This is a genomic window from Lactobacillus sp. ESL0230, from assembly GCF_003692805.1.
In the GTDB taxonomy this organism is placed as follows: domain Bacteria; phylum Bacillota; class Bacilli; order Lactobacillales; family Lactobacillaceae; genus Lactobacillus; species Lactobacillus bombicola.
The window spans coordinates 1-115,343 of sequence record NZ_REHI01000006.1; the positions used below are offsets into that span (position 1 = coordinate 1).

The 115,343-nt window shown below is 34.7% G+C and carries 114 protein-coding genes, 29 tRNA genes, 1 rRNA gene, 4 pseudogenes and 1 riboswitch; of the genes and pseudogenes, 126 read left to right on the top strand and 22 right to left on the bottom strand.

Annotated elements, in window-relative coordinates:
• The first annotated feature begins 8 nt into the window (after positions 1-8).
• The 17 genes from rrf to F5ESL0230_RS01745 all read left to right on the top strand — a co-directional run bounded on the left by rrf (position 9) and on the right by F5ESL0230_RS01745 (position 1,541).
• Positions 9-125: ribosomal RNA gene (gene rrf / locus F5ESL0230_RS01665) — 5S ribosomal RNA — on the top strand.
• A 4-nt stretch (positions 126-129) separates the two neighbouring features.
• Positions 130-202 (top strand) — tRNA-Val (locus F5ESL0230_RS01670).
• Between the two features lie 4 nt (positions 203-206).
• Positions 207-279: transfer RNA gene (locus F5ESL0230_RS01675), tRNA-Lys, on the top strand.
• A 14-nt stretch (positions 280-293) separates the two neighbouring features.
• Positions 294-375, top strand: a tRNA-Leu gene (locus F5ESL0230_RS01680).
• Positions 376-406: 31 nt separating this feature from the next.
• Positions 407-479 (top strand) — tRNA-Thr (locus F5ESL0230_RS01685).
• Positions 480-491: 12 nt separating this feature from the next.
• Positions 492-563 (top strand) — tRNA-Gly (locus F5ESL0230_RS01690).
• 10 nt (positions 564-573) lie between these two features.
• Positions 574-659: transfer RNA gene (locus F5ESL0230_RS01695), tRNA-Leu, on the top strand.
• A 9-nt stretch (positions 660-668) separates the two neighbouring features.
• Positions 669-742, top strand: a tRNA-Arg gene (locus F5ESL0230_RS01700).
• Between the two features lie 7 nt (positions 743-749).
• Positions 750-823, top strand: a tRNA-Pro gene (locus F5ESL0230_RS01705).
• A gap of 37 nt (positions 824-860) precedes the next feature.
• Positions 861-934, top strand: a tRNA-Met gene (locus F5ESL0230_RS01710).
• A 13-nt stretch (positions 935-947) separates the two neighbouring features.
• Positions 948-1,021: transfer RNA gene (locus tag F5ESL0230_RS01715), tRNA-Ile, on the top strand.
• Between the two features lie 24 nt (positions 1,022-1,045).
• Positions 1,046-1,119: transfer RNA gene (locus F5ESL0230_RS01720), tRNA-Met, on the top strand.
• 2 nt (positions 1,120-1,121) lie between these two features.
• Positions 1,122-1,195 (top strand) — tRNA-Asp (locus F5ESL0230_RS01725).
• A gap of 6 nt (positions 1,196-1,201) precedes the next feature.
• Positions 1,202-1,274, top strand: a tRNA-Phe gene (locus F5ESL0230_RS01730).
• Positions 1,275-1,291: 17 nt separating this feature from the next.
• Positions 1,292-1,362 (top strand) — tRNA-Gly (locus F5ESL0230_RS01735).
• Between the two features lie 4 nt (positions 1,363-1,366).
• A tRNA-Ile gene (locus F5ESL0230_RS01740) sits at positions 1,367-1,440 on the top strand.
• 11 nt (positions 1,441-1,451) lie between these two features.
• Positions 1,452-1,541, top strand: a tRNA-Ser gene (locus F5ESL0230_RS01745).
• Between the two features lie 874 nt (positions 1,542-2,415).
• On the opposite strand, the gene F5ESL0230_RS01750 is transcribed toward F5ESL0230_RS01745, so the two are convergent.
• Entirely contained in the window at positions 2,416-3,672 is a 1,257-nt protein-coding gene (locus tag F5ESL0230_RS01750; protein ID WP_122021337.1) for an MFS transporter, read from the bottom strand.
• A gap of 126 nt (positions 3,673-3,798) precedes the next feature.
• Here F5ESL0230_RS01750 and F5ESL0230_RS01755 point away from each other — a divergent pair, with 126 nt between their 5' ends.
• The 21 genes from F5ESL0230_RS01755 to F5ESL0230_RS01855 all read left to right on the top strand — a co-directional run bounded on the left by F5ESL0230_RS01755 (position 3,799) and on the right by F5ESL0230_RS01855 (position 17,588).
• Positions 3,799-4,653: a helix-turn-helix domain-containing protein gene (locus F5ESL0230_RS01755; RefSeq protein ID WP_158592374.1), complete on the top strand. Its 855-nt coding sequence runs from the start codon at positions 3,799-3,801 to the stop codon at positions 4,651-4,653.
• 678 nt (positions 4,654-5,331) lie between these two features.
• Positions 5,332-5,403 (top strand) — tRNA-Glu (locus F5ESL0230_RS01760).
• Positions 5,404-5,434: 31 nt separating this feature from the next.
• Positions 5,435-5,521 (top strand) — tRNA-Ser (locus tag F5ESL0230_RS01765).
• Positions 5,522-5,530: 9 nt separating this feature from the next.
• Positions 5,531-5,604: transfer RNA gene (locus F5ESL0230_RS01770), tRNA-Met, on the top strand.
• A gap of 3 nt (positions 5,605-5,607) precedes the next feature.
• A tRNA-Asp gene (locus tag F5ESL0230_RS01775) sits at positions 5,608-5,681 on the top strand.
• A gap of 6 nt (positions 5,682-5,687) precedes the next feature.
• Positions 5,688-5,760 (top strand) — tRNA-Phe (locus F5ESL0230_RS01780).
• Between the two features lie 7 nt (positions 5,761-5,767).
• A tRNA-Tyr gene (locus tag F5ESL0230_RS01785) sits at positions 5,768-5,849 on the top strand.
• Positions 5,850-5,853: 4 nt separating this feature from the next.
• Positions 5,854-5,924, top strand: a tRNA-Trp gene (locus F5ESL0230_RS01790).
• A gap of 13 nt (positions 5,925-5,937) precedes the next feature.
• Positions 5,938-6,010: transfer RNA gene (locus F5ESL0230_RS01795), tRNA-His, on the top strand.
• Positions 6,011-6,017: 7 nt separating this feature from the next.
• Positions 6,018-6,089 (top strand) — tRNA-Gln (locus F5ESL0230_RS01800).
• A gap of 21 nt (positions 6,090-6,110) precedes the next feature.
• Positions 6,111-6,181, top strand: a tRNA-Cys gene (locus F5ESL0230_RS01805).
• A 42-nt stretch (positions 6,182-6,223) separates the two neighbouring features.
• A tRNA-Leu gene (locus F5ESL0230_RS01810) sits at positions 6,224-6,307 on the top strand.
• A 113-nt stretch (positions 6,308-6,420) separates the two neighbouring features.
• Positions 6,421-7,593 carry a glycosyltransferase family 4 protein gene (locus tag F5ESL0230_RS01815; RefSeq protein WP_122021338.1) on the top strand — a complete coding sequence of 391 codons (1,173 nt, stop codon included), beginning with the start codon at positions 6,421-6,423 and terminating at the stop codon, positions 7,591-7,593.
• The gene (locus tag F5ESL0230_RS01820; protein ID WP_122021339.1) at positions 7,586-8,629 is read left to right on the top strand and encodes a glycosyltransferase family 4 protein; all 1,044 of its coding nucleotides are present in this window, start codon (positions 7,586-7,588) and stop codon (positions 8,627-8,629) included. The genes F5ESL0230_RS01815 and F5ESL0230_RS01820 overlap by 8 nt, the downstream gene beginning before the upstream one ends.
• Entirely contained in the window at positions 8,629-9,654 is a 1,026-nt protein-coding gene (locus tag F5ESL0230_RS01825) for a lysylphosphatidylglycerol synthase transmembrane domain-containing protein (RefSeq protein ID WP_122021340.1), read from the top strand. The genes F5ESL0230_RS01820 and F5ESL0230_RS01825 overlap by 1 nt, the downstream gene beginning before the upstream one ends.
• A gap of 67 nt (positions 9,655-9,721) precedes the next feature.
• Entirely contained in the window at positions 9,722-11,782 is a 2,061-nt protein-coding gene (locus tag F5ESL0230_RS01830; protein ID WP_122021341.1) for an LTA synthase family protein, read from the top strand.
• 69 nt (positions 11,783-11,851) lie between these two features.
• Positions 11,852-12,085 carry a preprotein translocase subunit SecG gene (gene secG / locus F5ESL0230_RS01835; protein ID WP_090093394.1) on the top strand — a complete coding sequence of 78 codons (234 nt, stop codon included), beginning with the start codon at positions 11,852-11,854 and terminating at the stop codon, positions 12,083-12,085.
• A gap of 71 nt (positions 12,086-12,156) precedes the next feature.
• A complete protein-coding gene (gene rnr, locus F5ESL0230_RS01840; protein ID WP_122021342.1) occupies positions 12,157-14,469 on the top strand; it encodes a ribonuclease R in 2,313 nt (770 codons plus the stop codon).
• A 9-nt stretch (positions 14,470-14,478) separates the two neighbouring features.
• Complete coding sequence (smpB, locus tag F5ESL0230_RS01845; protein WP_122021343.1) at positions 14,479-14,937, top strand: SsrA-binding protein SmpB; 459 nt, start codon at positions 14,479-14,481, stop codon at positions 14,935-14,937.
• Between the two features lie 577 nt (positions 14,938-15,514).
• Complete coding sequence (locus tag F5ESL0230_RS01850; RefSeq protein ID WP_122021344.1) at positions 15,515-16,171, top strand: nitroreductase; 657 nt, start codon at positions 15,515-15,517, stop codon at positions 16,169-16,171.
• A gap of 82 nt (positions 16,172-16,253) precedes the next feature.
• A complete protein-coding gene (locus F5ESL0230_RS01855; protein ID WP_122021345.1) occupies positions 16,254-17,588 on the top strand; it encodes a hemolysin family protein in 1,335 nt (444 codons plus the stop codon).
• A gap of 53 nt (positions 17,589-17,641) precedes the next feature.
• On the opposite strand, the gene hpt is transcribed toward F5ESL0230_RS01855, so the two are convergent.
• Positions 17,642-18,211 carry a hypoxanthine phosphoribosyltransferase gene (gene hpt / locus F5ESL0230_RS01860; protein ID WP_122021346.1) on the bottom strand — a complete coding sequence of 190 codons (570 nt, stop codon included), beginning with the start codon at positions 18,209-18,211 and terminating at the stop codon, positions 17,642-17,644.
• A 199-nt stretch (positions 18,212-18,410) separates the two neighbouring features.
• Between hpt and F5ESL0230_RS01865 the strand changes: the two genes are divergently transcribed.
• The 3 genes from F5ESL0230_RS01865 to F5ESL0230_RS01875 all read left to right on the top strand — a co-directional run bounded on the left by F5ESL0230_RS01865 (position 18,411) and on the right by F5ESL0230_RS01875 (position 21,168).
• Positions 18,411-19,493: a M42 family metallopeptidase gene (locus F5ESL0230_RS01865; protein WP_122021347.1), complete on the top strand. Its 1,083-nt coding sequence runs from the start codon at positions 18,411-18,413 to the stop codon at positions 19,491-19,493.
• Positions 19,494-19,551: 58 nt separating this feature from the next.
• Positions 19,552-19,640: riboswitch (TPP riboswitch) on the top strand.
• Positions 19,641-19,685: 45 nt separating this feature from the next.
• Positions 19,686-20,264 carry an ECF transporter S component gene (locus F5ESL0230_RS01870; protein ID WP_122021348.1) on the top strand — a complete coding sequence of 193 codons (579 nt, stop codon included), beginning with the start codon at positions 19,686-19,688 and terminating at the stop codon, positions 20,262-20,264.
• 157 nt (positions 20,265-20,421) lie between these two features.
• Positions 20,422-21,168 carry a tyrosine-protein phosphatase gene (locus F5ESL0230_RS01875; RefSeq protein WP_233551632.1) on the top strand — a complete coding sequence of 249 codons (747 nt, stop codon included), beginning with the start codon at positions 20,422-20,424 and terminating at the stop codon, positions 21,166-21,168.
• 62 nt (positions 21,169-21,230) lie between these two features.
• Here the strand turns inward: F5ESL0230_RS01875 and udk are convergent, their stop codons facing one another.
• Positions 21,231-21,899: a uridine kinase gene (udk, locus tag F5ESL0230_RS01880; RefSeq protein ID WP_369931537.1), complete on the bottom strand. Its 669-nt coding sequence runs from the start codon at positions 21,897-21,899 to the stop codon at positions 21,231-21,233.
• A 370-nt stretch (positions 21,900-22,269) separates the two neighbouring features.
• Between udk and F5ESL0230_RS01885 the strand changes: the two genes are divergently transcribed.
• The 11 genes from F5ESL0230_RS01885 to F5ESL0230_RS01935 all read left to right on the top strand — a co-directional run bounded on the left by F5ESL0230_RS01885 (position 22,270) and on the right by F5ESL0230_RS01935 (position 29,559).
• The gene (locus F5ESL0230_RS01885) at positions 22,270-22,986 is read left to right on the top strand and encodes a GntR family transcriptional regulator (RefSeq protein ID WP_122021350.1); all 717 of its coding nucleotides are present in this window, start codon (positions 22,270-22,272) and stop codon (positions 22,984-22,986) included.
• Between the two features lie 10 nt (positions 22,987-22,996).
• Positions 22,997-23,686, top strand: coding sequence for a GntR family transcriptional regulator (locus F5ESL0230_RS01890; protein WP_122021351.1), 690 nt, complete (start codon positions 22,997-22,999; stop codon positions 23,684-23,686).
• A 13-nt stretch (positions 23,687-23,699) separates the two neighbouring features.
• Positions 23,700-24,167 carry a PTS sugar transporter subunit IIB gene (locus tag F5ESL0230_RS01895; protein WP_122021352.1) on the top strand — a complete coding sequence of 156 codons (468 nt, stop codon included), beginning with the start codon at positions 23,700-23,702 and terminating at the stop codon, positions 24,165-24,167.
• Between the two features lie 18 nt (positions 24,168-24,185).
• Complete coding sequence (locus tag F5ESL0230_RS01900; RefSeq protein WP_118896922.1) at positions 24,186-25,016, top strand: PTS sugar transporter subunit IIC; 831 nt, start codon at positions 24,186-24,188, stop codon at positions 25,014-25,016.
• On the top strand, positions 24,997-25,818 hold the full coding sequence (locus tag F5ESL0230_RS01905; RefSeq protein ID WP_122021353.1) for a PTS system mannose/fructose/sorbose family transporter subunit IID: 822 nt from the start codon (positions 24,997-24,999) through the stop codon (positions 25,816-25,818). The genes F5ESL0230_RS01900 and F5ESL0230_RS01905 overlap by 20 nt, the downstream gene beginning before the upstream one ends.
• Positions 25,819-25,835: 17 nt before the next feature.
• On the top strand, positions 25,836-26,906 hold the full coding sequence (locus F5ESL0230_RS01910; RefSeq protein ID WP_122021355.1) for an SIS domain-containing protein: 1,071 nt from the start codon (positions 25,836-25,838) through the stop codon (positions 26,904-26,906).
• 29 nt (positions 26,907-26,935) lie between these two features.
• Complete coding sequence (locus F5ESL0230_RS01915) at positions 26,936-27,931, top strand: SIS domain-containing protein (RefSeq protein WP_122021356.1); 996 nt, start codon at positions 26,936-26,938, stop codon at positions 27,929-27,931.
• Positions 27,932-27,943: 12 nt separating this feature from the next.
• The gene (locus F5ESL0230_RS01920) at positions 27,944-28,357 is read left to right on the top strand and encodes a PTS sugar transporter subunit IIA (RefSeq protein WP_122021357.1); all 414 of its coding nucleotides are present in this window, start codon (positions 27,944-27,946) and stop codon (positions 28,355-28,357) included.
• Between the two features lie 130 nt (positions 28,358-28,487).
• Entirely contained in the window at positions 28,488-28,715 is a 228-nt protein-coding gene (locus F5ESL0230_RS01925; protein ID WP_122021358.1) for a hypothetical protein, read from the top strand.
• A 146-nt stretch (positions 28,716-28,861) separates the two neighbouring features.
• Complete coding sequence (locus tag F5ESL0230_RS01930; RefSeq protein ID WP_090093423.1) at positions 28,862-29,197, top strand: PTS sugar transporter subunit IIB; 336 nt, start codon at positions 28,862-28,864, stop codon at positions 29,195-29,197.
• A gap of 14 nt (positions 29,198-29,211) precedes the next feature.
• Complete coding sequence (locus tag F5ESL0230_RS01935; protein ID WP_122021359.1) at positions 29,212-29,559, top strand: PTS lactose/cellobiose transporter subunit IIA; 348 nt, start codon at positions 29,212-29,214, stop codon at positions 29,557-29,559.
• 59 nt (positions 29,560-29,618) lie between these two features.
• On the opposite strand, the gene F5ESL0230_RS01940 is transcribed toward F5ESL0230_RS01935, so the two are convergent.
• A complete protein-coding gene (locus tag F5ESL0230_RS01940) occupies positions 29,619-31,064 on the bottom strand; it encodes a 6-phospho-beta-glucosidase (RefSeq protein WP_122021360.1) in 1,446 nt (481 codons plus the stop codon).
• 142 nt (positions 31,065-31,206) lie between these two features.
• Here F5ESL0230_RS01940 and F5ESL0230_RS01945 point away from each other — a divergent pair, with 142 nt between their 5' ends.
• The 8 genes from F5ESL0230_RS01945 to F5ESL0230_RS01980 all read left to right on the top strand — a co-directional run bounded on the left by F5ESL0230_RS01945 (position 31,207) and on the right by F5ESL0230_RS01980 (position 39,433).
• Positions 31,207-31,707 (top strand): PTS cellobiose transporter subunit IIA, encoded by a 501-nt coding sequence (locus F5ESL0230_RS01945; RefSeq protein ID WP_122021361.1) that lies wholly within the window; start codon positions 31,207-31,209, stop codon positions 31,705-31,707.
• An 84-nt stretch (positions 31,708-31,791) separates the two neighbouring features.
• Positions 31,792-33,135 carry a PTS cellobiose transporter subunit IIC gene (celB, locus tag F5ESL0230_RS01950; RefSeq protein WP_122021362.1) on the top strand — a complete coding sequence of 448 codons (1,344 nt, stop codon included), beginning with the start codon at positions 31,792-31,794 and terminating at the stop codon, positions 33,133-33,135.
• 121 nt (positions 33,136-33,256) lie between these two features.
• A complete protein-coding gene (locus F5ESL0230_RS01955; protein ID WP_122021363.1) occupies positions 33,257-33,814 on the top strand; it encodes a hypothetical protein in 558 nt (185 codons plus the stop codon).
• A 94-nt stretch (positions 33,815-33,908) separates the two neighbouring features.
• Entirely contained in the window at positions 33,909-34,379 is a 471-nt protein-coding gene (locus F5ESL0230_RS01960; protein WP_090093433.1) for a DNA starvation/stationary phase protection protein, read from the top strand.
• Positions 34,380-34,505: 126 nt separating this feature from the next.
• On the top strand, positions 34,506-35,198 hold the full coding sequence (gene rpiA / locus F5ESL0230_RS01965) for a ribose-5-phosphate isomerase RpiA (RefSeq protein ID WP_122021364.1): 693 nt from the start codon (positions 34,506-34,508) through the stop codon (positions 35,196-35,198).
• 22 nt (positions 35,199-35,220) lie between these two features.
• Positions 35,221-36,150 (top strand): nucleoside hydrolase, encoded by a 930-nt coding sequence (locus F5ESL0230_RS01970; RefSeq protein ID WP_122021365.1) that lies wholly within the window; start codon positions 35,221-35,223, stop codon positions 36,148-36,150.
• 3 nt (positions 36,151-36,153) lie between these two features.
• Positions 36,154-36,879 (top strand): GntR family transcriptional regulator, encoded by a 726-nt coding sequence (locus F5ESL0230_RS01975; protein WP_118897905.1) that lies wholly within the window; start codon positions 36,154-36,156, stop codon positions 36,877-36,879.
• A 154-nt stretch (positions 36,880-37,033) separates the two neighbouring features.
• The gene (locus tag F5ESL0230_RS01980; protein ID WP_122021366.1) at positions 37,034-39,433 is read left to right on the top strand and encodes a phosphoketolase family protein; all 2,400 of its coding nucleotides are present in this window, start codon (positions 37,034-37,036) and stop codon (positions 39,431-39,433) included.
• 88 nt (positions 39,434-39,521) lie between these two features.
• Here the strand turns inward: F5ESL0230_RS01980 and F5ESL0230_RS01985 are convergent, their stop codons facing one another.
• The gene (locus F5ESL0230_RS01985) at positions 39,522-40,892 is read right to left on the bottom strand and encodes a PTS transporter subunit EIIC (RefSeq protein WP_122021367.1); all 1,371 of its coding nucleotides are present in this window, start codon (positions 40,890-40,892) and stop codon (positions 39,522-39,524) included.
• Positions 40,893-41,096: 204 nt separating this feature from the next.
• Here F5ESL0230_RS01985 and F5ESL0230_RS01990 point away from each other — a divergent pair, with 204 nt between their 5' ends.
• From F5ESL0230_RS01990 to F5ESL0230_RS02100, 23 genes are all read left to right on the top strand, one after another.
• The gene (locus F5ESL0230_RS01990; protein WP_122021368.1) at positions 41,097-42,290 is read left to right on the top strand and encodes a bifunctional UDP-sugar hydrolase/5'-nucleotidase; all 1,194 of its coding nucleotides are present in this window, start codon (positions 41,097-41,099) and stop codon (positions 42,288-42,290) included.
• 10 nt (positions 42,291-42,300) lie between these two features.
• The gene (locus F5ESL0230_RS01995; RefSeq protein WP_122021369.1) at positions 42,301-43,473 is read left to right on the top strand and encodes a nucleoside transporter C-terminal domain-containing protein; all 1,173 of its coding nucleotides are present in this window, start codon (positions 42,301-42,303) and stop codon (positions 43,471-43,473) included.
• 175 nt (positions 43,474-43,648) lie between these two features.
• Positions 43,649-46,318, top strand: a complete 2,670-nt coding sequence (locus tag F5ESL0230_RS02000; protein WP_122021370.1) for a calcium-translocating P-type ATPase, PMCA-type — start codon at positions 43,649-43,651, stop codon at positions 46,316-46,318.
• Between the two features lie 235 nt (positions 46,319-46,553).
• Positions 46,554-47,291 carry an amino acid ABC transporter ATP-binding protein gene (locus tag F5ESL0230_RS02005; RefSeq protein WP_305020016.1) on the top strand — a complete coding sequence of 246 codons (738 nt, stop codon included), beginning with the start codon at positions 46,554-46,556 and terminating at the stop codon, positions 47,289-47,291.
• 11 nt (positions 47,292-47,302) lie between these two features.
• The gene (locus F5ESL0230_RS02010) at positions 47,303-48,118 is read left to right on the top strand and encodes a glutamate ABC transporter substrate-binding protein (RefSeq protein WP_122021372.1); all 816 of its coding nucleotides are present in this window, start codon (positions 47,303-47,305) and stop codon (positions 48,116-48,118) included.
• Entirely contained in the window at positions 48,115-48,753 is a 639-nt protein-coding gene (locus F5ESL0230_RS02015; protein ID WP_090093447.1) for an amino acid ABC transporter permease, read from the top strand. Before F5ESL0230_RS02010 ends, F5ESL0230_RS02015 begins: the two co-directional genes overlap by 4 nt.
• A 15-nt stretch (positions 48,754-48,768) precedes the next feature.
• Positions 48,769-49,422 (top strand): amino acid ABC transporter permease, encoded by a 654-nt coding sequence (locus tag F5ESL0230_RS02020; protein ID WP_118896904.1) that lies wholly within the window; start codon positions 48,769-48,771, stop codon positions 49,420-49,422.
• A 39-nt stretch (positions 49,423-49,461) separates the two neighbouring features.
• Positions 49,462-49,698 carry a hypothetical protein gene (locus F5ESL0230_RS02025; protein ID WP_122021373.1) on the top strand — a complete coding sequence of 79 codons (237 nt, stop codon included), beginning with the start codon at positions 49,462-49,464 and terminating at the stop codon, positions 49,696-49,698.
• 180 nt (positions 49,699-49,878) lie between these two features.
• Positions 49,879-50,880, top strand: coding sequence for a helveticin J family class III bacteriocin (locus tag F5ESL0230_RS02030; protein ID WP_122021374.1), 1,002 nt, complete (start codon positions 49,879-49,881; stop codon positions 50,878-50,880).
• Between the two features lie 365 nt (positions 50,881-51,245).
• Complete coding sequence (locus F5ESL0230_RS02035) at positions 51,246-52,388, top strand: CDP-glycerol glycerophosphotransferase family protein (protein ID WP_122021375.1); 1,143 nt, start codon at positions 51,246-51,248, stop codon at positions 52,386-52,388.
• 10 nt (positions 52,389-52,398) lie between these two features.
• The gene (locus F5ESL0230_RS02040; RefSeq protein ID WP_122021376.1) at positions 52,399-53,823 is read left to right on the top strand and encodes an oligosaccharide flippase family protein; all 1,425 of its coding nucleotides are present in this window, start codon (positions 52,399-52,401) and stop codon (positions 53,821-53,823) included.
• A gap of 7 nt (positions 53,824-53,830) precedes the next feature.
• Positions 53,831-54,529, top strand: a complete 699-nt coding sequence (locus F5ESL0230_RS02045) for a glycosyltransferase family 32 protein (RefSeq protein WP_122021377.1) — start codon at positions 53,831-53,833, stop codon at positions 54,527-54,529.
• A gap of 2 nt (positions 54,530-54,531) precedes the next feature.
• A complete protein-coding gene (locus F5ESL0230_RS02050; protein ID WP_122021378.1) occupies positions 54,532-54,996 on the top strand; it encodes a SprT family protein in 465 nt (154 codons plus the stop codon).
• A gap of 124 nt (positions 54,997-55,120) precedes the next feature.
• Positions 55,121-55,804 (top strand): MarR family winged helix-turn-helix transcriptional regulator, encoded by a 684-nt coding sequence (locus F5ESL0230_RS02055; RefSeq protein WP_122021379.1) that lies wholly within the window; start codon positions 55,121-55,123, stop codon positions 55,802-55,804.
• 201 nt (positions 55,805-56,005) lie between these two features.
• A tRNA-Leu gene (locus tag F5ESL0230_RS02060) sits at positions 56,006-56,092 on the top strand.
• A gap of 219 nt (positions 56,093-56,311) precedes the next feature.
• The gene (locus F5ESL0230_RS02065) at positions 56,312-56,959 is read left to right on the top strand and encodes a glycoside hydrolase family 73 protein (RefSeq protein ID WP_122021380.1); all 648 of its coding nucleotides are present in this window, start codon (positions 56,312-56,314) and stop codon (positions 56,957-56,959) included.
• Between the two features lie 78 nt (positions 56,960-57,037).
• Positions 57,038-59,278: a DNA helicase PcrA gene (pcrA, locus tag F5ESL0230_RS02070; RefSeq protein WP_122021381.1), complete on the top strand. Its 2,241-nt coding sequence runs from the start codon at positions 57,038-57,040 to the stop codon at positions 59,276-59,278.
• A gap of 42 nt (positions 59,279-59,320) precedes the next feature.
• Complete coding sequence (gene ligA, locus F5ESL0230_RS02075; RefSeq protein WP_122021382.1) at positions 59,321-61,327, top strand: NAD-dependent DNA ligase LigA; 2,007 nt, start codon at positions 59,321-59,323, stop codon at positions 61,325-61,327.
• A 13-nt stretch (positions 61,328-61,340) separates the two neighbouring features.
• Positions 61,341-62,480: a CamS family sex pheromone protein gene (locus F5ESL0230_RS02080; RefSeq protein WP_122022026.1), complete on the top strand. Its 1,140-nt coding sequence runs from the start codon at positions 61,341-61,343 to the stop codon at positions 62,478-62,480.
• Between the two features lie 11 nt (positions 62,481-62,491).
• Positions 62,492-62,794 (top strand): Asp-tRNA(Asn)/Glu-tRNA(Gln) amidotransferase subunit GatC, encoded by a 303-nt coding sequence (gene gatC / locus F5ESL0230_RS02085; protein ID WP_122021383.1) that lies wholly within the window; start codon positions 62,492-62,494, stop codon positions 62,792-62,794.
• Entirely contained in the window at positions 62,794-64,233 is a 1,440-nt protein-coding gene (gene gatA, locus F5ESL0230_RS02090; protein ID WP_122021384.1) for an Asp-tRNA(Asn)/Glu-tRNA(Gln) amidotransferase subunit GatA, read from the top strand. The genes gatC and gatA overlap by 1 nt, the downstream gene beginning before the upstream one ends.
• A gap of 3 nt (positions 64,234-64,236) precedes the next feature.
• A complete protein-coding gene (gene gatB / locus F5ESL0230_RS02095; RefSeq protein WP_090093468.1) occupies positions 64,237-65,667 on the top strand; it encodes an Asp-tRNA(Asn)/Glu-tRNA(Gln) amidotransferase subunit GatB in 1,431 nt (476 codons plus the stop codon).
• A gap of 41 nt (positions 65,668-65,708) precedes the next feature.
• Positions 65,709-66,629: a diacylglycerol kinase family lipid kinase gene (locus F5ESL0230_RS02100; protein WP_090093470.1), complete on the top strand. Its 921-nt coding sequence runs from the start codon at positions 65,709-65,711 to the stop codon at positions 66,627-66,629.
• Between the two features lie 588 nt (positions 66,630-67,217).
• On the opposite strand, the gene F5ESL0230_RS02105 is transcribed toward F5ESL0230_RS02100, so the two are convergent.
• Together F5ESL0230_RS02105 and F5ESL0230_RS02110 are read right to left on the bottom strand one after the other, a co-directional pair.
• Positions 67,218-68,228, bottom strand: coding sequence for a choloylglycine hydrolase family protein (locus F5ESL0230_RS02105; RefSeq protein ID WP_122021385.1), 1,011 nt, complete (start codon positions 68,226-68,228; stop codon positions 67,218-67,220).
• A 175-nt stretch (positions 68,229-68,403) separates the two neighbouring features.
• Positions 68,404-69,114: a Bax inhibitor-1/YccA family protein gene (locus tag F5ESL0230_RS02110; RefSeq protein ID WP_122021386.1), complete on the bottom strand. Its 711-nt coding sequence runs from the start codon at positions 69,112-69,114 to the stop codon at positions 68,404-68,406.
• A gap of 176 nt (positions 69,115-69,290) precedes the next feature.
• On the opposite strand from F5ESL0230_RS02110, the gene rlmD reads away from it, so the two are divergent.
• Complete coding sequence (gene rlmD / locus F5ESL0230_RS02115) at positions 69,291-70,643, top strand: 23S rRNA (uracil(1939)-C(5))-methyltransferase RlmD (protein WP_122021387.1); 1,353 nt, start codon at positions 69,291-69,293, stop codon at positions 70,641-70,643.
• A gap of 402 nt (positions 70,644-71,045) precedes the next feature.
• On the opposite strand, the gene F5ESL0230_RS08610 is transcribed toward rlmD, so the two are convergent.
• Together F5ESL0230_RS08610 and F5ESL0230_RS02120 are read right to left on the bottom strand one after the other, a co-directional pair.
• Positions 71,046-71,174 (bottom strand): hypothetical protein, encoded by a 129-nt coding sequence (locus F5ESL0230_RS08610; protein WP_255409255.1) that lies wholly within the window; start codon positions 71,172-71,174, stop codon positions 71,046-71,048.
• Between the two features lie 102 nt (positions 71,175-71,276).
• Complete coding sequence (locus F5ESL0230_RS02120; RefSeq protein WP_122021388.1) at positions 71,277-71,936, bottom strand: hypothetical protein; 660 nt, start codon at positions 71,934-71,936, stop codon at positions 71,277-71,279.
• Between the two features lie 208 nt (positions 71,937-72,144).
• Here F5ESL0230_RS02120 and F5ESL0230_RS02125 point away from each other — a divergent pair, with 208 nt between their 5' ends.
• Both F5ESL0230_RS02125 and F5ESL0230_RS02130 read left to right on the top strand, forming a co-directional pair.
• Positions 72,145-72,684 carry a TetR/AcrR family transcriptional regulator gene (locus F5ESL0230_RS02125; protein WP_122021389.1) on the top strand — a complete coding sequence of 180 codons (540 nt, stop codon included), beginning with the start codon at positions 72,145-72,147 and terminating at the stop codon, positions 72,682-72,684.
• Positions 72,681-73,262 (top strand): NAD(P)H-dependent oxidoreductase, encoded by a 582-nt coding sequence (locus F5ESL0230_RS02130; RefSeq protein WP_122021390.1) that lies wholly within the window; start codon positions 72,681-72,683, stop codon positions 73,260-73,262. The genes F5ESL0230_RS02125 and F5ESL0230_RS02130 overlap by 4 nt, the downstream gene beginning before the upstream one ends.
• Before the next feature lie 46 nt (positions 73,263-73,308).
• Here the strand turns inward: F5ESL0230_RS02130 and F5ESL0230_RS02135 are convergent.
• The 8 genes and pseudogenes from F5ESL0230_RS02135 to F5ESL0230_RS08555 form a co-directional block, all read right to left on the bottom strand.
• A pseudogene (locus tag F5ESL0230_RS02135) lies at positions 73,309-74,865 on the bottom strand (recombinase family protein).
• Positions 74,858-75,625, bottom strand: a complete 768-nt coding sequence (locus F5ESL0230_RS08535; RefSeq protein ID WP_255409279.1) for a zinc ribbon domain-containing protein — start codon at positions 75,623-75,625, stop codon at positions 74,858-74,860. The pseudogene F5ESL0230_RS02135 and the gene F5ESL0230_RS08535 overlap by 8 nt, the downstream one beginning before the upstream one ends.
• Before the next feature lie 30 nt (positions 75,626-75,655).
• A pseudogene (locus tag F5ESL0230_RS08540) lies at positions 75,656-76,519 on the bottom strand (recombinase family protein); the annotation flags it as partial.
• A 35-nt stretch (positions 76,520-76,554) separates the two neighbouring features.
• Positions 76,555-76,788 (bottom strand): SHOCT domain-containing protein, encoded by a 234-nt coding sequence (locus F5ESL0230_RS02150; protein ID WP_122021391.1) that lies wholly within the window; start codon positions 76,786-76,788, stop codon positions 76,555-76,557.
• Positions 76,789-77,257: 469 nt separating this feature from the next.
• Complete coding sequence (locus tag F5ESL0230_RS02155; protein WP_122022027.1) at positions 77,258-77,677, bottom strand: holin family protein; 420 nt, start codon at positions 77,675-77,677, stop codon at positions 77,258-77,260.
• A gap of 75 nt (positions 77,678-77,752) precedes the next feature.
• Positions 77,753-77,815 (bottom strand): annotated as a pseudogene (locus F5ESL0230_RS08670) (head-tail adaptor protein); the annotation flags it as partial.
• A gap of 3 nt (positions 77,816-77,818) precedes the next feature.
• Complete coding sequence (locus F5ESL0230_RS08550; RefSeq protein WP_233551633.1) at positions 77,819-77,968, bottom strand: hypothetical protein; 150 nt, start codon at positions 77,966-77,968, stop codon at positions 77,819-77,821.
• Between the two features lie 287 nt (positions 77,969-78,255).
• Positions 78,256-78,615 (bottom strand): annotated as a pseudogene (locus tag F5ESL0230_RS08555) (phage major capsid protein); the annotation flags it as partial.
• A 79-nt stretch (positions 78,616-78,694) separates the two neighbouring features.
• Between F5ESL0230_RS08555 and F5ESL0230_RS02175 the strand changes: the two are divergent.
• The 16 genes from F5ESL0230_RS02175 to F5ESL0230_RS02250 all read left to right on the top strand — a co-directional run bounded on the left by F5ESL0230_RS02175 (position 78,695) and on the right by F5ESL0230_RS02250 (position 94,971).
• Complete coding sequence (locus F5ESL0230_RS02175) at positions 78,695-78,832, top strand: AbrB family transcriptional regulator (RefSeq protein ID WP_122021392.1); 138 nt, start codon at positions 78,695-78,697, stop codon at positions 78,830-78,832.
• A gap of 9 nt (positions 78,833-78,841) precedes the next feature.
• On the top strand, positions 78,842-79,051 hold the full coding sequence (locus tag F5ESL0230_RS02180) for a hypothetical protein (protein ID WP_147440862.1): 210 nt from the start codon (positions 78,842-78,844) through the stop codon (positions 79,049-79,051).
• 72 nt (positions 79,052-79,123) lie between these two features.
• Positions 79,124-79,366, top strand: coding sequence for a DUF6557 family protein (locus F5ESL0230_RS02185; RefSeq protein WP_369931541.1), 243 nt, complete (start codon positions 79,124-79,126; stop codon positions 79,364-79,366).
• Between the two features lie 1,405 nt (positions 79,367-80,771).
• Positions 80,772-81,572 carry an SDR family oxidoreductase gene (locus F5ESL0230_RS02190; protein ID WP_122021395.1) on the top strand — a complete coding sequence of 267 codons (801 nt, stop codon included), beginning with the start codon at positions 80,772-80,774 and terminating at the stop codon, positions 81,570-81,572.
• Positions 81,573-81,585: 13 nt separating this feature from the next.
• Positions 81,586-83,430, top strand: a complete 1,845-nt coding sequence (locus tag F5ESL0230_RS02195; protein WP_122021396.1) for a helix-turn-helix domain-containing protein — start codon at positions 81,586-81,588, stop codon at positions 83,428-83,430.
• A 1-nt stretch (position 83,431) separates the two neighbouring features.
• Positions 83,432-83,929 carry a transcriptional regulator GutM gene (locus F5ESL0230_RS02200; protein ID WP_122021397.1) on the top strand — a complete coding sequence of 166 codons (498 nt, stop codon included), beginning with the start codon at positions 83,432-83,434 and terminating at the stop codon, positions 83,927-83,929.
• A complete protein-coding gene (locus tag F5ESL0230_RS02205; RefSeq protein WP_122021398.1) occupies positions 83,926-84,477 on the top strand; it encodes a PTS glucitol/sorbitol transporter subunit IIC in 552 nt (183 codons plus the stop codon). The genes F5ESL0230_RS02200 and F5ESL0230_RS02205 overlap by 4 nt, the downstream gene beginning before the upstream one ends.
• A 23-nt stretch (positions 84,478-84,500) precedes the next feature.
• Entirely contained in the window at positions 84,501-85,490 is a 990-nt protein-coding gene (locus F5ESL0230_RS02210; protein WP_122021399.1) for a PTS glucitol/sorbitol transporter subunit IIB, read from the top strand.
• Between the two features lie 20 nt (positions 85,491-85,510).
• Complete coding sequence (locus tag F5ESL0230_RS02215; RefSeq protein WP_369931594.1) at positions 85,511-85,876, top strand: PTS glucitol/sorbitol transporter subunit IIA; 366 nt, start codon at positions 85,511-85,513, stop codon at positions 85,874-85,876.
• A gap of 549 nt (positions 85,877-86,425) precedes the next feature.
• Positions 86,426-87,958, top strand: coding sequence for a class I SAM-dependent DNA methyltransferase (locus F5ESL0230_RS02220; protein WP_122021401.1), 1,533 nt, complete (start codon positions 86,426-86,428; stop codon positions 87,956-87,958).
• A complete protein-coding gene (locus F5ESL0230_RS08370; protein WP_158592376.1) occupies positions 87,948-89,084 on the top strand; it encodes a restriction endonuclease subunit S in 1,137 nt (378 codons plus the stop codon). Before F5ESL0230_RS02220 ends, F5ESL0230_RS08370 begins: the two co-directional genes overlap by 11 nt.
• Before the next feature lie 795 nt (positions 89,085-89,879).
• Positions 89,880-91,064, top strand: a complete 1,185-nt coding sequence (locus F5ESL0230_RS02230; protein WP_122021402.1) for an amidohydrolase family protein — start codon at positions 89,880-89,882, stop codon at positions 91,062-91,064.
• A gap of 48 nt (positions 91,065-91,112) precedes the next feature.
• Positions 91,113-92,114, top strand: a complete 1,002-nt coding sequence (locus F5ESL0230_RS02235; protein WP_122021403.1) for an NAD(P)-dependent oxidoreductase — start codon at positions 91,113-91,115, stop codon at positions 92,112-92,114.
• A gap of 174 nt (positions 92,115-92,288) precedes the next feature.
• Positions 92,289-93,521 carry a DEAD/DEAH box helicase gene (locus F5ESL0230_RS02240; RefSeq protein ID WP_369931595.1) on the top strand — a complete coding sequence of 411 codons (1,233 nt, stop codon included), beginning with the start codon at positions 92,289-92,291 and terminating at the stop codon, positions 93,519-93,521.
• Entirely contained in the window at positions 93,518-94,846 is a 1,329-nt protein-coding gene (locus F5ESL0230_RS02245) for a PTS sugar transporter subunit IIC (protein ID WP_122021405.1), read from the top strand. Before F5ESL0230_RS02240 ends, F5ESL0230_RS02245 begins: the two co-directional genes overlap by 4 nt.
• A gap of 52 nt (positions 94,847-94,898) precedes the next feature.
• Positions 94,899-94,971: transfer RNA gene (locus tag F5ESL0230_RS02250), tRNA-Arg, on the top strand.
• A gap of 177 nt (positions 94,972-95,148) precedes the next feature.
• On the opposite strand, the gene F5ESL0230_RS02255 is transcribed toward F5ESL0230_RS02250, so the two are convergent.
• Both F5ESL0230_RS02255 and F5ESL0230_RS02260 read right to left on the bottom strand, forming a co-directional pair.
• Entirely contained in the window at positions 95,149-95,385 is a 237-nt protein-coding gene (locus tag F5ESL0230_RS02255) for a DUF2188 domain-containing protein (protein ID WP_090092965.1), read from the bottom strand.
• Positions 95,386-95,450: 65 nt separating this feature from the next.
• Entirely contained in the window at positions 95,451-95,660 is a 210-nt protein-coding gene (locus F5ESL0230_RS02260; protein ID WP_118906682.1) for a hypothetical protein, read from the bottom strand.
• A gap of 92 nt (positions 95,661-95,752) precedes the next feature.
• On the opposite strand from F5ESL0230_RS02260, the gene wecB reads away from it, so the two are divergent.
• Complete coding sequence (gene wecB, locus F5ESL0230_RS02265) at positions 95,753-96,895, top strand: non-hydrolyzing UDP-N-acetylglucosamine 2-epimerase (RefSeq protein WP_122021406.1); 1,143 nt, start codon at positions 95,753-95,755, stop codon at positions 96,893-96,895.
• A gap of 34 nt (positions 96,896-96,929) precedes the next feature.
• Here the strand turns inward: wecB and F5ESL0230_RS02270 are convergent, their stop codons facing one another.
• Both F5ESL0230_RS02270 and F5ESL0230_RS02275 read right to left on the bottom strand, forming a co-directional pair.
• Complete coding sequence (locus F5ESL0230_RS02270) at positions 96,930-97,457, bottom strand: GtrA family protein (RefSeq protein ID WP_090092970.1); 528 nt, start codon at positions 97,455-97,457, stop codon at positions 96,930-96,932.
• Positions 97,450-97,896, bottom strand: a complete 447-nt coding sequence (locus F5ESL0230_RS02275; protein ID WP_122021407.1) for a flavodoxin — start codon at positions 97,894-97,896, stop codon at positions 97,450-97,452. The genes F5ESL0230_RS02270 and F5ESL0230_RS02275 overlap by 8 nt, the downstream gene beginning before the upstream one ends.
• A 136-nt stretch (positions 97,897-98,032) precedes the next feature.
• Here F5ESL0230_RS02275 and map point away from each other — a divergent pair, with 136 nt between their 5' ends.
• From map to F5ESL0230_RS02305, 6 genes are all read left to right on the top strand, one after another.
• Complete coding sequence (gene map, locus F5ESL0230_RS02280; protein WP_122021408.1) at positions 98,033-98,860, top strand: type I methionyl aminopeptidase; 828 nt, start codon at positions 98,033-98,035, stop codon at positions 98,858-98,860.
• Between the two features lie 5 nt (positions 98,861-98,865).
• Positions 98,866-99,783 carry a YihY/virulence factor BrkB family protein gene (locus tag F5ESL0230_RS02285; RefSeq protein ID WP_122021409.1) on the top strand — a complete coding sequence of 306 codons (918 nt, stop codon included), beginning with the start codon at positions 98,866-98,868 and terminating at the stop codon, positions 99,781-99,783.
• A gap of 69 nt (positions 99,784-99,852) precedes the next feature.
• Complete coding sequence (galU, locus tag F5ESL0230_RS02290) at positions 99,853-100,752, top strand: UTP--glucose-1-phosphate uridylyltransferase GalU (RefSeq protein WP_122021410.1); 900 nt, start codon at positions 99,853-99,855, stop codon at positions 100,750-100,752.
• A 140-nt stretch (positions 100,753-100,892) separates the two neighbouring features.
• The gene (locus tag F5ESL0230_RS02295) at positions 100,893-102,044 is read left to right on the top strand and encodes a thiolase family protein (RefSeq protein WP_122021411.1); all 1,152 of its coding nucleotides are present in this window, start codon (positions 100,893-100,895) and stop codon (positions 102,042-102,044) included.
• Entirely contained in the window at positions 102,045-103,256 is a 1,212-nt protein-coding gene (locus tag F5ESL0230_RS02300) for a hydroxymethylglutaryl-CoA reductase, degradative (protein ID WP_122021412.1), read from the top strand.
• Positions 103,256-104,419 (top strand): hydroxymethylglutaryl-CoA synthase, encoded by a 1,164-nt coding sequence (locus F5ESL0230_RS02305; protein ID WP_122021413.1) that lies wholly within the window; start codon positions 103,256-103,258, stop codon positions 104,417-104,419. Before F5ESL0230_RS02300 ends, F5ESL0230_RS02305 begins: the two co-directional genes overlap by 1 nt.
• A gap of 94 nt (positions 104,420-104,513) precedes the next feature.
• On the opposite strand, the gene F5ESL0230_RS02310 is transcribed toward F5ESL0230_RS02305, so the two are convergent.
• Entirely contained in the window at positions 104,514-104,798 is a 285-nt protein-coding gene (locus F5ESL0230_RS02310) for a hypothetical protein (RefSeq protein WP_122021414.1), read from the bottom strand.
• Between the two features lie 69 nt (positions 104,799-104,867).
• Between F5ESL0230_RS02310 and F5ESL0230_RS02315 the strand changes: the two genes are divergently transcribed.
• From F5ESL0230_RS02315 to F5ESL0230_RS02405, 17 genes are all read left to right on the top strand, one after another.
• Positions 104,868-105,824 carry an alpha/beta hydrolase gene (locus F5ESL0230_RS02315; RefSeq protein WP_233551635.1) on the top strand — a complete coding sequence of 319 codons (957 nt, stop codon included), beginning with the start codon at positions 104,868-104,870 and terminating at the stop codon, positions 105,822-105,824.
• Positions 105,825-106,577: 753 nt separating this feature from the next.
• Positions 106,578-106,817 carry a hypothetical protein gene (locus tag F5ESL0230_RS02325; protein WP_158593044.1) on the top strand — a complete coding sequence of 80 codons (240 nt, stop codon included), beginning with the start codon at positions 106,578-106,580 and terminating at the stop codon, positions 106,815-106,817.
• Positions 106,818-106,910: 93 nt separating this feature from the next.
• Entirely contained in the window at positions 106,911-107,600 is a 690-nt protein-coding gene (locus F5ESL0230_RS02330) for a hypothetical protein (RefSeq protein ID WP_147440864.1), read from the top strand.
• A 35-nt stretch (positions 107,601-107,635) separates the two neighbouring features.
• Complete coding sequence (locus F5ESL0230_RS02335) at positions 107,636-107,974, top strand: ATP-binding cassette domain-containing protein (protein ID WP_122021417.1); 339 nt, start codon at positions 107,636-107,638, stop codon at positions 107,972-107,974.
• A complete protein-coding gene (locus F5ESL0230_RS02340; RefSeq protein ID WP_122021418.1) occupies positions 107,974-108,258 on the top strand; it encodes a hypothetical protein in 285 nt (94 codons plus the stop codon). Before F5ESL0230_RS02335 ends, F5ESL0230_RS02340 begins: the two co-directional genes overlap by 1 nt.
• 207 nt (positions 108,259-108,465) lie before the next feature.
• Positions 108,466-108,840: an ABC transporter transmembrane domain-containing protein gene (locus F5ESL0230_RS02345; protein WP_255409280.1), complete on the top strand. Its 375-nt coding sequence runs from the start codon at positions 108,466-108,468 to the stop codon at positions 108,838-108,840.
• A gap of 470 nt (positions 108,841-109,310) precedes the next feature.
• Positions 109,311-109,514, top strand: a complete 204-nt coding sequence (locus tag F5ESL0230_RS02355; protein ID WP_233551637.1) for a hypothetical protein — start codon at positions 109,311-109,313, stop codon at positions 109,512-109,514.
• On the top strand, positions 109,504-109,656 hold the full coding sequence (locus F5ESL0230_RS08675; RefSeq protein ID WP_122021421.1) for a DUF2087 domain-containing protein: 153 nt from the start codon (positions 109,504-109,506) through the stop codon (positions 109,654-109,656). The genes F5ESL0230_RS02355 and F5ESL0230_RS08675 overlap by 11 nt, the downstream gene beginning before the upstream one ends.
• 149 nt (positions 109,657-109,805) lie before the next feature.
• Positions 109,806-110,108 carry an SLAP domain-containing protein gene (locus tag F5ESL0230_RS02365; protein WP_233551638.1) on the top strand — a complete coding sequence of 101 codons (303 nt, stop codon included), beginning with the start codon at positions 109,806-109,808 and terminating at the stop codon, positions 110,106-110,108.
• A 166-nt stretch (positions 110,109-110,274) separates the two neighbouring features.
• Positions 110,275-110,658: a type II toxin-antitoxin system RelE/ParE family toxin gene (locus F5ESL0230_RS02370; RefSeq protein ID WP_122021423.1), complete on the top strand. Its 384-nt coding sequence runs from the start codon at positions 110,275-110,277 to the stop codon at positions 110,656-110,658.
• On the top strand, positions 110,655-110,957 hold the full coding sequence (locus F5ESL0230_RS02375) for a DNA-binding transcriptional regulator (RefSeq protein ID WP_122021424.1): 303 nt from the start codon (positions 110,655-110,657) through the stop codon (positions 110,955-110,957). Before F5ESL0230_RS02370 ends, F5ESL0230_RS02375 begins: the two co-directional genes overlap by 4 nt.
• A gap of 54 nt (positions 110,958-111,011) precedes the next feature.
• The gene (locus tag F5ESL0230_RS02380) at positions 111,012-112,202 is read left to right on the top strand and encodes an SLAP domain-containing protein (protein ID WP_122021425.1); all 1,191 of its coding nucleotides are present in this window, start codon (positions 111,012-111,014) and stop codon (positions 112,200-112,202) included.
• Positions 112,203-112,609: 407 nt separating this feature from the next.
• Complete coding sequence (locus F5ESL0230_RS02390; RefSeq protein WP_122021427.1) at positions 112,610-113,179, top strand: isopeptide-forming domain-containing fimbrial protein; 570 nt, start codon at positions 112,610-112,612, stop codon at positions 113,177-113,179.
• Positions 113,180-113,275: 96 nt separating this feature from the next.
• Positions 113,276-113,455 (top strand): CPBP family intramembrane glutamic endopeptidase, encoded by a 180-nt coding sequence (locus F5ESL0230_RS08680; protein ID WP_122021428.1) that lies wholly within the window; start codon positions 113,276-113,278, stop codon positions 113,453-113,455.
• Positions 113,456-113,530: 75 nt separating this feature from the next.
• Complete coding sequence (locus tag F5ESL0230_RS08375; RefSeq protein ID WP_158593046.1) at positions 113,531-113,707, top strand: hypothetical protein; 177 nt, start codon at positions 113,531-113,533, stop codon at positions 113,705-113,707.
• A gap of 250 nt (positions 113,708-113,957) precedes the next feature.
• The gene (locus tag F5ESL0230_RS02400) at positions 113,958-114,941 is read left to right on the top strand and encodes an ArdC-like ssDNA-binding domain-containing protein (RefSeq protein ID WP_122021429.1); all 984 of its coding nucleotides are present in this window, start codon (positions 113,958-113,960) and stop codon (positions 114,939-114,941) included.
• 21 nt (positions 114,942-114,962) lie between these two features.
• Positions 114,963-115,241, top strand: coding sequence for a hypothetical protein (locus F5ESL0230_RS02405; protein ID WP_122021430.1), 279 nt, complete (start codon positions 114,963-114,965; stop codon positions 115,239-115,241).
• Positions 115,242-115,343 lie beyond the last annotated feature (102 nt).

Sequence of the window (115,343 nt, forward strand, 5' to 3'; positions counted from 1 at the left end):
AAAAGAAGTACGGTGGCAAGAGCAAGAAGGAAACACCTGTAACCATGCCGAACACAGAAGTTAAGCTTCTTAACGCCGAGAGTAGTTGGTGGGAGACTGCCTGCGAGGGTAGGACGTTGCCGTGCTTATGGAGGATTAGCTCAGCTGGGAGAGCATCTGCCTTACAAGCAGGAGGTCACAGGTTCGAGCCCTGTATCCTCCATTCCGAGTCGTTAGCTCAGTCGGTAGAGCATCTGACTTTTAATCAGAGGGTCGACGGTTCAAGCCCGTCACGACTCATGGCCCCATTTTTTGCGGGTGTGGCGGAATTGGCAGACGCGCTAGATTTAGGTTCTAGTGTTTTCGGACGTGTGGGTTCAAGTCCCACCACCCGTATTCGCCAATATTATTACCATATTTACATTATGCCGATTTAGCTCAGTTGGTAGAGCATCTGTCTTGTAAACAGGGGGTCGTACGTTCAAATCGTATAATCGGCATTACATATTTATGCGGAAGTAGTTCAGTGGTAGAACATCACCTTGCCATGGTGGGGGTCGCGGGTTCGAATCCCGTCTTCCGCTTTCATTACTTGCCGGGGTGGCGGAATTGGCAGACGCACGGGACTTAAAATCCCGCGGTTGGTTTCAACCGTACCGGTTCGACTCCGGTCCTCGGCATATAATGACGCGCCCTTAGCGCAACTGGATAGAGTGTCTGACTACGAATCAGAAGGTTGAAGGTTCAAATCCTTCAGGGCGCATTAATTTCGGGAAGTGGCTCAGTTTGGTAGAGCACCTGGTTTGGGACCAGGGGGTCGCAGGTTCGAATCCTGTCTTCCCGATTGTAATCTTTATTATTAATGGTTACATTTGTTTGTTGGCGGTGTAGCTCAGCTGGCTAGAGCGTCCGGTTCATACCCGGGAGGTCGAGGGTTCGATCCCCCCCGCCGCTATTTGTTCGACCTTGGACCTTTAGCTCAGTTGGTTAGAGCAGACGGCTCATAACCGTCCTGTCGTAGGTTCGAGTCCTACAAGGTCCATATGGCATGGTAATTTGTTAATATCGCGGGATGGAGCAGTATGGTAGCTCGTCGGGCTCATAACCCGAAGGTCGGTGGTTCAAATCCACCTCCCGCAATTGGTCCATTGGAGCAGTGGTTTATCTCGTCTCCCTGTCACGGAGAAGATCATCAGTTCGAATCTGATATGGACCGTAAGATGGCTCGGTAGCTCAGTCGGTAGAGCAAAGGATTGAAGCTCCTTGTGTCGGCGGTTCGATTCCGTCCCGCGCCATTTTTTGATATTTATTTGCGGGTATGGTTTAGTGGTAAAACGAAAGCCTTCCAAGCTTTAGTCGCGAGTCCGATTCTCGTTACCCGCTTTAGGGGCCTATAGCTCAGCTGGTTAGAGCGCACGCCTGATAAGCGTGAGGTCGATGGTTCAAGTCCATTTAGGCCCATCTAAATATATGGAGACTTACTCAAGTGGCTGAAGAGGCGCCCCTGCTAAGGGTGTAGATCGGGTTATTCCGGTGCGAGAGTTCGAATCCCTCAGTCTCCGCTATATAATAATAAAAAGGCTTGATACTTCAAAGTATCAAGCCTTTTTATTTACTTTCGTAAGGAAAATGCACGGCAAAAAAGTAATTTACATGTTTAATTTTTGGATTAAAGCAATTACAGTAGCTTCGTGCTTGGTTAATAAGTCGTTTTTATGACGACGTTGCCTAGCACCTTAGATTATGACTAAGCGATAAGAAATATGGTTTACTACTGCGCCGGAAGTTTCAACTTAAATGTATGCTAATCTTTTTAATTAGATTTGATAACCAACAATCGTAAAAGCGGTTATGTTATTTTTCTTTATGGAGCTAGTCTACTTACTGAAGGAATTAAAAGATGATTAATTTTTTGATATACGAGGTCGAAAAAATCATTTACGTCAATCTATTAATTTGATCTTGCAACAGCTTGGAAGCGTTAAAAATACCAATTCCCAATTTTTTATTCTCTAGTAAAGAGCATAAAGGAAAATTCGACCTCCATGCTTTTAAAAAAGGCGTACTGGGCTTGTTGGTACCAAGCAATTTGCCAATTGCGAAAGTGGGAGCATTTAGGGTGTTTTTGGTAATATTACAGAGCAAAATTGAATTTTTGACTTGTTGTTAACAAATTGTTTTAAAATTATGGTAAATAAAATTGCATGATTTAAAAATAGATTGGTCGAATTGTGGAATCAAAAAATAGCTACAATAAAAAGCCCAGATTATTGGACTTTTTATCTGCTATCCAGATTTAAATTCACAAATTTATTTTGGGGACGATTGTTTGTTCTGATTTAGTGGCGTTTTTTGCCTACTTTGTTTAAGGTACATTATATTAAATTGGTAGTGGTATAAATTAAGGACAGGTAAATGTAATAAATTTGTTTCTAGTTATGCTTCATTAATAGCTGCATTTTTATTAGTAGAATAGACTACCCTAACTATTGTTGCTAAAATAATTAAACAAGTTACACCTAACAGTGTTAATGCGATAGTAATACCGAACGAAGCAGTAATTGTAGTAAAAATAGTTGTCATAACTGGCGCAGTCACTACTAAAATCGTGTTAAGCATTCCCATAGTTGATGACAAAATGTTTTGATCGACTGCTTTAACAAGCCACTGTGTTAATTTAGGGTTAGCCGTACCAATAAATATTGCAAGGCTTACCATGATTGGCAGACAAATGAAAATATTTTTAATAAGCATTGTACCAATAACTACGATACTTAAAGTTGCTGAAATAATTGCGATAGTGAATAATGACATATTCTTGAATAATTTTGTGCCTACAATACTACCAAGTGCCATACCAGCAGTCATTACACCTCCTATTAGGGCAATCGTAAAACTGTATGTTCCAATGACCATAGAAGACTTATTACCGGCGATTACGATTGAAATTAAAGGTTCAATTGTTCCTAAAACTCCATTTAATAAAGCAATTACTAAAACGACTGCTAACAACCCCTTTGCCTTTTTTACTTGTTTGAATGATAAAGCAATTGTTTTAAAGAACCCCTCTTCATTAACTGACGTAGTTCCTTCTTGAGGACGAGTCTTGTAATAATTACGGCCGACGCTGGCAAAAAGGGCACCTGCCACTAAAAATGTTAAGGCGTTGAAGATTGCTAGACTAGAATAAGACATGAAAAGTAATAAACCAGAACCAATGAATTGTGCAATCATATTGATAATACCGTTGATCCCACTAACAAATCCTTCAGCTTCAGCAACTTCATCATCTCCAACAATGTTAACAACTAGAGGCATTTGAAGGCCGTTAGAGTATGAGCCAGCGATATCTGATATTAAGTTAATACCAATAACAGCTAAAACTAGATTCCAACCAGCAAAGCCGCTGGCAAAAAGCAAGCCGACGATTAGATAGAGTCCAAAGCGTATAGCGGCTAACCAAACCATTAATTTGAATTTATTTTTGGTACGGTCAGCTAAATAGCCACTAAAAACTTGTAGAATTTGAGGTACTGATTCTGAAATTGAAATCAGTGAAATAGCTAAGGCATAATTTCTTAATTTACTTGCATAAGTAATAAGTGCTAAGTAAAACAAAATATTGCCTGCACCAGATAGAAAACTGGCGATTGTAAATTTTCGATAATCCTTGTTCTTTGCAAAAACGTCCATAATTTTATAACTCCTAAATTAAATATTTTATACATTAAGTTATAACGTGTTTATAATAAGGAATATCAAAAAAAGTCGTATTTGAATGTTAAACGCCAAATTTGAATGAAATTAAGAGGATCACGAATGACAATAGGACAATTGCTAAAGCAATATCGAATTGAGAGCTTGAAAACTCAAAAAGAATGGGCTGGTAATACGATTAGTACATCATATTATTCAAAAGTTGAAAAAGACCAGCACAGAATTACAGCCGAGGATCTAATTGCATTATTGCATGCTAATAACATTAAGCTGTGGGAATTTTTTGGCAGGCTTAGTCAAGAAGATAAAGTAAAATATGATGAAAACAGCGATATCGGCGAAGCAATTAATGAAGCGTTTTATCATAATGATAAGGAACAGCTTAAGGATATTAAAAATGTCATTGCAAATAGCGAAATAGTTGATAAAGAAGATCAGTTGCTATTTATAGATGCACTTATAGCTTTAGTTGGCAATCACGTAGAAGATCTTGATGAAAAAGAACGAATTAAGTTGAAAGAAAAGATTTTTAATATTTCTAATTTTGACGAAAATAAATTAGATTTGTATTGTAACTTGATGCCATTTTATGATCTTGATAGCAACTTGTTAATAAGTCGGCGAGTGATTACGCAATTTTGCCATTCTGGGAGTTCGAATGTTCAAGAAACAATATTAGGAATAGAGATAAACATGTTAATTATGTGTATTGAGAAAAGTAGATATAAAGAAACAGAATTCTTTATTCGGACAGCTGATCAAATTAGTACTAAACCAAATTTGTTTTTTTATAAAAACTGCATTTTTATACTTAAAAATATAGTGAATTATCACTATGAAAGAAAGGATGAGTATTTAAATAAAGCTCGAATGGCAATTGATCACATTAGTTCGTTAGGCATGCCGGAGTATAGCAAAGATATGAAAGACATTCTAGATAAGTATGGGAAAAATTAAAAAAAGTCGTATTTGATATTTAAAATTCAAATACGACTTTTTTATTATCTTCTGTTAAATCGAAAATATACTTAAGCTACAAAGTTTAAAACAGAAGGAGAGGAAAATATGAATACATCAACTTTTACATGGATGATTATTATCATTCACAAGTAATGCAAGTAATGAATAAAGCGGAGCAACAAACAGTTAAACATCGAGTATCTACAAAAGGAGTGTTGATAAAATTTTAAATCACCAGTTTATAAGTTAATATTTTTGGTGGTCTTTTTCTTTTTTTAAAGACCTTATATGGCGCGGATAGTTTGTTTGAAGACACCTGATTCATTCGCTAACTGCTTGATTGTTTTGGCCACAATACATTCTTCATCTTAGTAATTACTGCTGATTATTTAGGTATAGCTACCAAGAAGTTGAAAACTATAGGATAGCTGCTCGTGTCGCACATGTCTAGATTGTTGACCGGTTAAAAATAAAGAATAGGTTTTTAATGTTATACCTTAAGAAAAAAAAAAAAATTTCAAAAAAGTCTTGCAAGATCACTTTGAATCCTGTATTATAAATAGCGTTGTGAGTCAACGTAGTAGCTCAACTTAATTATTTGAAAAAATTGTTGACTTTCTTGCTTAAGTTAGGTATTATAATTAAGCGTTATGTGACATTTGTCATGACGAATCTGACCCGTTGGTCAAGTGGTTAAGACATCGCCCTTTCACGGCGGTAACATGGGTTCAAATCCCGTACGGGTCATTACCACTAATATTTTGGTAAATTTACAATTGGAGGATTACCCAAGTGGCTTAAGGGGACGGTTTTGAAAACCGTTAGGCGGTCTTGCCGTGCGTGGGTTCAAATCCCACATCCTCCTTTATAATATCGCGGGATGGAGCAGTATGGTAGCTCGTCGGGCTCATAACCCGAAGGTCGGTGGTTCAAATCCACCTCCCGCAATTTGGTCCATTGGAGCAGTGGTTTATCTCGTCTCCCTGTCACGGAGAAGATCATCAGTTCGAATCTGATATGGACCGTAAGATGGCTCGGTAGCTCAGTCGGTAGAGCAAAGGATTGAAGCTCCTTGTGTCGGCGGTTCGATTCCGTCCCGCGCCATCAGCCTGGAGGAGTAGCGAAGTGGCTAAACGCGGCGGTCTGTAAAACCGCTCTCTCTGAGTTCGGCGGTTCGAATCCACCCTCCTCCATAATAGGGATATCGTATAAAGGTAGTACATCGGTCTCCAAAACCGCTAGTGTGGGTTCAATTCCTACTATCCCTGTTAAAACTTTATGGCGGAATTGGTGAAGGGGTTAACACACCGGTTTGTGGATCCGGCATACATGGGTTCGAATCCCATATTCCGCCCTAGCATTGGGATATAGCCAAGTGGTAAGGCACTAGACTTTGACTCTATTATGCGCTGGTTCGAATCCAGCTATCCCAATCTATTAATAAAATATTCGATGGCGGTGTAGCCAAGTGGTAAGGCAGAGGTCTGCAAAACCTTAATCGTCGGTTCAAATCCGATCCCCGCCTTTGGTTCAGTCATTGAGCTTTAAATTAATAAGTAGCTTTTATGGCGGTGTGGCGGAATTGGCAGACGCGTCAGACTCAAAATCTGGTGTCCCTTGGGACGTATCGGTTCGACCCCGATCACCGCTATAATAATTAGCCCTTCTGAAGGGCTATTTTTTTATAATTTTTTGCTTTTTTTCTTATATAAATTGCACAAGTATTAACTAATCTTTATAATACCTTTATACGGAGGTATTCAAATGAATATTGGTATTTTTACCGATACATATTTCCCACAAATAAGTGGAGTGGCAACATCAATTGAAACGCTTAAAGAAGCTCTAGAAGATCAGGGACATAATGTTTTTATTTTTACAACTACTGATCCCCATGTTGAAAAAGGACGAGTAGATGCTAATGTTTTTCGTTTTAGTAGTGTACCGTTTATTTCTTTTACTGATCGCCGAATTGCCTATAGAGGCTTTTTTGAAGCAACTAAGGTTGCTCGTGAAGTTAAGCTTGATATTGTTCATACTCAAACTGAATTTGCACTAGGAATGATAGGTAAGTATGTAGCCCATCAGCTCAAGATTCCAGCCATTCATACTTATCATACAATGTATGAGGACTATTTACATTATGTTCTAAATGGTCATTTGCTTAGACCATATCATGTTAAGCAGTTTACCAAGGTCTTTCTTAAAAACATGGATGGGGTAATTGCTCCTAGCGAACGTGTAGACGAACTTTTAAAACGTTATAGGGTTGGTATACCTATAAAGGTAATTCCAACAGGCGTGGACGTTAAAAACATGAATAAGAAGGTAAATCGTGATATTCGTCAAGAACTAGGCATTGCTGCTGATGCACCAGTAATATTAACTTTAAGTAGAATCGCTGGCGAAAAAAAGATTGATCGCATACTTAATGTGATGCCAGAAATCGTTGAAGAATTTCCTAATGTTTGTTTAGTTATTTCTGGTGATGGACCTGATGTTAAAGTATTGCAAGATCAAGTGGAGCGGTTGACCCTTGAAAATAATGTAATTTTTACTGGTGATGTGAATCATGATGACGTCGGAGCCTTTTACAAAATGGCAAATTTATTTGTTTCAGCCAGTGATACTGAAACACAAGGATTAACTTACATTGAAGCATTAGCAGCTGGAACAAAATGTGTAGTTTATGATACTAATTATACTGAACATGTTTTTGATGATCCTGACTTTGGTCAAGTATTTACTACTCCAAGCGAGATGCGCGACAAAATTATATTCTATTTAAATAATAAGCAAACTATAATTCCTAAAGATAAACTAAAGACGAAACTCGATCAAATTTCTGCTGAAAAATTTGGTAGAGAAGTTTATCAGTTTTATCAAGAAGTAATTGATAATTATCAAGAAAATTTTAAAGAGGATTCAAATGATTAGAATCAACATGTTCTCACAAGCAGATTCTGTAGCTGGTCAAGGCGTTGGCTCGGCTTACAAAGAATTGATGAGCCTGCTTAGGACGCATTTAATTAATGAATTTTACGTGACAAATAATAAATATGGGCTGAGTGATTTAACCCACTATCATACAATTAATCCAACTTATTATGCCAATAGTTTTTCACCAGCTAGAGGACGTAAGATTGGATATGTGCATTTTTTGCCTGAAACACTTGAAGGTTCACTTCAATTACCTTCATATGCTAAAAAAGTCTTTTATAACTATGTCATTGATTTTTACAAAAGAATGGATCAAATTGTTGTAGTTAATCCAATTTTTATTGATAAGTTAGTTAAATATGGCATCAGACGAGAAAATATAAAATATATTCCTAATTTTGTAGCTAAAAATGAATTTTATCCCAAGAAACAAGTAGAAAAAAATGCTTTTCGTCATCAAATAGGGATTCCATTGGATAAATTTGTTGTTTTTGGAGATGGTCAAGTTCAAGCACGTAAAGGTGTCGATGATTTTGTAAAAATGGCCAAAGCTAATCCAGAGATTCAATTTATTTGGGCTGGAGGTTTCTCATTTGGTAAAATTACTGACGGCTATGAGCATTTTAAAAAAATGGTTGACCAACCACCAAAAAATTTGCAATTTACAGGGATCATTGACCGGCAAAAGTTAGTTGACTACTTAAATATTGCCAATCTTTTTGTTTTACCATCATATGATGAATTATTTCCAATGTCAGTGCTTGAAGCATTTAGCTGTGGTACGCCAGTATTATTGCGTAATCTTGACTTATATGAAGCAATTATTAGTGGCTATTATCTAAAAGGTAAGGACTTTGCTGAGATGAATGCACAACTTCGTCAAGCTGTGCAAGATCAAGCGCTCTTAAATAAATACAGTAATTTATCAATTAAAGCTAGTGAAAAATATTCAGAAAATAACTTAGCAAAAATTTGGAACGATTTTTATCATGAACAATATGAAATTGGACAAAAATTAGGGCAGATTCACTAATGAATAAAAAATATTTTTGGGGAATTGTGGTTGTTTTATTAATTAGTGGCGGAGTCTTATACTTAGACCTCAAAGACATACCTTTTGTTCACTTAATCGAAGCTGCTAAAAATATAAATGTTATTGCTTTATTTGCAGTATTTGGTCTAATGATGCTATCTTATGCTTTTGAAGCGAGTATATTAGCAGTGTTAGCGAAGAGAAAGAACGAACCTAGGCGCTCAAGATGGGCTTTTTTTCGTATACCGATAATCCAAGCTTTATTTAATGCAATAACGCCTATGTCAACTGGGGGACAACCTTCACAGTTAGCAGCAATGATTCAGATTGGAATTGAAGGAGGACGGGCGACTTCAATTTTATTAATGAAATTTATTATTTATCAAATTGTAGTATTTTTTGCTTATGTGATAACGATTATTACTGGATTTAACTTGGTTGCAACCAAGTTCGCTGGCTTGGCTTTTCTGATTGCGGTTGGTTTTTTACTACACATTAGTTCAATTGTCTTTTTACTAGCAATTTTTTTTGCTTATGATTGGACAAAAAGAGTGACAAATATCTTAATGGATTTATTGAGTAGATTTATTAATACTAGCCGAGTTGCTGGCTGGCGAAATGGTACTTTAGAAAAGATTGATGCCTTTTATTATGAAAGTCAGAAATTAAGACAGGAAAAAAAGAAATTACTTTTGTCTGGTAGTTTAACGATATTACAGTTACTGTGTTTTTATTCGGTGCCATATTTGATATTACTAACTTTAAATGTATCGGCTGATTGGGTAAGCGTCACTCAAATGAATATTATGATTATGATGTTGATGTCAATAGTCCCAATTCCAGGAGCATCTGGTGGCGCTGAGTATAGTTTTCAGACACTTTTTGCAACATTTGTTTCTTCGCGTGGTTCATTGATTTTGGTTATGTTTTTGTGGCGTTTTGTTACGTATTTTTTTGGCATGATTTTAGGAATATTAGGCTGGATTTTTAAACCCCAAAAAATTTCTAGTACACTAGATGATTGATTTTAACTAAAAGATGTAGTAAGTAATCATACTGATTAGGATATTGGCATGGCAAAAGGAGAATAAAATGACACGAATTAAATCTTTTCTTCAATGGCTAACACAAGATAAATTGGGTTTTTTTGTCATTGTTTTAATGGCCTTTTGGCTAAAAACCTACATTGCATACTTGACCAAATTTAATTTAGGTTCAGTGGGTGCGATGCAAAACTTTTTATTATTTATTAACCCGCTTCCTGCTGCCATTTTATTGATGGGAATAGGTCTATTTTTTAAAGGGCGTAAATCATACTGGATTATTTTATCAATTGATCTATTACTGACTTTATGGTTATTTGCTAATATTTTATATTATCGGGAATTTTCTAACTTTTTATCCGTTTCAATTATTAAGACTTCTGGTTCAACTGCAGATAATTTAGGTAAAAGTATTATAGGAATAATTCATCCAAGTGATTTTTTAGTTTTTCTGGATTTCATAATAATTATTGGATTAATATCCAGTAAGGTAATTAGGTATGATCTCCGTCCTTTAAAATTGAAATTCAATTTATTAGTAGAGGGACTAGCAGCAATATTAATTGGACTGAACTTATTAATGGCACAAAAAGATCGGTCTGGCCTTTTAACTAGAACTTTTGATAATAGTTATATTGTTAAATACCTAGGAATGAATGAATATGCAATCTATGATGGCTTTAAAACCGCCCAAACAAGTGAACAGATGGCTAAAGCTAATGTATCAGATTTGCAATCGGTAAAAAAGTATTTAAAAAGTAATTCAGTTAAACCTAATGCAACATATACTGGCGTTGCCAAAGGGAAAAATGTTTTAATTATTCATTTGGAAAGTTTTCAGCAATTTTTGATTGACTACAAGTGGAAAGGTAAAGCAGTTACCCCCAACTTGAATAAGCTTTATCATTCTAAAAATAGTCTAAGTTTTGCTAATTTTTATAATCAAGTTGGTCAAGGTAAGACATCAGATGCTGAAATGATGCTTGAAAATTCACTTTACGGCTTGCAGTCTGGTTCAGCTATGTCTAGTTATGGCACATCTAATACCTTTGAGAGTGCTCCAGCCATCTTAAAGCAAAAAGCAAATTATACAACTGCAGTTATGCATGGTGGAGCAGGATCATTTTGGAATCGAAATAATGCATACAAGCAGTTCGGCTATCAATACTTTATGCCCCTTTCGTACTATGATAATAAGCCAAAATATTATATTGGTTATGGTTTAAAAGATAAAATCTTTTTCTCTCAATCAATTAAATATATAGAGCGCCTGCCGCAGCCGTTTTATTTAAAATTGCTAACCGTTACTAACCATTATCCTTATGAGATCGATAAGAAAAACCAAAAAATAGAACGTACGGATACTGGTGATGAAACAGTTGATGGTTATGTTCAGACAGCGCATTACTTGGATCAGGCTGTAGGTGAATTGCTTTCTTGGATGAAAAAAACGGGCCTAGATCAAAAGACAATTTTGGTTCTATATGGTGATCACTACGGTATTTCTGGTAATCATCATAAAGCTAGCGCTGAATTATTAAAGCAAGCTGATTTTACTAATTTCGATAATTTAAAATTTCAAAGGGTACCATTAATATTTAACATGAGAGGACTTAATGGCGGCATTAAAAAAACATATGGCGGTGAAATAGATGTGTTGCCAACTTTACTAAATTTACTTGGAATTAATAATCAAGATACTATTCAATTTGGGCATGACTTGTTGAGTTCAGCAGCGCCGCAAATTGTTGCTCAAAGAAATGGCGACTTTATTACGCCAAAATATGCAAAAGTAGGCGGAAATTATTATAGTACTAAGACAGGATTAGAAATAGAACATCCTGATAAAAAATTAAATGCTGAACTTGTTGGCCTCTCAAATAAAGTTACTACGCAATTGTCGCTATCAGACCGAGTAATTGCGGGGAATTTGCTACGTTTTTATAAGCCTAAATGGTTTAAAAAAGTTACGCCACATAAATATGATTATAATGAGGAAAAGTCTTTGAAAGATTTATTTAGTCAAAATAAGACTTCAATGTGGTATCAGAATCATCAGAAGTCAACGCAGTCGAAGTTTAAAACTGATGCGCCAGAATTGGAAAAATAAAATTAGTAATAAAACATATTTTGTGCTAAAATTTAACAGTAATCGTATCTGTATATTGGAGGCAGCATATTGTATAATTTATTTATGACGCTACTAATTATTGTTTCAATTTTAATCGTTATTGTTACAATGATGCAGCCGCAAAAGCAGCAAGATGCATTAAATGCCTTATCTGGCGGTGCAGTTTTTAGTGGACAAACAAAAAAACGTGGTTTTGAAGCATTTATGGAAAAAGTGACCGCAATTTTATTAGTTCTCTTTTTTGCTTTTGCTATTGTGTTAGCTTATTTGTCCTCAAAATAAGTGTTGGTTCCTCCCAATCAAACGATGGGAGGATTTTTTTTATCTTTTTATTAAAGAATGGAGATTAGTGCATGGCACAAAACGATAAAATCTTAGCTAATGTTTTAGAGATATTTCGTCATAATCCCAAAAAACAATATCAAGTAGAACAAATTGATCGAATGTTGCGACGCGACCACCTAGGTAACTTTTCTGATATCGTTAAAGCTTTGTCTTTCCTTGAGCAACAAAAACAAATTATCACTGACGGCAACGGACATTATCAGCTTACTCAAGAAAATATTGTTGTTGAAGGAGTTTTTAAGGCTAATAGTAAAGGATTTGGCTTTGTGAGACTCGAAGATGAAGAAGCCGATGATGTTTTTATTGCTAAAGATTATACAAATTGTGCACTTGATGGTGATCAAGTGCGTGTAAAGATCACTGCTGGTGGTAACCCTTGGAATGGTAAGGGGCCAGAGGGTCAAGTTGAAGAAGTTGTTGAACATGGCATTGAGAATGTAGTCGGGGAATTTAATCCTTTAACCGATCAACAAGTTAAAGTTAGTCATTATATTGGCTATGTAGTAAGTACTAATAAAAAATTAGCAAATTACCGTATTTATGTGGGTGAAGTCGGACTACACCCACAAAAGGGTGACATTGTTAAGGTGGCAATTGAAAAGTATCCTAATGAAGCTAATCCTGATACAATGCTAGGAATTATTACCAACGTCATTGGTAATAAAAATACTCCTGGTGTTGATATTATGGCAATTGTTTCTGCTCATAACGTTCGTTGTGAATGGGATCAAAAAGCATTGGATCAAGCTAACGCAATTCCGGATCATGTGACTGCTGAAGATATGGCTAATCGAGAAGATATTCGTGAACAACCAACAGTTACAATTGATGGTGATGATTCTAAAGACTTTGATGATGCAGTTGTTTTGTGGAAATTACCTAATGGTAATTATCATTTAGGTGTTCACATTGCTGATGTTGCCTATTATATTAAAGAAAATTCTCCTTTAGACCAAGAGGCATACACTAGGGGTAACAGTACTTATTTAGTTGATCGAGTAATTCCAATGTTACCATTTAGATTATCTAATGGAATTTGTTCCTTAAATGAGGGCGAAGACAGATTAGTTTTATCATGCGATATGGAAATTACTCCTGAAGGTGAACGGGTAAATTACTGTATACATCCTTCTGTTATGCGCTCACAGGCTAGAATGACTTATAACAATGTAAATAAGGTCTTAGATTTAAATAATCGTGAACCATTGGAAGAAAAATACCATAAGCTGGCACCAATGCTACATGATATGGCAGAATTGCACAATGCACTTTATCAAAAGCGCCATCAGCGTGGTGCAATTGATTTTGAAGAACCGGAAGCTAAAATTGTCGTCGATGAGCTAGGGAAACCCGTTGATATTGTCCTTCATAATCGTGGAATTGCCGAAAAAATGATAGAATCCTTTATGCTGATAGCTAATGAAACAGTAGCTGAGGATTTTTATAAAAAGCATGTTCCGTTTTTATATCGGGTCCATGAAACTCCAGATGGTGAGCGGATTAAGGGATTCTTTGAATTTTGTAGTGCTTTTGGGTTGCAAATTACGGCTGATCCTAACCATGTTCGCCCAATTGACTTACAAAAAGTAGTTTCAAAAACATTAGAAACGCCAGAAGAAGCTGTGGTTCAGATGATGATGCTTCGTAGTCTAAAACAGGCACATTATTCAGAAGAGCCGCTGGGTCACTTTGGTCTTGCAGCCAAATTTTATACGCATTTTACTTCACCAATTAGGCGTTATTCTGATTTAATGGTTCACCGTATGATTCATGAATACATGGATCAGGGAACCGATAAAGCTATTCAAGCTCATTTTGCTAGTTGTTTACCTGATGTTGCCGATCAAACTTCAACTCAAGAACGTGTGTCAATTGATACTGAACGTGAAGTTAATGATTTAAAGATGACGGAATATATGTCGGATCAAGTTGGACAACACTTTGATGCAGTTGTTTCATCCGTAACTAGTTTTGGTATGTTTATTCAGTTACCCAATACAGTTGAAGGTTTAATTCATATTTCGAATTTAACGGATGATTTTTATAGTTTTAATGAAAAAAGCATGACTTTAACTGGACGAGGAACGCACAAGCAATATCATGTTGGAATGCCAATTAAGGTTACTTTAATAAATGCTAATATTGAACAGCACCAACTTGACTTTGAAATCTATGATCCTGATGCACCTAAGAAGGCACATAATGATCGTGGGCATGGTTTTAAGAAGACGCAGGACCGTAACCGCTCTAATCATCGTGGTAAGCGGACTGGTTTTCATCAAAGCGGCAATCATCCGCATTTAAGTAAATATAAGCGGTAGGTTAAAAAATTGAAGAATGAAAAGAATGAGAATTTAGTTGCTCAGAACAAGAAAGCGCACCATGATTATTTTGTTAAAGAGACTTTTGAAGCGGGAATTGCTTTAACTGGAACAGAGATTAAATCTGTGCGAGCACGGCGGATAAATTTGCGTGATGGTTATGTTCAGATAATTAATGGATCAGCTTTTTTGGAAAATGTGCATATTAGTGAATACAAGCAAGGTAATCGCTATAACCATGAACCACTTCGAAGTAGACGCCTATTGTTACATAAAAAAGAATTATTGCGTTTAGCAAAGGCACAGGCTGAACGAGGAATCGCTATTATTCCGCTTAAAGTATATATCAAACATGGCTTTGCAAAAGTATTACTTGGTGTGGGTCAAGGTAAGAAAAAATATGATAAACGAGAAACAATTAAAAAACGCGATCAAGAACGTGAAATTCGTCGCCAGTATAAAATTTAAAAATAGTTTGGCTAATTTAGTAGTCAAACTATTTTTTATTAAAAATTGAATTTATTTTATCTAGTTAAACAAGCAATTTGATTTTTAGATTTAAACAATTTATTGGTTAAATCTTTTCTCAGAGTTACAGCTAAAGAAGAAAGATTATTTTTATACTTAAAAAATATAAATATAACTGGACTTTATATTGTAGATATAGATAATATAATGCTGAGGTCTAAATTTTGGCCGATTCATTTAAATTAGTTAATTATTATTTTAAGAAGGTACAGAGTAAATTTGGGTTTGTAATATGTTATTTTATAAACCAATAATTTTAATAAAAATTATGCGCCACAAGTATAATTGTCTTCTGACGTAAAAATTATGCTTATTTATTCAGATTTCATTTATTTGCTTACAACTGTGATATTTCGTATTATTAAAGTGTATGTGTATGTATAGTTACACTTGCTTACAATAATATACTCGGTTACTTTTTGAAAAGTAGACTATAATTTTGCAAAAGTTATTTAATTTAATTTTATATTTTAAAATATTTGCTAATTTTGCTAATAATGTGAGGATTTGAAACAAAATGGAATTTAATGATGTTTATAATGGTGAACGTGTGACACGTAAGTTTACAAATCGTAAAGTCAATGAAAACTTACTTGCTAAAATAATTGAACGTGCTAAGCAATCACCTTCACTGCTCAATTCACAGCCATGGAAGGCATATGTTTTAACAGGTGAAGCATTAAAAAAATTTAAAAAAGATGTCAAAGAGCAATTGGATGCCAACGTTGAACCAAATGAAGATTTTACCAAAATGCTATCACTTAATTGGGATTTATATCCTAGTCAAAATATGGCAACAGTTGGGGCTTCACAACCCTATTTTTTTAATAATAAAATGGAATTATTTACAGAAGCAAATAATACTATGTTTAATGCCCAAGATATAGTTTTTTTAACAATTCCGAAAGCTTCGCCCATATGGTCGGTGTTTGACTTAGGGATTTTTGCACAAAGTATTATGCTTTTAGCGATTGATGCCGGCTTAGCAATTATGCCAGCCCATTCAATGGTTTCTTATCCTGAAGTAGTAAGGAAATATACCAAAATTCCTGATGAGGAACTAGTTGGAATGGCGATTGGTCTAGGCTATCGTGACAATGCAGCAGAAGTCAATAACTCCAAGTATATTCCTAATAGATTACCTACTGAAGAAGTTTATAAATTAGTTAAGTAAAGGGATAGATTTTTCCATTAAAAGGGAGCGATTAATGTTAAGATATATGCTAGAGGATAATTAATAAAAGGTGATATAAATTTTGAATGATACCCAAATAATTATAAATTTGTTTGCTACCCTAGTAATTTTTGCTTTTGCTGCTTTTTTTGTGGCAGCAGAGTTTGCACTAGTGCAGACAAGATCGAGCCAACTTGAAGATATGTTAGCTAATAATGAAGGTAATCCGCGCAAGGTTAAACATGCTCTGCGAATGGTTCATAACTTAAATGAATATTTGTCAACAACTCAAGTCGGGACAACATTAGTAGGAGTAGTTTTAGGTTGGTTTTCAGCCGATACGTTTGCCGCGATAATTGAACATCTCTTAAAGCTAGCACCGGTGAATTATTCTTTACTTAGATCAATTAGTGCGATTTTGGGTGTAATTTTATTAACTTATTTAGAAGTTGTAGTTACAGAAATTGTACCTAAAAATATTGCAATCGATATGCCAGTAAAGATATTACTTAAAATTGTTACGCCCTTGCAGCTTTTTCATACTCTGGTTTATCCATTTGTTTGGTTATTGAATGTTAGTTCTAATTCGCTATTAAAGTGGCTGGGATTTGAGCCAGCTGATGAAGAGAATCAGGTTTATTCTCAATCAGAAATTATCAAATTATCAAGAAAAGCTGTTCATGGTGGTTCACTTGATAAAAATGATTTAACTTATATGAAACGTGCTTTTGAATTTAATGATAAAGTTGCCAAAGATATTATGACAGATCGGACTAGGCTAATAGTTATTAATTCAGCTGATACAATTAAGAAGGCTTTAAAAATGTATCTAGATGATGGTTTTAGTCGACTGCCGGTTGTTCGCGATAATAATAAAGATAATATTGTTGGCTATATATATGCTTATGATGTGATTCAACAAAGCCAAATTGACGAACGAGTACCAGTGACAAGAATTATTCGCACAATGATTACAGTTCCAGAATCAATGCCCATTCAAGATATTCTACATTTAATGATAAAAAAACATACCCCAATTGTTTTAGTGGTTGATGAATATGGTGGAACAAGCGGAATTGTAACTGATAAAGATATTTATGAGGAGCTTTTTGGAACTGTTAAAGATGAAATTGACGATGTTTCTGATGATTATATTATTCAAGATAAGAAAGGAAACATCCGAGTTTCCGGTAAAACTACTCTGTATGATTTTGCCCGCTACTTTCGGACAGATTTAAAAAGCTTTCAAGATAGTGATATTATCACAATCGGTGGTTATATGATGGAACATTATCCAGATTTGAAAGAACATCAAACTGTAAAATTAGAGAATTTTGAATTTGAACTGGAAAGTATAGAGCAAGGATTTATGCGTTGGTTTGTTGTGAAACCACCAATAAATGAAACCAACGAATAGCTAATATTAAAAAAAGGAACTATTGGTTTTAGATAGTTCCTCTTTTATTAAATTTAATTATTTTTAAGACTAGCAATAACTTCAGGTTTAAGTACCCCGATAAAACGTAAATTACGGTAAAAATTCATAAAATCTAAACCATAACCAACTACAAATTCATTGCCAACTTTTGAGCCGTAATATTCAATCTCAACGTCAGTTCTACGATTAGTTTCTTTATTCAGTAAAACACAGCATTTGACACTTTTGGCACCACGTTTTTTCAGCAAATCTTTCACATATTTTAAAGTCAATCCTGTGTCAACAATATCTTCAACAATCAGAACGTCACGATTTTTAACATCGGTTTGCAGGTCTGAAATAAGGTCCACTTTGCCAGATGATTCTAATTCATTACCATAGCTGGATACATCAAGAAAATCAATTTCTTCTTTAACGTCCATTTCTCGAACAAGGTCAGTTAAAAAGAAAATTGCACCTTTAAGTGCACCAACAATCAGTGGTTGCTTGCCTGCATAGTCTTGGGTTAACTGTTTGCCTAATTTGACGCACATTTCGTGAATATCATCTTCGGTAAACAACTTATGATCAATAATACTGTTAATATTGTCGTTTTTCGGCATTTATTTACCTTTCACTTTAAACAATTTAAATTTCTAATAAAGTCGATTATATCATTTTCTAGATGAAATAGTAGATAGTTTTAATTTTTTTGTCTATACAAGGTTTTTATTTAAAAATGAAGTTTAATTTAAATTGTAGTTTTCTTAATATAAATTTTGCTACAATTAAGAATAATAGTAAAAAATGAAAGGCTAAAAAATGAAAAAAGAAGAAGAAATTAAAATGCTTAAAGCCTTTGCAGATGCAAACGCAACCTCTGGCTTTGAAGAAGAATTTGTTAAATTGTTTACAGAAACTGTGAAGAGTTACGCTGATATTAAAATTGATGGTATGTTGAATGTTTATGCAGCTAAAAAGCAAAATAAAGCTCACCGTCCAATAATCCAGCTTGATGCACATTCAGATGCTGTTGGCTTTATTACACAGGCTGTAAGGCCTAATGGCTTAATCAAATTTGTTCCACTTGGTGGCTGGGTTAAATACAATATTCCAGCTTTACGTGTCAAAATTAGAAATCGTGATGGTGAGTATATTCCAGGAGTAGTGGCAACTAAACCGCCTCATTTTATGACTGAAGCAGAGCGTAACAATGTTCCAGATGTTGCTGACATGTCGATTGATGTTGGTTCAAGCTCACGCGAAGAAACTATTAATGATTACAAAATTGACACTGGCTGTCCAATTTTCGTTGATGTAAAATGCGAATATAATGATAAGACAGGTTTGTTTTTTGGTAAAGATTTTGATGATCGCTTTGGTGCAGCCGCAATGGCGGATGTTCTTGAAGAATTAAAAGATGAACAAACAAACTTTAATATCGTTGCTGCTCTTTCAAGTCAAGAAGAGGTTGGGTTACGAGGTGCGTATGTAACAGCTAGGGAAGTTAAACCCGATTTGGCGATTGTACTAGAATCATGTCCAGCTGATGATACTTTTACCCCTGACTGGTTATCTCAAACTGGTCTTAAAAGAGGACCGATGCTACGTGACATGGATACCTCATTCTTACCTAATCCTAAATTTCAACAGTATGCCTGCGATGTAGCTGATAAAAATCATATTCCTTATACGCGCTCAGTTCGTACTGGTGGGGGACAAGATGGAGCCGCTATTTACTATGAAAATGGTGCACCTACTATTGTGATTGGTATACCTGTACGATATGAACATTCACCATATTGCTTCAGTGCATACCATGATTTTAAGGCTGCAGTTGATTTAGCAGTGGCAATTATTCGTGACATGACTGAGGAAAAGCTTGCTAGTTTTAGTAATTTTTAAATACTTAATAAAATAAAATCGTGTAAGCAAAGGCTACACGATTATGCTATAATACAGAAGAAGTCACTAGGGGTGCATATAGCTGAGAAATACCCTCTGAACCTGAACGGGATAATTCCTGCGTTAGGGAAGTGTAACAGAGTAAATTACTAAGTACTCCTAATGACTTAATAGTTATTTAGGAGTATTTTTATGTTTACAAGATCATCAAAGTGGAATACTAAATCAATTATTTTAGTTGCTTTAATCGGAATAATTATGGGTGTGATTTACACTTATGGCTTCAATTGGGCCTATAATTTAATTAAAATGACCTTGATTCCAACAGGCTTTGCACCGGTAGTTGATACAGTTTTTACAGGTTTGTGGCTCATGGCTGCGCCTTTAGCAATATATTTTGTGCCAACTGCTGGGTCTGGTACTATTGGTGAATTATTAGCGGCAGTTGTTGAAATGGCGATTGGGGGACAATGGGGAGCAACGACTATTATATCTGGTATTCTACAGGGGGCATTAAATGAAATTGGCTTTTTCCCTAAAAAAGAACGCTATCAGAAATTTTCTTGGGCAAGTGTGATAACAGGAGCAATTTTTGCTGGCTTGGGCTGCTTTATTTTGTCATATGTGCTTTATGGTTGGTCAAAATTTAGTCTTGTACTACAAATAACAATGTTTATTACTAACTTGATTTCAGCTGTTGTTTTTGATGGTATTTTAGTTAAATTAATTATTAATATGTTTGAACGTGCTGTAAAGCCAAAAATAAGTTAATTAGAGTAAAATAGTTGCAACTTATCCTGTCCAAAGGTTGATAGCAGATAAAACAGTTAGCGGCTATTTTTGTTTTGGTTGAAATTTGGCTCTAGCTCGAGTAAATTTTTTGATAAAAAGAATAATTCGGATATATTAGATATAGATAAGGGGAATTATGGTAAAAGATATTACGAACTGGCGCTCATTAGGCGGTTATGTCGGTGCAAATGGGAAAAAAGTAAAAGAAAATATGCTTTTTCGGTGTGGACAGTTATTTGATTTATCTTTAGAGCAAAAGGAGGCCGTCCGAAATAAATATCAAATTAAGCAATTAATAGATTTTCGTGGTGCTGATGAACGAAAAGAATATCCAAATTATATTTGGAATGGATTAACTTATATTACGATAGATGTTCTAGCAGATGCTGCTACTAACCAAGCTAGTCTTGATGAAATTATTTCTGCTAATGGGGATGTTGCAGGTAATATGCTAATTACATACAAGCAACTAGCTTTAACAAATTCTGCGCGTGAGGGATATCAACAATTTTTGCTGACTCTAGTTGACAATCCCGTACCAACAGCTTTCCATTGCTTTGCGGGAAAAGATCGCACTGGTGTTGCAGCAGCGTTAATTTTAAAGTGTTTGGGTGTTGGTAATCATGATATTTTTACTGATTATTTAAAGACAATTGAAGCAAGAAGCAAAGCTAATAACGAAATTTTAAATCTTTTAAAAGGACAGTTAGATGTAGTTCAACTTGAAAGTGTAAAGGCAGCACTAACTGTACAGCCTTCGTATTTAGAATGCTATTTTAAAACAATTGAGCAGAATTATGGGGATTTTGATAATTACTTGGTAAATGGGTTGAAGTTGCCAACTAATTTTAAGGAAAAAATGCAAGGTACTTATTTGGAATAATTAATGAATAATCATCAAATAACTTAGTAGCAAAAAGGACTGATCTCGAACATAAAGGAGAATCAGCCCTTTTTATTTAGAACAGAATGTACTTTGGTTGTCAACATATCAATAGCAACATCATTAGTGCCACCTTCTGGAATAATGATGTCAGCATAACGTTTAGTGGGTTCAATAAATTGATGATACATCGGCTTAACTGTGTCAAGATACTGTTCAATTACTGAATTAATTGAGCGCCCACGTTCTTCAATGTCTCGTTCAAGTCGGCGAATAAAACGAATATCGTCATCAGTATCAACGTAAACTTTAATATCCATTAAGTCACGAATTTTTTTACTGGATAAAACTAAAATTCCTTCAAGTATAATAATATCAACGGGTTCAGTATGAATTGTTTCGCTGCTACGAGTGTGTTCTTTAAAATTATAAACTGGCATCTCAATAGGTTTATGTTGTAATAAACTTTGCAAATGCTTAGTCAAAAGGGGAACATCAAAAGCATCTGGATGATCGTAGTTAATATTTAAGCGTACATCCATTGGCACCCCGGTGTTATCTTTATAGTATGAATCTTGCGTCATAATTAAGACATGCTCATTTTCTTGCATTTGTTCCACAATTTTATTAGCAATAGTAGTTTTACCGCTGCCTGAACCACCGGTTATACCGATTACAACGGGTTTTTCAAGTTGAGACATTAAGACACTCCTTTTTTTATCAAATAACATTTTACTTTACTTTGTCAAGAATTACCAATTGATTAGGTAAAAAATACTGATTTAGCAAATAAAATTTATTTGGATATAGTCAGAATTGGGAAAATAGTTCTCAACTGTTAGGTTAGCTAATTTGCTTGTGGTTCAGCTTAACTTAATAAGCTTTATTTTTTTGAAATAAGTGTATTAGATTTTGCTTGCTAGTGTACTTGTTTCCCCAAGAGCTATTGACTCATTTAATGAAAGCGATTACTATATTTTTGGTACCAAAAAATAATTATTTATCATTTATATTTTAAAAAAATGTTTTTAGTAGTCATGTTTTAACCTTGTTTATTTTTCAAAAGATACATTAATTAGTAAAAGAGGACCAAGAGCTAGAATGGAATATAAAGAAAGAACAGCTGCTACGCAAGCCCAGGAATATATACAAGATTTAATTCAATTTAAGTCCGCTACTAAATTTTTGCCATCGCAAAGAGCAATTGCTGAAGAACTAGGAGTTAGTCGCAATGCTGTGTTACATGCACTAGTAAAGTTGAAGAGTGCAGATCAAGTTTCAACTAAGGAAAGGACAGGAATTGTTGTAAACACTAAAATTAATATTAATATGCTTGGCATGGAATCAATGACAGTAGAGATAAATGATCGACTGATTCAAATTAACTATCTAACTACTGAATTGATTTCTGTACCAAAAAATTTAATTAATTTCTTTGGTCCAACGGTAAAGAAATTAATTAAAATAAGTCGAGTACGATTAAAAAATAAAATCCCTTTAACCTATGAAACTACGTACTTTAATGCTGCAAAATTTAAAGAATTTGCTGAAATTGATTTTACTAATAAATCTTTATATGCGTTATTAAAAGATAAATACGGAATTGTCTTAGCTTATGGGAAGGAAAATATTGCTTGTAGCTTGGCAAATGAAAAAATAAGTGAAATTTTAAAGGTGAAAAAAGATACCCCGCTTTATCGCATCGATAGTTTTAATTATTTAGAGGATGCTACCCCGATAGAAGCAACTACGCAGTACCTGATTGGCAGTAAATTTAAATATCATTTTACGGCTGCTGATATTTATACTTATTTGTAGGAATAAAAAAGTGTTATTTAAAGAAGTTTATGCGGACTTAAAGTTGAAAATCACGCAAAAGAATTATTTGCCTGGCAGTAATTTGCCCACTGAGACGGAATTACAGGAATATTATCAGGTCAGTAGAACAACTATTCGCAGAGCAATTGACCAACTTGTAGCAGAAAATAAGGTTATACGAAAAAAGGGCAGTGGCTTATTCGTTGCTCCAGCAATTTCAAAGCAAAATATCTTAGAAATGACAGGTATCATTAAACAATCAGTTCCTGACCTAGCAGACATGATAAAATTTAAAGATAGTTATTTAAGGTTGGTTGGTCCATATTATGCTGATGTTTTTAATATTAGTGCTAATGAACTGCTATATTTTATTTCGTTTGTAATCAATATAAAAGGACAATTAACATGGGAAAAGTTGATTTTACCCCTAGAATATTTTCCTGACTTTGATCCCACTTGCTTAAAGATAATGTCAATTATTGAAGCAGTTAATTCTGGTAAATTAAAACTCAAGAACTTATTTCAAGATTTTCAATTAATAAGAGCAACGGATGAGATAGGCAAGCAGTTGTGCATCCAAAAACAAGCGCCAGTATTTAAAATAACTAATCTTTTTTCAACTAAAGATAGCAAAATTGTAGCCATTGAGTACAGGCTACAAGATGCTTTAACTACCAAGTACCCAATTGATTTTAATTAGTGGAGGGAAAATAATGATTAAGCTTGTAAGAGTAGACCATCGATTAGTTCACGGCCAAGTGGCCGTTTCTTGGTTCAATAGTTTAGATGTAAATACAATTTTTGTGGTTAATGATGAAGTTGCTAAGGATGATTTTCGGAAATCAGCTATTCGATTGGCTAAACCAGAGAACTCTAAATTAGTAATGAAATCGGTTGATGATAGTATCAAAGCCATTAATTCTGGGGTAACTGATAAGTATAAAATGCTAATTGTAGTTGAATCGGTGGCCGATGCGACTAAATTAATTAAGGGGACAGGAGAAAAAATCAAAAGTTTGAATTTGGGTGGAACTAAACCACGACCTGAAACTAAAAATTATGCAAAAACAATTAACTTAACTCCGACAGAAGCAGATCAGCTTGATGAACTTCAAGCTAGTGGGGTTGATGTTTGGATAAAGCAAGTTCCCAATGATGATAAGCGGGAATTTCATAAATAGAGTTGAGGAGCTTAAGGTATGAATGTTTATGTAACAGCAATTATTTTAGCCTTAATTGCAATGTTGGGAAATGGTGAGTATTTTTTAGGTTCATCAATGCTATCAAGACCACTTGTAACATGCACATTAACAGGACTAGTATTAGGAAATCTGCAACAAGGCATCATTATGGGTGCAACTTTGGAACTAGCCTTTGTAGGTTCATTTTCAATTGGTGGAGCTATTCCCCCGGAAATTATTTCAGGTAGTGTTTTAGGTACAGCTTTTGCTATCGGTGCTGGGAAAAGTACCGCTGTTGCTTTAACGCTTGGTATTCCTATTGCATCACTAGTTTTAGTAATTAAAAATTTGTGCTTTATCTTTATTTTGCCTTACTTTGTTCATCGAGCTGATCATTATGCAGAATTAGCTGATGGCAGTGGTATAAGTCGAATGAATGTTTTAGGAGGCTTTTTTTCAGTTAACTTACCAATTGGTTTAGTGGTAGGGATTTCTTATATTTTAGGTAGCCCAGTAATTAAAGGAATTTTAAGTGTAATTCCGCAATTCATTATTAATGGCTTGGGAATTGCTACTGGGTTGCTACCAGCTTATGGTTTTGCCCTTTTAATGAAAATGATGATTAATAAAAAGAATGCAACTTTTTTTATCATCGGATTTGCGTTAGCAGTTTATTTAAAGATTTCAGTTACCGGAGTTGCCATTTTTGGAGCTTGTCTTGCCTTGATTTTAACGGGATATTCCGCATTTAACGGTAAACCAGTAGTAAATACGGCGCCGAGTACTAATAAAACAGCTAAATTAAATACAGAAAATGGAGGCATTGACTATGAAGATGAAGAATTCTAAGTTACTTACTAAAAAAGACCTAATGAAGACTTTTTGGCGTTCATTTACAATGGAATGGGCATGGAACTATGAGCGGCAGATGAACTTAGGTTACTCCTATGCCATGGTTCCTGCCTTACGGAAAATCTATGGGAATAATAAAGAAAAATTGCAGGCTGCTTATAAACGCCACCTGGAGTTCTATAATGTCACTCCATGGCTAAGTACTTTTCCATTAGGAATTTCCATTGCAATGGAAGAGCAAAATAAACTTGATCCTGAATTTGACGATGTAGCAATTAATAATATTAAGGTAGCGCTGATGGGTCCACTAAGTGGTATTGGTGATTCATTTTTTTGGGGTACTTTACGGGTGATTGCAACCGGGATTGGTACTTCACTTGCTCTGCAAGGTAATATCTTAGGCCCACTACTATTTTTGCTAATTTTTAATATTCCAGCATTATTGGTGCGCTATTATGGCTTATTTGTTGGTTATAATGTTGGTTCATCATTTATTGATAAAATTCAAAAAACAGGGTTAATGGATAAGTTGACCTATGGAGCATCTGTTTTAGGGTTAGCTGTTGTCGGTGCAATGGTGGCGACAATGGTGACTTTAAAAATGCCCTTAAAAATTGGTAGCGGGGCGCAAGCAACATCGATTCAAAAAATATGTGATGGGATAGTACCAGGTATTTTACCCTTACTATTCACATTTTTCATTTTTTGGCTTGATCGAAAAGGTTGGAAATCACAGTACATTCTGTTGTTGATTGCCGCAATTGGTATATTTGGTGCCTGGTCAGGTTTATTAGGATAATATTTAAGGAGATATTTGTGAAAAGCATTGAAGATTATGTTAATTTAGAACCGCAATATTATCAGTCCGTTCTCGATAATTACCAAAGTTTGTTTGGGGACAAGTTCACCAAAGACGAGGTAACGAAATTTGATAACGTAGTAATTTATGCAACAGGGTCAAGTTCAAATGCAGCTTATGGTGCCTTGCCCTTTATGAGTAAAATTTTAAAAATGCCGGTACGAATTGAAGAACCATCAATTTCGGAAAATTATCTGTTGAATGTCAAAGAAAATACTTTGTGTTTGGCAATTTCACAAGGTGGCCATAGTTATTCAGTAGTCAAATTAATCGAACGTTTGCTAGAAGCAGGGCATAAAGTATATACGCTGACTAGCGAACTTGATAGTCCGGTTGCCAAGATTAGTAAAAATCTTTTATTAATGGGGATGCCGGTAGAAGAAATGCCATATGTTAGTGTTGGTTATAGTGTGGAAATTTTAGATTTACTACTAATCACATTAACAATTGCGAGCGTAAAAAATCAAATTACTAGCGCGTGTTATCAAAAATATTTAACCGAACTGACATCAATTGTGCAGGCAATGCCTTCTGTTATTAAAAGGTCTAGTCAGTGGGTTGATTTGCATTTATCTGAATTTAGTAATGCACAAAGAATAATGTTTATTGGTTACGGAGCTGCTTATGGAGTTAGCCGAGAAGGCGAAACGAAAATAACCGAAGCTGTTCGAATCAGTTCTTGGGGTAAAGAACTGGAAGAATATATGCATGGCCCTTATTTAGGACTAAAACATGATGATTTTGTTATTTGCTTGGAGCCTAATGGAAAATTACAAAAGCGGCAAGAACTATTGCAACAATTTTTAAATAAGCATATTGAGCATGTTTACTCAATTTATGCCGGTATGGCTCAAAATTTAGGTAATCATGATTTAAGTCTTAAAGTAGAAACAAATGAACTGTTAAGCTCTTTATTTATGACTGTTCCGATTCACTTACTGGCTTATCGTTTGTCGCAAAAAAAGGGAATTGATTTGCAACATTCAGCTTACCCTGATTTTGATGAAATTACAGCGTCAAAGATCTAATCATAATTTTAAAAAAGAGGAAAATACAAATGCGTAAATTTAATAAGCAAGAATTAATTCAAAGCATGGATGGTGCCCTTAAGCTAAGAGGCAAGATTAATGAAATAATTGATCCATTATTTAACAAAGGTATTTCTAATATTTGTTGGTTAGGAATTGGTGGCACCTATGCTTCAGGTATGCAAGCTAACATTCATATGAAAGAAAAGAGTGCCTTGGAAACTTTCTATCAAAATGCAGCAGAATATATTGTAACTGGTAATAAACGAATTACAGCTAAAACATTAGTAATCATTTCATCTGTTACGGGTAATACTAAAGAGATGGTTGAGGCCGTCAAAAAGTTGAATGAAGTAGGTGCAACTATCTTGGGTTTTATGGATGATCCGAAAGCAAAGCTTGTCTCTAGTTTGACTTACTGCATTTCTTATCCAGAAAACGAACAACTAAAGTTCTTTATGGTTGGTGATCGCTTAATGTATCTAAATGGTGAATTTCCTGATTATGAAGACTTTTATCAAGAAATGGAGCAGTATTTCGCTCAAGACATTGCTGAAGTTAGTGTAAAAGCAGACGATTTTGCTAAAGATTTTGCACAAAAGCACCATGATGATGCAATTCATTACTTTGTTGGCGCTGGTAATCAATGGGGGGCAACTTATTCTTATGCAATGTGTTATTGGGAGGAGCAACATTGGTTAAAAACGCGCGCAGTTGAAGCAGCAGAATTTTTCCATGGCATGTTTGAAATAATTGACTGTGATACTCCCGTAACCGTATATGTGGGAGAAGATAGCCAGCGACCTTTAAGTGAGCGGGTAGCCAACTTCTTACCTAAAATTTGTGGTAATTATACGATTATTGATGCCAAAGATTATGACTTACCAGGTATTTCAGAAAAATATCGTGGAACATTATCACCATTTGTTTTCCACGCAATCAATAACCGAATTGATATTCATATTGAACACTTGAATCGTCATCCGATGGATATAAGACGCTATTATCGAGCTTTAGACTATTAATTGGTGATATTTATGATTGGTGTGATAGTTTGTATGCATGGTAACTCTGCACTAGAACTAGTGAAAAGTGCGGAAATGATTTGTGGCAAGCAGGAAAATTGCTATGCAGTCAATTTTACAATGGGCGAATCATTAGATAAATTAAGCGAACAATTAACTAACAAAATAGAGTTATTGTCTCAGCCGCTGATTTGTTTGACGGATTTAAAGGGCGGTACGCCATTTAATACATTAGTTAACCTTAAAAAGCAATATTCAAATATAGAAATTGTGGCGGGCGTTAATATGCCAATGTTGCTAGAACTATTTGTTAGTCGTAAACAAATGACAATGCCAGAATTACTTGAGACTATTATAGAAGCAGGGACAGCTGGTGTATACCAATATGTTTCTGAAAAAATAGTTGATGAAGATGAAGAATTTTAAGTCATTTTTGCTTTTGTGAAATATTTATTTACGAATACTATATTTTTATATATTACTAGTAACTGTAGATGCTATAATGTATTATCTCTAAAGTAGATAGTTATTAAGGATAATTAAAAGGAGTAATCATATGTCTAGAAGTTTTAATTATATTAATGGTTCAAAATTTGAAAGCTTTTTTGGTGTAATATTAATATGTTTAGCAGTGTATCAACTATTTAATAGTGTGAAATATACTAAGGGGACACTACATAAAGGAACTAATAATGGCTTTTCTTTAGGGGCAATCGCGTTTTCATTTTTCTTTAGTATAATATTATTTGTAATTGGTATTTTAGCGATTATGCAAAAATTTTAAAGACGATAGTTATGGATGTATTTGAAATTTTTAATGATAATTAAAAATTAATTTAAACATTTTATAGGTCATAATAGTAAGCGCTACCTAAAAAGTGGTATAATAAAATAAATTTTATGGATACATTCTAGGAGGAAAATTTTATTATGGCAGAACAAACAATTATGCTAAATTGTAGTGCAGGTATGAGCACATCATTACTAGTAACAAAAATGCAACAGGCAGCTCAAGAGCAAGGAATCGATGCAAAAATTTTTGCTTGTCCTGCTTCAGAAGCCTCACAACACATTGGGCAAGAAGAAATTGATTGTGTCTTACTTGGACCACAAGTTAGTTATATGAAAGATGATTTTGTCAATAAAGTAAAAGGCAAAGGAAAAGATGGTCAAGATATCCCACTTGATGTAATTAATATGCAAGCATATGGCATGATGGATGGTAAAAAAGTATTACAACAAGCAGAAGATTTAATTAACGGTTAAAACGGGAGATTAAGATGGCAGAAAATCAAACAGAAGAGCAAACTTTACAGGCTGCGATGGGTCTAATTGCCAATGGTGGTAATGCAAAGAGTTTGGCTTTTGAGGCGATTCGTCAAGCTAAAAAAGGTGATATTACAGGAGCGCGGGCTAAGTTAAAAGAAGCTGATGCTTCTTTAAATGAAGCCCATAATTCGCAAACTGCAATGTTAACCCAAGAAGCTCAAGGAGGGCACACTAATGTAACTCTACTTGTGGTTCATTCACAAGATCATTTGATGAATGCGATTACTTTTAGAGATTTAGCAGGTGAAATGGTTGATTTGTATGAGAAATTATATGAAGCTAATTCCTTGGCAAAATAAATAATAGTAAATAAAAAACGAAGTTCAGTTTAACTTCGTTTTTTTGTTATTCATCTATTTTAATTCAAATCTAAACCGTTAGTCTTAATTACTTTTTTATACCAGTCAAACGAATCTTTCCGTGAACGCTTTAGAGTACCTTCGCCAGCGTCGTTTTTGTCAACGTAGATAAAGCCATAACGCTTATCCATTTGTCCTGTTCCAGCTGAAACTAAATCAATTGGTCCCCAAGGTAAATATCCCATTAAATTAACGCCATCAATTTCCACGGCTTTTTCCATTTCTGAAATATGTTTTCTTAAGTAATCAACGCGATAGTCATCATGAATTGAGCCATCGGCTTCAACTTTATCGTATGCCCCAAGACCATTTTCAACAATAAATAAAGGTTTGTGATAGCGATCTGTTAAATGGTTTAAAGCAATGCGCAGACCTTCAGGATCAATTTCCCAGCCCCAATCGCTACGTTCTAAAGTTGGATTTTTGGCCACGGCTTTAGCTAAATCATTTAGTTCATCTGGCTTAACTTTTTCCGCTGAAACGGTAGTTGTTTGATAATAACTAAAGCCAACATAATCAACAGTACCTTCTTTTAAGACAATCCGATCTTCATCGGTAATATCTGGGCGATAGCCGTTACGAGTAATATATGCCTCAACTTCGTTGGGATATACACCAAAAACATGGACATCAGAGAACCAAGAGCGGCGTTGTTCAAATTTGTCAGCCAATAGTACATCTGCTGAAGATGAAGTAAGAGGCCGAACGGGTGAATAATTAATCATACAACCAATTTCAAAGTCAGGATTAATTTTGTGCCCAACTTTAACCGCCAAAGCTGATGCAACTAATTCATAATGAGCTGCTTGGTACATGGCAGCTTCTTTTTCTTTTTCACTTAAGTTGTCAAGCATAATTCCAGAGTTAGTAACCATTAGAAAATCATCATTATAGGCTGCTTGATTATCAATTTCGTTAAAAGTCATCCAGTACTTAACACTATCTTTATAGCGCTTAAAGCAGACCGTAGCAAACCGAACAAAAAAGTCAATTAATTTCCGGTTGGTGAAACCATTATATTTTTTGACTAAATTAAACGGAATTTCAAAATGAGATATAGTAACTACCGGTTCGATACCGTATTGATGACAAGTAGCAAATAAGTTATCGTAAAATTTTAAACCTGCTTCGTTAGGCTCTTTGTCATCGCCATTAGGAAAAATTCTTGTCCACGCAATTGAAGTTCGAAATGCTTTAAATCCCATTTCGGCCATTAATTTGATATCTTCTTTGTAATGATGATAAAAATCAATAGCACTATGATTTGGATAGTTTTTTCCTGGAACAATTCCGTCTGTTATTTCACGAGGTTTAGTTGCCGAACCAACGGTCATTACATCGGCAACAGATATTCCTTTACCATCAACGTTCCAAGCACCTTCTAATTGGTGCGCAGCAACGGCACCACCCCATAAAAAACCATCTGGCATTTTTGCTGAATACATATTTTTCTCCTTTTGTCATTTATACTGATAGCGCTAACAGATTTATTTTATAATAAATTGAAGTGTTTTATCAAGTTAAATAATAATTGACTTTTATTAGTATATAAAGACTATAATAAATTTATAAGATGGGAGATTTTTTATGATCAATAAGAAAGAAAATCAAGCAGACTACCAACGTAAAAACCATGAAGACAGCATCAAGTATTTATACTTTAGTCGTTATCTAATGTTGCGTTATATAGTGGTCATTTTTTTGTTTACTAATCTTTTTTGGTTATTAATTCTAATTCAATATCAAACGTGGCTTGGAGTTGTTATAGCAGGAATTATGACTTTAATTGCTACTGCTGCAGCGATTGAACAATTAGCTAAATTGCATAATCGAAAATCAGCTGTACCAGTAACGCAAGCCTTTTTGTGGCTACAATTGGCGGTCAACCTGTTATTGGCGGGGAGTCTTTTTTTACCTATTAGAGTAGACTTATTCCCTTTTATAAATACTAATAATGTTTGTTATTTAATATTAGCTATCCTTTTTATTGGTGTTATTTTAGCGTATTGGTCAATTAAGCGGATTCACCAGATTATTAATAATCGTGATAGGTATGTTAAGGTTATTGAAACTTTCAAAAATAATTAAAAAATTCTTGCATTAGTTATGAAAACGGTTACAATATTAATTAAGTAGTTTTTAAAAATTACTATTTTGAAGGGAGTTTTGATTATGGTTGAAGCCAAAAAGCCGTTTAAGGAGCGAATTGCCGCCGCCGCGGGTAAATTTGCGGCAACAAGATTTGTGCGGGCAATTATGGATGCGGGTTACAGTGTGATCTCGTTTTCAATTGTTGGAGCGTTTTTCTTAATTTTAACGGTGTTGCCACAGATTATTAATACACCGGGATTTATAAGCTTTTATGCGAATACGATTGGCCGATTTTCTAATTTATACCAATCAGTCTATAATGCAACCATGGGGATTATTGCCTTGGTCTTCTCAGGCACCTTTGCTTATTCGTATACTAAAATTTATCATGATGAGGAAAAAATTAACTTAGTCCCGATGAATGGGTTAATGATGTTTTTAATGGGCTTCTTTATCACGGTAGCTGAGTTGGTCTGGAAAAATGGCCGAATGGAATTCGTGCAAGTTTTCAATAAAACCCAAATGGTTGCTGGGGGTTATGAGGCCAATAATTCAGGAATTTATCGGATTGGTGCAGTTGGTATCTTTATTGGGTTAGTCGTTGCCTGGTTAACTGTTCAAATTTATCGTTATACCATCAAGCATAACTGGCAAATTAAGATGCCTGCTTCAGTTCCATCTGGCGTTTCAAATTCCTTTAGTGCTTTAATTCCTGCTTTTTGTGTCGCAATTATTATTGCTGCAATTAATGCTGGATTTGTTTTAGCTGGAACAGATTTATTTAAGATTTTATTTATTCCGTTTTCCTTTATTAGCGATATTGCTGATACTTGGTGGGGCTTTTTAATTATTGTATTTTTAATTCATTTCTTATGGTGGTTTGGTATCCATGGGGCAACCATTATTAGTTCATTTTATACCCCAATTGTTTTAGCCAACATATCTGCTAATGTTAAAGGAGCGCATCACTTCTTTGCTGGTGACCCGACTAACGCCTTTATATCTATTGGTGGCTCAGGTGCGATGTTAGGTGTTGCTATTTGGTTAGTAATAGGAGCACGTTCAGCTCAATTAAAGGAATTGGGAAAGGTTGAAATTGTGCCCGCAATCTTTAATATTAATGAACCTTTACTTTTTGGCTTACCGATTGTCTATAATATTAACTTAATGATTCCGTTTATTTGTGCACCACTTGCGTCAGGAATTATTGCTTACTTAGGAATAAGTTCACATTTGGTGCCTAAAATTATTGTGCAACAGCCATGGCCGACACCAGTTGGCTTAGGTGGTTTTATTGCCACTGCTAGCTGGCAAGGTGGAGTACTCTCAATTGTTTGCGCAATTGTAGCTTTTCTTATTTGGTATCCATTTATCAAGCATTATGACAATGTCTTATTGAAGAAAGAGCAAACTGCTACTGACTAACAATAATTAATAATATAAAAAACTGGCTGCATTTGGAGCCAGCTTTTTTATATTATTAAAGAAAGCGTTACCAAAAAGGTGCTATAATAGAAAATAGAAATAATGAAAAGAGGTATGACTGATGCTGATTTTTGGTAAAAAATTAAATTTTCGGCCATTATTAATTGGATTGTTATTTTGTTTAGGGATAGGAAGCTTAGCGGCAATAATGCTACAACTAATGAATATTCACACAATTATTTGGGCTATTTTAGCGGGGATAATAATTTTTTTGTTGATTACTCTAGTTTATTACCCTACAGTTTTGCAGGATGAATTTAATTATTTTACTATTTCTAAGCAAGAAATAACATATTACAATTATGGTAATCGTTTCAACAAATTTAAATTATTGTTGTTGGGTAAAAATGCTCCTGTAAAGACAATTAAATTGACTGACATTAAATCAGCTCACTTAGTTGGTAAAAATGAAATCAAAAAAATGGCTTTTACAGTGCCTTTTGATATGCTGCAAGTTTATTTTTCAGGCATTATTTCTATGCTGATGAATCCGTTTGGGCTTGAACTTGTATTAAATAATGGGCAAAAAATATACTTGTCACTTGCTCGTGATCATATCTATGATCCTGAAAAAACTTATAATCAAGCTAATACAGCTATCAATATGATTAAGAAGTAGTAAGTTAAATTTTATAAACTAAATTTTGGTATTGCGACCGCTTTCTTGTTATGATAAAGAAGTAAGCAAGGTATCTGAAATGGAGGAATTCTAAATGAAATATCCAAAGACTAAAGAAGTATTAAATCAATTAGTAGCGGATTTAACGCAAATGCATATGGTCGTTCACCAACATCACTGGTATATGAGAGGAAATCGCTTTTTAAAACTACATCCATACTTAGACAAGGTAATGGACGAATTAGCTGATCAGCTTGATCAAGTTTCAGAGCGCTTAATTACGCTTGATGGCTCTCCCGTCTCAACTTTAAGTGAAATTGCTGAGAAAACAAAGATTGCGGATGAAAAGGGCAATTGGACTGAAACAATTGATGAACGTTATGCCAAAATAATTGCTGGTTATAAATACTTAGAAGGGCTTTATGAAGAGGGAATCAGAGTTAGTGATGAAGAAGGCGACTATTCAACTAATGATATGCTAACGGGTTTCCATACTGATATAGAGAAACGGATTTGGATGATGGCTAGTGAGATTAATCAAGCTCCTACTATTGATCCAGAATAATGAAACTAGCAAATAAAAAGACAGTCTTTCGGGCTGTCTTTTTTAGTGCCATGATTATTAAATTTATTTGCTATAATAAAGTTAATTTGCTGGTTATTAAAAATAATTATGAGAAAGGTGTAGGTAATGGACGAACAGAATCAAGCTGAATTAAAAAAAAGAGCAGCAATCAAGGCTGCGAGTTTGGTGCGCTCAGGAATGAAATTAGGGATAGGCACGGGCTCAACGGTCGCTTATTTAATCGATGAACTAGGTCGTCGTAAAAAAGAAGAACATTTAGAATTAGCGGCAATTGTTACGACTTCCAGTAGAAGTAAGAGACAAATGGAGCGGTGGGGCTTTCAAGTTGATGAATTAGCTGAAGTTGATCAACTTGATTTAACGATTGATGGTGCTGATCGTTTTGCTACTGACTTTTCCGGTATTAAAGGTGGTGGCGGTGCCTTGACTATGGAGAAAAATGTAGCAGTTAATTCTAAAAAAATAATCTGGATTGTTGATGAATCTAAAGTAGTTGATTATTTGAGTGGTTTTCCTTTACCAGTTGAAGTATTACCCATTTCCTGCGAGCAAAATTTTCGCCGGTTTCAAGCGGAAGGGCTCAAGCCTACATGGCGCATGGCTGATGAAAAGCGATTTATTACTCACTATGGCAATTATATAATTGATTTAAATATTGAGCGAATCTTAGTGCCACAAGGATTAGCAGCTTATCTTGACCATATGGTAGGAGTAGTTGAACATGGCCTTTTTATAAATATGTGTGATGAAGTGATTATTGCTCACACTAACGGTAAAATAGAGCAACGTAAAAAATAATTTTTGCAAAGAGGGAAAATATATGACAAAAAAACCATTAATTATTAGTACTGATCCAGGAATAGATGATGTAGTGGCACTAACAATTGCCCTTTTTTCTGCTAAGCTTGATGTGAAATTAATTGCAGCAACTTGGGGTAATGTACCATTAGCTAACACTTTGGTTAATACATTAAAATTAGAAACATTTTTAAAAACGAAGGTACCAGTTGTCTCCGGCGCAACGTGTCCTTTATTACGTCAAGCTATTGATGCTTCTGATGTTCATGGTAAAAATGGTCTTGCTGGTTATGAATTTCCTGCAGCTGATCAAAGTTTACTACAGCCAGGATTAGCGGCAAGTGCAATTCACCAAGTTGTAGAGCAAAGTTCAGAAAAAGTAACTTTAATGCAGATTGGACCAGCAACTGATTTCGCTCTTTACTTTCGGCAATTTCCAGAGGATCTAGCTAAAATTGAGCAGTTAGTAATTATGGGTGGAGCAATCGGACGTGGAAACTGGGGGCCATATAGTGAGTATAATGTTGCTGGGGATCCCGAAGCTGCGCAAATTGTTTTTTCTAGTGGTGTAAAAATACTGTTGGCACCACTAGAATTAGGTCATCAAGCTTATATTACCCAGGAAACGTTACAAGAAATTAAGCAGATTGGTGATGTTGGTGATATGCTGTATAACATTATGACGAATTTACATGATGAAACAGAAACAGATGGTCGCGAAATATATGATGCCTTAGCAGCTGGAATGTTAATTGAACCAGATATGTATACTTTTAAGCCAGCCTATGTAGTTATTGATACAAAAAGTAGTAATGCTTATGGGGCATCGATGATTGATTTTGATAATTTCTTTGGTCAGCAGCCAAATGTACAAGTAGGAGTAGAAATTAACCAAACTGTTTTTGCAAGCTGGCTTGTAAATGAAATTACTAAAGCAGAACAATTGAGGTAATTAATGACAGATTTTGTGTATCGCACGGTAATGCGTGATATAAAACAGAATATTTTAGAAAATAAGTACGATGGGATGCGTCTTCCAGATGAACGAAGTTTGGCAGATCATTATCAGGTAAGTCGTTCATCAATGAAAAGAGCAATGGAGCTTCTTTCACAGCAGGGAATTGTGTTTAAAAAACGTGGCAGTGGCACTTTTATTAACCCGCTATATCTAAAAAATCAGTCTCTGTTTCGTTATGATGGTTCCAATCTGGGTTTAACCGATAGTCTTAAAGTACCAGGTAAAACTCAAGGTATTAAGTTAATTGATTTTAATGTTATTCCAGCGCCAAAGGCAATTGCACAAGACCTATTTTTGGAACCTAATGATTTTGTATATGAATTTCATCGCTTGCGTTTATTAAATGAGCAACCTTTTTTGCTGGAAACGGGCTATTTACCTATCAAAATTGTACCGGAACTGAAACCCGAACACTTAAAAAAGTCCTTATTTAATTATTTAGAAGATAAGCAGAATAAAGTTGTTACTAAGGCATTTTTAAATATTACGGTGGCTCCATCTAACGAGAATGATCAAAAATGTTTGCAACTTAAAAAAACAGAGCCAGTAGGCGTAATAGAAGGAATTTTTTTCTTAGATGATGGTACTCCTTTTGAAGTATCAACCATGCGGATACATTATCAGTACATGAGATTTAATACTTTTGTTAATTTAAATCAATAAAAAAACAGGCTTTTAGCCTGTTTTTTTGAATACCATATTTAGTAGCCTTCAAAATTGGAACGAACCAATTATAAAAATGGTTGAACTTAAATGGAAACTTGTTATAATATGTGTATCAAGTGAAACTAAAAACTTTAAAAAAGGGAGAATTAAAATGGCAGTTGATTATGACTCAAATGAATTTCTTAAAAGCGTTGATGCCCATTGGCGTGCCGCTAACTACTTATCGGTTGGTCAGCTTTTCTTAATGAGCAATCCATTATTGAAGGAAGAACTTAAGGCAAGTGATGTTAAGCCTAAGCCGATTGGCCATTGGGGCACCATTTCACCACAGAACTTTATTTATGCCCATTTAAATCGGGTAATCAAAAAATATGATCTTGACATGTTTTACATTGAAGGATCCGGTCATGGTGGTCAGGTAATGGTTTCTAATGCCTACCTTGATGGTTCTTATAGTGAGCTTTATCCAGATATTCAACAGGATGAAAAGGGGATGGCCAAACTATTCAAGCGTTTTAGTTTTCCAGGTGGCTCAGCTTCACATGCTGCCCCAGAAACTCCAGGTTCAATGCATGAAGGTGGTGAGTTAGGTTATTCGATTTCTCACGGTACTGGTGCTATTTTGGATAATCCAGATGTAATTGCGGCCGTTGAAGTTGGTGATGGTGAAGCTGAAACGGGTCCTTTGGCAGCAAGCTGGTTCAGTGATAAATTTATTAACCCGATTAAAGATGGTGCAGTTTTACCAATTTTGCAAATTAATGGCTTTAAAATTTCTAATCCAACGATTGTTTCCAGAATGTCCGATGAAGAATTAACTAAGTATTTTGAAGGAATGGGTTGGCATCCGTATATTATTTCAGCTTATCAAGGTGGAGAATTTGCTGGTTATAAGGACCATATGCAAGTGCACCAAGAAATGGCTAAACTTATGGACACTGTAATTGAAGAAATTAAAGCTATCCAAAAGAATGCACGTGATAATAATGATGAATCTGTTGCTCATTGGCCAATGATTATTTTCCGCGTACCAAAGGGTTGGACGGGTCCGAAAACCGATCTTGACGGCAATCCCATTGAAAATTCATTTAGAGCTCACCAAATTCCAATTCCAGTTGCTCAGGATGATATGGAACATCAAGAAATGTTACTAGATTGGTTGCAGAGTTATAATCCAGCAGAATTATTTGATGAAAATGGTGCTCCTACTGCTATCGTAACTGCTGATAATGTTCAAGGTGACAGACGCATGGCTATGAACCCGATTACTAACGGTGGAAAAAATGCCAAACGTTTGAATTTACCTGATTATCGTAAGTATGCTTTAAAATTTGACCAACCTGGTTCAATTGAAGCAGAAGATATGACGGAATGGGCAAAATATCTAAATGAAATTGCCAATCTTAACCCTAATGATTTTAGGGGCTTTGGTCCTGATGAAACTAAATCAAATCGATTATTTAAATTTATTGATGATCAAAAACGGCAATGGGAAGGGTCAGTTCATACCCCTAATGATGAAAATTTGGCACCAAGTGGTCGCTTAATTGATTCACAATTGTCGGAGCACCAAGATGAAGGGTGGCTTGAAGGATATGTTCTTTCTGGACGACATGGCTTTTTTGCTACTTATGAATCATTTGGCCGCGTAGTTGATTCAATGTTGACTCAACATATGAAGTGGTTAAGAAAGGCTAAGGAACAATACTGGCGCAAGGATTATCCTTCACTTAACTTTGTAGCTACTTCAACTGTTTTTCAACAAGATCATAACGGCTATACCCACCAAGATCCAGGTATTCTTACTCATATGTATGAAAAGAATCGTCCAGACCTTGTTCATGAATATTTACCAGCTGATACCAACTCACTCTTAGCAATTTCACAAAAAGCTTTTACTGATCGTGAATGTATTAATATTCTGGTTACTTCTAAGCAAGAGCGTCCGCAGTGGTTCTCTATTGATGAAGCAACGAGAATTGCTGAGCATGGTTTATCATATATTGACTGGGCGTCTACTGATCAAAATGCTAAACCAGATGTAGTTTTTGCTTCAACTGAGACTGAGCCAACAATGGAATCGCTTGCAGCAATCGACCTTTTGCATAAGAACTTCCCAGCTTTAAAAATTCGGTACATTAACATTATTGATGTAATGAAGTTGATTAATACTGAGGATAATCCAGCAGCAATTTCTGATGCAGAATTTGAGCAACTATTCCCAAGTGATGTACCTGTTATCTTTGCTTGGCATGGATACAAGGCGATGATGGAATCGATTTGGTTTGGTCGCGGGCGTAGCAATGTTCATATTCATTGCTATGAAGAAGAAGGTGATATTACTACCCCATTTGATATGCGAGTAGTCAACCAACTTGATCGTTTCCATTTAGCAAAGGATGCAATTTTGAGTGTACCGCAATATGCAGAGCAAAGTGCTGGTTTTGTTGCTAAAATGGATCAATTGCTGGCGAAGCATTACCAATACATTAGAGATAATGGTAAGGATATCCCTGAAGTTACGGAATGGCAGTGGTCTGGCTTGAAGTAGCAATTAGTTAGCTATTTTTATAAAATGAAAAAGTTGTTAAGTCTTACTGAAAAGTATAGACTTAACAACTTTTTTGCTAGAGATAGAATTATTTCTTTGTACTCTTTTCAAAGCCCCAAAAGTAAGTGAGCAGAGCCCCTGTTAAAAGTGCGGTTCCCGAACCTAGAATCATGAATCCAATTGGCTCATACATCATCATTAAGATTGAAAAAATATTATCAATTAAAAATGATTTAACCACAACGTGTAAAGAGGCACTAACTGCACCACCTAGCCCGCCAGCAATTGCCGTAATAATAATTAAACGCTTGGAAGGCATAATTAAACCATATAAAATTGGTTCGGTTACGCCTGCAAAAATTCCAGTAACTGTTACTGAACCTGCTAAACTTTCTAGTTTAGCATTTTTACTTTTAATTAAACTATATAAAAATGCACCTAAAGCAACACCAATTTGAGCCCAAAATGCGCATACGCCGACGCCACCAATGACATCACCACCATAGACTTTTAAATTTTGTAACGTAATCGGGACGAGTCCCCAATGTAATCCTAAGACAGTCAAAAATGAGTAGGATGCTCCCAGTACTAAACCTGCTACTAATCTACTTTTGCCAAATAGCCACATAATAATTGTGGAAATCCAATTACCCACTGTATTACCAAATGGCCCAAAAATTAAAACGGTTGCTGGTACTAAAATAATCAAACAAATTGTTGAGTTTAAAAAAATTTGTAGTTGTTGCGGAATAATTCGTTTTAAGAAACGTTCTAAAATAACGTATGCCCCAATAATGACAAATATAGGAAAAACAGTAGTTGAATAATCAATCGGGTCTAATGGCATTCCTAAAAAGTTTAAACCATGTTTGCCAATTAAATGGGTAAAACTGGGTTCTAATAATGCAGCTCCTAATGCTCCGCCAACAAAAGGATCAGCCTTAAATTCTTTGGCTAAAGTAATACCAACAAAAATAGGTAAAAAATAGAAAACGGAATTGCCTGCCGCAGCTAATACCAAATATGGCGTACTAGTGGCTGATAACCAATGCAGACTAGTCAATACAGTCAGGATAGCCTTAACCATGCCTGCGCCAGACATAATTGAAAGTAAAGGCATAAAAGCGCCTGAAATAATTTTTGTCAATGAAAATTTTACTTTATTACTTGAATTAGCTTCAGGTGATTTATTTAAATCAGTCTGTTTATTAGTGGCTAATTTTTGTTGAATAATGTCATAATATTCAGCTACGTTGGGACCAATTACAATTTGATCTTGCCCGCCAGTGTGTACGATACTTAAAACACAGGATAAATCATTTAATTTTTTTTCATCAATTTTATGACTATCTTTAAGTTCAAATCTTAGTCTAGTCACACAATGGACAAGACTATTTACGTTTTGAGAGCCACCAACATATTTTAAAATAGCTGCTGCATCTTTATTTATTTTATCCATATATTCTCCCGGTTAAACTATATTTTAATATTATTAATTTTTTATTTTATATTTTTTAAAAAATTAATAATATAATAATTTAATCAGATTATAATGTCAATATATAATTAATTGGTTCAAAAAATATATTGATATTTACGAACTATTTATTATAAAATTAATTGTATTGTTAACAATATTAATATTAATGCAAAGGAAAAAACAATGACTAAGCAAATAAATGTGTTAACCACAACGGATATTCACGGCTTCATTGCTAATACGGGAGAACAGCCAGCATTGGCTTTTGAGGGATTAAAAGAAAAGTACCCTCATTCATTATTAATGGATAGTGGAGACTTTTTTGTGGGCAATCCTTTAACTACCTTTTTCTGTGATCAAATGACGGTTTCACCATTAGTCGATTATGCTAATGCAATTGGTTTTGATGTTATGGTACCTGGTAACCATGACTTTGATCACGGAATTAACTATTTGAAAGAGCAGGTTAAGCATTTAAATGCTGACTATGTATGTTGTAATGCTTTTTCTGAAGAAGATGAGTTACTTTTCCCACCATTTGCTATTAAAGAAATTAATGGTATTAAAGTAGGGGTTATTGGCTTAGTAACTAGTCGAATGTCAATGATTAGTGATTTTCCAGTTACCAGGGGTGTGATTGTTAAAACAGCTTTACCAGAGTTGCAAAAGCAAGTTGCCGTTTTAAGAGATCAAGTAGATCTGATTTTAGTAGGGTATCATGGTGGAATTGAACGTGACTTAGCAACACATAATGAAATCAATTATGCAACGGGAGAAGACGAAACTTTTAAATTGGTTTCACAAACTCCAGGGATTGATGGATTTAGTTGTGGTCATCAACATCGGGTTAATCATGGACAAATTGGACAAACTTTAATTGTTCAATGTGGTTATCGTGGCAATTATTATGGTCATTTAACGTTTGAATTCGATGAGTATAATAAAATCACTCAGCGAAAAGAAGAAGTGGTTGCCAGTGAAACTCTACTAGCAAAAGCTGAGAGCTTTTATGATGAGCAAGAATATCAAGAATGGCTAAGTGAAGAACTTGATCTTAGTCAGTTGGTTAGTTTTTTGCAAGAGAAATTTGCGCGCACAAATTTAGGAATTTTTATCAATTTACAAGGTAAAACTAGAAAACAGGTAATTGCTTCCTTTACTATTCCTTATGGTGTTAGAATTTATCATTTGACTAAGTCTGAATACACAACTTTTAGCCAACAGCCTTGGACCTTAAAAGAGGAGCATTCCCCTAATGATGCTCAAGATTTTGTTGTTTTAACAAATTCATATGATGTACCAGAGTATCGTTTGACTGAACAATTTGTTGATAATATTTTTGATGAATATTCATACTACTTAAAACAACGCGGATAAGGAGAAGAGAATGGGATTAATTGGAATAATTTTAGTTTTGGGCTTACTGTATTGGGTTAGTTTTGATCGGGAAAATATTGATTATAAATCAATTTTATACCTGTTTATTACAGAAATAATTTTGCTGTTTTTAATACTGAAAACTTCAATCGGTAACTGGATTATTAATGGGCTTTCTAGTAGTTTAAACATTATTAGTGCTTCTAGTAGTAAGGGCGTCAATTTTGTTTTCGGTAATTTAAAAAATCCTGGTGTAGTTTCGCAATTTTTCTTAGATGTGCTACTACCATTAATTTTCATTTGTGCCTTAATTGAATTATTACAGTACTTACGCATCTTACCATTTATTATAAAATATGTTGGTAAAGTACTTAAAAAGTTGTTTCACATTGATGAAATTAATGCTTTTGCAATTTTAAGTTATCCAATTGTAAGTAACGGTGTATTTGTTCCCTTTAAAGACCAGATGAAGGAAATGGCCCCTAACCAGTTGTTTACCTTGTCTATATACACTTTATCAAATACTACTTTGACAATGCTTGCTTCATACATGCACATTATTAAGTCAGAATTTATTCTTGTAGCGCTGGTACTTAATTTATTTACATCAATTATTGTCGCAAAAATTGTTGCGCCATATGATATTACGCAAGTTAATTATGAAATTTCAACTAAAAGTACAAACCAGAAATCACTTATTACACGTTTGATTGACAGTATGGGTTTGGGTTTTAAATTAGCGATTAATATTTCAATTTCAATCATTGGGTTTGTTTCTTTAATTACATTTGTTAACATTATTTTCAAATCGGCCTGCGGCAAGACTTTAACTGCTTTAATTGGCTATGTTTGTGCTCCAGTTGCATTTTTAATGGGAATTGATCCACATTCAATTGTTAGTGCCGGGACAGTTTTAGCAACGAAAGCTTTTACAAATATTTTTGTAGCAATTAATCAAATTAATATGAATGCCGTGCCAGTTAAAACCCAAGCAATCGTTAGCGTATTTTTGATTTCATTTGCTAACTTACCTAATTTAGGAACCACATTAGGTATTATGCATACTATGGTCGATGAAGAACATGGTGAAGCAATTGCCAGACACGCCTTGCGTTTATTTATGGCGGCAACTGCAGTAAGTATTATTAACGGTGCACTCGCTGGATTATTTTATTCATTTTAATTATTTATTCTTGTTAAAAATGCCAAAATTATTTATAATTAAATAATCATAAGGGAGTAACAGCAATTATTTGCGGTAAGTCCAACAATCGAAGAAATACTTCTGGACTTATCTTAATTAGTGAGACTTGTGTGCTAAGCGCATGAGTCTCTTTTTTAGTAATTAGGGGGTTAAAATATTGCAAGATTTTTATCATCAAACTGTCGCAACAATTGAACAGGAATTTTCTACTTCGTGTGCTAAGGGATTAACAGACAGTCAAGTGCTTGAAGCACGAGAAAAATATGGTTCTAATAGTTTGGCAGGCAAGAAAAAAATTAGTATCTGGCAAAGGTTTTTAGCGCAATTTAAGGACTTTATGATTATCGTTTTAATTATTGCAGCTGTTTTATCGGGCTTTGTGGCTCAAGAATGGACTGATGCAGCGATTATTATGGTCGTGGTTATGTTAAATGCTATTCTTGGTGTATTTCAAGAAGCGCGTTCAGAAGAAGCAATTAATGCCTTAAAGAAAATGGCTACACCGAATGCGCATGTGCGACGTGGAGGGCAGATTGTAGAAATTCCGAGTCCGCAATTAGTCCCCGGTGATATAGTTTTACTTGAAGCTGGGGATGTTGTACCGGCTGATCTACGTTTAACAGTAGCTAAAAGTTTAAAAGTTGAGGAATCAGCTTTAACCGGTGAATCTGTATCAGTTGACAAAGAGGCAACAATTATTAATGACGTAAAAGTTGCTTTAGCAGACCAGAAAAATATGGCTTTTGCTAACACTAATGTGACTTATGGGCGTGGAGAAGGTATTGTAACAGAAACAGGGATGAATACTGAAGTTGGTAAAATAGCTACAATGCTTAATAATACTGATGAAACAGATACCCCTTTGAAACGTAATCTTAATCAATTAGGCAAAACTCTAACGATCATGATTTTGCTGATTTGTGCAATCGTGTTTGTGGTTGGCTTTTTTACGAAAAGAGGAACCGAGCCAACGGATAAATTGGCAATTGACATGTTTTTAGTAGCCGTTTCTTTAGCTGTGGCTGCGATACCTGAAGGCTTGCCAGCAATTGTAACAATTATTCTAGCACTGGGTACCCAGGTAATGGCTAAGCACAAATCAATAGTACGCAAGCTTCCGGCGGTCGAAACACTGGGAGCTACAGACATTATTTGTTCTGACAAGACTGGAACTTTAACACAAAATAAAATGACTGTTGAGCAAGTTTTTTACAATAATCAACAGCATCCAGCTACACAAGCACTTGCAGCCGATAATCATGCTTTAATGACCATGGTTCTAGCAAATGATTCTAAATTAGATAATAATAATAAACTATTAGGTGATCCGACAGAAACTGCTCTAATTCAATTTGCCCTTAATCAAAAAATTGCTGTTCAGCAACTTCTGCAAGTACATAAACGGCTGCAAGAGGTACCATTTGATTCTAGTCGGAAATTAATGAGTACCATTAATTTGGACCAGCAGCAGTATTTTGTAGCAGTCAAAGGTGCTCCCGATCAATTGCTTAAGCGTGTAACCAAAATTGAACAAAATGGTAAAATTGAGCCTATTACTGAAGAACAGAGGGCAGCAATTGCGGCTGCCAACCAGGAAATGGCGCAAAAAGCTTTGCGAGTATTGGGGTTAGCATATAAAACTGTTGATCAGTTATATGATGAACCAACTACCGATAATGTTGAGCAAAACTTGATTTTTGCAGGATTAGTTGGAATGATTGATCCGGAACGTCCTGAAGCTAAAGCAGCAATTGCTGAGGCACATAGTGCTGGTATTAAAACAGTTATGATTACTGGCGACTATCAAGTAACTGCGCAAGCTATTGCTGAAAGGTTAGGGATTTTAGCTCCTAATCAAGATGAGCGAGTAGTTACAGGTAGCCAGTTAGATAATTTTAGTGATAATTATTTGGCAGAACATGTGCCTGATTTTAGTGTGTATGCTAGAGTTTCACCAGAACATAAGGTACGTATCGTTAAAGCTTGGCAGTCACGTGGTAAGATTGTTGCGATGACTGGAGATGGCGTTAATGATGCGCCAAGTTTGAAACAGGCAGATATTGGTATTGGGATGGGGATCACAGGTACTGAAGTTTCTAAAGGCGCCAGTGATATGATTTTAGCAGATGATAATTTTGCAACAATTGTTGAAGCAGTCAAGCAAGGAAGAAAAGTATTTAGTAATATTCAAAAGGCAATTCTTTATTTAATGAGTTGCAATGTTGGTGAAGTATTAACCGTATTTATGATGACAATGCTAGGCTGGGATATTCTAGCACCGGTTCAATTATTATGGATAAACTTGGTAACAGACACACTGCCGGCAATTGCTTTGGGACTTGAACCCGTTGAAAAGGGGATAATGAAAAGAATGCCGCGTGGAAAGGAATCAAACTTTTTCAGTGGGGGAGTAGCCAGTTCAATTGTTTATCAGGGAATACTAGAAGGAATACTAGTTTTAACTACCTACCAATTGGGATTGAATTTTGGCCCACATGTCGGTAATACCAGCTTACAGCATCAGGATGCTTTGACAATGGCTTTCTTAACGCTGGGATTGATTCAACTTTTCCATGCGGTTAATTCTAAATATATTCACCAATCGATTTTTTCAAAAAGAACGTTTGCGAATAAGTGGTTTAATCTGGCAATTTTAATTTCTGCAGTTGTCATGTCTGCAGTTGAATTGCCGTTTATGAATCAGTTCTTTGACGTAACCGAGTTAAATATTATACAATGGCTAATAGTTTTAGTAGCTGGTTTGGGTATGATTGTTATTGTTGAAGTAGTTAAGTTTTTGCAACGTATATTAGGTAAAAAATAAATTAAATAATAAAAAAGCTCTTTGATAAAGTTAACAATTAGTAAATGGTCTAAATTGTTACAATAAGAGCTTTTTGTTTGTTATTCAACACTTTTTTAGAGTTGCTAAGTATAATTTTTTATTAAATTTATGCATATTTTCTAAAAAAATTAACCATTTATAGTATACTAGAAAACATATATTTTACTTTGCAATAAAATTTTTGTTGCAATTAAATACGAAAGAGGCGATAACAGTGTCGATGATAGAGTTCCATGACGTGCAAAAATATTACGGTCATTTTCATGCATTGCACGACATTAATTTAGAAATTGATCAAGGCGAAACCGTAGTTTTGATTGGACCTTCAGGCTCAGGGAAAAGCACCTTAGTGCGTACTGTAAATGGTCTGGAGTCAATTCAAAAGGGTCAATTGATTGTTAACGGGCACGACCTGTCAGATCCTAAGACTAATTTAAATATTTTACGTAGTGACGTTGGAATGGTATTTCAACATTTTAATTTATATAAAAATAAAGATGTACTCGAAAATATTATGTTAGCCCCTAGAATTGTTAGTCACATTCCTGAAGCAGAGAATAAGAAGCGGGCAATGGACTTACTAGAAATGGTTGGCTTAGAAAAATGGGCACATAACATGCCTTCACAAATTTCTGGTGGACAAAAGCAGCGTGTGGCTATTGCTAGAACATTAGCAATGCGTCCAAAGCTAATTTTATATGATGAGCCAACATCAGCACTTGATCCGGAAATGATTGATGATGTTTTGCAAGTTATAAAGAAAGTTGCTAATGATAGCGGAATGACCTCTTTAATCGTAACTCATGAAATGGGCTTTGCTAAAGAAGTAGCTAATCGAGTAATTTTCATGGATAAGGGTATAATTGTCGAAGATGATGATTGTCAAAGCTTTTTCAAACAACCAAAAACAGTACGTGCCCAACAATTTTTGAGTAAAATTATCTCTCACTAAGGAGGTTATGTATGAAAAAGAAATTTTGGCTAATTTCTCTTATAGCTAGCATTTTTCTGGTGAGTGGATGCGGTAAAAGTACAAATAACCAGTCTGTTTTAAAAGATGTTCAACAGGCGAATACAATCACTTGGGGCGTTAAAGGTGATGTCAAATTATTTGGTTTAATTGATGTACATGATGGTCAACAAAAAGGCTTTGACGTCGATATGGCTAAGCATATTACTAAGCATATTTTAGGACCTAAAGGGCGTGCTGAATTTGTTACAACCACTTCGCAGTCGAGAATACCGCTACTTAAAAACCGAAATGTGGATGCGGTAATTGCAACAATGACGATAACCCCGGAACGAAAAAAAGTAATTTCTTTTTCTAAATCGTATTTTGATGCTGGTCAATCGCTTTTGGTTCCCAAAAATTCAAAAATCAAAAGTACCAAAGATCTTAGTGGTAAAACCGTCATTGGAGTTGTTGGTGCGAATTCGGTGCAAAACATAAAAAAAGTTGCACCTAAGGCAAAAATAATTGAACTTCAGGATTATGCTCAGGCAATGAATGCTTTAAAATCTAAGCAAGGAGATGCGTTGACTACCGATAATGGTATTTTGTTTGGTCTTGCTGTTCAAAACCCAGGCTATGAAGTTCGTGGCGGAACATTTACTGTTGAACCATATGGTGTTGCAGTTGATAAAGGACAAACCGCATTTGCCGAGGCTGTTGACAAGGCAGTACTTGAGATGCAGCATAATGGTGAATATAATCGTTTGATTAAAAAGTGGTTTGGCGATGTTCCAGGTTTTAAGTATAAGGAGCTGTATCGCCAATGATTAATATTTTTACCAAATTTAGTAGCCAATTATTAATTGGACTGGGCTGGACAGTTTTTTCTAGTATAATTGCACTGTTTTTTAGTCTAATTATTGGAACAATTTTTGCTATTATGGAAGTTTTACCAAGTAAGGTAATGCGTACAATTGGTCGAGCTTATGTTGAAATTATGCGTAACATTCCATTATTAGTAATCACAATGTTTTTTTATTTAGTAATTCCCAACTATGTAGTAAAGATTAGTGGATTTACTGCTGGTACAATTGGATTAACCCTCTATACCTCGGCCTTCATTGCTGAAACAATCCGTTCTGGTATCCAATCCGTTTCTGGAGGTCAAATGGAAGGGGCGCGTTCAACGGGAATGACATATTGGCAAGCAATGCGCTATATTATTTTGCCACAAGCTTTTAAGATTGTTATTCCACCATTAGGTAATCAATTTGTTAACCTAGTTAAAAATTCATCAGTCCTTGCTTTTGTGGCGGGATTTGACTTAATGTATCAGGCTAATACAATTGCTTCGACTACATTTGATACTATTAATAGCTATTTAGTGGTAGGAATCTTGTATTTAATCATAACTCTACCACTTAGCTATTATATGCAACACTTAGAAAAGAAATTGGCTTAAGGGAGGTACATTGAAATGCAAAATTGGATTAATGCCCTTTCATGGCTTAATTTACGTTTTTTATTAATGGGCCTTTGGGTAACTATTTATATTTCGGTAATCTCCGTTATCTTAAGTTTTATTATTGGTTCCATTTTGGGTATTATTAGGTACTCTAAAATTAAATGGATTTCAAAAATTGTCGGTTTCATTATCGATATTATTCGTAATGTACCATTACTTTTGATTATCTTCTTTACTTATTTTGGATTGCCAAATTTTGGCTTGCGGCCAGAAACAATTCCAGCTGCAATTATTGCAATGACAGTATTTGAGTCAAGTATGATTGCTGAAATTGTTCGTTCAGGTATTCAATCGGTTTCTGAGGGACAAATGGAAGGGGCTAGGTCAACGGGAATGAGCTTTATTCAAGCTTTGTGGCATGTGGTTCTGCCTCAGGCTTATAAGAATATGATTCCAACAATCATCAGTCAATTTGTTTCACTAATTAAGGATACCTCATTAGCAACAATTATTGTTGTACCAGAAATGATGCAGCATGCGCAAGTTATTTATGGCCAAAATGCTAACTATATCTTGCCAATGTTTGCTGCTTTAGCAGTTTTATATTTTATTGTTTGTTTTACCCTGTCAGTAATTGGAAATGCGATTGGGCGGCATTTATCTTAATGAAACTGATTTTTAGTAAGTCAATGGGAGTATTTTGAAATGCGTCCAACTAATAAAACTGAATTAATGACAGCTAGTCAGAATTTAGACGACCAACTATTAGTTTTAATTTCGATGAATGCAAGCTTAAAAAAGCACCTTAGGGGGTGTCTTGATTCACCTGTGGGAGTGGCAAAAGATATACTTACATGGCTAAGACTAATCAAGCTGCTAAAGAAGAAGCTGATAACACTTTCAGCAGGAAGTAAGGCCCTTGTTTGTTATATTTACGAATGATGAATTAAATCTATCCGTGGGTTGGTAATAACTAGAGTCACTTACTAGATCTAGCACTGCTAGTTATTATGAATAGGCCCTAAAGAATCCCCGTAAGTTTAAACGCTCATTGAAATAAAAAGTTATTCAAACCGCTGGCATTTTGTCAGCGGTTTTGACATTTTAAAAAAAGAGGTCCTTATGATACTGAAGCAATCAGACTTTGCTTTAACTATTGTTAGTGAAATTTTTAATAAATTACAAGGGTTACATAATAATGTCATTCAAAAAGTAAGCATTGTTGGCGAGAATTTGTATGCTTTGCAATACAATAACCAACAAGATCCTCATAATTATGTTTATCGGGCTAGAAAAAGACGCTATCCTCTTTTTAAGCAAGTTTTTAATGCTTCTCAAATGGCGGGTGGTCATACGCAGACACTTGATTTGGCTAATCAGCCAAATATGTGGTTTATTGGTACGAAAAAAAATCACTTTAATTGGTCAACGCAATTAGCTCGCGTCACAATTCCATCTAGAAGTGCCCATACAAGCAATACCGAATTTTCTCGTTTGGCTTATCTTAGCCGAGCTGGACGTGGATTGCGGGTTGTAGAGCATCAGGGGGTGGATACTTATTTACCTTTTCGGGGAAATGATTTACTTAGATTTGATGCGGCTATTTCGCCGGCAGGTAAATTGTTAATGTTAGTTACTGTTGATCAGCAAACTGCTACTCTGTCAAAGGGAAATAACGGTTATTTTATTCTATATGATTTAGCTGTAATTAATGCAGCTCTTGATAAAGTGGGTACTGGCTATGTTAATCTTGGCGAATTACCATATTTGAGCGAATTTTATATTAACCATATTACAGCTGTTGATAAAATTGGTTCTTTACAAGGATTTGCTCTTGATGAAAAAAGAAATGTGTATATTTCTAGCGAATTCGCGCCTAGCCAAGGTAATTTAAGCCAAAAACCACGGCGGATTATTAAAATGCCATGGGGCACATGGGGCTCATCTAATGATCAAGGATGGCAAATTCTTGACTTTGATCAAGCTAATATTGATATTTTAGGCTATGCAACGGAGTTGGAGAATATTCAAGTGATTTCAGAAAATAATCTATATTTAACGATTTCTTATCATAATGGTGCTGGGGTGACAACACGGAGTCGAGTTTATCAAGTTAAGTGGTAAAAAAGATTGGACATTAGTGAAATTTTTAAAATTTAGGTATAGTTTAAGGACAGCTACTGAAAATAAAGGTGTCCCAATTATCCAATTAATATTAATTAAAGAAGTACTAAAACTTAAGCAATTTGTGCTTTAAAAAGGTAGACTTTTAAGGAGATTTTGTTACTTAAACTTTGAATAGAAATCAAAAATTTAAAAGATTTAAGAATAATTTTAAAATAGTGTAGCAGTACTTTATTTAATCTATACTATTACTAATAGAGTTTGTTAGCGCAATATTAATTTACTAAAAAGTTTGCAATGTAAGTAAAAAAACTTGAAAGATTTGCTATCTTTTGGGTACGCTTGGAAAATAGAAAGATTGGCTAATGAAGAATTTTCTGTTTCGTTTATATTTGAGCCTAATGAAATTTGGCGCTCGGTTTACTAAGATACAAGATAATAAAATTGTAATTCTAAATGGTGCTGGCCGTTCAGGTTCGAATGGTTATTTGTTTGGTAAATATATGAAAGAAGCACATTCAGAATATAAAGTAACTTTGGTCGAACCATGGCCTTCTTCACACTTATCTTTTGCAATTTGGCGCGAAATTGGTGCAGCTAAGTATGTAGTAACAACGCACCAGCCGTTTAAAATTCATAAGAAACAAATTAATATTCAATTTTGGCACGGAATTCCCCTCAAGCGAATGGGAATTATGGCCAATAATACTAATCGAAAAACGGACTTGCGTAACCAATATTTATGGCAAAAAAATGCCGATATTGTTACTTCTAGCTCTGATCTTTATGAAAGCCTGATGAGTGCGTGCTGTGCAATTGAAAATGACAAGTATCAGAAAGTTGGTTTTCCCCGCCTTGACGCTTTAAAGTCCCCGACAATTTCTCAATCCCAATTGTTACATGACTTATTTAAAATTGTTGATGATCAAGCTCAAATTGGGATTTATCTGCCAACTTTTCGCTATGAAATGGAAGATAGCCAAGTCTTAGCCCAAATTAAGGCTGGCAACTTTTTGACCTTACCAGATTTTGATGTAGAACAGCTTAATTGTGCTTTGAAAAAACAACATCAGTATTTAGTGGTTAAATTGCATCCCTATGAAATGAGTTTTTTTGAACACTTGACTAGTCAGTTTTCTAATATTGCTTTTCTAAATAATGATTATTTGTTTGAACATGATTATGATTTATATGAATTATTAGGTGCTACTAATTTCCTAATTACTGATTTTTCATCAATTTATTTTGATTATCTAAATTTGGATCAGCCAATTATTTTTCTCACTAATTATTTGACTAAATATGAAAATACACGCGGTTTGCTGCTGAGTCCATATGAACAAGTTGTGCCTGGAATTTGTGTAAAAAACCAACAGGAACTACTTGTTGCTTTAACCAATTCGGATGAATATCAGTCAAAGCGACAGTATTGGCTAGATTTGACTAATCAAGTTCAAGGTCATTCATGTTGTGATGATATTTTTACTTTAATGTCAACAAACTATTAAAGGGGAAATTGTGAAAAGAACTTTTTTAAATATTTTATATAATGCTGTTTATCAAATTTTTTTAGTTTTAGTGCCATTGATAACCGTGCCGTATCTTTCACGGATATTAGGCCCCCATACTTATGGAATTTACAGTAATGTAAATAATATAGTGCAATTTTTAATGATATTTTGTACCCTGTCAGTCTCTTATATTGGAATGCGAACAATTTCCCAAACTCGTTCCCATGGTAACCAGCAAGAACTGACTAAAGTTTTTTGGGGCTTGTGGTATTTTCAAGCAATTGCTGGGGCAGCTACAATTATAATTTTATTGGTTGTAGTTGGCTATTATCGAATTAAATATGGAAATTATTTATTACTGATGATACCATATTTGATTTCTGCCCAAGTTGATATTTCGTGGTTTTTTCAAGGACTAGCTGAATTTGGGCGTGTTGTTTTGAAAAACACGGCTGTCAAGTTAGTTTCAGTTATTTTAATTTTAGTCTGGGTTAAAGAACCAAGCGATTTGTGGAAATACATGTTAATTATGTCGGTTTCGACTTTATTGGGATCACTTGTTTTTTGGTTTGATATTCATCACTATATCGGTGGTCCAGTTAAACATTTTTATCAATTTGACACAACTATTAAAGCTATCATTACGTTATTAATTCCCCAAATTGCCACCCAAATTTATACTTCACTGGATAAGCCGATTTTAGGTCTTTTTCAAAATTCTACGCAAGTTGCTTTTTATGATAATTCGCAGCGCATTTCTAATATGGTTTTAGGAATTGTTACCAGTATTTCCTTGGTAATTATGCCTAAAATGGCTGGTGAAGGGCAAAAGCAGCAGCGAATAATTTTAAAAAAGTCATTGGATGCAACAGTGATGCTAGGAACAATGTTTGCGGTGATCATTATGGCCAATACTAAGGAATTTGTTCCGTTCTTTTTTGGCGCCAAGTTTATCCCAATGACCCCGTTAATGTTTTTCTTTGCCCTGACAATTATCATGATTCCGATGGGCGGCGTGTTTGCCAATCAGTTTGCCTTAGCCAATCATCGCGATCGAGATTATGCTATTCCAGTGATTGTAGGAGCCATTTTAGAAGTGGTTTTAAGTTATTTTTTGGATCAATTATACGGGGCAACTGGCGCAATGCTTGCAATTTTAACAACCGAATTAATCGTTTTAATCTTACGCTTGCTAATTGTGCGTGATGGCTACGACTTTAAATATTCATTTCAAGAAGTTCCAAAATATTTCTTAATTGCCGGGATTGTCTTAGTAGTAGGTATGCTACTACCACAGCTAGTTTCATCAGCTTTCTTCAACATGGCAATGAAATCGATTATTATGTTTATCTTATACATTGCCCTGATGTTTCTTTTACGGCTTGACTTTAATCAAGATTTAATTATGTTATTTAAAAAATTTTTTAAGTGAGGTTAAAATGATTCCCAAAATTATTCACTATGTCTGGGTCGGTGGGAAACCGAAACCTAAAAACATCCAGCGTTGCATGAAAACATGGCGTAAGCACTTAGGAGATTATCAAATTATTGAGTGGAATGAACAAAATTTCAATGTTCATGAAAATGAATATGTTGCCCAAGCCTATAAAGCACAAAAGTGGGCGTTTGTTTCTGACTATATTCGGGCAAAAGCTATTTATGAGCAGGGGGGCATATATTTAGACACTGATGTTTTAGTTTTAGATGACTTAACCGCACTATTAAATAATCGTGCTTTTGTTGGCTTTGAAAATAAGGATAATCCTTTTACTGCTGTTTTTGGGGCTGAACCCCATCATCCATTACTTAAAGATATGCTAGCTTATTATGACGTGCGTGATTTTACTTTTGATGCCAAAGACCAATTAGCCGGTGTCAATACCCTATCTGTTTCAAATATTTTGAAAAAGAAGTATGGGGCGAAAGCTAATAATCAAGAGCAAGTTTTAAAAGAAAAGATTCATGTTTATCCGGATGGAATTTTATGCAATCCGTCTGCTAAATCGAAGACAATTCATGTTTTTACTGGAACGTGGATGGAAGGCGAAAAACCCTTAAAAAGAAAATTAGTAACAGCGCTTAAAGTTAGAATAAAGACTAAGAAAGAAGCTGCTCTGTATGCGAAAATATTAAAATAGCAATGAATGAACAAGAACTACAAAAATTAGTTGAATTGCTATCAATTAAGTATTTTGGGCGCAAGTTTAAACATCAAGTTAAAATTAATCGGCGAATGACAACCACTGGGGGACGTTATCACTTAAGTGATCATCATTTGGAAATTAATCGTCACTTTTTAGCACCACAATACAAACATGAATTAGTGGGAATTATTAAGCACGAACTGGTGCATTACCATTTACATTTAGCTAAATTAGGTTATCGTCACTCTGATTGGGAATTTAAGACCTTACTCAAACAAGTAGGTGGGTTGCGGTATGCCCCCGATATTGGCTTACGACGACACCAGCCAGTTAGCTATTTATATCAGTGTGAATTTTGTAAACAAAAGTATGCTAGAGTACGTCCAATTAATATTGCCAAGTATGGCTGTAGTAAATGTCGTGGGCACCTTAAGTTAATAAAAATGATACCTAAAAAATAAAGCTGCAAAAGTTGTTAAATTTTTGCAGTTTTTGTTTGACAAAACGTTAGGTACGAAACTATAATCTAAGTATAAATTTAGGTACCTAACAAAAATAAAATTAGTAAGGTAAGGAGCTTTTATTATGAGTCAAACAAGTGATAACTTAATGAAAAAATTATACTTTATTATGCGGGCTAGTCGCTACTTTATGTTTGAGAATAAGCAGCCAATTTCAGGTCAAAAAAGAGTGTTGGCGGTTTTAAAATTAGAAGATGGTTTAACCCAAAATTATTTGGCAGAAGTTTTGGCACTGCAACCGGGCTCATTGGCTGAATTATTGAAAAAGATGGAGGTAAAGGGTTATATTAAACGTGAAACGGATAACCAAGACAAACGGGTAAAACGAGTTTTTCTAACTAGTGAGGGAAAAGCGGAAGCAGGTCGACTGAAAGAACTCGAAAGGGCGCAAGATACTGCCCCTTTCTTTGCCGGCTTAAGTGAGAATGAGCAACAAGAATTTGGTCAGTATTTAGAAAAGATTGCTGATGGCTGGGATGAGAATCTAAAACAACAAGCGCAAAAATTTGTTGATCCAGCATTTCGGATGAAAGCAATTTCCCAGTGGCGTAAATATGCTGCCCAACATAACTTATCACGAGCAGAAAGTAATAATATGTGTCGGAGAATGCAAAAGTGGAATCATTTTGCAAACTATCAAGATTTTAAGCATGATAAGAACAGAAGGTATTGCCAATTTAATGAAATGCCAGAGTATAACGCAGATTTTTGGCACCGATTTTGGCATAATGATGAAGAAGAAAGATAATTAAGTAAGGGTTTTTCAAGTTTGAAAAACCCTTTTCGTTTTCAAATAATGAGTTCAGCTATGACTACTTTTACAAGTGATTTAGGTCATGATAGGTACAAGTAATTGATTATAAAAAGAGAAACGGGCAAATAAGTTAATAAAAAGTGCAGGAAAGTATTGAACTGAATTTGATTTTACAGTATACTGATTACTGTACTTGCGGGCATGGCGGAATTGGCAGACGCGCAAGACTAAGGATCTTGTGATCGTTTTTAGATCGTGGAAGTTCGAGTCTTCTTGCCCGCATCATTTGTAATGGAGTAGCAACTCCATTTTTTTGTTTAAAAATAAAATTCAAATAAAAATGTGAAATACTCTGTAATTGTTAAATTGATATCTAACTTTTATGGGGTATTTTTAAATATTAATTATCTTTTTTTATTTTAAAAATTAATTACATTCCATAATTTTAACGTGCGAGAAGGTATACTTATTGTAACAACTATTTTAAGTAAGGACTTTTTTATGGCAAAAAAACGCAGGGGTAAAAAACAATCTAACTGGCTAATTATTATAGAAACGTTTGTCATTTTGTTTGTATTAATAATTGCTTTCGTCAGTTTTAGATACTATCGTCGTCAAGCAATTGAAACAGAAAAAATCAGACAACAACAAATTGCACGGGAAGCAGCTAGACAAAAGATTATTAAGCAGCACAAAGCTTTTATTAATGAGATTGGTCCAGTTGCTCAAGAAGTTGACAAATCATATGAACTTTTACCTAGTATTACGATTGCCCAAGCATGTTTGGAAAGCAACTACGGTAAAAGTAGTTTATCGCAAAAATACAATAACTTATTTGGGGTAAAAGGTTCTAACCCTAGCACGTCGGCAATTTTAACGACTAAGGAATTTGAAAAAGGGAAATGGGTTTTAGTAAAAGCACGTTTTCAAATTTATGATTCCTATGAAGCATCGATTCGGGCTCATGCTCGTCTTTTTCAACGAGGTACTAGTTGGAATAAAAATCAATATCAGCATGTTCTTGCGGCCAAAGACTATCAAACGCAAGCCCATGCTTTAGTCAAAGATGGCTATGCTACTGATCCAAATTATGCAGATAAATTAATTAAAATAATCCAGCAGTATCAACTTGATCGATTTGACAAGTAAGAAACAAACCATGCCAAATTTATATAACATTTTTGGTACAATAAGATAGCTATCAAAAATCAGACGAAGGGAATTAGAATGAGCGAAGAATCTATTTTAGCGGGCTTAAATCCGCAGCAAAAGCAAGCTGTTAAAACGACTGAGGGACCGCTTTTAGTGGTTGCTGGAGCAGGTTCTGGAAAAACCTCAGTTTTAACTAGACGGATTGCATATCTTGTTAATGAAAAAGGAATTTTACCCTGGAATATTTTAGCGATTACTTTTACTAATAAAGCAGCCGCAGAAATGCGTGAACGGGAACGGGATTTGCTTGGTTTACCAGCAGAGAGTATATGGATGTCAACTTTTCATGCATTGTGTGTGAGGATCTTACGGCGTGATGCTGAAAAAATTGGTTATAGCCAAAATTTTTCGATTGCAGATGCAGCTGAACAGCTAACCTTAATTAAGCATATCGAAAAAGAACTAAATATTAATCCTAAAATGTATGAACCACGTCGTGTTTTATCAGCTATCTCTAATGCCAAAAATGCGCTACTAACGCCTGATGCATTAAAAGCCAGCAGTTCAATGCCCTTTGAGAAGATAACTGCACAAATTTATCAAGAATACCAGAAACGCTTAAAACATGATCAAATAATGGATTTTGATGATTTGATTATGCAAACTTTAGTGTTGTTTAAAACGGATGCTACAGTTTTACATTACTATCAAGCTAAGTTTCATTATTTATTAGTTGATGAATATCAAGATACCAACCAAGCGCAATACGAATTGTGCCATCAACTAGCAGCTCAGCATAAGAATATTTGTGTAGTTGGAGACGCAGATCAATCTATTTATGGTTGGCGTGGTGCAAATTTGGAAAATATCATGAACTTTGAACATGATTACCAAAATGATGGCGTACAAACTATTAAATTAGAACAAAATTATCGCTCGACTGGTCATATATTGGCAGCAGCTAACGCAGTTATCAAAAATAATCGTAACCGTAAAGCTAAAAAGTTATGGACGGATCAAGGAGAGGGTGAAAAAATTACATATTATCGAGCTCAAAGTGGCGAAGATGAAGCACATTTTATTATCAGCAAAATTCAAGAAGAAGTTGAAAATAAAAATCGTTCTTATCGTGACTTTGCCATTTTGTATCGAACTAATGCCCAGTCGCGAACCGTTGAAGAGGCTTTTGTTAAATCAAACATTCCCTATCAAATAGTTGGTGGTCATAAATTTTATGATCGAAAAGAAATTATGGATGTCATGGCTTACTTAAAGCTGGTATCTAACCCAAGTGACACTATGAGTTTTAATCGAATTGTTAATACGCCAAAGCGGGGCATTGGTAATGTAAGTATTGAAAAATTTACTAATTTTGCTCAAACTAGTAATTTGTCCTTACTTGAAGCCTTTAATCATGTAGGTATGTCAGGTCTTTCTGTTAGAATAGCTGCTAAATTGAGTGATTTTGGTGCAAAACTTAAAGATGCTATTGAGTATTCTCGCAATCATAGCGTTACCGGTCTTACTGAAAAAATTTTGCAAGATTTCGGGTACATTGAAGCTCTTAAAGCAGAACATACAATTGAAGCTGAAACCAGATTAGAAAACTTAGACGAATTTTTATCAGTAACTAAACGGTTTGATGATCAATATGACCAAGATAATCAATCTGAAATCTTAAGTGACTTTTTAGCAGAAGTTTCATTATTGAGTGATCAAGATGACTTAGCAAATAATGATCAGCAAGTTGCTTTAATGACACTACATGCTGCTAAAGGTTTGGAATTTCCAGTTGTTTTTTTAGTTGGAATGGAAGATGGGCTATTCCCATTATCAAGAGCATTGTTAGAAGATGATCAGTTAGAAGAAGAGCGCCGGTTAGCCTATGTTGGTATTACTAGAGCAAGACAGCAACTGTATTTAACTAATGCATACTCACGAACGATGTTTGGCAGAACCCAAAATAATCAACCATCTAGATTTTTAGATGAAATTGATGAAGCTGATCTTAAAATTGAAGGGGCAAGTTTTCCTACTTTGGGCTCAGATTCTTTTCAAACCCAGGCTGCTCCGTTTGCGAATGTGGCTGAACGTGCCCGGGCTCAAGTTTATACACCTAAGATTAAACCAGCTGGAGCTGTGGGAGCTGAGAAAAAGGGCTGGAATGTTGGTGATCAAGTAAAACATAAGGCTTGGGGCTTAGGAGTAGTTGTTAAAGCCAATGGCTCTGGTGAGGATATGGAACTAGATATTGCTTTTAAAGAGAAGGGGATTAAACGACTTTTGGCAGCCTTTGCACCTATTAAAAAGGTATAATGAATTAAGTTAAAGTTATTATTTTGATCAGGGGGGTAGGAAATGGCTGATCTAACTCTAAATGAAGCCAAAAAAGAAGCAGCTTCTTTAAGAAAACAATTAAAGGAGTGGGCGCAAGCATATTATGCAAAAGATGCTCCACAAGTTGAAGATTATGTATATGACCAAAATTATAATCGGTTATTGGAATTAGAGCAGCAGTTCCCACAAATTGTTACGCCAGATTCGATTACTCAACAAGTTGGTGGAGAAATTGATAGTGAATTTACAAAAGTTGTTCATGAAGTTCCCATGCTTTCAATGGGGGATGTTTTTTCTAAAGAAGAGTTGACCGAATTTGATGCTCGTATTCAGCGCCAAGTTGGCCATGCAGTAGCCTACAATGTTGAATTAAAAATTGATGGTTTATCACTTAATCTTGAATATGTTGATGGGGAGCTTAAGCGTGCTTCTACACGAGGAAATGGATTGGTTGGTGAAGATGTGACCGCTAATGCTCGTTATATTGCTGATATTCCACAAAAGCTACCAGAAAAATTAACCATTGAAGTTCGTGGCGAGTGCTATATGGATAAAGGAGCTTTTGCGCAATTAAATCAAGAGCGAGATGAAAAAGGTGAAACAACGTTTGCTAATCCACGAAATGCGGCCGCCGGATCATTACGTCAGTTAGATGCTAAAGTTACCAAACAGCGAAATTTAAGTACATTTATTTATACTTGGGTGAACCCGCCAGCTAATATTACTAGTCAGCATCAAGCAATTACTAAATTAGATGAGCTGGGCTTTCATACAAATCAAACTGGACGCAAGCTGGATAATTTGGACCAGGTTTTTGCCTTTATTGATGAATATACGTCAAAAAGGGATAATTTGCTATATGGCATTGACGGCATTGTTATTAAAGTCGATGATTTGAACTTACAAAATGAGCTGGGAGCTACAGTTAAAATACCGCGTTGGGAGATTGCCTATAAATTTCCACCGGAAGAGCAGGAAACAGTTGTTCATGAAATTAAGTGGACAGTTGGTCGAACAGGTGTAGTAACCCCGACAGCAATTATGGATCCGGTACAGATAGCCGGGACAACAGTTTCTCATGCTGTATTACATAATGTTGATTTGCTTAAACAAAAAGATGTACGAATTGGTGATACCGTCATGTTGCATAAGGCAGGCGATATTATTCCTGAAATATCACAAGTTGTATTAGCTAAAAGACCCAAAGATGCTGTCCTATACGAAATTCCAACTAAATGTCCATCATGTAAAGAAGATTTAATTCATTTACCAGATGAGGTTGCCCTTAGGTGCGTCAACCCTTCCTGCCCAGCGCAAATTGAAGAAGGAATAACTCACTTTGCTTCACGACCAGCTATGAATATTGATGGGTTAGGCCCCAAAATTGTTGCACAATTAATTACTAATGGTTTAGTTCATAACGTAGCTGATTTGTATCATTTGCAAGCAGCTGATTTGGCTAAGCTAGACCATTTTAAAGACAAGGCGATTAGTAATTTGCTAGCAGCAATTAATAATTCTAAACATAATTCTGTAGAATTACTATTAACTGGACTAGGAATAGACCATGTTGGAGCTAAAGCTGCACGGCTAATAGCGCAAAAGTTTAAAAATATGGCAAAGATTATGCAAGCAGACGTGCAAGAGGTAGCTACAATCGATACAATAGGCATGACAATTGCTGAATCCTTAACAACATATTTTGCTCAAGAAGAAGTTAAAGAATTAGTTACTGAGCTTGAGCAAAGTGGGGTCAATATGAATTACTTAGGTCAGACAGGACCAAGTAATATTCCTGACAACTTTTTTAAGAATAGAACTGTTGTTTTGACTGGTACTTTAGTGCAATATACCCGTAGCAAATTTACTCAAAAGTTACAAGCACTTGGAGCTAAGGTAACTAGTTCAGTATCAGGTAAAACAGACTATGTTATCTATGGTAAAGATGCTGGATCAAAATACGATAAAGCACAGAAACTGGGCGTCAAATTATTGACTGAAGAAGAAGCAATTGCTCAAGTTAAATAAAGGAATAATTAAATTGAAAAAATATTTACACGCTTTAACAATTCTTGGGCTATCCCTGACTCTAACTGCTTGTGGGAATTTAAAAAACTCCAATCTAGCTAATAATGCTAAAACTGCATCCAATTCCAGTACCAAAACCTATCAGACAACAGATACAGGAAATAATGGTTATACAGTTTTATTAAAAAATGGTCGTTATGTGACAAGCCCAATCTCTGGATTAACGGCAACAGATAATGATAATTCAGTTGACACCAGAGAACTCGAACGGGGACTCGTTCAGATTTCTAAAAAAGTTTATTCAACTAATTCTTATGTTTTTCAAGAAGGGCAATATATTACTACTACAGATGCAAATGAATGGCTATCGCGTAAATCCAAAGATAATAAATTAGGACTTAATCCTGCTGAAGGTAGTAAAAAGAATTATAATCCTTATTATTTAGAAGAAATTATTGAGCAGAACTATTTAACTGGCTCGGGCTCAAACTATCATATTGGCGGTATAAGCATTGGTCTGGCCATTAATTCAATTGATTATTATCAGAAGGTTAAAGATGGACCACAATATCAAGCTACAATTTCACGGGCTAAGCAAAAAGAATTTGGTCAACATGCTGCCGAACAAATAGTGCAACGTTTACGTAAGCGAAAAAATTTAAAAACTGTTCCAATAACGGTTGGTCTTTTTGCTAAAGAAAGTATGGATTCACTCGTTCCAGGAAGTTATTTTTTGAGCGGGACAGTCGCTGCTAATAGTAGTAAAATAGTTAAATGGGAAAACATTACTACTCAGTCTGAGGTATTACCAACGATTGGTAATAAAAAGGCAATTAACAGTAGTGATGCATCAAGCTTTAATAGTTTTAAAGAATCAATTCAAAACTATTTTCCTAATATTAGTGGGGTAACCGCAACTTTGCGTTATGAAGATGGCAAGTTGGTACAAGAAAACATATCAATTACGACCCAGTTTTATGGTTACGAGCAGATTCAAAGTTTCACCCGCTTAGTTTTATCAACCGCAAAAAAATATTTGGCAAATGATGTTCCAATTGAAATAAAAATTGGTTCGGTAAATGATATTCAGGCACTGGTTGCTAAAGAAACGGGAGATAATAGTTATCAAGTTCATATTTATGGTGGCGAATAGGAGGTATTAGTATGAAAATTACAGAAGAGACAATTAAGCATGTCGCAGTTTTATCGCGGCTGGAAATTAATAAAAATGATATTAGTCAGGTTACTGAACAAATGAGTTCAATTATCAATATGGCTGATCAATTATCAGAAGTTAACACTGAGGGTGTTGAAGAAACTGTCCAAGTAGTTGATCGTGATACAGTATTTAGAGAAGACAAGCCTGAACACTGGCAAAGTCGCGAAGAATTAATGAGGAATGTTCCTGAACAAGCTAATGGCTTTATCAAGGTTCCAGTGATTATTAATAAGGATGAGGACGAGTAATGAATTACTTAAATGAAGATATTGACTCATTAAATGAAAAATTGGCTCAGGGGACTTTATCAGCTGATCAATTAGCACAAGATACAGTCGCCAATATTAAGCAGACCGATGATAAGTTAAATGCTTGGATTACGGTTCAGGAGGATGCTAAACCTGCTGCTGATTTAGATTTTAGCAAGAATAAGTTAGCTGGAATTCCAATTGCAATTAAAGATAATATTCTTACTAAAGATGTTAAAACGACAGCTGCTAGTCATATTTTGGATAACTACATTCCAGTCTATGATGCAACAGTTATTGAACGTTTAAAAGCTGCCCAGGCTACTTTTGTAGGGAAAACAAATATGGACGAATTTGCGATGGGTTCATCGACTGAACATTCATACTTTGGTATAACACATAACCCTTGGAATTTAGACAAAGTTCCAGGTGGTTCTTCTGGTGGGTCTGCGGTTGCTGTTGCTTCAGGACAAGTTGTTGCTGCCCTTGGATCTGATACGGGTGGTTCAATCCGGCAACCAGCTGCATTTAACGGTGTTTTTGGTATTAAACCAACTTATGGGCGTGTTTCACGTTGGGGCTTAATTGCTTTCGCATCTTCACTTGATGAAATTGGAGTAATGAGCAAGCGGGCCAAAACATCAGCCCAAGTACTTAATGTTATTGCAGAAGCTGATGAACATGACTCTACCCTTTCAACTAGAGCAGTTCCTGACTTCACTAAGTACATCGGTAAAGACATCAAAGGCATGCGAGTAGCGGTTGTTAAAGAGTACATGGATGCTGTTGATGGTGAGATGCGTGAAGTAATTCAAGAGCAGATTACTGTTTTAGAAAATGCCGGAGCAGTCGTTAATGAGGTTTCCTTACCATTAACTAAATATGTAGTTCCTGATTATTATATTATTGCTTCTAGTGAAGCTTCATCAAATCTACAAAGATTTGATGGTATTCGTTATGGCTATCGGGCAGAGGATACAAAAGATCTACTGGATGTTTATGTAAAATCACGTTCAGAAGGTTTTGGTGAAGAAGTTAAGCGCCGAATTATGCTGGGCTCATTTGCTTTATCAGCAGGTTCATATGACCGTTTCTTTAGACAGGCAGCAAAGGTTAGGACCATGATTTGTCAAGATTTTGGCCGTATCTTTGCGGAAAATGATGTAATTGTTGGTCCAACAACTACTACACCGGCCTTCACTATTGGTAGTGAAATTTCTGATCCAATTAAGATGTATAACAATGACATTTTGACCATTTCGGCTAACTTAGCGGGTATTCCATCTGCTAGTGTACCAGCTGGTATGGTAGATGGAATGCCTGTTGGGTTACAAGTAATGGCTAAGCGATTTGATGAGGGAAGTATTTTCCAAGTAGCTGACTTTATTGAACAAACTAACAAGTTTTATGAAAAGACACCAACTGGAATGGGGGATTAACAGATGAATTTTAAATCAACAATTGGGTTCGAAGTACACTTCGAATTAAAAACTAATAGTAAGATTTTCTCACCTTCACCGGTTAGTTATGGTGCTAAGCCTAATACTGAAACAAATGTAATTGATTGGGCAATGCCTGGAGTTTTACCCTACGTAAATAAGGATGTTTATCGCTTAGGGATTATGGTTGCTTTAGCAACGCACTCACATATTTTGCCAAATACTCATTTTGATCGAAAGAATTATTATTACCCTGACAGTCCCAAAGCTTACCAGATTACTCAATTTTACCAACCTTTAGCTCGTGACGGCTATGTTGAAATTGAGGTACACGGTAAAAAGAAACGGATTGGGATTCATGAAATGCATATTGAAGAAGATGCTGGTAAAAATACGCATGGGACTAATGGCTTTTCTTATGTTGATTTAAATCGGCAAGGTGTTCCGCTACTGGAAGTTGTTTCTGAACCAGAAATTGCAGATCCTGATGAAGGCTATGCTTACCTTGAAAAATTACGTAAGATTGTCCAGTTTACAGGTGCTTCTGATGTTAAGATGGAAGAAGGTTCAATGCGAGTTGATACCAATATTTCTATTCGTCCCGCTGGACAAAAAGAACTTGGAACCAAGGTTGAAATGAAGAACCTGAACTCTTTTGAACATGTACGTAAATCTTTGGCATATGAAGAAAAACGGCAAGCACAGGTCTTATTGGCAGGAGGTCGAGTACAATTATCGACACGCCGGTTTGATGAAGCAACAGGTAAGACTGTTCTGGAACGGGTTAAAGAAGGCGATGCCGATTATCGCTATTTCCCAGAACCAGATTTAGCCCCTGATCATATTAGTCAAGAGTGGATTGATGAAATTGCAGCGACATTACCACGCTCGGCCGAAGAACGTTACAGCCAATATGTCAATGAATTTGGCTTAAAGGATTACGACGCCCAAGTTCTTTTGCAAACTAAAGAAAGTTCTGATTTTTATGATAAGACAGTTGCAGCTGGGGCAGATCCACAGTTAGCTGCTAACTGGATGAATACTCAAGTAAATGGTTATTTAAATGATAATCGTGTATCTTTAGCTGATATTAAGTTAACACCTGAGAACTTGGCAGCAATGATTGAACTAATTAAGAACGGTACAATCTCTTCAAAAATTGCTAAAAAAGTTTTTGCCGAGACAATTGCTAATGGAACTGATCCTAAGAAGTACGTTGAAGACCAGGGCATGGTTCAATTATCTGATACTAGTGTGCTTGAACCAATGGTTAAAGCAGTAGTGGACAGTAATCCGCAATCAGTTGAAGACTTTAAAAATGGTAAAGATCGGGCAATTGGATACTTGGTTGGTCAAATCATGAAAAAGACACGTGGTAAGGCTAATCCTAAGGTTATCAATCAGCTTTTGAATCAAGAATTACAAAAGCGTTAAAGAGAATTTTAAAGTAATTTGAGTAATTAAGGTAGTAATTTATGACTAAAAAAGCAAGATTGATTTATAATCCTGTATCAGGTCACGAGCAGATGCCTAAAAATGTTGCTGACATTTTAAATGTATTGGAACAAGCAGGTTATGAAGCAAGCGCATTTCGAACAACACGCCAAAAGCAAAGTGCGCAAAAAGAAGCTACTCGAGCTGCAAATGCAGGCTTTGACTTAATTGTAGCGGCTGGTGGGGATGGAACAATCAATGAAGTTGTCAATGGGATTGCTTTTCTGGAAAAAAGACCACAAATGGCCATTATTCCTGCTGGCACGACTAATGACTATGCTAGAGCCTTACATATTCCGCGTGAAAGTATTAAAGATGCGGTTAAAGTAATCCTTAAACAAAAAACACGTAAAATGGATATTGGTCAGGCAACATTTGCAAATCATACTCAATATTTTGTTAATATTGCAGCCTGTGGATCATTAACTGAATTAACCTATGGTGTACCATCAGAAGTTAAGTCGGCCTTAGGTTATACAGCATATTTGATAAAGGGAGCCGAGATGTTACCTCATTTGACTACAAATGAATTGCGCTTAACATATGACGATGGCGTATATGAAGGTAAACTTTCGATGCTGCTATTAGGGATGACTAATACAATCGGCGGTTTTGAGCAAATAATGCCAGATGCAGAATTAGGTGATGGATTTTTCCAATTAATTGTGGTAAAACCATCTGATCCAGTTAAATTATTAAGACTAATGGCCCTTGCCTTAAACGGTAAGCATGTAGATGATCCTGATATCATTTATACAAAAACACGAAGTTTAAAAATTGAGTTGTTTGGTCAAAGTATAGGTAAAGAACTTCCTGTTAATCTGGATGGAGAAATTGGTGCCTATTGTCCAGTTACTTTTAAAAATTTACAGAGGCGAATTGAATTTTTCGTTGGTGAATAATAATAGTTTAGTTGTTAATTATACTGATAGTTGAAAATTAAAATACACATAGCAAATTAGATATTTTAGTCTAATTGTTATGTGTATTTTTATTTTAATCGTAAAAGTTAAGCTTAGAAATTTAGTAGTTTACTAATATGTGGCGAAGAAAAATTATTTTTGTCTAGTAGAATACAGAGCAAAAAACCTGAAATTAAAAGGTTTTAGTTGATGCAATTCCTAAATTAACTATATATATTATTTTTATTCGTATAATCAGCAGCTATTGTTTTAGAAGATGCCGCAAATGAAGCTAGGATTAAAGAAGCTAGTCTAAAGTGAATAGTCGCTTGTTACACAAGTTATTAAAAAAGTAGTCATTGTCATTGCATAACAGTTAAAGCAAGCTGCCACTACTGATATAGATGATGAAATCAAGCAAATGTAGGAGCAATACAAAAAAGAACTTAAAAATATTGTAGGTGAATAAAATTATATTTTTGTTGATAATTATCAGTAAGTTTTATATTTAAGTAATTAAGAATATAATTTTTGTAATTAAAAAACTATCGCTTCTTATAATTGAAACGATAGTTTTTTTGTCAATTTTTAATTTGCATAATCAATATCTTCTATTGGATTAACTTTGAATTCATGGTATTCAGTTTCTTTTTCCAGCTCTGGTGTCAATTTGACACATCTAATACGTTGGTTGCCGTAAGTTGAGTAATAGTAACTTTTAGATTCAGCACACATGTAAGCTGAATAACAAGTATAGTCAAAAGTATTCTCAGGGGTAACAACGATTCCGCGTGGAATACTGACAGCTTCTAATATATGGTGAGCTAAACTTACAGCAGTTAATTCATCCTTGGGTTGTTCAACATTATTTTTCATAAAGGCTGTTCTAATAAAACGTGATGGTGGTGTATAGTCACCAGGTAAGCCAAAGGTACCTGAGCCTTGACTAAACGGCTTTAATGTTTTACCCAAAAATTCAATATCTTTATGTTGTTTTGGTCTAACAGAAAGGTAATTACGTAAATTAGTTTCGTGCCAGTGATAATCGGGACTATTGGTCATCACGCCAACTGAATCTCGGATAATATGTGTACCATCTTCTTGTGTTTCAACGATAACACTTTCCCCCGTAGTATCAGAAAAGATATAGTGTAAAGGTGGTATAACCTTTAAAGCGGGGCTAGCTTCATTAACAATTGAAATTTTATTGGTAAATAATTCGGCCACGTCAGCTAATGAACTAGCTTGAGATAAAATTACAGAAATCACTTTATCGGGTGATACACCCCAAGTATTAGGTTCAGCCTGTTGTTTGTAGCTAGCATATCCTGGGAAATATAAAACAGCTCCTGTTAATCCAGCATCATTAATACCATCACAAGTAACTGGAGAATTATCAATATCATATTGAATACTACCCATGCCAATAAATGAATGCTTACTAGTAACTTGATCTGTCGTATTATATGAAACGGCGAAAGTTTTGTCTTTAGGAACAAAAATAACTTGTTCAGCCATTTCCATCATAAAGTCCATTGTTCTAGATAAAAAATGTTTTTTATCCTTAGTTTCTAATGTAAAACTGCTACAACCTATCATGCTGTAACCTCCATTTGATTTTAAAAATATTATAAATTAACTATAATGAAAAGTATAAGAGGATGGATGACTATATTCAAGTGTTTTAAATTTAAATCGTAATGATGTAAGCTATTACTTACTATAATCTAATTATAAAAAAAGGTGCCGATCATTGCGACCAGCACCTTTTTTATTAATTGCGCCTATTACCATTACCACCAAAGATTTCTAATAAAAACATAAAAATATTAATAAAGTCAAGGTAAAGTTGCAAAGCTCCTAATATTGCTAGACCATTACTTGATAATTGGTCGCCATAATTATTGTAAATAGCTTTCATTTTATTGGCATCACTAGCAACTAAACCAGTAAAAATTATTACACCGATAAAGGAAAATAGGTAAGTGACAGCTGGATTACGTAAGAAAAGATTGACTAGCCAAGCTACCATAAAACCAAATAAAGCAGCGCTTAAATAGGAATTCCAATTAGATAAATCACGCTTAGTAAAAGTTCCAAATATAGCCATGGCAATAAAAACTGCTGCGGCAGAGATAAAGGCTGAAGTGATTTGGGTGCCGGTATAAAAGCCAGCAATTAAGGCAAATTCAAAGCCATAAATTGCAGCTAAAAAGATAAGCATAACTAAAGCTGCTGCTGGGTTGCGATTAGCTTTAAAACTAATTCCTAGAGATAGACCTAAGGGAACTAATAAAATTAACCAGATGATAGTAGCAGGCAGATTCATTAGTGCAGTACTAAAAACATTCATAGTCAAATAGGCTACTAAGGCGGAAATCATAACTGCGCCGCCCATCAGGGCATACATTTTAGTCAAAAAACGATTAGTTTCTGCAATAGTATGAATTTGTCGGTGATCTGAATTAGTATCAAAAATATTCATAAAAATGTCCTTTCTGTGGCTCAAATTAGTACTAAAACTAACACATTTTAAATTGGGTGTGAAGATAATTAAGCGAAGTTAAAGCAAAGTTAAAGAATAAGTTAGCATGTTACTTTTATTCAAATTTTTAGTAAAATAGAATAGTTAACCAATTGTTTGTAAAAAAGGACAAGAACATGGAAAAAAATCAAATTATTGACTTAGAAATCACTGACTTATCGTATGAAGCGATGGGGGTAGCGCATTATGAAGGAATGACGGTCTTTGTAACCAGTGCAATTCCTGGTGAAATAGTCAGGGCTAAAATATTAAAAGTTAAGAAGACCTTTGCTTTTGCCAAAATTGAAGAGCTTATTAAAGAGAGCCCTGATCGAGTAAAGATTGAACTTAATCAATGGGTGCAAACTGGGCTTGCCTCACTGGCACATATTAAATATGACAAGCAGCTCGAATTCAAGCGTAACCAAGTGGTCAATTTATTGAAAAAAGCCCATCTTGATGATGTGCAAGTTGGTTCTACTTTACCTAGTCCGGAGGAGACGGGTTACCGCAACAAAGCTCAGGTACCCGTCCGAGAAGTTGCTGGTCAACTCGAAATCGGTTTCTTTAGACGGCACTCACATGATTTGGTGCCGTTAACCAACTTTTTGACAACTGATCCTGAAATTGACCGTGTCTTAGTGGCAGTGCGTGATATTCTTCGCCAATATCGCGTTCCGGCTTATGATGAAATTCATAATCAAGGTGAAGTTAGATATCTAGATGTCCGTCGCAGTAAGGCAACAGGTGAAATGATGGTAATTCTAGTATGTTTGCATAAAGACTTTGCTCAATTACCCAAAGTTGCGGCTGATATCAAAAAAATTCCTGGTGTGACTAGTTTAGTTTTAAACTATAACCCAAAGAAAACTAATGTTATTTTAGGTAAGGTGGACTACCTGATTTTTGGCAAACCACAACTTACTGATCAAATTGGTGACGTCAAGTTTAGAATTTCACCGGAAAGTTTCTTCCAAATCAATTCATTGCAAACACCGCGGCTTTATGATTTAGCAATTAAAAAGGCTAACTTACAACCAGAAGATGCGGTTGTTGATGCTTATTCAGGGATTGGTACTATTGGCTTGACCGTGGCGAAACATGTGCGTTCGGTGCGTGGTATTGAGAGCGTCAGAGATGCAGTCAAGGATGCCAATAATAATGCAAAACTAAATGATATCCGAAATGCCAAGTATGTTACTGGTAAGGCTGAAGAAATTATGCCTAAATGGGCAGAAAAAGGGATGCAAGTTGACATTATTTTCGTTGATCCGCCAAGAAAAGGCTTAACCCCAGAGTTTATTGAGGCTGCCGCTAAGACTAACCCCAAGAAAATTGTTTATATTTCGTGCAATCCAGCAACGCTAGTACGTGATCTGCAAGAATTTCAGCAGTTAGGCTATACTTTTGCCCAGATTGATCCGGTGGATATGTTCCCACAAACACCCCATGTGGAGAGTATTACAGTTCTTGAGCGGACAAAAAATTAGTCTGTGAATACTGGTGTGACGGTATTCTTAATAGAGTAAAAGTTTACTAATTTTGATTTTAATGATTGGAATTAGTACACTTTTTGCTTTTTATGCTGGAGAGTTGAGTGGACAGCGTGCTGTATTTTCGGGTTGAGTATGCAAGTGTCTGTTTTTGAGAGTTGAGTTGGTTAAGGTTATGGGAACAGCCGTAATGGTTGGTATAATAGCGGTGATGGCAAACGTAAAAAGGCAGGATTTGAAGGGAAAAGGTTGAGCAAACTAGTATACTGTTAAAGAATATGATTTTGTGTTGCTAGACAGTATTTGACGAGGAGAGTAAGACACTCAACTTATATTAAAATAAACAGAAAAGCATGATTGCAATAGAACAACCATGTTTCAATTTAATGACTACAACGTTTAATTACTCTCTTTTGATAAGATATTTATTTCTAAATAGCCTTCTTCATTTCCTAGAATGTAAAATTCTGGTACATTGGCATTTTCAAACAATGCTGTTGCAGTTTTGACACCAGTGCTGTCTGACATATAAAAGTCTCTTCGCCTTAATATCTCAGTTACATTGAGCACATTAAGCCGAAGAGACATTCTATAGAAATTTACAATATATCAATAATTTCTTATTATTACTTAAAACCAAGATTTAATAGAAGGTAAAGAGTTTCCATTTTTATCTTTCAAATTATGTAATTGTTTCGTTAATAAATTAAAATCACATACAGTTTGTCTAATATTATTTGAATTCTTAAGCCGGTTAATAGAATTAGTCAAAGTAGATCCATGATTACCGTTTTGAATCATTGTATTGACAGCCTTTATCTTACTATCATATGGTTTATAACTTGGATAGCGTTCCAACTCTGACTTAATTTTAAATAATGGAGAATTAGGTCTAGGCGAAGTATTCCAAACAATAATTATCCACATTATAGCATTATGTAATTGTTCAGCAGTAGGATCCCATTTAATACTTTTAGAAGAATTTCTAGTATTAGGCTGATGATTGTTAACCACATGATTAGCTGGCATGACAAGTGGATTGAAAAGTGGCAAACTTTTCCTATTTGTTAAACTCAAAAAGTCTCTCGCAGCTCCCATTCCACACTGAATAATTTGAACATCATCCGATTTATTTTTACTTGTGGCCTTAAAAACATAATATTGATCATCAATTTCAGGACCTGCATCACTCTGCTTAGTTTGACCTTTCAGTAATTTTATATGAGCAACTGGCACAATATCATAATCTCTTACTATTTCTCGTCTTCTTTGACCACCACGACAGTCCATTGATCTTATCCTCCATATACTTATTAAAACGTTAGATAATTATTAATATCACCAATTTCATTATATAACAACAGAAGAAATCTATTTCAATCAAAAAATATAAAGTAATAACTAGCACAATGCGTAATATCATAACTTTTTGACAACTCAAGATAACAGTGTTATATTTGCTCCTTAGATAACGATGTTATTTAAGGAGCTACATAAATTGAATAAGACACAAGATAAAATCATTCAAGCAACGATAGGATGGATTGAGACAGATGATTATAAAAACTTATCTATGCGGAATTTGGCAGCCCAAATAGGGGTGACCACGGGTGCTATTTACAAATACTTTCAAAACAAGGATGAGTTGTTTTACCAAGTATCGGTTAAATTATCACAGGAATTTGCTGAACAACTTATTACTACTCCAGAAGACTCAGCAAAGGATGAGCTTCTTTCACTGGCCAATAAATTCTGTCGGTTAAGTCAGGAGCAACCGAAGATAATCAATTTCCTATTTTTCAATTCAAGTCTGAATAACTTTTACCAAAATACTAACCATGACTTTAAGTTTTATAATCAGGTTATGGACTTAGTGCAACAAGTTAACCAGGGTGGTATTACCGATCAACAATTTTTTACGCAGATTTGGTCTTTTATTCAAGGATACTCATTATTGGTGTTAAATGGAGCCACAAATTATGATCCAGCCTTGGTTGAAAGGACCTTAAATGAGATGATTCGAGGTAGTGAAAAATGATTTTGATAATTTATTGTCACCCCTATGAGCAAAGTTTTAATCATGCTGAATTGAAAGCAATTAAAGAGAATTTGAGTGCAGGTCAGCGAGAGTATGAAATAATTGATTTGTATGCGGAACATTTTAACCCAGTGTATTCAACAGAAGAGTTGCAGCTTTATCATCGTGGTGAAACGACTGATCCTTTAGTTACCAAGTACTTAAAACTGTGCCAGCAAGCAGATACAGTGATTTTTATTACACCTTACTGGTGGAATAGTATTCCTGGGATGTTGAAGGGCTTCGTTGATAAGGTGATGAAGGAAGGGCTGGGATTATCACATACGGTTACTAAAACAGGAGTGAAGGGTGAGCTGACCAATGTTAAGCACTGTTATGTGTTTACCACTTCGACTTCTCCGACATGGTATATTCGGTTCTTTTTGGGTAATGCTATCAAGAAAGTTTTTATTAATAAAACTTTGCGTCAGTTAGGCTTTCGTAACATTAGTTGGAATAATTTTGGCGGTATTAGCAATTCTTCACTTTATCGACGGAGAAAATATTTAGCCAAATTAACTAAACAGCCTTTTAAGTAAAAACAGCACCCAGCCAAAGTAGCTGAGTGCTGAATATCCCAAGTTTTCACATATTAACTTTAATTACTTCACCATCTTTGAACGTGAATTCCATGTAGCGTTGGAAGATGGTAATTTTTTCTACCAAGCGACGAACCAATTGTTCATCAAAGTCAACTAAGCCATACTTGTGCAATTCGACTAATTTGTTGATTTCATCAAGGCTGTGCAGTTTGGCTTGTTGATCAGTTTCACGACTTTGGACTTTTTCTTTTTGCTTCCGCAGGTCCATGATTTGCTGGGTTAGTGCGTTGCAGTCTTGATGCTGGTTAGCAGCCTGGATGAGCTTCATCTGTACCTCTTCCAACTGTTGGTCCTTTGGAGTTCTCGATGACCTTCATGATGTTGGCTTTGATTTGTTTGTTGGCTAACTCATGCCCTTCAATGAGCTGGTTAAAAGCCTCAATAGTAGCTTCTTTTAGAAGGGGTTCTTTAATGTTTCGAATCATGCAGCGGCGACCAATTTTACTTCTCCTTATCCGACTGGCGCAGCGCCAGACTGCTACTTTTTCTGGTCGATACCACATGTTCCGTTGGAGAATATCACCGCATTTACCACAGAATAATTTTTGAGAGAAGCAATATTTGCCGTTCAGGCGTCTATGCTTACCGTTTTTAGTGGTGATTCCGTTACGTCGTTGTTTAATGATCTGCTGTACTTGCATGAAAACAGACTTGGGAATAATCGCCGGGTGATCATTCTCCACGTAGTATTGTGGCATGATGCCTTCATTCTTCACTCGTTTTTTATTAAGAAAATCAACGGTGTAAGTCTTTTGTAAAAGGGCATCACCCATGTATTTTTCATTCTTTAGGATTTTGGTCACGCTGCTAGAGCGCCAATTTTTTGTTTTGCCACCGGTCAAGATACCATCAGCTTTGAGCGAATTGGCGATTTGTTTCATAGTCATTCCGTTTAGGTAGCTATAGAAGATCCGTTTAATGACCGTGGCTTCCTCTGGTTCAATTACTAGATTTCCTTGATCATCTTTGGTGTAACCGAGGAAGTGATTATGATTGACAAACACTTTACCTTGTTAGTAACGGTATTGAATCCCCATTTTGACGTTTTGCGATAAGGACTCACTTTCTTGTTGAGCAAGGGAAGCCATGATGGTAATCAGAACTTCACCTTTGGCATCCATGGTGTTGATATTTTCTTTTTCAAAGAAGATTGCAACATTGATGGCTTTTAAGTCTCTGATATACTTCAGGCAATCAATAGTATTTCGAGCAAATCGGCTAATTGACTTAGTGACAATTAAGTCAATTTTACCGGCTTTACAGGCCGTAATCATTTTATTGAATTGTTCCCGTTTCTTGGTGTTGGTTCCGGAAATTCCATCATCAGCATAGATACCTGCAAATTCCCAGGTTGGTTCTTTTTGAATTAGCTCTTTGTAGTGAGCTACTTGAGTTTCATAAGAACTGGCTTGCTCATCGTAGTCAGTGGAAACCCGACAGTAGGCTGCTACACGAAGTTGCTCGAATGGTCGAGTACTTTGCTGCTGATGACGCTATTTCCTTTTTGTTGGTGGGCTGGGATAATACGCACTTTACCCAATTAAATCACCTTCACTTTCGATAATACTGTACAAATATTCTGCTTGTTTGATTGGATAGTTATAACGTTGTTTGATGATGCTACGAAAGAAGTGTTCATCGATGGTGGCAGCTTTGTTTAGCTTTTCAGGTAGCGCTAATCCGCATTTCAAGATAAAGATTGCTTTGTTTGAACTGTTAACCACAATCTGTTGGACAAACTCTTGAAATATACCTTCATCAAATTCAGTAAGCTGTTTCCCTTGCTGGCACCAATGCAACAAGGTACGAACATCTTCAAAATTATTTGCTGAATCGGTATTCTTACCATTGAGCTGTTTAATCTTTTCCTGACATTGGTAAGTGTCTTGATCGAGTTTAGCAGTTTGGTTGATATAGATGGCTCGGTCGAGTAACCCAGTTTGCATCAATTGGGTTAATGTTTCAGCCTTATGGTCGTTGGTCTTGATTTGCTTAGTTAAAGAAATCAGTTGACCATCGCCGTTGGCATTAGCTTCTTCTTTCAGGGCTTCTAACAATGGTTGTAATAAGAACTTCCGACTGTAAACCAGTTTATTCATCATATTACAGAAGGCAGCTTCCAAACCTACTTCAGACACTGCTTTAGTTGGACATTGCTGAGCAGATCTTAAATGTTTTTGGCAAGCCCAGCAGATTTTATGGGGCCGCGTTTGTCGTTTAAAAGTTGTCCCACATTGGCCACAGATGATTTTGCCAGAAAATAGGTAGTGCTGTTGATACTTATGGCTACCAGTTTCGATATGACGTTTTTGGACCGCTTCTTTAAGTAGAACTTGAGCCCGGTTAAAAGTTTCGTGGTTAACTAAACTAGGGTGATGCTCTTCAATTAAGTATTGGGGGAGTTCACCTTGGTTAAAATGACGGTGATATTGATCATCACGGTAAGTTTTCTGGCAGAGCATATCACCGGTATAATTACTGTTTCGTAAGATGTTAATCACGGTGTTGCTTCGCTATTGGCCGCCACGCTTGGTTGCTACGTGGTTATGATTCAGTTTTTTAGCAATTTTACTGGCTGATGTTCCGTGTAAAAAATGTTGAAAAACTTTTCGCACAATCCTGGCTTCAGTTTGATCGATAACTAAGTTACCATCTTCAATTGAATAGCCGTAGGGAGCTGAAAATACTCGAAATTCACCGCTAGCAAAACGTTGTCTGATTGCCCAGCGTAAATTTCCTGCAGTAGAGTGAGATTTATCCTGTGCGATACTGCTGAGGATCGATAGGAATAACTCGATGGCCATTGCTCCAGTATTAATGTGCTCTTTCTCAAAGATAATTGGGATGTTCAATTGCTGCAGTTCTCGAACGATTCGTAAACAGTCGGTTGTATTCCGTGATAAGCGGCTGATCGACTTGGTAACTACGAGGTCAATTCGGTGATTATGACAATCAGCTAGTAATTCCGTTAAGGCATCACGCTTTGTCAGTTGAGTGCCTGAGATTCCTTCATCGTAATAGATCTTAGCTAAATGCCAGTCTGAATGATTACTAATGTATTTTTGGTAATGTGTACGCTGATTTTCAAGACTTTCCAGTTGTTCAATATTGTCAGTTGAAACTCTGCAATAGGCCGCTACACGGAGATTCTTGACATCACGATGGTAGCTTTGGATTTTAGTAATGGTTGACATGACAACCCTCCTTTCGTCAGTGTAGTATGTTAGCTCTAGAACTTTGATGTATCAACGTTTCCGGACCCTAATAATGGTGGAAATGACTGCTTGGTTAAGGCATCAATGTCCTTAAATTCGGTGGGCGAGATTAAGCCTTTATTAAGCAGATTCTGGATGATCTGTTTTGATTGTTGATAGTGCAAATCATTCAATAATTGCTCTGAACTGATATTCTCACTTGTTGTTATTAGTGGTTGATGGGTCACTGGTTGTACTTTCTTTACCATGTTTAATTACCTCCACTGATAAGCCAGCGCGAGTGGAAAAGTAAACCATGGTAAAAGAAAAAGCTGACAGAAAACTGCCAGCTAAAAGTTGAAAAATCAAAATAGATTAGATATCATTGTAAATGAAAAGAGAGCAACGAGTCGCACCTCGTTACCCTCAAACGCAGTTCAGGTGACTGAAGGATAGCTAACCGTTATGGTTAGCTTTTTTAATTATCGCGTAGGCTTTAGCACAGTCAATGACTAGCTGGCCGATTGCCACGATAACTATGGCGGCAGTAATTGCCACTCCTCCAGTCTTTTCCTAATTAACATGACTTTCATCTCCACAGTTCAGATTATTTGAGGGGTGTGTAGCCACGTTTACTGTTAAGCCTTCTGTGTTGGGAGCGACCCATCACTTCCGACCTGATGATATTTTATCATAGAAACAACAAAAAGCCTGCAGACCGAAGTCCACAGGCAAAAGTTAGTTATTATCGTCCTTATCGTGCAATTGCTGGAGAACACTTTTCAATTTATCAGGTACGGGTAGCCCCAGACGGCTTATATTTTCTAACAGCGAAATACCTTCATTAGAAATGTAGAAGAAAATAGTAGCGGTGCGGACAGCAGAACCGTTTTTTAATAGGTAAATATCAAGGCAGTGTGCAATGCCAACCAACAGTAGAATTAGCACTTTGCGAGTAAGTCCATGAAACCCAATCTCACTGGATAATTTATGCTCATTAACTGCGCAAAGAACTCCGGTGATATAGTCCACGACTATAAAAATCAGGAGAACATATAGGAAACTGTCGAGTCCTCCTAGGAACCAGTCAAGAAAGGCACCAATTGCACCAAAACAAGTATTAATTATTGTTGAACTAGTTGTCTTCTTTGGGGTTATCAACTCTCTCGAGTATTCAGCTTTGATTTTCAGATACTCATGGTTGTATTTGACGTCATCGATAAAGCCGATATTGTAGCCACGCCCTTCAAACCAGATGTTGGTTTCTTCGTCAACGTCATCACGATATCGAATGATGAATTACAGTTGTTTTTCCAATTTCACGGTAACTGCCGTGTAATACTCTTGACCGTGCAGGGCAGAAACTTTTGCCCAGACATCTCCCAGACGTATATCCTTGTACATTGACATGTCAGTATTTGGATTTTCGCCGATGTATTTCTTTTTCATTAGAGTGATGCGCCGGGTCTAACTCGCCAATGTCAACAATCTTACTGACACGTTTGTTTTGCTGTTGCATTAAAACTCCTCCTTCTGGTAAGGGGACAAGATGGCCCGAAGGAATTTGATCAAGGCATCAAAATCAGCCGTTTTTCGATATTCGTAAAGGTAAGTCAAATATCATCAGGAAGGGGATCAAATGCCGATAGCGGTTGGCGAAGCACGTTCTCGACCGTAGCTGTTGCCGATCCAATCAACTTTGTGATGAGGTCATCCTCAACAGTGTTATCCAACTTCAGGTAGGCGTTTTGTTCGGCATTCCCCAACCGACGACTAAATTCATCAGATAGATAGGTCATCAAGTCGAATGCATAGTCATTCAGTAATTCTTCCGATACCTTGATCAGAGTGCCCAGTTTATGAGCACTGAGTGATATTTGACCAAATTGAGTATTAGATTCCATGTGTGCCGCTTCTTCATCTAGCCCTTCAGCAAGAACCTGGTCACAGGCATAAACAGCTGTGTTTTGCATTGCCGTGCGTTCGGTCATCGTTTGTCCAGCCATGGAACTTCCAAAGAGAAAGGACATGGTACTGGATAAGGTGTTTTTAGGTAATGCCTTGTTAGTGTGAAATAATTTATTGAGAAAACTCATGAGATCAACTCATTTCGTGGATATAATTTGATATCTATGGGAAAATACATATGAAGAATTGTTAATTGAGGTGATTGGAATGGATAATATTCCAACAGCTGAAGATTTGGCTAAATTAATTCAAGATATTCAGGTTGAGAGTGTTGGAATTGATAAAAAGGGTCATTATGACTCGGATAAATCACCTAGCTTTCATGACTGGATGGCAAACGGTTAGGAGATGTTGATGATGATGACAGTTCAGGAAGCATTTAGAAAAGCTGATAAAAGTGAGTTAGTAGAAAACTACATGCACGAGCATCCGGCTAGACTCGATGATTTTGATGATGAAACTACGTTTGGCAAGGCAAAAAGTATAGCTAAAAAAGCCTTGGGCGCGTATATTGATCGTTTACGAAATATAGCGATCAAGCAGCCGGATGATGGTCAGGATTGAATTTTTTATGCTTATCATTATTTACAAAACGGCATTACCTCTCCAGGATTTATCCTGGTAAATCTTAAAGAATTGCGGGAAAAAGGAGGCGATGCTCAGTCTTTCGATTACATAATGACTGAGCAGGCAGAGGTCATGGGGTACCACATCGCGGATAACAAGCTGACTAAATACTATCTAACAGAACTATTGACTGACATCATGTATGAGACCAGTTTCTTTGGCTTTAAACAAGAACATTTGCAAGCTGAAATCAAACAATTACAGCAAGCTTACAGCAAGCTGAAAAGGAGGTCGACGAAGGAAAGACGGTAACGAAAGAAGAGTTCCTTCGTGAATTGGGATTGGACGATCTTGATGATTTTTCACCAGAAGAAGAAAAGTATCGCACGAAGATCAACGAGTATGAGCAGCGAATAGCCGAGCATTCCAAAATGACTGAAGTCAGACAGATCCTACAAAGCTCGAATCCAGACTCTCTTTTTTATTACAGCATTAGCAACCCACGGCCATCATAAACGCATCAGTTCTTTTGTTGGTGTAGAGTTAACTAGGATACGGTTACAAATTAGTGACTTGTCTTGAAAAATAGAAATTATAAGAACATCAGGATCTTCCACATATAAAAAATCACTACTTGGTACTGATGATTGTAAGGCAAGATTTATTTTTTGTTCTTAATCTGCTGATTAATGATAAAAAGCTAATGATGTACTATTGATTGCTATGTAATAGGGTAATAAGTTCTAAAGGAGTAAGACCTTCAAAAGAAAATTTTTGGGGAGTTAATTGTTTTTTAAAGTGGTTAGAAAAATGGTTAGACTGTATTCCTTTTGCAAATTTTTAAGCAGGCTCTAAATGATAAGTTTCGTTTTTAAATCCAGTCTATTTGTTGTCTTATTAAGGAAAAGGATTTATGGATTTGTAATCAAAATTTTGACAAGATCAACCTTTCGTTGTTGATCGTCAGACAATGTACATAACGTTGATTTATCGAGAACGCTATCTTGAAAAGCAACATCGTTTTTATTTCTCGATTACGCATAATCGTTACTGAAGTTGGTGGTATTAAACCAATAAGAAGATTGATTGTAGGAATAATATAGGAAGAATAAACAACGTTTGTACTTAATGCAAAAACAAGTGGCTAATATAAAATGTAGTAACCATTAGAAAAAATAGCCAAAATAGCTGAGCACTGTATACTTAAAATATTTACATCTGAAACTAACCTTTGATTACTTGAAGAACGTATTTGGTATGTAGTGAGGTTATCTGCGAGGCAAGCCAATATTGAAAACTAATGCTTATGATGCTGAGTCTAAGTAAATATTGGCAAAGAAATGATCTTCAAGAGCCAGCTTAAGTGGTAAAGCACAAGTGAGTAAACAACAAAAGAAGGCAAAACACAAAAAATGTGTTTTGCCTTTTTTGTTAGCCTGAAAAGTCTGGCCTTTTCCTTGCTATTTTAAATATTAAAAGGTTATTTAAAAAAATTTTTTATAAATATAATAAATTATAGCTTAATTTGTATCTATTTGTAATTTATTTTTCTTGTGTATAGACTATTCTTAAGAATAGTAAACTTATGTTTGTAAATATTAATTTTTTAAAGTTAAGACCCTTTATTTCATTTTATTTTGAAAATTTGGATATTAATTATAGCAAGCGCTTTCAATATACTTGTGATTATAAATGATAAATGGAAAGGATAATAAGAATGAATGATTGGTTAAATATTGAAGGCCGAGTTTATGTTGTAACTGGTGGATCATCAGGTATTGGAGCAGCTATTGTCAAAGAATTAGCAAATGCGGGTTCTAATGTTATTGATGCTGATTTAAATGAACCAAAAGAGATTAATAATGGTGTTACCTATTATCATACTGACGTAACTAACAAAGAAAATATTAAAGAAACGATTAAAAATGTAGTAGATAAATATGGTCGCATTGATGGTGTTGTGAATAATGCAGGTATCAATTTACCTAGACTTTTAGTTGATGCTGAAAAACCAGAAAGTCAATATGAAATGACAGAAGATGATTGGACAAAAATGTTCAGTATTAATGTTAAGAGCATGATGCTTATGTCCCAGGCTGTGGGACGTTATTTAACGAAACAAAAGCATGGTGTAATTGTGAATATGTCTTCAGAAGCTGGACTAGAGGGATCACAAGGACAAAGTATCTATTCTGCAACGAAAGGAGCGATTAATGGCTTTACTCGTTCATGGGCCAAGGAACTCGGAAAGTTTAATGTGAGGGTTGTTGGTGTTGCACCAGGTATTATGGAAGCAACAGGATTAAGGACTCCCACTTATGAAAAAGCTTTAGCTTATACAAGAAACATTACAGTTGATCAACTTCGTGCAGGTTACAAGAGTACTACAACAACCCCAATGGGACGTAGTGGTCAGTTGCATGAAGTTGCAGATTTAGTTGCTTACCTCCTCTCTGATAAGTCAAGCTACATTACAGGCGTAACTATTAATGTAGCCGGAGGTAAATCAAGAGGATAAAGAGAGGAAATAGATGGATAGTTCTTTATTTATACTTTTAAAACTCTTCGTTGAAAATGGCTCAATAACAAAGCAAGAAATTGCAGTTTATAATAATATTTCATTTAGAACAGTTGATAAAAGAATTTCTGAACTAAATAGAATTTTAGGTGAAGCAGCACATATTTCGTCGGGAATCGAGCGATTTAGTTTAACAATAAATAATTATCCAAAATTTTTAGATTTAGAAACCCAATTTTTAAAAGGAGAGTTAAATTTAAATGATCCGATAAAAAGAGAAGCATTTATTATTGATATTCTTATTAAAAGCAATGATTACATACCAATTGATGAGATAGCAGATAGAATAAATATTAGCAGAAAAACTGTTAATAATGATCTTAGAAAAATTAAGATTAATTTGAAAAAATATAAAGGTAGGATTATATCTAAGACGGGAAAAGGTATTAAGATCAGTTTTCAAACTAGCTTTGAAAAAATATGTGTACTAAGAAATTTTGTTATTGAGCATACATCCAACTCTGTTTGGTTAGCTTTTACGTCAGAAATATCTAGTCATTTAAAAAAATTAAATTTATCTAAACAAGCGTATCACCAAGTTTTGAACAATGTATTAACATTAAAAGTTTTCAAAGATTATGGACATGTTTTAGATTGTGTACCTAGGTGTTATCACTCATTATGGGTTCAGAATGATGTGATTACTGACTTAATTGTTTATTTACAAGAAAAGTTAAAATATCTTACTGAATCTGAAATAAGTTTTATTTTATCGCCGCTAGATTTGTATAAAAATGAATATTTAGATTTTAAAAAATTAAAACTAGTTTTTTTCAAAAATTATAAATTGTTTTTTATTCCACTAAAAGATAAATTACGGAAATATGGTTTAGATACTAAAAATGTATATGAAAGATTAAAGTGGCATGTGTTATTTTCAGTCAATCGTACGCTATTATACACAAAAATTGGTGAAGTATTACCACGAACTATTTCTGATAATTATCCGATTTCTTTAGAATTAAGTTTGGCATTAGCTAATAAGATAAATTCTGAATATAAAGTCTCCATTTCTAAAGATGAAATAAATTATTATGTAATTTATTTTGAAATGTTTTTAGAAGAAGTTTCTGCAATTTCTCAAGATACTAAAAATCAAGTAAAGATTGCTTTTATTGGTTCAATTAGGAGTTCTGTCAAAGAGTTTATAGAGAAAAAATTGAGTAATGTTTTTGAAAATTTGAAAATCATTTCTTTTTCTAATGTAGCTACATTCAAGCAACAACACGATAAATTTTTATTGGTATTTGTTGATAAACCATTAGAAATTGAACATATTCAAGTAATAAATGTGGGCACTGTTTTTCGACCTGAAGCCCTAAGTGTAGTCATGCAAATTTCAATTATTGAGCAATTAATTAAGCAGAATAAAATTGCTTTTTCGGTTAAACATTTTGAGGCTGCAAGTTATTATATTGCTGTAGATAGGATGATTGACGATCAAATAAAAAGCAATCAGGTATTAGAAGATTTTAAACAGAATTGGAAAAGTAGAGAAAAAGTAACTAATAATATTTTTTCAAATGGTATAGCTATCCCTCATGCAATTGATCATTCAGGTAAAGAAAGAATATTGGTTAGTGTAGCTATTATGGATAACAAAATTTTATTCAAAAAGAAAGAGTTAAAGTTAATTTTTTTAATAGGTATCCCCGAGAATTTAAATAATGAATTAATTGATGCAACTTCAAGACTATATGATTTTATTGGTTTAGTTTCCAAAAATGAAATTTTATATAATAATTTTGTTAATTATGATAGTTCTAAACAATTAATTCAAATAGTAGAAGGAGTTTGATTTGAATATTTTATATATAACAGTTTTATTGGGGAGTGCCTTCCTTCTTCAAAGTATTTTTGGCTTTTTGCAAGTGAAAAATTTTGTAAAAGTTTTTCGAAAAATGTGTAAAAATGGAAAAGTTTTAATTGGAAAGAATCCAAAAAAATTCAAAGTAGGTACATTACTTTTACTTAATATTGATGCGCATGCAAATATTCTTCAAGCACAAATAATGACAGGTGTTACTATTTTTGCAAGATTTAAAAATTTATCTTCAATAGAAGGGAAGTCACTACCATTATTGGCTAGTAGTTATGATGAATTAAATAAGTATGACAAGTTAACAAAAGAATGCATTTTAAATGCTTATCGTAATTTTATTAACTTTAAAACTGGGAAAATGAGTCGTGAAGATTTAGATACAAGCACTAATTTTCTTTCTTTGCCAGTATTTAGTTTGTGGGAAAGTGTATTAATAAATAAATTTTATGAAATAAAAGGAAAAAGAAAATTATGAAAAATATTATTAATTTTGCCACTTGGTTTATGGGATTATTTCAAGCTGGTGGTAAGCAATTTGCAAATTGGGTAGCAACCATTGTTCCACTAGTTTTAATTATGTTGGTATTTATGAATGCTTTGATAGCAATGATTGGCCAAAAGAAGATGAACAAATTTGCGCAAGCATCTGCTAAAAATCCTTTTATGAGATACATGATCTTACCTTTTGTATCTGCCTTTATGCTAGGTAATCCATTAGCTCATACTATGGGAAAGTTTTTACCAGAGTATTATAAGCCTAGTTACTATGCTTCCTGTGCACAATTTTGTCATACCAGTAATGGCGTATTTCCTCATATTAATCCAGCTGAATATTTTATTTGGATGGGAATTGCAGCAGGTGTTCAAAAACTAGGTTTGAATGCAATGGATTTAGCCATAAGGTACATGTTTGTAGGCTTGATTATGAACTTTATTGGTGGTTGGGTAACTGACTACACTACTTCATATGTATGTAAAACTACAGGGATTGAATTATCTAAAGAAGCCAATGTTTTAGGATAATCAGAGAATGGGGGATAAGTAAGATGAATAAATGGAATAGCATAAAAATTATTCGTGGTTCAGGAGGATGGGGTGGTCCCTTGGTTATTACTCCGACTGATGCAAAACATACTATTTTATATGTTACTGGTGGGAACCGCCCAGCAGTTATTGATAAGATGGTAAAACTGACAGGAATGAAAGCGGTAGATGGTTTTAAAACATCTATACCAGATGACGAAATTGCAGTTGCTGTTGTTGATTGTGGTGGTACATTAAGATGTGGTATTTATCCAAAAAAAGGAATAAAAACAATTAATGTTCTTCCTACTGGCAAATCAGGTCCGCTAGCCGAATTTATTACGCCAGAAATCTATGTATCTGCTGTTGACGTTGACGAAATCATGTCTACGGATGAAGTTACTGCTTCAATACCAAAAATGAAAGAGGATTCTGAAAATAAAATTGATACTAGCAAGACTTTGACTCAGCAAAAAAATGAAGGTTGGGTAGCGAAAATTGGTATTGGAGTGGGGAAAGTAGTTGCCACATTTAATCAAGCAGCTAAAAAATCAGTTGATACAGTGATTAAAACGATTTTACCATTTATGGCGTTTGTTTCTTTATTAATTGGTATTATTAATGCTTCGGGTATTGGTAAATGGTTTGCAAAATTAATGACTCCATTAGCTGGTAATGTGTGGGGATTAATGATTTTGGGCTTTGTTTGTTCGCTACCATTCTTATCGCCACTTCTTGGACCTGGCGGAGTAATTGGACAAATCATTGGCACATTAATTGGGGTGGAAATTGGCAAGGGTAATATACCACCACAATATGCTTTACCAGCACTGTTTGCAATTAATACTCAAAATGGTTGTGACTTTATCCCAGTGGGACTAGGTTTGATGGATGCTGATGCAGAAACGGTAGAAGTTGGCGTAACTTCTGTATTGTATTCAAGATTTATTAACGGTGTACCTCGTGTGTTGATTGCATGGTTGGCTAGTTTTGGCTTGTATAGTGGTAAATAGAAAGGAAATGAAAATTGGTAGTGACAGGAAAGCCAGTATTTAAAACTATTGTAAAAGAAATTGGTAAAGAAGCGCAGCAATTTAAATCAATTAATATGTTAATCTTTTTTGGTGAACAGGCTCCCAATGAATTACGTGATTCTTGCTTTATTATTGCTGATCATAATTTAGCTAGTAAAATAAAAGAAGGAATGACATTGAAAATTGGTGCAATAGATTATCAAATTACTGCAGTAGGTGATGAAGTAAACGCTAATTTGCAAAATCTAGGTCATATTGCAGTTAAATTTACGGGTGAGAAAAAAGCTGAATTGCCAGGATCATTGTATGTTGAAAAAAAAGCTTTCCCAAAAATTGAAATAGGAACGGAAATAGAAATGTTTTAAGAATAATTTTTCTTCTATTTTTTGTTGACCGTAACATGGTATAAGTTAGGATGTCGTTATTAACTTATGTGCGAAAGTTAGTTTATTAATCAATTTACGAATACTTTTGATTGTATTTGACTAGGGTAATTACTTAAGTAATTGCTGTAAATAGATTTTTTGAAAAATTAAAAGATTTAATTTGGTTATGATACTCTTTATTAACTTTTTAAAAAAACTTGTTGTTCCATTACTGGAGACAGCAAGTTTTTTGGTATGGTTAATAAATTTAATAAGTAAAAAGGTCGAGCCACTTCTATGATAAAATATAGAAATTAAAAGATATAAATCCATAGGAGATGAGGTAGCTAGCTAGCGATTTAACTGAAAATATGATAATTAAGAGCATTTTGTTTCAATGGCAAGATTAGGTAGACAAGTGACTAAAATAAAATTAACCAGTTGAATATTTATTTCTTATGGCTAAGTAACGATTAGAAATACTTTTTTATTTAAGCATTATTTTAAAGAGGCTTCAAATTAACTACAAGAACTAAAGGAAACAGATTAATGGTAAAAAAGATAAGCGAATTAGGTATTGAAAACAAATTATGGCAAACTGCAGATGCTTTGCGTGGCAGCATGGATTCATCTGAATATCGCAATGTAGTTTTAGGATTGATTTTTCTAAAATATATTTCAGATTCATTTGAAACTAAACATCAAGAACTTTTGAAGTCTGATTATCCAGAAAAGGCTGAGGATCCAACAGAATATAAAGTTGCAAATGTTTTTTGGGTACCAAAGCAAGCACGTTGGGATGTAATTCAAAAAGCAGCTAATACACCGCAACTTGGTAAAGTAATTGATCGAGCTATGCGCGAAATCGAAAAAAATAATACCTCACTTCGGGGGATTTTGAGTAAGGAGTATGCTTCACCGGATTTAGATAAAAGTCGCTTAGGTGAGGTTGTCGAATTGATTTCTGACATTAGTTTAGGCTGTGCCAGAGCGATGCGCTCTGATGTGTTAGGGCGTGTCTATGAATATTTTTTAATTAAATTTGCCGCTCAAGAAGGAAAAAAGGGCGGAGAATTTTATACTCCTCGTTCAATTGTACGCACCTTAGTGGAACTGATTGAGCCATTCAAAGGCAAGATTTATGATCCTTGTTGTGGATCAGGAGGAATGTTTGTGCAATCTGATAAATTTGTTGTAGAGCATCAAGGAGATGTTTCTGATTTATCAGTTTATGGCGAAGAATCCAATCCTACTACTTGGAAATTAGCTAAGATGAATCTAGCCATTCGAGGAATTGATAATAATCTTGGTCCACACCAAGGGGATACCTTTACCAATGACTTTCATAAAAATGAAAAGTTTGACTTTGTTTTAGCTAATCCGCCGTTTAATGTGAAAAATTGGAATGGTGAAAAGCTGATAGATGATCCACGGTGGAAATATGGAATGCCCCCAATTGGTAATGCCAATTATGCTTGGATTGAGCATATAATTAGTAAACTTGCTCCAGACGGGAAAGCGGGCTTTGTCTTAGCTAATGGAGCATTGTCAACTTCAACTAAAGAAGAGTATGAAATTCGTAAAGCTTTACTTGAGGACGATAAAATTGATGCAATTGTAGCTTTGCCTGATAAGATGTTTTATTCAACTAGCATTGCTGTATCGCTTTGGTTTGTAGATATGGATAAGCAATCGAGCGATGAGCGCAATCGTAAGAATGAAACTTTATTTATTGATGCACGTAATCTAGGCGAAATGGTTGACCGTAAGCATCGTCGCTTCTCTAAGGAAGATATCAATAAGCTAGCGATGACCTATCATGCTTATCGTGGAACTATCAACGAGCAATATAAAGATGTTGCTGGTTTTTGTAAGGCAGTCAAATTATCTGAAATTGCGCAGAATGATTATGTTTTAATTCCAAGTCGTTATGTAGGAATAGCCAAGCAAGCCAAAGTCGGTGAGTCATATGAAGCACGAATGGCTAAACTTACTAGTGACCTTAAAGAACAATTTGCTAAAAGTGATAAGTTGCAAAATGATGTTCGACAAGTGCTGAAAGGTCTGGGTTATGAAATATAGATCTATTGGTGAAATATGCACAAAAATAACTGATTATGTGGCAAATGGTAGTTTTAAATCTTTAAAAGAAAATGTTATTTATACAGATGAATCGCAGGGCTATGCAGTTTTGATCAGGCTCACTGATTATAGAAATAATTTTAAAGGACCATTTCAGTATATAAATAAAGCTGGTTATCAATTTTTAAAGAAAACGAAACTTTATGGCGGAGAAATTATTATTTCTAATGTTGGTACTCATTTAGGTACCACCTTTAAAGCTCCGCAACTTGATAAGCCGATGTCTTTGGGACCGAATGCAATTGTAATCGATACCAAGTATAATAATGATTACTATTATTACTTCCTATCTAGTCCCAGCGGCCAGGAATTAATGAAAACAATTGTTTCTGGTAGTGCACAGCCCAAGTTTAATAAAACTGCTTTTAAGCGTTTATTAGTTCCAGTTCCTCCATTAGAAGAACAGGAACGGATTGCTAATATATTTTTGCAAATTGATAAAAAAATCGCACTTAATGTACAAATAAATGAAAACTTACTTGCTCTAGCAGAAACTATTTTTAAAAAGTATTTCCCCAATGTGAACTCTGGTAACGAAAAGATTGGCTCATATATAGCTAATTTTGATAAATTCAGGCGACCAATTGCTAATCGGAAGCGTCTAGCAATACAAGGTAAATATCGCTATATTGGTGCAGCAGCTGTCAATGATTATATTGATAAATATAATTTTGATGGCATTTATTTACTATTAGGTGAAGATGGGTCAGTAGAAGACAAGGATGGTTATCCAGTCTTACAATATGTTTTTGGGAAATTTTGGCCTAATAATCATGTTCATGTTCTTCAAGGTAAACATGTTTCGACGGAATGGTTATATTTATTCTTTAGGCAAAAAAAGGTATCAACGATTATCACTGGTGCAGTGCAACAAAAAATATCGCAAAAAAATCTCAATTCATTAACCGTTAAGATACCAGCCAAAGATGAATTGGTAAAATTTGATCAAATTATTCAACCTTTATTTACAAAAATTAGAGCAAATGAAACTGAAAATATGGAACTGGCTGAAATAAAGCAAGTCTTATTCAGTCAGTTTTTCGATAATCATAGAGAAGTACGGTAGAAGAGGTATTTAAATAAATTTATTAAGTTTTTTTTATGAAATCCGGTTTAGTATTTTTTTATTAATTTATAGTTTAATATAGTTTTTGTATCCGCTAGCTAGCGCTAAAATTAATAATTATATTCTTACTTGGATAAACATTACTAATATTTGTAAATGTTTGTCTCAAGCTGAACTAAGACGATTGTCAACAATGATGATTTATTAAACTATTGAGCATGAGTCATTTTTATAAGCTATTCTTATATTTGATAAAAATTGACTAGAAAAGGGATAGATTTTAGGCCAATTTCATTACAATTGTTTATTAAATTTGCTACTGCGGATAGTACCACTAATCTAAGTTCATCGATCGTATGAACGGATAATTAAGTTGCATATTAGTAGTTGCATTTGGAGGTGCAATTACTTTGCCAGCGGAATTTTCTGTTAAATACCTGGATGTAGTTGGGATTCTATTATAAGTAAATTTAAAGCTTGCCCCAATTTTTATTGACAAGATATGTATAGGATGCTAAATTAAAAGTTAATTAAATATGATTTAAAAAGGCAATTACCTGATAAATTAGTAATGAAAGTGTTAGTAGAAGTTTTAAATACTATGGGCGCTACTTGTATTAGTGTTAACTAATTATCTTAGTTGGTATTTACTAATTTATAGTGGTGCAGTGCAATCAATTGTTAGATAATTAACCGGGCTTTATTACGGAAGTAATAGATAAATTTAAAAGTGGTAACATGAAGCACTTGTCCTTGTATTGGGATAAGTGCTTTTTTATAAAGGGAGTTTTTAAGATGACGCAAACAGTTTTTTTTAATTTTAATTTGTTTAATGGTGAAGATGAAGAAGTAAAACCCAATAGTTATTTATTAGTTGATGATGATACAGGTAAAATTATTAAAGTAGGGTCTAATACACCACCCAAAGCTGATCAGATGGTTGATTTGACTGGTCAATATGTAATTCCAGGTTTGATTAACTGCCATACTCATATCATTATGGATCCCCGGACACCAGATGGTGATAGTTCAGCAAATGTTGTTGAAGCAACTGTTAGAGCAGTTAAGCATTTGCATGAGCTATTAAAGTCAGGTGTAACCTATATTCGTGAATGTGGCAGTACGTATGATATCGATATTGCCCTTAATAACTTAATAAAGAGGGGAGAATTGATTAATGTACCAGAAATTTTACCTTCGGGTCGTCCATATTCAATGACTGGTGGCCACGGCGACATGCCTAATTTTGGTCACTTGGTTGATTCTCCTGATGAAATGCGTAAGGCTGTTCGTCAAGGCATTAAAAAAGGTGCTAGAACAATTAAAGTAATGGCAACTGGTGGGGTAATGACTGAAAATGACTTTATGGATGACCCCCAGCTTAGTGAAAGTGAAATTCATGCTGCTGTTGAAGAAGCACATCACAAAGGGTTTACCGTTGCTGCTCACGCTGAGGGTAATCCTGGAATTATGAATGCCATAAGAGCAGGTGTTGATAGTATTGAGCATGGTTTTTATGTTAACGATGAAGAAATAGAACTGATGCTTAAAAAGGGTACATATTTAACACCAACAATTGTTGGTGCTTGGGCATTTATTGCATATGCTCCCGGTAAAATTCCAGAATGGGAAATGGCGAAAATTGCCTCGGCTTGGAAAGATTTACGGCAAAATATTACCCACGCTAAAAATGCTGGTGTACCAATAACATTGGGAACGGATGCTGGAACGCCATTTAATGATTTTAAGATGACGCCGCAAGAGCTACCTTTGTTAGTTGAACAAGGCTTTACCAATTTTGAAGCTTTACAAACTAGTCGAAATTCTGCTAAGTTAATGAAAATTGATGATGAATATGGTTCATTAGTAGCCGGTAAATTTGCCGATTTCTTGGTTTTAAAGAAAAATCCTCTTGCTGAAATTACAGCTGTTACCCAAGTTGATAAAGCTGTTTATAAGAAAGGTAAAAAAGCTTATTAATATTAAAAAGGTAAAAAGAAGCTTCTATGACTATAAGGAGAACGAATAATGAAGGCTTTATTATACAATATGACGCCTGAACAGCAGGTATATGTAGATAAATGGAATCAAAACCATATTGAGGATGAATTGCAAACTACAGTTAAAAAACTTGATGCTGAAACTGTTGAACTTGCAAAAGGGTTTGACGTGGTTAGTGTCTTACAAATTTTTGATATTAATGAAGAAGCGGTTTATCGTAAACTTGCTTCTTATGGTATTAAGCAAATTGCCTTGCGGTCAGTTGGCTATAATATTATTAATTGGGAATTAGCACATAAGTATAATCTAATTATTACTAATACGCCAGCTTATTCTCCTCGAGCAGTAGCTGAAAATACCCTTACTTCTGCTATGTATCTGTTGAGAAAATGGGGTCCAATTTTTAAAAATGAATACAAAGATTTAAATTTTGTGCGTAGTGAAGATTTGATTAGTGATGAAATTTATAATCAAACTATTGGCATTATTGGTGTTGGTCGAATTGGTGGGGCAGTTGCTGAATTGTTTCATGCCTTAGGCGCTAAAGTAATCGCCTATGATATTGTGGAAAATCCTGCTAATGAAGCTTTTCTTGATTACACTGACTTTGAAACCGTCATTAAAGAAGCTGATATTTTAACCTTGCACACACCATTTGAACCCGGGATGGATAATATGATTGGGGCTGCTGAATTTAAGCAAATGAAAAGTACAGCCTATATTATAAATGCAGCTAGAGGGCCTCTAATTGATACTCAAGCTTTAATTACAGCATTAAAAAATAGAGAAATTGCAGGTGCTTCGCTTGATGTGATGACTGGTGAAGAAAATATCGTAATGAAAAAATTTACTAATATTGCCGAATTACCTGCGGACTATCAAGAACTAGCAAAAATGCCTAATGTTGTTTTTACTCCTCATTCCGCATATTATACTAAAACTTCGGTTAAAAATATGATTGAACAAAGTATGACTGACGTCAAGCGGGTATTGAACGGACAAAAACCGATTTATTTGGTAGAAGAATAAACTTAATTAATGACTGTTTTAAAACAGTCATTTTTAGTTATTAGCGAATTTATTTCTGGAAATTATACAAAAAATATTGATATGATAGACTAGTAGGATGAGAACAAGACATTTATAACCTGTAAACAATAACTTTTTTGTTAAGTAGACATAGAATATGGACAAGTTAAAATAATAATGAAAACAGAAATTCAATCAACCTTGGCTAGATTAGGCTTTAATCAACCAACGTTAATTCAAACAAAAACAAGAGAGGCAATTTTAAGTGGTGAAAGTTGTATTGCATTAGCTAAGACCGGAACGGGCAAAACTTTAGCTTATGCAATACCTAGTTTAGAAAAAGTTAAAGTAGGTGAAGCAAATAGTCTAGTAATTTTTGCTCCGACAACTGAATTAGCTGTACAAATTCGGCATGCAATTAATCCATTTCTTGATGAGTTGAACTTAAAGGGAATTAGTTTGGTCGGCGCTGGAAATCGTAAACGCCAGGAAGATAATTTAAAGAAAAAGCACCCAGAAGTAATTGTGGCTACTCCTGGGCGATTTTTTGATTTTTTTTCAAGTGGTCGTATTAAAGTCAATCAGATTAGCACCTTGGTAATAGATGAAGCTGATGATATTTTGGAATTTAGTAAAATGGAATTACTTAGTTCTCTAGGACAAAACTTACGTTCTGATGCCCAGATTTTATTATTTGGCGCAACAGAATCAGAAATTACGCGTCAAGCTGACGAGCTGTTTGCACGCAACTTTGTTTTAATTGATGTTCGTCCAGACCAGAAAACAACGGTAAAAAACTATTTTTTGCAAGTTGATAATACGCACAAACTAGATTTTATTCAGCGTTTAGTAAGGCTTAATAATTTTAAGGGAATTTTGTTTTTTGACTCTAATCAAACAATGATGCGATTTGCGGGGATTTTAGCCCATACTAAAACTAAATTTGATCTTTTGGCAAATGAATTCAGTAAACAAAAAAGAGCAGAAGCCCTACACAATTTTAAAGTAGGCCACCTAAAATTATTATTGGCAACTGATTTAGCAGCACGTGGCTTAGACTTAACGGGAGTTACTTATGTTATTAATTTTGATATTCCTAGTGAAGCTAATACATATTTGCACCGGGCTGGACGTACAGGCAGGATGGGGGCTAATGGATATGTTGTCACTTTAGGGGATGATCATGATTTTCGTGACTTAAAAAATTTACTTGTTAATTCTGTTGAATTTGAGCGTGTTTATTTTGTCAAAAATCGTTTATCTCAAAAATTACCTATTAAAAAAGCAAGCACTGAAGAGAAGGAAGTTACTGAGACTGCTAATAAAAGGCGAAAAAGCAATAAAAAGCGACATCGTAAAAATAAGGGTTATCATCCACATTATTTAAAAAAGAAGGACCAAAAATGAGTCGATTAGTAGCTTGGTTAGAAGATTATATTTTGCCCTTGGCTAACAAGTTAGGACAAGCCCATTGGTTAGTTGCCTTAAGGGATGCATTTATCTCAATAATGCCGATCACGATAGCCGGATCGCTTGCTGTGTTAATCAGAAGTTTAATTATGGTAGCAAGAGATGACTTAGGTTGGACAACTTTTGCCTGGGTAATGCAGCCGCTTACCTTAATCAGTAATGTGGTATGGCGTGGTACTTTTGCCTTATTTGCGATGTTTTTGGCAATGTCTTTAGGTTTTCATTTGGCTAAAAGCATCGAGGTTGATCCCATTGCTGGTGCTATTGTTTCTTTATCGTCTTTGGCCATGAGTATTGCTAATTTAACCAAACTTAGTGTTAATGGTAAGGTTGTATCAATCCATCAAGCATTTAACATTTCACAATTTTCAACGACGGGTATCTTTACTGCAATTTTATTTGGCACAATTGGGGTTTCAATTTTTGCGCTTTGTTGTAAGGCACGGCTAACTTTACATTTATCAACTACTTTGCCCTATGCTGAACAAAAAGCATTTGACTCTTTAATTCCTGCTATTATTGCAATTTTTAGTGTTGGGTTGATTAACTTTGTCTTTCAAACAATTACTGGTACCTATTTTGGCAACTGGCTATTAGCCACTTTGCAAGTACCCTTAGTTAAGATGGGACAAGGATTTGGTATGGTAATGCTAGTTACTTTATTAGTGCAAATCTTTGGCTTTTTCGGTATTAATGGACTAAGCGTTTGGGCACCAATTTTAGACTCAATCTGGTTAACGGCTCAGAATGTTAATGTAACAGCGGTTAGAACAGGACATGATGTACCCTTTCTTTGGGTGCGTGGTTCTTTTGATGCTTTTGCTTGGTTTGGCGGAACTGGTGGCACCCTTATGTTAATTGTATCTATTTTGCTCTTTTCTAAACGGAGTGACTATCGCACTATTGCCAAAGTGGCTTTAGCACCAGGCATTTTTAATATTAATGAACCCATTGTTCTCGGCTTACCGGTTGTACTTAATCCCATTTACTTTATTCCATTTATAGTTGCGCCATTGGTGAATGTGGCATTTTCATATTGGGTGAGTGCCTTAGGTCTAGTTAATCCTGTTCAAGTGGCAGTACCAAGTATTATGCCACCAATTATTGGACCATTCTTGGCGTGTAATTATGATTGGCGTGCAATTATCCTATGTCTTATTAATATGGTAATTGCTCTGGCCATCTGGACACCATTTGTAATTGCGGCTGATAAAATTGCTGAAGCTAGTACGTCGCGTTCATATTATATTAGACAATATTAATGTAAAAAAAGTTGGCTTTTATCATTCAAATTTGGTAAAGTTAACTATGCATGACCCTGTAGTTCATCTGGATAGAACAATGGTCTCCTAAACCGTAGAGGTGAGTTCGAATCTCACCGGGGTCATTAATTTAGGACTATAAAGCTTGATATATCAGTGTTTTTAGCTGATGATGTTAGCCAGTATTTTAATTAAGCTGTTTAATGATTTTATTTTTATGACAAAGCTTATATATTAGTTCAAAAAAAGGCCTCAACTAAAAGTTGAAGCCTTTTTTGTAGCTAATTTATAAAAGATAAATTTTAGCCTTTGTCTTTGGGGCTATCATTGCCATATGAATTTTTAAGATTAATTTGACCATTTTTCTTTTGACTAATTAACTCGCCCTTATTTTTTTGCGCTAATTGTTTGCCAAAGGCTAACGCATCTTCTTTGCGATCAAAGACTTTACGAGCTCGTTCAGCGCCTTCAACTTTAACGGCCCATTGCTCGCCATGGGTAGTAACCCAAACATTTTTACCATTTTTTTCTTCACTCATTGTGTTTACCTCTTTTCTATTTATTTAGACACTATTAATTATACAGCATATTTTAGAAAGCGTTATCATTTTTGCGTTGGATAAATTGTAGCCAGAGGTGACTCTAAAATAATTACCATTAAAATAGCGGCTATTATAAATCCTATTGTAGCAATTAAAAATAGCTTTTTTCGTTGGTAGCTATTTTTTTGCCGATCAAAGCTAAAAACAAGACTAAAGCTAGAGACAATGATTAAAATACTGGTGAAAAGTAGTAAAGTAAAGTTATAGTTCATCGGTTTCCTCATAATTAAAACGATTATAGTAATTAAAACATAAAAACTTGTTTTTTGGCAGTTAAGTTATTACTATTAAAACGGAGGTTTTTATGACTAAAATAAAAGTAATGATGGTTTTCGGCACAAGACCGGAAGCAATTAAAATGGCACCGCTAGTGCTGAAATTACAAGCCGATGATCGCTTTGATGAAATCACTGTAGTTAGTGCACAACATCGAGAAATGCTTGATCAGGTACTTACCATTTTTAATATTCAGCCGGACTATGATTTTAATATCATGAAAAAGAATCAATCATTAGAAGAAATCACTGCAAAAGTAATGCTTGATCTTGCTAATGTGATTAAAAAAGAAGAACCAGACCTTGTTTTAGTACATGGCGATACTACAACTAGTTTTGCGGCTAGTCTTGCTAGCTTTTATGAGCAGTGTCCAATTGGTCATGTAGAAGCTGGTCTTAGAACTTGGAATAAGTATTCGCCATTTCCTGAAGAAATGAACCGCCAAATGACAGATGATTTAGCTGACTTATATTTTGCGCCAACTAAAACAAGTAAGGCCAACTTACTACAAGAAAATCACCAACTAGAGCGAATTTTTGTTACCGGTAATACAGCAATCGATGCACTTGAACAGACAGTTCAATCAAACTACCATCATGATGTGCTGGACTTAATTCAACCAGGTAATCGGATTATTTTGGTAACAATGCATCGGCGTGAAAATCAAGGCCAACCAATGAGACGAGTCTTCAAAGCAATGAAACAGATTGTTGCTGAACATGATGATGTAGAAATTATTTATCCAGTTCATCTTTCACCTAAAGTTCAAGAAGTTGCTTATGAAATTCTGGGTAATGATTCTCGGATACACTTAATTGCTCCTTTGGATGTCGTCGATTTTCATAATTTAGCTAAAAGAAGTTATTTTATTATGACGGATTCAGGCGGTGTACAAGAAGAAGCGCCAGCACTGAATAAGCCCGTATTAGTTTTAAGAGACACCACTGAGCGTCCTGAGGGGGTTAAAGCTGGTACATTGAAATTAGTTGGTACGCAACAAGCTGATGTTCGTTCAGCAATGCGTGAACTACTTGATAATAAAGATATTTATTTGCAAATGGCTAATGCCCAAAATCCTTATGGTGATGGTCATGCTTCTGAGCGAATTATGGAAGATATTGCTTATTATTTTGCTGATGGTCAAAAGCAACGACCAGCTGATTTTGAATAAAAAAATAAGTCACAATTGTGACTTATTTTTTTTACTATTTTTTTGCTTGATGTGACTTGATTTTTCTTTTAGCTCGTTCAATCATTGTTGATTCTTGGGCTTGAAATACGGAACGAGTGGTTAAATAATTAAAAATACCAACTAATACCTGATCAATAATTTTAACCCAAAGCGCGTTTAGTCCGAGCCAAGAAAGCCCAACTAGCATAATTAAGCTATCAGGAATAAGACTAATAATGCGGTAGGTAAAAAAGACAATTAACTTTTGCCAAGTGGAGTGTTTTTGATCAACATTATTAATAAAAACTGCTTTTTGATTAAACACAAACGAAGCTAAGTTGGAAATAATAAACGCAATTGTATTAGAAATTAAAACGGCACTGTGCCACCATTTATGCAGGATCATAAAAACCACGGTATTGATTAATGCTGCAATAAATCCAAAAATCATGTAAACCACAAGATTGCGATGCTTTGTAACTACTTTTTGTGCTAAATGATGAATTTTAGGATCAGTAATTGAATTAAATCTGTCAGTATTTATTTTTTTATCCTTAATCATTTAATTGGTCAGCCATTTCTTTTGCCGCATTTTCAATTTTAGAAATTGCTTCATCATCAGGTGCGTTTTCAATGGTAACTGGTTTAGTAATTTCCTTAGCTCCTACTTGTTTAAACATTTTTTCAAAATCAAAAACATTTTCGCAAAAATGGTCAGCATAAACCAGATCACCGCTACCCATTACAGCAAAATATTTTCCAGTTAAGTTTAATTCTTTTAACTGCTCGTAAAAATCTGATATTTCATCGGTCATTGTACCTTCACCATAGGTATAAGTGACAAATATGCATAAATCACTGCTTAAATAATCGCTGGCATCAGTGAATTCAGCTTCGCTGGTTTCCACATCAAAACCATAATCTTGTAACTCTTCTTCTAAGATATCGGCTATATCTGCATCATTGCCAGTCATACTGGCATAAACAATTCTTGCCTTCATATTTTTTCATGCCTTTCACATATTTTCTATCATAGTATTATACATAATTTTGAACACTTAACGAAACTCTTTAGTAAACTTTTAAAAAACGCTATAATGTAAATAAATATCATTTTTTATAGAGGAGAAGTTAACTTTGATTACTATTAAATCCATTCGAGAATTAAAGGGAATGCAGGCGTCAGGACGTTTATTAGCGTCAATGTTTGAGTCTTTACGGGATGTAATTCAACCAGGAATAACAACCTGGGCAATTGAAGAATTTTGCCAAGAATTTGTAAACAGTCGTGGCGGTCGCCTATCTGAACAAGGCTTTGAAGGTTATAAGTATGGCACCTGTATTTCAGTAAATGATCAAATCGCCCATGCAACTCCGCGTCGAGATACGGTTTTACAAAATGGTGACTTAGTTAAAGTTGATGTAACGTGCAATTTAAATGGTTTTGAAACGGATTCATGTACAACCTATGCTGTTGGTGAAGTTTCAGAAGCTGACCGTGACTTGATGGAAGTTACAAAAAAGTCAATGTATTTAGGAATTGATCAAGCTGTTTTAGGTAACCGCATTGGGGATATTGGTGCAGCCATTCAGCATTATGTAGAAGATGAGCACAATTATGGTGATGTGAAAGAATTAGTTGGTCATGGTATTCAGCCTAGTATTCATGAAGATCCTGAAGTTCCTCATTGGGGTAAAGCAGGCCATGGTTTGCGCCTTCGCGAGGGTATGACCATTACCTGTGAACCAATGATAGAAGCTGGTGGAGATTGGCGGATTATTCAAAAGACAGTTGATGATCCAAATGATGATTGGGTATTTTATGCTACACCAGACGGTTCTAAATCGGCTCAATTTGAGCATACTTTTGTAATTACGGCAGATGGTCCTAAAATTTTAACACTGCAAAAGCCATATGATGGGTTAGAAAAATATTTACCTCACTTTGATGAAATGGATGACTAAGGTGGATGGGTAAAAAAGTTGCAACAATTAGCCAACGGCTAGCTTTGTATTATAAAACAATCTCACTTAAGTTTACGCAAGGTGAGGTATTAACTAGTGCAATTTCAATGGCCTATTATGTTTTGTTTTCAATATTTCCTTTAATTATTATTATTGGAAATATCTTGCCGTTGCTTCACATTGACACTGCACCAATCGCTAGCTATTTGAAACTGATTTTTCCTGATCGAATTGCTGGGTTTATTATGCCAATTATTAATTCGCTTTTAAAAAATAACTCAACTGGTTACATTTCTTTTGGTATTATATTAGCATTGTGGTCAGTTTCTTCCTTGGTTAATGCGATTCGAATTGGAATGAATCGTATTTATGGTGTACGAAAAGTTGAGTTACAACAAAATTGGCCGATTGCAGTGTGGACAAGATCAATTACAATAATTTTAACTAATTTGATGATTATTAGCTTTAGCTTGCTTAGTTTAACTTTTATTTTTGGTCAACAAATATTAGAGTTTTTACGACCAATCTTTGCAATTTCAGTAGGCGAGTTGGAGAAGATATTTAATTTCCGCTATCCAGTCGTAATTATTACGATGGTTAGTAGTTTGTATTATTTAAATTATTTTTTACCCAATATTAAACTTAAAAAAAGAGTTATTTGGCCAGGAGTTTTTACAACTTTGCTAGGTTGGTTGAGTTTATCCTGGCTTTTTAGTTATTATTTACATCATTTTCATATTAGCTGGGAAAATTATGGTATTATCGGTACTTTTATTATTTTCATGTTATGGTTAAATCTCTGTTCAATTCTTTTTCTAATTGGTACTTGCGTGAATGCAGCAATAGTATTGCTTAATTATGGCGAAGTGCAATATTCTGTGGGACATTTAGCCGAATATATTCAAAAAAAACGGCACCATTAATTACTGGAATCGAATAGTTGAATCTGATATATTAAGCACTGAAAGAATGTAAAAGAAAGTGTATAAGGTATGAAAGTAAGGAAAGCCATTATTCCGGCAGCTGGTCTTGGTACGCGGTTTATGCCTGTTACCAAAGCAATGCCCAAAGAAATGTTACCAATTGTCGATAAACCTACAATTCAGTTTATTGTTGAGGAAGCAAAAAATTCTGGAATTGAAGATATTTTAATTGTCACTGGAAAAAATAAGCGAACAATTGAAGATCATTTTGATTCTAATCCTGAATTAGAGCAAAATTTACAAGAAAAGGGCAAAACCGGGCTATTGAAGATGTCACAAGAGATAACTCACTTGGGTATCAATATTTATTATACGCGGCAACCGTATCCTGCTGGCTTAGGTGATGCAATAGCTCGAGGTCGCAGCTTTGTGGGCGATGAACCCTTCGTTGTAATGCTTGGTGATGACTTGATGATGGATGAGGTTCCACTAACAAAGCAATTGATTAACTGTTACAATGAGACGCATGCATCGACCATCGCAGTGATGCCGGTACCGCATAAAGAAGTTTCTAAATATGGGATAATTGAACCAGCCAATGAGATTATGCCGGGGTTAATTAACGTTAAGTCTTTCGTAGAAAAACCGGCTATCGATAAGGCGCCAAGCGATTATGCAATTATTGGACGCTATTTATTAACACCTGAAATTTTTTCAATTTTAGCTAAGCAAAAGCCAGATAAAGGCGGAGAAATCCAATTGACTGATGCCATTGATACCATGAATAAGACGCAACGCGTGTTTGCCCATGTCTTTAAGGGGACGCGCCACGATGTTGGTAATAAAGAAAGTTATCTTGAAACTTCGGTTGAGTATGGATTGAATCATGCGGAAACTAAAGATGCCTTGCGGAAATATATTATTAATTTAGGTCAAAAACTTCAAGCTGAAGAGCAAAAGAGTAAGTAATAATGCGTATTAAATTGAAGCCACTGTTAAGTGACTTCTTTTTTGTGTAAATTTTTCTAAATGTCAGTTTAATTACTATTAATCGTTTCTAAAATTAAGTAATATCGAATTGAATAATTTTATACTGGGGGACAGACTTGATGAAAGATATTTTCATTGTTGCGGCTAAGAGAACACCTTTTGGTCGTTACCGCGGATTATTTGCGCAAGAAAGCGCAGTAGACTTGGGTACTATTGCTTTACGTGAAACACTAAAAAGTATCGGGTTAAAAGCTACTGAGCTGGATGCTCTTTTTATGGGTAACGTGTTAAGTGCAGGTTTAGGACAAAATATGGCCCGTCAAGTATCTTTAAAGGCTGGAATGAGTCAAAAAAGTACAAGCGTTACAATAAATGATGTTTGTGGTTCAAGTTTAAAAGCTTTGCGCCTTGCCCAAGGGCAAATGGAATTAGGTGACTTTGATTTAGTGGCCGTTGGCGGCTCTGAAAGTATGACTAATGCGGTATATTATGCTAAAGATAAGCATGATTCAAACTTGCAAAGTGAAATGCTTAATAATGGACTAACTGATGCTTTTTCGGGCCTGCATATGGGCCTTACAGCGGAAAAGGTAGCAGATAAGTACCACGTTTTGCGTTCAGAAATGGATGAATATAGTCTTAATTCACATCAAAAGGCAACTAGGGCAGTAAAAAATGGTTATTTTGAGAACGAAATAATCAAAATTACTCATGGCAAAGAGGTAATTGATTGGGATGAAAATATTCGTGCAGATACTAGTATGGATGCTTTAAATAAATTAAAACCAGTATTTAAAGAACATGGGCAAATAACAGCTGGTAATGCTTCACCATTAAGTGATGGTGCTAGTATAGTAATTTTAGCCACTCAAGAAAAAGTTAAAGAATTAAATTTGCAACCACTAGCACGTCTAGGAGCATATACCGAAGCTGGTACGGACCCGGCTTATATGGGCTTTGCACCTTATTTTGCAGTTAAAAAATTATTAGATATATCTAAGCGTCAAATTGCTGATTATGATGTAATTGAAGTTAATGAGGCGTTTGCTGCTCCAAGTATAGCATTGGCTAGAGCCCTATCAATTCCAATGGATAAACTAAATATATTTGGTGGTGCTATTGCCATAGGGCATCCTTTGGCAGCAACAGGAACTAGGCTAGTTGCTACTGCAATTAATGAATTGCAACACGTTACTGGTAAAACAGCCTTGGTCACACTTTGTATTGGTGGTGGTCAAGCAATTGCTTATGAAATAAATAGAGATTTTTAAATGAAGTTTTATGAATTAACTCCGGAAAAAAGGCGCTTATGGCTTAAACAACAAAGGATTGAACTAGATGAGATTGATCAGCAAACTTTACATGCACTTAATCAGTTGAGTGAGAATGTTGTAGGACAATTAAGTTTGCCAGTTGGTTTGGTCAAAAATTTACGGGTTAACAATCATAGCTATTTGGTTCCGTTGGCAACTGAAGAGCCTTCAGTGGTTGCGGCTGCTAATCATGGCGCTAGTCTATTTGCTCAAAGTGGTGGTGTCACAGCAACAAGTTTTCGAAATGGTATTTATGGTCAGATTGTTTTAGAAATTTCTGAAGCTTTTGTCATTGATAATTTAAAAAACGATTTACCTAATTTAATTGCTAAGACTAATAAGCAATTTGCTAGTCTAGTTAAGCATGGTGGTGGGGTTAAGGAAGTTAAAATTAAGCGGCAAAATACTCTGCTTTACCTAAGAGTATTAATTAATCCAGCAGAAGCTATGGGTGCTAATCGGGCAAACTCAATTTTGGAGTATATGGCTAGCGAGTTAGCTAATTACAGTGGTATTAAGAAAAAATTGTTTGCAATTTTATCAAATTACCCCAGTCAATTAACTTCTTGCAAGGCAAAATTGCATGTCAGTCTAGTTGGCGGGGCAGAAGTCGCAAGTCGAATAGCTTTGTTAAGCCAAATTGGACAAACGGACCCGTATCGAGCCGTGACTAATAATAAAGGAATTATGAATGGAATTGATGGTGTCCTTTTAGCAAGTGGTAATGATACTAGAGCTGTTGAAGCAGCTTGTGGTGTATGGGCTAGCCGTCAGGGAACTTATCGCAGCTTAAGTAGTTGGCAAGTTGAAGGTGAAAACTTATTAGGTCAATTAACCGTTCCTTTAGCGCTTGGAACCGTGGGCGGATCAATTAATTCCCGAAAAGATGTCCAGCAAAATTATCGTATTTTGGGGCAAGGAATAACTAGTCAAGTTTTAGCTAATATAATTGCTGCAGTTGGCTTAGCCAATAATTTAGCTGCTTTACTGGCAATTGCTACAACAGGTATTCAAGCAGGACATATGAAGTTGCAGGCTAGAAATGTTATTGCTAATCTTGTTGCTAGCCCGCAGGAAAAAAGGGATGTTCTAGCCTTAATGACTAAGCAACATTTATATTCGCAAACAGACGCACAAAATTTTTTGAAACAATTAAGAGAGGAAAAATAATGCAGGTCGGAATTGATCAAATTGGTTTTTATACACCAAACAAATATGTAGATATGTTAGATTTGGCACATGCTCGAGGAGTAGAGCCCAATAAATATTTAATTGGCATTGGTCAGAGTAAGATGAGTGTAGCCGATCAATCGCAAGATGCTGTTTCAATGGGGATTAACGCAACTTTAAGTTATATTAATAAAGTGGATCTCGAACAAGTTGGTTTACTTATTATGGGTACGGAAAGTGGCGTTGACCAATCTAAATCAGCTTCACTCTTTGTTAAAAGTGCTTTAAAGTTGCCTCCCGAGGTGCGAACTTTTGAAATTAAGGAGGCATGTTTTGGGATGACTGCTGGCATTATGGTTGCGCGTGACTATGTTCGTTTACATCCTGAACATAGCGCAATTGTGATTGGTAGTGATATTGCGCGGTATGGTTTAAAAACGGGTGGTGAAGTGACTCAAGGTGCTGGTAGTGTTAGTGTATTGATTAAGGCCAATCCGCGTATACTTGCGTTAACTAGTGGTCATAGTGCTTATAGTGCTGATATTAATGATTTTTGGCGCCCAAATAATTCAGCAGTTGCCTTAGTTGATGGTAAATATTCTACTGAGGTTTATTTAGATTTCTTTCAGCGGACTTTTCAAGCATATAAGTCTAAGCAGAAAATGACAACGGCTGATTTTACGGCAATTTTATATCATTTACCTTTTGTTAAAATGGGCTTGAAGGCGAATCAACTAGCAGTGGCAGAGCAAGATGCAAAAACGAAAAAGCGTTTGGAAGAAAACTTTACCGCCTCTACTTTATATAGTAAGCAGGTTGGTAATATTTATACTGCCTCACTTTATTTAGGCTTATTGAGTTTATTAGAAGATGGCAAACTATCAGCTGCAGACACAATTGGACTATTTTCTTATGGCTCTGGGGCAATGGGTGAGTTCTATGCCGGAAAAGTAATGGCTAATTATGAGCAAGCTTTGAATAAGGTGGCCGATGAGAAAATGATTGCGCGTAGACAACAACTAACTATTGCTGATTATGAGCAAATTTTTAAGCAAGCTTTACAATTCCCAGCGGATAATATTGAATTAAGCAGTGATGAAGCTCCTGGATATTGGTATTTTGCCGGTACTAAAAATCATGTTCGTCAATATCAACGTAAATAATTTGAGAGGATCAATTCGATCCTCTTTTTTGGTGAATAACAACTGGAAAAAATTCATAAAAGAATTGCATTAAGTAAAATTTTTAATGACGGTCTTATTGAAGATAAATTGCATTTTTTTCTGGCATAATTTGGACACCATATAAAGTAAATTTTTGCTCATTTAGTAGCACATAAAGCGGAATACTTAAGCCGTGTAAATTTTTAACTAGGTAAATGACTTTGGCCTTTGTCATTGGCAATTTCCCGGGATATAACAGACCTGCGCTACTAGTAATTTTTAACTGCGCAAGTGGGTAAGCTTGGTTATCAATACTAAAAAATAATTTGGTTTGTTGATTTAAATCGGCAGTCAATTGTAATAAATCAGTTAATCTCATAAATTTCATCCTATACAAACTAAAAATGTTATACTATTGAATATTGTATTAAGAAAAGGTGGCTTCACATTGAAACGAATAAAACACAAAAAGTTGTGGCTATCATTGAGCGCAGTTATTTTGCTGGTTTTTGTTATCTTCATTGGAGCAGGATGCTATTTCTTCAAAATGGCATGTGTTCCTGGACCTAAGAGTTTTTTGAGTTCTTCGAGCAATAAACTCAAAAAATCTGATCCCCTATATAAAGAAAAGCTGTGGTTTAAAAAAATTAATAAACAAAAATGGTATATTAATTCTGCTGATAATCGTTATCAGTTAGATGCTAATTATATCCCTAAGTCTGGTTCAAACAAAACCGTAATTGTTTTACCAGGTTATATGGATACTAAAGAAGACATGGGTGAGTACGATGCTCTTTTTCACGAGTTAGGCTACAATACTTTAACACCTGATCCTCGTTCACAGGGTAAGAGTGAAGGAAAGTATATTGGCTATGGTTGGCCCGAAAAAGATGATATTAAAAAATGGATTGACTTAGTTCTGGAAAAAAACGGTGCTAAGCAACAAATTGTGGTTTATGGTTTGAGTATGGGAGCAGCCACTGCAATGATGGTTAGTGGATTAAAATTACCGCACCAAGTCAGAGCCTTTATTGAAGATTGCGGCTATACCAGTGTTAAGGATGAAATTGAGCATGAGGCACAAGTTCTTTATAATATGCCAGCATTTCCGCGCTTTCCATTAGTTGAAATCTTGAGTGGTATTAATAGAATTAAGGTTGGGTATTTTATGAATGATGGCTCAAGTGTTAACCAATTACATAAAAATCAACGTCCAATGTTATTTATTCATGGTGATCGTGATACATTTGTTCCTACTAAAATGGTTTATACTAATTACTCTGCAACTAGAGGTCCTAAAAAGTTGTGGGTAACTCCTAATTCTAAGCATGCAAAGTCTTTTGCTGATCATCCTAAGCTTTATCGGCAAAAGATTGGTGATTTTTTGTCGCGGTATGTGAAGTAATTATTGACGGATAAAAAGAGTTGACACAGTTTGAATGATTGGACCATAAATTTTAATAATTACTAGTCTAAGGCTTGATGTTGATTTTTAATCGATATTAAGCCTTTTAGTCGGCTCAAGTGAAACAGCCAACCGGCCGCAAAACAATTTGCTATCAATTTAAGTTTAATTATAGCAAATATTGCATAACCTAATTTTTTCATTTGCAGTCCGCTTTGCTGGTAAAAGTTTTGAAAAACAAAATCGCTCAGGATACAGTTTTCGCTAATTTTTAGCATTAACAAGCAAATTGACAATAAATACTTTACCTGCTGGCGGCTTCTCTAGGCCCAGTTAAAACATTAAGCAAAGTTGTTTTGCCGGCAACCACTATTGGTCTGCTTCGAGGTTGCAGTTAGTGCTTCGAATATGGTTTTTCTTTATTTTTCATTTAATTATGCAAAGGGGCGCGTAAAAATAGACAAAAGTAAAAATTAAATAAAATTATCATAATTTATCAAAGCCTGATAGCTTGGATGAAAACGTGCATGTCATAGAAACTTTTCGTGGAATTCCTAGATATGTGCCATATTTAGAAAATGGATCATCTGGGTTAGGTCTTGTGTACTAGAACTTAATAAAGATGAAAAATCATTTTTATCTGATAAAGATTTTGTTTCGTTAAATAATATATATTCAACTAATGATGCATTTTTGTCATTTAATTGTGGGATAATCCAAGGATATTCCGAACTATTACCACTTGCAAGTGCTATGAATGCTATCGATGGTAAAAAAGATCAACTTAATAGATTATTACAAAGTCTTAATATGTATATAGATGGTTTAGGGAGTTTTTTAGTACCGGGCACATTGGGCTATAAATGTTCTATGGATGTTAATACTGGTGCTGCGGGAGTATTAATGAATCTTTGTGATACCAGAGCTAAAGATAAATGGAATTCATGGTTTCCTGTTTTAGGCGATAAATTCAAACTATTTCAAAAATATTAGGTAATATTCACGGAGATTTCTGTTATGAAAAAAAGGTTTTATTCGTTATACAAGATTTTCCTTATTAACTCTTTTAGTAACAAGATTTCATTAATGTTTAACATTATATTTCCTGTCATATATTTTGCTATATCTAATGATGCAGTCTTTACTAGTAACTATACTGTCAGCAAGAATCAGCTAATTAGTGGAAGTGCATATTACTTTTCTTGTATTGCTTTAACAACCATTCTAAATTCAGTGATTTTGGCAATGATTGAGTATCGTGATTATGGTTATTATAAAATTATTTACATGGTATCTAATTCCAAGTATCTGGTATTGATTAGCCAATTTTTATCTCAATGGACATTTTTAATAGTAGAATTATTTCTTTTCAATTTAATTACCACACTATTTTTTAGATTATTTGCTTATTTAGGTTATTTACTGGTGACCACAACAATTGCAGCAATCGTGTTAGTTTTACCTTTAACTATGGGTTTATATTTTTTGCTAACAGTAAAGTTAAAGTTACAGACTTACAGTATTGTTAATACATTAATTGTTTTTGGATCATTCATGTTAGTAACGGTTGAAACAAAAAATAATTTGTTAAATTTATTATTGTTGTGTACACCTATTAAATATTTAATGACGGGGTATGAAGTAATAATGCAATTCCTATTTTATAAAGTGAATTTGAATGCTCTTATTAACTTATTGATCGTTATTGTATTTTATGTCTTACTGGGGATAATTTTTATTGCAAAACAAAATATTTCGACAATTTTTGAAAAATAGTTTTAAGGAGATAATATGGAAATTAAGCATTTGAAATTTTTGCGGATCTTAATATCAAATTTACTGACGATCAGTTAAATGTGATTATTGGAAGTAATGGTGCTGGTAAAACGACTTTGGTTAATATTATTTATGTCTTTACTAAAGCCAGCTCTGATTTAGCTATGTCAAATTTTCCCTCTATGCCTAATATTATTTATAAATTTCAAAATATGACTTTTTTTGCTGAATTGACGGTAAAACAAGTAATAAATTTTTTTAAATCAATGAATGATCATGCCATTGCAATCACAGATTCGCAAACTCGCTTTTATAATGAAATAATAAAAAAATTGCTGAATACCAAGTTGTTATGGTTTATTGTACTTCCATAATGGATCGAGAATTATATTTGTTTGATGAACCCCTTAGCGAAGTTGATAGCTATATTGAAAATTTGCTTTTAGAATTAATTGTATCTCTCGTCGTTGAGAAAAAGAAAAAAGTTATTATGACTTTACATCAACTGAATAAATTAAATTCATTGCCGGCATATATTGTATTCGTTGGCAACAAAAAATGTATTTTTCAAAGTGATTTCAGTCAAATGTTGCATGCTGCAGATACAGATGACATTGAGATTGCGTTTAAGAAAATGCGTCAGGCCATATTTTGTTAAATTAATAGTACTTTTGATTTATCAGAGGTGATAAAAATATAAAACTAATAAAACTGATTAAGCTAAACAAATTATTTTGGTTAGGTTTGCTTTGTGTATTAATCGGAAATACGTTATACTTGCACCACTATACATAAAAGAATTGATTGACTTAAATAATATTATTTAAGTCAATCAATTCTTTTATTATTAATATTTAAATTAATAATAGTATTACTTATGCAAGCTATACTAGGTTCTGGTGGCAACTTTTTGATTAGTAGAGAAGGAGAAAAACAAATTTTCAATATTAGGCGTACTCTAGAAAAACATTTAATCAGTTTACCCGTTCAATTTTACGATAATCAAAATAGAGGAAAATTGACTAGTCGAGTAATTAATGATGCGGAATTAATTAAAAACTTTGTTACCGAAATAATACCTAATTTTATTACTAGCTTACTGACAGTTATTGGAACTTTTGTAGTCTTATTTATTCTAGATTGGAAACTAACATTCCTGATTTTTATAATTTTTCCTATAGACACTATTTTTATGATTCCACTAGGAAAATTTGAAGAAAAGATAGTTATAAATATTTAGAATAGCTTAAGCGATTTATCAAGTATTACTACAGAAAGTTTTAGAAATATTTAAACTATCAAGTTAAATTGTGCCGAAGCTAACATCTTAACAAAATTTAGTAACAAATTATATAAATTATCAGTTAAGGGTGATACTGTTTATACAATACTATCATTTATTCAAAGCTTGATTTCTTTTGTATTGATAGTTCTCGTCTTATTTTATGCTGGTTGTAGAGTTCAAACAGGTACACTAACTGTTGCAGTTTTAACTTCTTTTTTAATCTGTTTCTTTCAAATAATCAGTTCTGTCAATGTAATTATGATATTTTATCCTAATTGCAAGCAAATAAACGGTGCTGTTGAAAAAATGGATGCAATTTTTAAAGCACAAACTGTTCCTTATTTATCGATTTTTTTGCTTAATACTATATTTAGTATAGTCTTGAACAAATTCTTCAAAAGACAGCATTGCAACAAAGTATTACAATGGAATTTAGTAGGGCAATGATAATTTCAGTCAGTAATGCACTTGATGCTGGTGTTTCTGTAATTGTTTTGTCAATTAATGGTTATATATCAGATAATTTTGGAATTGGTAGTGCTTGGATTTTTTTAGCAACTTTAGCGATAGTTTTATTTGGAATAAGCTATTTGTTAAATAGAAAGGCAGTAAGAGTTAATGGAGGATAACATTACATTAGATAAGTACGTGGATTCTAGAGGTAGAGTGAAAATTTGGCCGGGAAAAGAAAAAAATCGATTACTTGTCTTATCTTATTTAGCGACTAAATTTGAGCCTGAAAAGAAATACTCCAAGAGGTGCCGTGTCTAAGCTGATGGATATATTTAACGATAATCCAAAATTGGCTTTTGAATATGCAGATTAGAGTTCTTAAGAAGTAAGAGGTAAGAGTTATTAAGAAAAGAGTATTACTTAGTCTAGCAACTGCAACATTATTCAGTATCGGTGTTGCGAAATTTGTGAATACCCAAAATATTCGTACGTCAGTAGAAGCGGCTAAAAATAACTATCCTATTAAGTTAAAGCATAATGCTTATATCTATAATAAGAATGGCAAGCGCAAGGGTAAAAAAGTTTTGAAGAAGGGTCGCACTTACACCGTTTATGGTAAGAAAACTATTCGTGGGAAGCAATATTATAAACTAAGTCATGGACTTTATATTAAAGTAAGTGCAACAAATAATATTGTAAAAGTAGAAAAGCCAACGCTTGCAAATCCAAATACTTCTGAACTAAACATTAGTGACGTTTTTTGGTATTAGAGCTGTTCAAAAGATAAGGTACTACTTTAGTGATAGATAGACACTTGTATATGATGTGAGACTATGTAATAAGATTATAAAAAGTAATTTAGTGTAAATATTGTTGTTTTTTAGCTTTATTTATTTATAAAAATAGTATACAATAATTCGTATACGGAGATAAAGTATGAATAAACTAGATTTAACTTTTGGCTATTTACCTTCCTTTAATAAAAAGTGGAAGAGATATAATTTAACAGCTAATGACAAAAAAGATTTAGAAAATCAAATACTACAGTATGTATGTAATGCGCCTAGTAATAATTATGGTAGGAAATTTCCAGGCTCAATTATTGAAGAGACTAGCGGTGCTTATAAATTAAGGTTTGCGCCTAAAGCTAGTAATACAGGAAAGAGCGGAAGTTATCGAACTATATACGTGGCAGTCGCAAATTCTAATGTTTACTTTCTAGATATTTATGCTAAAAAAGATCAAGCTAATATTTCTAACTCAGATAAAGCATTGCTTAAGTCTGTTATTAGAAAGTTAAAGGAGAACAAACAGCAATGAAAGATTCTACATTAACTAACAGCCTCAACGAATTAAATGATTATTTAGATGGTAAAGATATCCCAATGGAACTTCACGTTAGATCAATAGATTTAACGCCTCAATATACAGCTACAGACATTAAGGATTTGAGAAGAAAATTGAACGTAACTCAAGTAGAATTTGCTAAGATTATGGAAGTTTCGCCACGAACAGTAGAGTCATGGGAAATTGGGAAAAGTAATCCTAAGGGTTCTGTTTGTCGATTGATGGAAATTTTTACAAAATATCCTAAATTAGCAAATGAATATAAATTTTAGCGTGTTTTAATATAGTACCTATTTAAATTTAAGTTAAAGTGGATAAATATAATTATGAAGAAAAGAGTATTACTTAGTCTAGCAACTGCAACATTATTCAGTATCGGTGTTGCGGATTTTGTGAATACCCAAAATATCGTTACGCCAGTAGAAGCTGCTAAAAATAACTATCCAATTAAGTTAAAGCATAATGCTTATATCTATAATAAGAATGGCAAGCGCAAGGGTAAAAAAGTTTTGAAGAAGCAACAGACTTTGCTCTCTTATGGCCAAACTAAGATTAACGGTAAAAAATATTATCTTTTATCCCAAGGACAATATATTAAGGCTGCCAATGTTGTTCAAACTAAAGATAAAAACAGTTCATCTAAAGCTAAAATTGTATATTTGATAAATAAGGCACCAATTTATAATTCTCAAGGGCACCCAACGGGTCAAGTTCTTAAAAAGGGCTTAACTGAATTGACTCACGGTGTGGTCAAAATTAAAGGCAAGCAATTTTATATTCTTGGCAATAACCATTATATTCTGGTTTCAAGCGCTATAGCATTAGACGGTAGCGATAAACAGGTACCTTCAGAAAATAATAACAATGCTAGTGAAAAAGACCGAAATAAAGATAATAAATCAAATACAGGTAATAACTCTGATGAGCAAAATCCAGAATCAAGCGAAAAACCGACTCAGAGTGAAATAAATTTTTTGCTTAGACACGGATATGTTTACTTCACTGATGATGAAGTAAAGCAAATACGGAACTTGTTATGGACAAAGATTCAAAATTATAGAGTTGAAAATGGTTATCAACCCTATAAAGCTAATTCCGAGTTAGATAATTTTGTTAATAACTCGACCATAGGCGATAAGATGTTTTTTTATTCAGCAACTGTTAATTCGCAAGATGTTGATCAATTGGCTTCAAATTTACCAAATTTGAAAGAAAATGGCATGCAAATTATTCGTGGGATTGCAAATCCCCTATTTTATAGTATTACTTCTCCAGGATATGGATATGTTTTCGATTTAAAAGATAGAAATCTAGAGCATGTAGCAACAGCAATGTTTAATGCGTTAAAGAATGATCCAGAAGCTTCGAAGAGAATTAGAGGAGATAAAGATAATAAGGCGTATGGGGCATTAGCAATGAAATATTTCTGGAATGGTACTAGTTCATCTGTTGGTATGATCTTTATTGAAGTTTGTGGGGATAATCCTAAATGGAACGCCTTGTATAATTCAAATTAAATAATTGTATTTTTAAATAAATTAAAAGCATTACTACAAAGTAATGCTTTTTTATTATAGAAAGGAAAAATTAATGAATTTAATAAATTTAAAAAAGCGACACAGCTTGAGCAAAAGCGTGGGTGTATTGCTTGCGATTGGCGCATTGACTGGTGGGTTAGCTTTTAGCAATAATTCCGTGAAAGCAGATAATGCGCAAATGAAGGAACTAATACTCCAAGTGAAATTGGAACCGATAAATCAGTTGATCATAATTTATTGAAAGACCGTTACGAACCAGATCATTATCAGATCGTACATGATGTTCCAGACGTATTAGATCGAATATATTATTACTGAATATTGATCCCAACTTAGACATCTCTAATATCCATGTTTATAACCGTGCAAACCAAGATGTTACATATATGTTTACAGTAACGGTAGACTCTGACAACAAACTATTTGTCATTGCAAAAGATAGTTCTTTAAAACAGGATGATTTTTATCGTGAACAATATAAGATAACATTTGATGGTCAAGTTAAATCGGGTGTAACTTTAGCTGATCATCAAGACCCTAAGCATAAGGACCAAGCCTTCCCTTATACAGTTGATGCTGTTGCTCAAGATGATGAAAATGTAAAATCACTTGAAATTAAAGATAAATTGGAACCTGTTTTAAATCTTAAGAACGTTCATATTTACGATTTAAACGATAATAAGAAAGACGTAACTGATGGCAATGTCGTTGATTGGACAGCTATTGATGCCACTAAATGGCACGGTAAACATTTACAGATGGTCATTATCGCAAATGTTAAAAATGTGGCTGAGTTAATGAAATACGTTGACAAGGACAGTGGCAAAATTAAAATTCCAAATAAAGCTGAGTTTATTGTGAATGATAAACCAGATTTCACAAATAATGTTGATGTTTTGCCAAATCCACTAAAACCAAGCGCGCAGAAGTGGATTGAATTGCCAGATCTTAAGTAGTTCAATTTATGGCACAATTTTTATTTGGTAACTTTTGGAAAATAGTCCTAGTTTTTTAGCAGTCCAACAACCAGTAAACTTAAATATTTTACTGGTATTTTAGTAAACGGAATAATCTTTGGTTTGTGTCATGAGCCAAAACTAGATTGGTTTACTTTAGTATATACAATTTGTGGTATGATTTTAGCTTACGAATATACACAAACAAAAGACTTAACTTATCCCTATTTTACACACCTAAGCAACAACTTATTGGTCATGTTTGCCACACTTTAATTATTTGATAAAATCAGTAATTCTTAAAAAATACATGATATAATTAACAATATTTTTAAAAAAGGAGAACAGCTTATGATTACTCCAGAACAATTAGATCAAGCCATTTTAAATATGGATATTCGCGAACTTGACAAAAAAATGATGAATATTTCCAATCCAGATGAAGCAAAGTTTTGGAGCACAATTTATGACCGAAACTTGCAATTAAATCAAAAAGAAATTATAAATAATAAGGAATTTATCAGATGACGCCAGCGTTCTATGTGTTTGCGGGAAAATATATAACGGCTCTATCAAATGGGCACAAGAATGTATTAAAGCTGATTGTCAAGCACTACACCAAACTTCACTGCAACAATCCTTGTTACAGCAACAACTTAATAAATCAAGAGGGCTAGATCGTTAAAAGGACAGATTTAATGCCCTTTTTTGTAACTTATATTAAAGCACTTAGTTTAACTAAGTGCTTTAATATAAGTTACAAAAAAGGAATTAAAAAATGGAAAAACAAAGCGACAAAGAAAAAGATAAAAAGCAAAAAATTGATAAAACAACTATTTCTGATCTAATGAAAGATGTACAGAAATATTTTACTTCTCCAGAAAAATTTATAGAATTGGTTAATTTTTTAAATAATTTCCCGCATTATTCAATGAAAAATCGCTTACTAATTAATAGTCAAAGACCTGCTCCAGCTGTAGCTGTAGCAAGCTTTAAAAAATTTGAGGATTTGGGATATGCAGTAAAAAGAGGGGAACATGGGCTTAAAATTTTTGTACCTATCCAAACTACTCAATTTTGGCGAAAAGATAAATTTATTTCCGTCAAATATGCTACTAAAATAGAAAAAGATGAAACATTATCGATAATTAGTTTTAGAGAAACTGCTAATCATTTTGTCTTTGAAGGACAAAATCCTAAGCCTAAAGAACCTAGCCACCTCTTTGTAATCAATTTCTTGTCAAAAAATAATATTGGAACGGGGGCAACTCAAGAATCAACTTTAGCCGAAATGTCTACTGGTACTAATAAATTAATTGAAAATAAACAAGAAAAATCTAGTCTAACTAATTTAGGACTAATTCAAGCTGCGATTAGTAGGCACACACAAATTGCTAGTCCTAAAGTAACCTTAAAATTGCAAGAAGCTATGGAACAAGTGGGCAAATTAGCAATACCAACAATGGCGATACCTAATACGATGGCTAACATCGTTATTCACGATAAGCAAACAATGATAAACAATCAACAAAATTTAACTTCTGTACAAAAATTACAGAAAGCAAAAGTTGAGTGGAATAAGCGTCAAGAAAAAATAAACGTACCTAGAATTGCTGGAAATTGGCAAGGTAAAGAGGTATCTATTAAGAGCAAATGGGGCGACCATAGTTTTACCAAAAGTGAGCTAACTCAGCTTTTTGCAGACAAAACAATCACTTTTGATACCGCACAAGGTAAAGTTAGCGGTAAATTAGCAGAGTAAACGTATAAAGACAATAAATTTTTGGGCTTTAAGCCGGACTTACCAGATAAAGCACAAAGTGATGACTATGTTACTGGTACATTTGTACCAACAAAGAAGCAAGTAAGCTTTAAAAAGCAATTTGGGACGCACATTTTTACTTCTCAAGAAATTAAACAATTGTTGCAGGGCGAAGAAATCACCATCCAAGCTACTAGTAAGAACGGCAAGCCTTATACAGTAACGGGGCAGTTCAAAAATTACATCTATAAGGGTAAGCGTCATTTTGGCTTTAAAGCAAAATTTAATAGAAAGAAGTGATTATTACGGTACGAAAACGTACCAATAAACAAATTATTAGGTAATTAAAAATCAAATTTTGTTGACATTACGAAATAATTATAATAATAATGAAATAAATAT

Bases quoted from the DNA above. Each gene is read 5' to 3' on its own strand.
- F5ESL0230_RS01815 (WP_122021338.1), top strand. From the start codon at position 6,421: ATGAATATTGGTATTTTTACCGATACATATTTCCCACAAATAAGTGGA.
- F5ESL0230_RS01935 (WP_122021359.1), top strand. From the start codon at position 29,212: ATGGCAGAAAATCAAACAGAAGAGCAAACTTTACAGGCTGCGATGGGT.
- F5ESL0230_RS02310 (WP_122021414.1), bottom strand. From the start codon at position 104,798: ATGAGATTAACTGATTTATTACAATTGACTGCCGATTTAAATCAACAA.
- gatA (WP_122021384.1), top strand. From the start codon at position 62,794: ATGAATTACTTAAATGAAGATATTGACTCATTAAATGAAAAATTGGCT.
- F5ESL0230_RS02305 (WP_122021413.1), top strand. From the start codon at position 103,256: ATGCAGGTCGGAATTGATCAAATTGGTTTTTATACACCAAACAAATAT.
- F5ESL0230_RS02230 (WP_122021402.1), top strand. From the start codon at position 89,880: ATGACGCAAACAGTTTTTTTTAATTTTAATTTGTTTAATGGTGAAGAT.
- gatC (WP_122021383.1), top strand. From the start codon at position 62,492: ATGAAAATTACAGAAGAGACAATTAAGCATGTCGCAGTTTTATCGCGG.
- F5ESL0230_RS02375 (WP_122021424.1), top strand. From the start codon at position 110,655: ATGAAAGATTCTACATTAACTAACAGCCTCAACGAATTAAATGATTAT.
- F5ESL0230_RS02300 (WP_122021412.1), top strand. From the start codon at position 102,045: ATGAAGTTTTATGAATTAACTCCGGAAAAAAGGCGCTTATGGCTTAAA.
- F5ESL0230_RS01975 (WP_118897905.1), top strand. From the start codon at position 36,154: ATGACAGATTTTGTGTATCGCACGGTAATGCGTGATATAAAACAGAAT.
- F5ESL0230_RS01925 (WP_122021358.1), top strand. From the start codon at position 28,488: ATGTCTAGAAGTTTTAATTATATTAATGGTTCAAAATTTGAAAGCTTT.
- F5ESL0230_RS02015 (WP_090093447.1), top strand. From the start codon at position 48,115: ATGATTAATATTTTTACCAAATTTAGTAGCCAATTATTAATTGGACTG.
- F5ESL0230_RS08370 (WP_158592376.1), top strand. From the start codon at position 87,948: ATGAAATATAGATCTATTGGTGAAATATGCACAAAAATAACTGATTAT.
- F5ESL0230_RS01980 (WP_122021366.1), top strand. From the start codon at position 37,034: ATGGCAGTTGATTATGACTCAAATGAATTTCTTAAAAGCGTTGATGCC.
- F5ESL0230_RS02380 (WP_122021425.1), top strand. From the start codon at position 111,012: ATGAAGAAAAGAGTATTACTTAGTCTAGCAACTGCAACATTATTCAGT.
- F5ESL0230_RS01820 (WP_122021339.1), top strand. From the start codon at position 7,586: ATGATTAGAATCAACATGTTCTCACAAGCAGATTCTGTAGCTGGTCAA.
- rlmD (WP_122021387.1), top strand. From the start codon at position 69,291: ATGGAAAAAAATCAAATTATTGACTTAGAAATCACTGACTTATCGTAT.
- F5ESL0230_RS02130 (WP_122021390.1), top strand. From the start codon at position 72,681: ATGATTTTGATAATTTATTGTCACCCCTATGAGCAAAGTTTTAATCAT.
- F5ESL0230_RS01995 (WP_122021369.1), top strand. From the start codon at position 42,301: ATGGGATTAATTGGAATAATTTTAGTTTTGGGCTTACTGTATTGGGTT.
- F5ESL0230_RS02270 (WP_090092970.1), bottom strand. From the start codon at position 97,457: ATGATTAAGGATAAAAAAATAAATACTGACAGATTTAATTCAATTACT.
- F5ESL0230_RS02010 (WP_122021372.1), top strand. From the start codon at position 47,303: ATGAAAAAGAAATTTTGGCTAATTTCTCTTATAGCTAGCATTTTTCTG.
- F5ESL0230_RS01750 (WP_122021337.1), bottom strand. From the start codon at position 3,672: ATGGACGTTTTTGCAAAGAACAAGGATTATCGAAAATTTACAATCGCC.
- F5ESL0230_RS08675 (WP_122021421.1), top strand. From the start codon at position 109,504: ATGGAGGATAACATTACATTAGATAAGTACGTGGATTCTAGAGGTAGA.
- F5ESL0230_RS08375 (WP_158593046.1), top strand. From the start codon at position 113,531: ATGATTACTCCAGAACAATTAGATCAAGCCATTTTAAATATGGATATT.
- F5ESL0230_RS01915 (WP_122021356.1), top strand. From the start codon at position 26,936: ATGCGTAAATTTAATAAGCAAGAATTAATTCAAAGCATGGATGGTGCC.
- F5ESL0230_RS01920 (WP_122021357.1), top strand. From the start codon at position 27,944: ATGATTGGTGTGATAGTTTGTATGCATGGTAACTCTGCACTAGAACTA.
- rnr (WP_122021342.1), top strand. From the start codon at position 12,157: ATGGCACAAAACGATAAAATCTTAGCTAATGTTTTAGAGATATTTCGT.
- F5ESL0230_RS08550 (WP_233551633.1), bottom strand. From the start codon at position 77,968: ATGAAAAAGAAATACATCGGCGAAAATCCAAATACTGACATGTCAATG.
- F5ESL0230_RS02195 (WP_122021396.1), top strand. From the start codon at position 81,586: ATGGATAGTTCTTTATTTATACTTTTAAAACTCTTCGTTGAAAATGGC.
- F5ESL0230_RS02030 (WP_122021374.1), top strand. From the start codon at position 49,879: ATGATACTGAAGCAATCAGACTTTGCTTTAACTATTGTTAGTGAAATT.
- F5ESL0230_RS02190 (WP_122021395.1), top strand. From the start codon at position 80,772: ATGAATGATTGGTTAAATATTGAAGGCCGAGTTTATGTTGTAACTGGT.
- F5ESL0230_RS01885 (WP_122021350.1), top strand. From the start codon at position 22,270: ATGGAATATAAAGAAAGAACAGCTGCTACGCAAGCCCAGGAATATATA.
- F5ESL0230_RS02065 (WP_122021380.1), top strand. From the start codon at position 56,312: ATGGCAAAAAAACGCAGGGGTAAAAAACAATCTAACTGGCTAATTATT.
- F5ESL0230_RS01985 (WP_122021367.1), bottom strand. From the start codon at position 40,892: ATGGATAAAATAAATAAAGATGCAGCAGCTATTTTAAAATATGTTGGT.
- F5ESL0230_RS02210 (WP_122021399.1), top strand. From the start codon at position 84,501: ATGAATAAATGGAATAGCATAAAAATTATTCGTGGTTCAGGAGGATGG.
- F5ESL0230_RS01955 (WP_122021363.1), top strand. From the start codon at position 33,257: ATGCTGATTTTTGGTAAAAAATTAAATTTTCGGCCATTATTAATTGGA.
- galU (WP_122021410.1), top strand. From the start codon at position 99,853: ATGAAAGTAAGGAAAGCCATTATTCCGGCAGCTGGTCTTGGTACGCGG.
- F5ESL0230_RS01825 (WP_122021340.1), top strand. From the start codon at position 8,629: ATGAATAAAAAATATTTTTGGGGAATTGTGGTTGTTTTATTAATTAGT.
- F5ESL0230_RS02055 (WP_122021379.1), top strand. From the start codon at position 55,121: ATGAGTCAAACAAGTGATAACTTAATGAAAAAATTATACTTTATTATG.
- F5ESL0230_RS02180 (WP_147440862.1), top strand. From the start codon at position 78,842: ATGATGATGACAGTTCAGGAAGCATTTAGAAAAGCTGATAAAAGTGAG.
- F5ESL0230_RS02275 (WP_122021407.1), bottom strand. From the start codon at position 97,896: ATGAAGGCAAGAATTGTTTATGCCAGTATGACTGGCAATGATGCAGAT.
- F5ESL0230_RS02100 (WP_090093470.1), top strand. From the start codon at position 65,709: ATGACTAAAAAAGCAAGATTGATTTATAATCCTGTATCAGGTCACGAG.
- F5ESL0230_RS02245 (WP_122021405.1), top strand. From the start codon at position 93,518: ATGAGTCGATTAGTAGCTTGGTTAGAAGATTATATTTTGCCCTTGGCT.
- F5ESL0230_RS02035 (WP_122021375.1), top strand. From the start codon at position 51,246: ATGAAGAATTTTCTGTTTCGTTTATATTTGAGCCTAATGAAATTTGGC.
- F5ESL0230_RS02390 (WP_122021427.1), top strand. From the start codon at position 112,610: ATGTTTACAGTAACGGTAGACTCTGACAACAAACTATTTGTCATTGCA.
- F5ESL0230_RS02355 (WP_233551637.1), top strand. From the start codon at position 109,311: ATGGAATTTAGTAGGGCAATGATAATTTCAGTCAGTAATGCACTTGAT.
- F5ESL0230_RS02120 (WP_122021388.1), bottom strand. From the start codon at position 71,936: ATGGACTGTCGTGGTGGTCAAAGAAGACGAGAAATAGTAAGAGATTAT.
- F5ESL0230_RS02020 (WP_118896904.1), top strand. From the start codon at position 48,769: ATGCAAAATTGGATTAATGCCCTTTCATGGCTTAATTTACGTTTTTTA.
- F5ESL0230_RS01970 (WP_122021365.1), top strand. From the start codon at position 35,221: ATGACAAAAAAACCATTAATTATTAGTACTGATCCAGGAATAGATGAT.
- F5ESL0230_RS01870 (WP_122021348.1), top strand. From the start codon at position 19,686: ATGTTTACAAGATCATCAAAGTGGAATACTAAATCAATTATTTTAGTT.
- F5ESL0230_RS01895 (WP_122021352.1), top strand. From the start codon at position 23,700: ATGATTAAGCTTGTAAGAGTAGACCATCGATTAGTTCACGGCCAAGTG.
- F5ESL0230_RS01960 (WP_090093433.1), top strand. From the start codon at position 33,909: ATGAAATATCCAAAGACTAAAGAAGTATTAAATCAATTAGTAGCGGAT.
- F5ESL0230_RS02255 (WP_090092965.1), bottom strand. From the start codon at position 95,385: ATGAGTGAAGAAAAAAATGGTAAAAATGTTTGGGTTACTACCCATGGC.
- F5ESL0230_RS02400 (WP_122021429.1), top strand. From the start codon at position 113,958: ATGGAAAAACAAAGCGACAAAGAAAAAGATAAAAAGCAAAAAATTGAT.
- F5ESL0230_RS02220 (WP_122021401.1), top strand. From the start codon at position 86,426: ATGGTAAAAAAGATAAGCGAATTAGGTATTGAAAACAAATTATGGCAA.
- wecB (WP_122021406.1), top strand. From the start codon at position 95,753: ATGACTAAAATAAAAGTAATGATGGTTTTCGGCACAAGACCGGAAGCA.
- F5ESL0230_RS02285 (WP_122021409.1), top strand. From the start codon at position 98,866: ATGGGTAAAAAAGTTGCAACAATTAGCCAACGGCTAGCTTTGTATTAT.
- celB (WP_122021362.1), top strand. From the start codon at position 31,792: ATGGTTGAAGCCAAAAAGCCGTTTAAGGAGCGAATTGCCGCCGCCGCG.
- F5ESL0230_RS01990 (WP_122021368.1), top strand. From the start codon at position 41,097: ATGACTAAGCAAATAAATGTGTTAACCACAACGGATATTCACGGCTTC.
- F5ESL0230_RS01865 (WP_122021347.1), top strand. From the start codon at position 18,411: ATGAAAAAAGAAGAAGAAATTAAAATGCTTAAAGCCTTTGCAGATGCA.
- F5ESL0230_RS01850 (WP_122021344.1), top strand. From the start codon at position 15,515: ATGGAATTTAATGATGTTTATAATGGTGAACGTGTGACACGTAAGTTT.
- F5ESL0230_RS01945 (WP_122021361.1), top strand. From the start codon at position 31,207: ATGATCAATAAGAAAGAAAATCAAGCAGACTACCAACGTAAAAACCAT.
- F5ESL0230_RS01930 (WP_090093423.1), top strand. From the start codon at position 28,862: ATGGCAGAACAAACAATTATGCTAAATTGTAGTGCAGGTATGAGCACA.
- F5ESL0230_RS02110 (WP_122021386.1), bottom strand. From the start codon at position 69,114: ATGAATATTTTTGATACTAATTCAGATCACCGACAAATTCATACTATT.
- F5ESL0230_RS01905 (WP_122021353.1), top strand. From the start codon at position 24,997: ATGAAGATGAAGAATTCTAAGTTACTTACTAAAAAAGACCTAATGAAG.
- rpiA (WP_122021364.1), top strand. From the start codon at position 34,506: ATGGACGAACAGAATCAAGCTGAATTAAAAAAAAGAGCAGCAATCAAG.
- hpt (WP_122021346.1), bottom strand. From the start codon at position 18,211: ATGCCGAAAAACGACAATATTAACAGTATTATTGATCATAAGTTGTTT.
- F5ESL0230_RS02370 (WP_122021423.1), top strand. From the start codon at position 110,275: ATGAATAAACTAGATTTAACTTTTGGCTATTTACCTTCCTTTAATAAA.
- F5ESL0230_RS02045 (WP_122021377.1), top strand. From the start codon at position 53,831: ATGATTCCCAAAATTATTCACTATGTCTGGGTCGGTGGGAAACCGAAA.
- F5ESL0230_RS01900 (WP_118896922.1), top strand. From the start codon at position 24,186: ATGAATGTTTATGTAACAGCAATTATTTTAGCCTTAATTGCAATGTTG.
- F5ESL0230_RS02325 (WP_158593044.1), top strand. From the start codon at position 106,578: ATGAATGCTATCGATGGTAAAAAAGATCAACTTAATAGATTATTACAA.
- F5ESL0230_RS02330 (WP_147440864.1), top strand. From the start codon at position 106,911: ATGTTTAACATTATATTTCCTGTCATATATTTTGCTATATCTAATGAT.
- F5ESL0230_RS02025 (WP_122021373.1), top strand. From the start codon at position 49,462: ATGCGTCCAACTAATAAAACTGAATTAATGACAGCTAGTCAGAATTTA.
- F5ESL0230_RS02205 (WP_122021398.1), top strand. From the start codon at position 83,926: ATGAAAAATATTATTAATTTTGCCACTTGGTTTATGGGATTATTTCAA.
- ligA (WP_122021382.1), top strand. From the start codon at position 59,321: ATGGCTGATCTAACTCTAAATGAAGCCAAAAAAGAAGCAGCTTCTTTA.
- F5ESL0230_RS02050 (WP_122021378.1), top strand. From the start codon at position 54,532: ATGAATGAACAAGAACTACAAAAATTAGTTGAATTGCTATCAATTAAG.
- F5ESL0230_RS02235 (WP_122021403.1), top strand. From the start codon at position 91,113: ATGAAGGCTTTATTATACAATATGACGCCTGAACAGCAGGTATATGTA.
- F5ESL0230_RS08610 (WP_255409255.1), bottom strand. From the start codon at position 71,174: ATGTCAGACAGCACTGGTGTCAAAACTGCAACAGCATTGTTTGAAAAT.
- F5ESL0230_RS02340 (WP_122021418.1), top strand. From the start codon at position 107,974: ATGGATCGAGAATTATATTTGTTTGATGAACCCCTTAGCGAAGTTGAT.
- F5ESL0230_RS01875 (WP_233551632.1), top strand. From the start codon at position 20,422: ATGGTAAAAGATATTACGAACTGGCGCTCATTAGGCGGTTATGTCGGT.
- F5ESL0230_RS01940 (WP_122021360.1), bottom strand. From the start codon at position 31,064: ATGTATTCAGCAAAAATGCCAGATGGTTTTTTATGGGGTGGTGCCGTT.
- F5ESL0230_RS02150 (WP_122021391.1), bottom strand. From the start codon at position 76,788: ATGGTAAAGAAAGTACAACCAGTGACCCATCAACCACTAATAACAACA.
- F5ESL0230_RS01830 (WP_122021341.1), top strand. From the start codon at position 9,722: ATGACACGAATTAAATCTTTTCTTCAATGGCTAACACAAGATAAATTG.
- udk (WP_369931537.1), bottom strand. From the start codon at position 21,899: ATGTTATTTGATAAAAAAAGGAGTGTCTTAATGTCTCAACTTGAAAAA.
- F5ESL0230_RS02105 (WP_122021385.1), bottom strand. From the start codon at position 68,228: ATGATAGGTTGTAGCAGTTTTACATTAGAAACTAAGGATAAAAAACAT.
- pcrA (WP_122021381.1), top strand. From the start codon at position 57,038: ATGAGCGAAGAATCTATTTTAGCGGGCTTAAATCCGCAGCAAAAGCAA.
- F5ESL0230_RS02295 (WP_122021411.1), top strand. From the start codon at position 100,893: ATGAAAGATATTTTCATTGTTGCGGCTAAGAGAACACCTTTTGGTCGT.
- F5ESL0230_RS02260 (WP_118906682.1), bottom strand. From the start codon at position 95,660: ATGAACTATAACTTTACTTTACTACTTTTCACCAGTATTTTAATCATT.
- gatB (WP_090093468.1), top strand. From the start codon at position 64,237: ATGAATTTTAAATCAACAATTGGGTTCGAAGTACACTTCGAATTAAAA.
- F5ESL0230_RS02175 (WP_122021392.1), top strand. From the start codon at position 78,695: ATGGATAATATTCCAACAGCTGAAGATTTGGCTAAATTAATTCAAGAT.
- F5ESL0230_RS01755 (WP_158592374.1), top strand. From the start codon at position 3,799: ATGACAATAGGACAATTGCTAAAGCAATATCGAATTGAGAGCTTGAAA.